The organism is Nocardia sp. NPDC055053 (assembly GCF_053608285.1).
Map to the genome: position 1 here is coordinate 283475 of NZ_JBSGVD010000002.1, position 113808 is coordinate 397282.

107 protein-coding genes (2 of these 107 only partly in view) are annotated in these 113808 nt (G+C 68.7%); 46 read left to right on the forward strand and 61 right to left on the reverse strand.

Annotated features, from left to right (window positions below; all coding sequences use genetic code 11):
* The 6 genes from ACWF82_RS03275 to ACWF82_RS03300 all read left to right on the forward strand — a co-directional run.
* Window positions 1-993 carry the 3' portion of an acyl-CoA dehydrogenase family protein gene (locus ACWF82_RS03275; RefSeq protein WP_452497478.1) on the forward strand. 267 nt of this gene lie to the left of the window's left edge, so 993 of the gene's 1260 nt are visible here — the last part of the coding sequence; its start codon lies beyond the left edge, outside the window; it ends in the stop codon at window positions 991-993.
* A 2-nt stretch (window positions 994-995) separates the two neighbouring features.
* Window positions 996-1787 carry an SDR family NAD(P)-dependent oxidoreductase gene (locus tag ACWF82_RS03280; protein WP_452497480.1) on the forward strand — a complete coding sequence of 264 codons (792 nt, stop codon included), beginning with the start codon at window positions 996-998 and terminating at the stop codon, window positions 1785-1787.
* Entirely contained in the window at window positions 1784-2527 is a 744-nt protein-coding gene (locus ACWF82_RS03285) for an SDR family oxidoreductase (protein ID WP_452497481.1), read from the forward strand. The genes ACWF82_RS03280 and ACWF82_RS03285 overlap by 4 nt, the downstream gene beginning before the upstream one ends.
* Complete coding sequence (locus tag ACWF82_RS03290; protein ID WP_452497483.1) at window positions 2524-3618, forward strand: phosphotransferase family protein; 1095 nt, start codon at window positions 2524-2526, stop codon at window positions 3616-3618. Before ACWF82_RS03285 ends, ACWF82_RS03290 begins: the two co-directional genes overlap by 4 nt.
* Window positions 3619-3647: 29 nt before the next feature.
* On the forward strand, window positions 3648-3848 hold the full coding sequence (locus ACWF82_RS03295) for a hypothetical protein (RefSeq protein WP_452497485.1): 201 nt from the start codon (window positions 3648-3650) through the stop codon (window positions 3846-3848).
* 79 nt (window positions 3849-3927) lie between these two features.
* Complete coding sequence (locus tag ACWF82_RS03300) at window positions 3928-4935, forward strand: serine/threonine protein phosphatase (protein ID WP_452497487.1); 1008 nt, start codon at window positions 3928-3930, stop codon at window positions 4933-4935.
* On the opposite strand, the gene ACWF82_RS03305 is transcribed toward ACWF82_RS03300, so the two are convergent.
* Window positions 4920-5471, reverse strand: a complete 552-nt coding sequence (locus ACWF82_RS03305; protein WP_452497489.1) for a dihydrofolate reductase family protein — start codon at window positions 5469-5471, stop codon at window positions 4920-4922. The genes ACWF82_RS03300 and ACWF82_RS03305 overlap by 16 nt on opposite strands.
* A 108-nt stretch (window positions 5472-5579) precedes the next feature.
* Here ACWF82_RS03305 and ACWF82_RS03310 point away from each other — a divergent pair, with 108 nt between their 5' ends.
* Window positions 5580-6125, forward strand: coding sequence for a nitroreductase/quinone reductase family protein (locus ACWF82_RS03310; protein ID WP_452497491.1), 546 nt, complete (start codon window positions 5580-5582; stop codon window positions 6123-6125).
* 5 nt (window positions 6126-6130) lie between these two features.
* On the opposite strand, the gene ACWF82_RS03315 is transcribed toward ACWF82_RS03310, so the two are convergent.
* Both ACWF82_RS03315 and ACWF82_RS03320 read right to left on the reverse strand, forming a co-directional pair.
* On the reverse strand, window positions 6131-7225 hold the full coding sequence (locus ACWF82_RS03315; protein WP_452497493.1) for a saccharopine dehydrogenase family protein: 1095 nt from the start codon (window positions 7223-7225) through the stop codon (window positions 6131-6133).
* Window positions 7226-7250: 25 nt separating this feature from the next.
* On the reverse strand, window positions 7251-8540 hold the full coding sequence (locus tag ACWF82_RS03320) for an NADH:flavin oxidoreductase/NADH oxidase family protein (RefSeq protein WP_452497495.1): 1290 nt from the start codon (window positions 8538-8540) through the stop codon (window positions 7251-7253).
* Between the two features lie 104 nt (window positions 8541-8644).
* Here ACWF82_RS03320 and ACWF82_RS03325 point away from each other — a divergent pair, with 104 nt between their 5' ends.
* Window positions 8645-9223: a TetR/AcrR family transcriptional regulator gene (locus tag ACWF82_RS03325; protein ID WP_452497496.1), complete on the forward strand. Its 579-nt coding sequence runs from the start codon at window positions 8645-8647 to the stop codon at window positions 9221-9223.
* A 53-nt stretch (window positions 9224-9276) separates the two neighbouring features.
* Here the strand turns inward: ACWF82_RS03325 and ACWF82_RS03330 are convergent, their stop codons facing one another.
* From ACWF82_RS03330 to ACWF82_RS03345, 4 genes are all read right to left on the reverse strand, one after another.
* Window positions 9277-10875 (reverse strand): succinic semialdehyde dehydrogenase, encoded by a 1599-nt coding sequence (locus tag ACWF82_RS03330; protein ID WP_452497498.1) that lies wholly within the window; start codon window positions 10873-10875, stop codon window positions 9277-9279.
* A gap of 52 nt (window positions 10876-10927) precedes the next feature.
* Window positions 10928-11881, reverse strand: a complete 954-nt coding sequence (locus ACWF82_RS03335) for an alpha/beta hydrolase (protein WP_452497500.1) — start codon at window positions 11879-11881, stop codon at window positions 10928-10930.
* A gap of 14 nt (window positions 11882-11895) precedes the next feature.
* Window positions 11896-12813 (reverse strand): acetoacetate decarboxylase family protein, encoded by a 918-nt coding sequence (locus ACWF82_RS03340; RefSeq protein WP_452497502.1) that lies wholly within the window; start codon window positions 12811-12813, stop codon window positions 11896-11898.
* Between the two features lie 99 nt (window positions 12814-12912).
* Complete coding sequence (locus ACWF82_RS03345; RefSeq protein WP_452497715.1) at window positions 12913-13629, reverse strand: type 1 glutamine amidotransferase domain-containing protein; 717 nt, start codon at window positions 13627-13629, stop codon at window positions 12913-12915.
* Window positions 13630-13799: 170 nt separating this feature from the next.
* Between ACWF82_RS03345 and ACWF82_RS03350 the strand changes: the two genes are divergently transcribed.
* The 5 genes from ACWF82_RS03350 (at window position 13800) to pepN (ending at window position 21701) form a co-directional block, all read left to right on the forward strand.
* Window positions 13800-14594, forward strand: coding sequence for an alpha/beta fold hydrolase (locus ACWF82_RS03350; protein WP_452497503.1), 795 nt, complete (start codon window positions 13800-13802; stop codon window positions 14592-14594).
* A 51-nt stretch (window positions 14595-14645) separates the two neighbouring features.
* Window positions 14646-17990: a protein kinase domain-containing protein gene (locus tag ACWF82_RS03355; RefSeq protein WP_452497505.1), complete on the forward strand. Its 3345-nt coding sequence runs from the start codon at window positions 14646-14648 to the stop codon at window positions 17988-17990.
* Between the two features lie 76 nt (window positions 17991-18066).
* Window positions 18067-18603 carry a hypothetical protein gene (locus ACWF82_RS03360; protein ID WP_452497507.1) on the forward strand — a complete coding sequence of 179 codons (537 nt, stop codon included), beginning with the start codon at window positions 18067-18069 and terminating at the stop codon, window positions 18601-18603.
* Between the two features lie 95 nt (window positions 18604-18698).
* On the forward strand, window positions 18699-19148 hold the full coding sequence (locus ACWF82_RS03365) for a DUF4383 domain-containing protein (RefSeq protein ID WP_452497509.1): 450 nt from the start codon (window positions 18699-18701) through the stop codon (window positions 19146-19148).
* Window positions 19149-19214: 66 nt separating this feature from the next.
* Entirely contained in the window at window positions 19215-21701 is a 2487-nt protein-coding gene (gene pepN / locus ACWF82_RS03370; protein WP_452497511.1) for an aminopeptidase N, read from the forward strand.
* A 72-nt stretch (window positions 21702-21773) separates the two neighbouring features.
* Here pepN and ACWF82_RS03375 read toward each other — a convergent pair whose 3' ends face one another.
* Both ACWF82_RS03375 and ACWF82_RS03380 read right to left on the reverse strand, forming a co-directional pair.
* Window positions 21774-27239: an ATP-binding protein gene (locus ACWF82_RS03375; protein ID WP_452497513.1), complete on the reverse strand. Its 5466-nt coding sequence runs from the start codon at window positions 27237-27239 to the stop codon at window positions 21774-21776.
* Between the two features lie 269 nt (window positions 27240-27508).
* Window positions 27509-27736 (reverse strand): hypothetical protein, encoded by a 228-nt coding sequence (locus ACWF82_RS03380; RefSeq protein ID WP_452497515.1) that lies wholly within the window; start codon window positions 27734-27736, stop codon window positions 27509-27511.
* 191 nt (window positions 27737-27927) lie between these two features.
* Here ACWF82_RS03380 and ACWF82_RS03385 point away from each other — a divergent pair, with 191 nt between their 5' ends.
* Window positions 27928-28254 (forward strand): thioredoxin family protein, encoded by a 327-nt coding sequence (locus ACWF82_RS03385; RefSeq protein ID WP_452497517.1) that lies wholly within the window; start codon window positions 27928-27930, stop codon window positions 28252-28254.
* Between the two features lie 17 nt (window positions 28255-28271).
* Here ACWF82_RS03385 and ACWF82_RS03390 read toward each other — a convergent pair whose 3' ends face one another.
* Window positions 28272-28895 carry a TetR/AcrR family transcriptional regulator gene (locus tag ACWF82_RS03390; protein WP_452497518.1) on the reverse strand — a complete coding sequence of 208 codons (624 nt, stop codon included), beginning with the start codon at window positions 28893-28895 and terminating at the stop codon, window positions 28272-28274.
* 201 nt (window positions 28896-29096) lie between these two features.
* Here ACWF82_RS03390 and ACWF82_RS03395 point away from each other — a divergent pair, with 201 nt between their 5' ends.
* A complete protein-coding gene (locus ACWF82_RS03395) occupies window positions 29097-30113 on the forward strand; it encodes a DUF6670 family protein (protein ID WP_452497520.1) in 1017 nt (338 codons plus the stop codon).
* A 15-nt stretch (window positions 30114-30128) separates the two neighbouring features.
* Here ACWF82_RS03395 and ACWF82_RS03400 read toward each other — a convergent pair whose 3' ends face one another.
* The 5 genes from ACWF82_RS03400 to ACWF82_RS03420 all read right to left on the reverse strand — a co-directional run bounded on the left by ACWF82_RS03400 (window position 30129) and on the right by ACWF82_RS03420 (window position 37553).
* Complete coding sequence (locus ACWF82_RS03400) at window positions 30129-30785, reverse strand: CatB-related O-acetyltransferase (protein ID WP_452497522.1); 657 nt, start codon at window positions 30783-30785, stop codon at window positions 30129-30131.
* An 80-nt stretch (window positions 30786-30865) separates the two neighbouring features.
* The gene (locus ACWF82_RS03405; protein WP_452497717.1) at window positions 30866-31969 is read right to left on the reverse strand and encodes a PQQ-dependent sugar dehydrogenase; all 1104 of its coding nucleotides are present in this window, start codon (window positions 31967-31969) and stop codon (window positions 30866-30868) included.
* A 39-nt stretch (window positions 31970-32008) separates the two neighbouring features.
* Entirely contained in the window at window positions 32009-34591 is a 2583-nt protein-coding gene (locus ACWF82_RS03410) for a LuxR C-terminal-related transcriptional regulator (RefSeq protein ID WP_452497524.1), read from the reverse strand.
* Between the two features lie 92 nt (window positions 34592-34683).
* The gene (locus ACWF82_RS03415; RefSeq protein WP_452497526.1) at window positions 34684-35778 is read right to left on the reverse strand and encodes a catalase family protein; all 1095 of its coding nucleotides are present in this window, start codon (window positions 35776-35778) and stop codon (window positions 34684-34686) included.
* Window positions 35775-37553 carry a peroxidase family protein gene (locus tag ACWF82_RS03420; RefSeq protein WP_452497528.1) on the reverse strand — a complete coding sequence of 593 codons (1779 nt, stop codon included), beginning with the start codon at window positions 37551-37553 and terminating at the stop codon, window positions 35775-35777. The genes ACWF82_RS03415 and ACWF82_RS03420 overlap by 4 nt, the downstream gene beginning before the upstream one ends.
* A 235-nt stretch (window positions 37554-37788) precedes the next feature.
* Here ACWF82_RS03420 and ACWF82_RS03425 point away from each other — a divergent pair, with 235 nt between their 5' ends.
* Window positions 37789-38541, forward strand: a complete 753-nt coding sequence (locus ACWF82_RS03425; RefSeq protein ID WP_452497530.1) for a hypothetical protein — start codon at window positions 37789-37791, stop codon at window positions 38539-38541.
* Window positions 38542-38556: 15 nt separating this feature from the next.
* On the opposite strand, the gene ACWF82_RS03430 is transcribed toward ACWF82_RS03425, so the two are convergent.
* The 6 genes from ACWF82_RS03430 to ACWF82_RS03455 form a co-directional block, all read right to left on the reverse strand.
* The gene (locus ACWF82_RS03430) at window positions 38557-38961 is read right to left on the reverse strand and encodes a hypothetical protein (protein ID WP_452497532.1); all 405 of its coding nucleotides are present in this window, start codon (window positions 38959-38961) and stop codon (window positions 38557-38559) included.
* Window positions 38962-39077: 116 nt separating this feature from the next.
* Window positions 39078-41066, reverse strand: coding sequence for a trypsin-like peptidase domain-containing protein (locus tag ACWF82_RS03435; protein ID WP_452497534.1), 1989 nt, complete (start codon window positions 41064-41066; stop codon window positions 39078-39080).
* A 116-nt stretch (window positions 41067-41182) separates the two neighbouring features.
* Window positions 41183-43054 carry a Dot/Icm T4SS effector Zinc-dependent metalloprotease LegP gene (gene legP / locus ACWF82_RS03440; RefSeq protein WP_452497536.1) on the reverse strand — a complete coding sequence of 624 codons (1872 nt, stop codon included), beginning with the start codon at window positions 43052-43054 and terminating at the stop codon, window positions 41183-41185.
* 94 nt (window positions 43055-43148) lie between these two features.
* Window positions 43149-43499 carry a hypothetical protein gene (locus ACWF82_RS03445; protein WP_452497538.1) on the reverse strand — a complete coding sequence of 117 codons (351 nt, stop codon included), beginning with the start codon at window positions 43497-43499 and terminating at the stop codon, window positions 43149-43151.
* Between the two features lie 21 nt (window positions 43500-43520).
* Window positions 43521-43967 carry a hypothetical protein gene (locus ACWF82_RS03450; RefSeq protein WP_452497540.1) on the reverse strand — a complete coding sequence of 149 codons (447 nt, stop codon included), beginning with the start codon at window positions 43965-43967 and terminating at the stop codon, window positions 43521-43523.
* A 223-nt stretch (window positions 43968-44190) separates the two neighbouring features.
* Window positions 44191-45369: a cytochrome P450 gene (locus tag ACWF82_RS03455; RefSeq protein ID WP_452497542.1), complete on the reverse strand. Its 1179-nt coding sequence runs from the start codon at window positions 45367-45369 to the stop codon at window positions 44191-44193.
* Between the two features lie 93 nt (window positions 45370-45462).
* On the opposite strand from ACWF82_RS03455, the gene ACWF82_RS03460 reads away from it, so the two are divergent.
* Window positions 45463-46275, forward strand: a complete 813-nt coding sequence (locus ACWF82_RS03460) for an SAM-dependent methyltransferase (RefSeq protein ID WP_452497544.1) — start codon at window positions 45463-45465, stop codon at window positions 46273-46275.
* On the opposite strand, the gene ACWF82_RS03465 is transcribed toward ACWF82_RS03460, so the two are convergent.
* Genes ACWF82_RS03465 through ACWF82_RS03510 form a run of 10 tightly spaced genes read right to left on the reverse strand, consistent with a single transcriptional unit; the run spans window position 46272 to window position 51311 of the window.
* Window positions 46272-46571: a gas vesicle protein K gene (locus tag ACWF82_RS03465; protein WP_452497546.1), complete on the reverse strand. Its 300-nt coding sequence runs from the start codon at window positions 46569-46571 to the stop codon at window positions 46272-46274. The genes ACWF82_RS03460 and ACWF82_RS03465 overlap by 4 nt on opposite strands.
* Window positions 46564-46794, reverse strand: coding sequence for a gas vesicle protein (locus ACWF82_RS03470; RefSeq protein WP_452497548.1), 231 nt, complete (start codon window positions 46792-46794; stop codon window positions 46564-46566). Before ACWF82_RS03470 ends, ACWF82_RS03465 begins: the two co-directional genes overlap by 8 nt.
* Window positions 46791-47585: a GvpL/GvpF family gas vesicle protein gene (locus ACWF82_RS03475; RefSeq protein ID WP_452497550.1), complete on the reverse strand. Its 795-nt coding sequence runs from the start codon at window positions 47583-47585 to the stop codon at window positions 46791-46793. The genes ACWF82_RS03470 and ACWF82_RS03475 overlap by 4 nt, the downstream gene beginning before the upstream one ends.
* Complete coding sequence (gene gvpJ, locus ACWF82_RS03480; protein ID WP_452497552.1) at window positions 47582-47968, reverse strand: gas vesicle protein GvpJ; 387 nt, start codon at window positions 47966-47968, stop codon at window positions 47582-47584. Before gvpJ (ACWF82_RS03480) ends, ACWF82_RS03475 begins: the two co-directional genes overlap by 4 nt.
* On the reverse strand, window positions 47965-48300 hold the full coding sequence (locus ACWF82_RS03485) for a gas vesicle protein GvpO (protein ID WP_452497554.1): 336 nt from the start codon (window positions 48298-48300) through the stop codon (window positions 47965-47967). Before ACWF82_RS03485 ends, gvpJ (ACWF82_RS03480) begins: the two co-directional genes overlap by 4 nt.
* A 5-nt stretch (window positions 48301-48305) precedes the next feature.
* On the reverse strand, window positions 48306-48563 hold the full coding sequence (locus ACWF82_RS03490; RefSeq protein WP_452497556.1) for a gas vesicle protein GvpG: 258 nt from the start codon (window positions 48561-48563) through the stop codon (window positions 48306-48308).
* Window positions 48564-48566: 3 nt separating this feature from the next.
* Window positions 48567-49322 carry a GvpL/GvpF family gas vesicle protein gene (locus tag ACWF82_RS03495; protein WP_452497558.1) on the reverse strand — a complete coding sequence of 252 codons (756 nt, stop codon included), beginning with the start codon at window positions 49320-49322 and terminating at the stop codon, window positions 48567-48569.
* Window positions 49322-49729 carry a gas vesicle protein GvpJ gene (gene gvpJ, locus ACWF82_RS03500; RefSeq protein WP_452497560.1) on the reverse strand — a complete coding sequence of 136 codons (408 nt, stop codon included), beginning with the start codon at window positions 49727-49729 and terminating at the stop codon, window positions 49322-49324. Before gvpJ (ACWF82_RS03500) ends, ACWF82_RS03495 begins: the two co-directional genes overlap by 1 nt.
* Window positions 49726-50823: an SRPBCC family protein gene (locus ACWF82_RS03505; protein ID WP_452497562.1), complete on the reverse strand. Its 1098-nt coding sequence runs from the start codon at window positions 50821-50823 to the stop codon at window positions 49726-49728. Before ACWF82_RS03505 ends, gvpJ (ACWF82_RS03500) begins: the two co-directional genes overlap by 4 nt.
* Before the next feature lie 5 nt (window positions 50824-50828).
* On the reverse strand, window positions 50829-51311 hold the full coding sequence (locus ACWF82_RS03510) for a hypothetical protein (RefSeq protein ID WP_452497564.1): 483 nt from the start codon (window positions 51309-51311) through the stop codon (window positions 50829-50831).
* 330 nt (window positions 51312-51641) lie between these two features.
* Between ACWF82_RS03510 and ACWF82_RS03515 the strand changes: the two genes are divergently transcribed.
* Window positions 51642-54542: a UPF0182 family protein gene (locus tag ACWF82_RS03515; protein ID WP_452497566.1), complete on the forward strand. Its 2901-nt coding sequence runs from the start codon at window positions 51642-51644 to the stop codon at window positions 54540-54542.
* Here the strand turns inward: ACWF82_RS03515 and ACWF82_RS03520 are convergent, their stop codons facing one another.
* The 5 genes from ACWF82_RS03520 to ACWF82_RS03540 form a co-directional block, all read right to left on the reverse strand.
* The gene (locus tag ACWF82_RS03520) at window positions 54543-55652 is read right to left on the reverse strand and encodes a glutamate--cysteine ligase 2 (protein ID WP_452497568.1); all 1110 of its coding nucleotides are present in this window, start codon (window positions 55650-55652) and stop codon (window positions 54543-54545) included.
* Window positions 55653-55834: 182 nt separating this feature from the next.
* Window positions 55835-56212 carry a DUF5313 family protein gene (locus ACWF82_RS03525; RefSeq protein WP_452497570.1) on the reverse strand — a complete coding sequence of 126 codons (378 nt, stop codon included), beginning with the start codon at window positions 56210-56212 and terminating at the stop codon, window positions 55835-55837.
* A complete protein-coding gene (locus ACWF82_RS03530) occupies window positions 56212-56670 on the reverse strand; it encodes a MarR family winged helix-turn-helix transcriptional regulator (protein WP_452497572.1) in 459 nt (152 codons plus the stop codon). The genes ACWF82_RS03525 and ACWF82_RS03530 overlap by 1 nt, the downstream gene beginning before the upstream one ends.
* Before the next feature lie 86 nt (window positions 56671-56756).
* A complete protein-coding gene (locus ACWF82_RS03535) occupies window positions 56757-57635 on the reverse strand; it encodes a siderophore-interacting protein (RefSeq protein WP_452497574.1) in 879 nt (292 codons plus the stop codon).
* 18 nt (window positions 57636-57653) lie between these two features.
* On the reverse strand, window positions 57654-58265 hold the full coding sequence (locus ACWF82_RS03540) for a TetR/AcrR family transcriptional regulator (RefSeq protein WP_452497576.1): 612 nt from the start codon (window positions 58263-58265) through the stop codon (window positions 57654-57656).
* 129 nt (window positions 58266-58394) lie between these two features.
* On the opposite strand from ACWF82_RS03540, the gene ACWF82_RS03545 reads away from it, so the two are divergent.
* Complete coding sequence (locus tag ACWF82_RS03545; RefSeq protein ID WP_452497578.1) at window positions 58395-58790, forward strand: nuclear transport factor 2 family protein; 396 nt, start codon at window positions 58395-58397, stop codon at window positions 58788-58790.
* Window positions 58791-58799: 9 nt separating this feature from the next.
* On the opposite strand, the gene ACWF82_RS03550 is transcribed toward ACWF82_RS03545, so the two are convergent.
* The 3 genes from ACWF82_RS03550 to ACWF82_RS03560 all read right to left on the reverse strand — a co-directional run bounded on the left by ACWF82_RS03550 (window position 58800) and on the right by ACWF82_RS03560 (window position 61415).
* Window positions 58800-59261 carry a VOC family protein gene (locus ACWF82_RS03550; RefSeq protein ID WP_452497580.1) on the reverse strand — a complete coding sequence of 154 codons (462 nt, stop codon included), beginning with the start codon at window positions 59259-59261 and terminating at the stop codon, window positions 58800-58802.
* Window positions 59258-60088 (reverse strand): alpha/beta fold hydrolase, encoded by an 831-nt coding sequence (locus ACWF82_RS03555; RefSeq protein WP_452497582.1) that lies wholly within the window; start codon window positions 60086-60088, stop codon window positions 59258-59260. The genes ACWF82_RS03550 and ACWF82_RS03555 overlap by 4 nt, the downstream gene beginning before the upstream one ends.
* Before the next feature lie 106 nt (window positions 60089-60194).
* Complete coding sequence (locus ACWF82_RS03560; protein ID WP_452497584.1) at window positions 60195-61415, reverse strand: PucR family transcriptional regulator; 1221 nt, start codon at window positions 61413-61415, stop codon at window positions 60195-60197.
* A gap of 161 nt (window positions 61416-61576) precedes the next feature.
* Here ACWF82_RS03560 and ACWF82_RS03565 point away from each other — a divergent pair, with 161 nt between their 5' ends.
* From ACWF82_RS03565 to ACWF82_RS03580, 4 genes are all read left to right on the forward strand, one after another.
* Complete coding sequence (locus ACWF82_RS03565; RefSeq protein ID WP_452497586.1) at window positions 61577-63019, forward strand: class I adenylate-forming enzyme family protein; 1443 nt, start codon at window positions 61577-61579, stop codon at window positions 63017-63019.
* Window positions 63020-63110: 91 nt separating this feature from the next.
* Window positions 63111-64922 carry a DUF3556 domain-containing protein gene (locus tag ACWF82_RS03570; protein ID WP_452497588.1) on the forward strand — a complete coding sequence of 604 codons (1812 nt, stop codon included), beginning with the start codon at window positions 63111-63113 and terminating at the stop codon, window positions 64920-64922.
* 33 nt (window positions 64923-64955) lie between these two features.
* The gene (locus ACWF82_RS03575; protein ID WP_452497590.1) at window positions 64956-66368 is read left to right on the forward strand and encodes a phytoene desaturase family protein; all 1413 of its coding nucleotides are present in this window, start codon (window positions 64956-64958) and stop codon (window positions 66366-66368) included.
* A 93-nt stretch (window positions 66369-66461) separates the two neighbouring features.
* The gene (locus ACWF82_RS03580; protein WP_452497592.1) at window positions 66462-67682 is read left to right on the forward strand and encodes a diguanylate cyclase domain-containing protein; all 1221 of its coding nucleotides are present in this window, start codon (window positions 66462-66464) and stop codon (window positions 67680-67682) included.
* A gap of 132 nt (window positions 67683-67814) precedes the next feature.
* On the opposite strand, the gene ACWF82_RS03585 is transcribed toward ACWF82_RS03580, so the two are convergent.
* Window positions 67815-69734, reverse strand: coding sequence for an acyl-CoA dehydrogenase family protein (locus ACWF82_RS03585; protein ID WP_452497593.1), 1920 nt, complete (start codon window positions 69732-69734; stop codon window positions 67815-67817).
* Between the two features lie 108 nt (window positions 69735-69842).
* Between ACWF82_RS03585 and ACWF82_RS03590 the strand changes: the two genes are divergently transcribed.
* The 5 genes from ACWF82_RS03590 to ACWF82_RS03610 all read left to right on the forward strand — a co-directional run bounded on the left by ACWF82_RS03590 (window position 69843) and on the right by ACWF82_RS03610 (window position 75704).
* Complete coding sequence (locus ACWF82_RS03590) at window positions 69843-70469, forward strand: TetR/AcrR family transcriptional regulator (RefSeq protein ID WP_452497595.1); 627 nt, start codon at window positions 69843-69845, stop codon at window positions 70467-70469.
* A 126-nt stretch (window positions 70470-70595) separates the two neighbouring features.
* Window positions 70596-72320 carry a GMC oxidoreductase gene (locus ACWF82_RS03595; protein ID WP_452497597.1) on the forward strand — a complete coding sequence of 575 codons (1725 nt, stop codon included), beginning with the start codon at window positions 70596-70598 and terminating at the stop codon, window positions 72318-72320.
* Window positions 72321-72555: 235 nt separating this feature from the next.
* Window positions 72556-73977 (forward strand): ATP-binding protein, encoded by a 1422-nt coding sequence (locus ACWF82_RS03600; protein ID WP_452497598.1) that lies wholly within the window; start codon window positions 72556-72558, stop codon window positions 73975-73977.
* The gene (locus ACWF82_RS03605) at window positions 73974-74393 is read left to right on the forward strand and encodes a roadblock/LC7 domain-containing protein (RefSeq protein WP_452497599.1); all 420 of its coding nucleotides are present in this window, start codon (window positions 73974-73976) and stop codon (window positions 74391-74393) included. The genes ACWF82_RS03600 and ACWF82_RS03605 overlap by 4 nt, the downstream gene beginning before the upstream one ends.
* A gap of 99 nt (window positions 74394-74492) precedes the next feature.
* Window positions 74493-75704 carry a cytochrome P450 gene (locus ACWF82_RS03610; RefSeq protein ID WP_452497719.1) on the forward strand — a complete coding sequence of 404 codons (1212 nt, stop codon included), beginning with the start codon at window positions 74493-74495 and terminating at the stop codon, window positions 75702-75704.
* Between the two features lie 39 nt (window positions 75705-75743).
* On the opposite strand, the gene ACWF82_RS03615 is transcribed toward ACWF82_RS03610, so the two are convergent.
* The 3 genes from ACWF82_RS03615 to ACWF82_RS03625 form a co-directional block, all read right to left on the reverse strand.
* Entirely contained in the window at window positions 75744-76979 is a 1236-nt protein-coding gene (locus tag ACWF82_RS03615; protein ID WP_452497600.1) for a cytochrome P450 family protein, read from the reverse strand.
* 149 nt (window positions 76980-77128) lie between these two features.
* Window positions 77129-77605, reverse strand: a complete 477-nt coding sequence (locus ACWF82_RS03620) for a hypothetical protein (protein WP_452497602.1) — start codon at window positions 77603-77605, stop codon at window positions 77129-77131.
* A 239-nt stretch (window positions 77606-77844) separates the two neighbouring features.
* Window positions 77845-78276, reverse strand: a complete 432-nt coding sequence (locus ACWF82_RS03625; protein ID WP_452497603.1) for a DUF779 domain-containing protein — start codon at window positions 78274-78276, stop codon at window positions 77845-77847.
* 761 nt (window positions 78277-79037) lie between these two features.
* Between ACWF82_RS03625 and ACWF82_RS03630 the strand changes: the two genes are divergently transcribed.
* From ACWF82_RS03630 to ACWF82_RS03660, 7 genes are read left to right on the forward strand one after another with little or no spacing between them, the layout of a single operon-like run.
* Window positions 79038-80087, forward strand: coding sequence for a 3-oxoacyl-ACP synthase III family protein (locus ACWF82_RS03630; protein WP_452497605.1), 1050 nt, complete (start codon window positions 79038-79040; stop codon window positions 80085-80087).
* An 8-nt stretch (window positions 80088-80095) separates the two neighbouring features.
* Window positions 80096-81001 (forward strand): hypothetical protein, encoded by a 906-nt coding sequence (locus ACWF82_RS03635; RefSeq protein WP_452497607.1) that lies wholly within the window; start codon window positions 80096-80098, stop codon window positions 80999-81001.
* Window positions 80998-82659 (forward strand): fatty acid CoA ligase family protein, encoded by a 1662-nt coding sequence (locus ACWF82_RS03640; protein WP_452497609.1) that lies wholly within the window; start codon window positions 80998-81000, stop codon window positions 82657-82659. Before ACWF82_RS03635 ends, ACWF82_RS03640 begins: the two co-directional genes overlap by 4 nt.
* On the forward strand, window positions 82656-83699 hold the full coding sequence (locus ACWF82_RS03645; RefSeq protein ID WP_452497611.1) for an NAD-dependent epimerase/dehydratase family protein: 1044 nt from the start codon (window positions 82656-82658) through the stop codon (window positions 83697-83699). Before ACWF82_RS03640 ends, ACWF82_RS03645 begins: the two co-directional genes overlap by 4 nt.
* A gap of 25 nt (window positions 83700-83724) precedes the next feature.
* Window positions 83725-84930 carry a peptide synthetase gene (locus ACWF82_RS03650; RefSeq protein WP_452497613.1) on the forward strand — a complete coding sequence of 402 codons (1206 nt, stop codon included), beginning with the start codon at window positions 83725-83727 and terminating at the stop codon, window positions 84928-84930.
* Entirely contained in the window at window positions 84927-87080 is a 2154-nt protein-coding gene (locus ACWF82_RS03655; protein ID WP_452497614.1) for an MMPL family transporter, read from the forward strand. The genes ACWF82_RS03650 and ACWF82_RS03655 overlap by 4 nt, the downstream gene beginning before the upstream one ends.
* Window positions 87077-87745, forward strand: coding sequence for a cupin domain-containing protein (locus tag ACWF82_RS03660; protein ID WP_452497616.1), 669 nt, complete (start codon window positions 87077-87079; stop codon window positions 87743-87745). Before ACWF82_RS03655 ends, ACWF82_RS03660 begins: the two co-directional genes overlap by 4 nt.
* A 5-nt stretch (window positions 87746-87750) precedes the next feature.
* Here the strand turns inward: ACWF82_RS03660 and ACWF82_RS03665 are convergent, their stop codons facing one another.
* The 5 genes from ACWF82_RS03665 to ACWF82_RS03685 are packed head-to-tail and all read right to left on the reverse strand — an operon-like array spanning window position 87751 to window position 92307.
* A complete protein-coding gene (locus ACWF82_RS03665) occupies window positions 87751-88473 on the reverse strand; it encodes an HAD family hydrolase (RefSeq protein WP_452497618.1) in 723 nt (240 codons plus the stop codon).
* Between the two features lie 26 nt (window positions 88474-88499).
* Window positions 88500-89984, reverse strand: a complete 1485-nt coding sequence (locus tag ACWF82_RS03670; protein ID WP_452497620.1) for a flavin-containing monooxygenase — start codon at window positions 89982-89984, stop codon at window positions 88500-88502.
* Entirely contained in the window at window positions 89981-90523 is a 543-nt protein-coding gene (locus ACWF82_RS03675; RefSeq protein ID WP_452497622.1) for a hypothetical protein, read from the reverse strand. The genes ACWF82_RS03670 and ACWF82_RS03675 overlap by 4 nt, the downstream gene beginning before the upstream one ends.
* Window positions 90520-91443 carry a ferritin-like domain-containing protein gene (locus ACWF82_RS03680; RefSeq protein ID WP_452497624.1) on the reverse strand — a complete coding sequence of 308 codons (924 nt, stop codon included), beginning with the start codon at window positions 91441-91443 and terminating at the stop codon, window positions 90520-90522. The genes ACWF82_RS03675 and ACWF82_RS03680 overlap by 4 nt, the downstream gene beginning before the upstream one ends.
* Before the next feature lie 27 nt (window positions 91444-91470).
* Entirely contained in the window at window positions 91471-92307 is an 837-nt protein-coding gene (locus ACWF82_RS03685) for an SDR family NAD(P)-dependent oxidoreductase (protein WP_452497625.1), read from the reverse strand.
* A gap of 108 nt (window positions 92308-92415) precedes the next feature.
* Here ACWF82_RS03685 and ACWF82_RS03690 point away from each other — a divergent pair, with 108 nt between their 5' ends.
* Window positions 92416-93063: a TetR/AcrR family transcriptional regulator gene (locus tag ACWF82_RS03690; protein WP_452497721.1), complete on the forward strand. Its 648-nt coding sequence runs from the start codon at window positions 92416-92418 to the stop codon at window positions 93061-93063.
* A 105-nt stretch (window positions 93064-93168) separates the two neighbouring features.
* Here the strand turns inward: ACWF82_RS03690 and ACWF82_RS03695 are convergent, their stop codons facing one another.
* Both ACWF82_RS03695 and ACWF82_RS03700 read right to left on the reverse strand, forming a co-directional pair.
* Window positions 93169-93516 (reverse strand): BP74-related protein, encoded by a 348-nt coding sequence (locus ACWF82_RS03695; RefSeq protein WP_452497627.1) that lies wholly within the window; start codon window positions 93514-93516, stop codon window positions 93169-93171.
* A gap of 209 nt (window positions 93517-93725) precedes the next feature.
* Window positions 93726-94721, reverse strand: a complete 996-nt coding sequence (locus tag ACWF82_RS03700; RefSeq protein WP_452497628.1) for an alpha/beta fold hydrolase — start codon at window positions 94719-94721, stop codon at window positions 93726-93728.
* A gap of 42 nt (window positions 94722-94763) precedes the next feature.
* Between ACWF82_RS03700 and ACWF82_RS03705 the strand changes: the two genes are divergently transcribed.
* Both ACWF82_RS03705 and ACWF82_RS03710 read left to right on the forward strand, forming a co-directional pair.
* Complete coding sequence (locus ACWF82_RS03705) at window positions 94764-95612, forward strand: SDR family NAD(P)-dependent oxidoreductase (RefSeq protein ID WP_452497630.1); 849 nt, start codon at window positions 94764-94766, stop codon at window positions 95610-95612.
* Between the two features lie 111 nt (window positions 95613-95723).
* A complete protein-coding gene (locus ACWF82_RS03710) occupies window positions 95724-96704 on the forward strand; it encodes an AurF N-oxygenase family protein (protein WP_452497632.1) in 981 nt (326 codons plus the stop codon).
* Window positions 96705-96710: 6 nt separating this feature from the next.
* On the opposite strand, the gene ACWF82_RS03715 is transcribed toward ACWF82_RS03710, so the two are convergent.
* Genes ACWF82_RS03715 through ACWF82_RS03725 form a run of 3 tightly spaced genes read right to left on the reverse strand, consistent with a single transcriptional unit; the run spans window position 96711 to window position 99672 of the window.
* On the reverse strand, window positions 96711-97448 hold the full coding sequence (locus ACWF82_RS03715) for an SDR family NAD(P)-dependent oxidoreductase (RefSeq protein ID WP_452497634.1): 738 nt from the start codon (window positions 97446-97448) through the stop codon (window positions 96711-96713).
* Window positions 97445-98467 (reverse strand): phosphotransferase family protein, encoded by a 1023-nt coding sequence (locus ACWF82_RS03720; RefSeq protein ID WP_452497636.1) that lies wholly within the window; start codon window positions 98465-98467, stop codon window positions 97445-97447. Before ACWF82_RS03720 ends, ACWF82_RS03715 begins: the two co-directional genes overlap by 4 nt.
* Window positions 98464-99672, reverse strand: a complete 1209-nt coding sequence (locus ACWF82_RS03725; protein WP_452497638.1) for an acyl-CoA dehydrogenase family protein — start codon at window positions 99670-99672, stop codon at window positions 98464-98466. Before ACWF82_RS03725 ends, ACWF82_RS03720 begins: the two co-directional genes overlap by 4 nt.
* Before the next feature lie 129 nt (window positions 99673-99801).
* On the opposite strand from ACWF82_RS03725, the gene ACWF82_RS03730 reads away from it, so the two are divergent.
* Window positions 99802-100671 (forward strand): TetR family transcriptional regulator, encoded by an 870-nt coding sequence (locus ACWF82_RS03730; RefSeq protein ID WP_452497639.1) that lies wholly within the window; start codon window positions 99802-99804, stop codon window positions 100669-100671.
* A gap of 179 nt (window positions 100672-100850) precedes the next feature.
* Window positions 100851-101099 carry a thioesterase, FlK family gene (locus tag ACWF82_RS03735; RefSeq protein ID WP_452497723.1) on the forward strand — a complete coding sequence of 83 codons (249 nt, stop codon included), beginning with the start codon at window positions 100851-100853 and terminating at the stop codon, window positions 101097-101099.
* Between the two features lie 58 nt (window positions 101100-101157).
* Here ACWF82_RS03735 and ACWF82_RS03740 read toward each other — a convergent pair whose 3' ends face one another.
* The gene (locus ACWF82_RS03740) at window positions 101158-101895 is read right to left on the reverse strand and encodes a PaaX family transcriptional regulator C-terminal domain-containing protein (protein ID WP_452497641.1); all 738 of its coding nucleotides are present in this window, start codon (window positions 101893-101895) and stop codon (window positions 101158-101160) included.
* Window positions 101896-101999: 104 nt separating this feature from the next.
* On the opposite strand from ACWF82_RS03740, the gene ACWF82_RS03745 reads away from it, so the two are divergent.
* Both ACWF82_RS03745 and ACWF82_RS03750 read left to right on the forward strand, forming a co-directional pair.
* Entirely contained in the window at window positions 102000-102839 is an 840-nt protein-coding gene (locus ACWF82_RS03745) for an SDR family oxidoreductase (protein ID WP_452497643.1), read from the forward strand.
* 189 nt (window positions 102840-103028) lie between these two features.
* Window positions 103029-103511, forward strand: coding sequence for a cation:proton antiporter regulatory subunit (locus ACWF82_RS03750; protein WP_452497645.1), 483 nt, complete (start codon window positions 103029-103031; stop codon window positions 103509-103511).
* An 11-nt stretch (window positions 103512-103522) separates the two neighbouring features.
* Here the strand turns inward: ACWF82_RS03750 and ACWF82_RS03755 are convergent, their stop codons facing one another.
* Window positions 103523-103813, reverse strand: a complete 291-nt coding sequence (locus ACWF82_RS03755) for a hypothetical protein (protein WP_452497647.1) — start codon at window positions 103811-103813, stop codon at window positions 103523-103525.
* 576 nt (window positions 103814-104389) lie between these two features.
* Here ACWF82_RS03755 and ACWF82_RS03760 point away from each other — a divergent pair.
* Together ACWF82_RS03760 and ACWF82_RS03765 are read left to right on the forward strand one after the other, a co-directional pair.
* Window positions 104390-105214: an SAM-dependent methyltransferase gene (locus ACWF82_RS03760; RefSeq protein ID WP_452497649.1), complete on the forward strand. Its 825-nt coding sequence runs from the start codon at window positions 104390-104392 to the stop codon at window positions 105212-105214.
* A 212-nt stretch (window positions 105215-105426) separates the two neighbouring features.
* Window positions 105427-106143 carry a GNAT family N-acetyltransferase gene (locus ACWF82_RS03765; protein ID WP_452497651.1) on the forward strand — a complete coding sequence of 239 codons (717 nt, stop codon included), beginning with the start codon at window positions 105427-105429 and terminating at the stop codon, window positions 106141-106143.
* Window positions 106144-106149: 6 nt separating this feature from the next.
* Here the strand turns inward: ACWF82_RS03765 and ACWF82_RS03770 are convergent, their stop codons facing one another.
* Window positions 106150-106998: an alpha/beta fold hydrolase gene (locus ACWF82_RS03770; protein WP_452497653.1), complete on the reverse strand. Its 849-nt coding sequence runs from the start codon at window positions 106996-106998 to the stop codon at window positions 106150-106152.
* 67 nt (window positions 106999-107065) lie between these two features.
* Entirely contained in the window at window positions 107066-108322 is a 1257-nt protein-coding gene (locus tag ACWF82_RS03775; protein WP_452497655.1) for an aspartate kinase, read from the reverse strand.
* 200 nt (window positions 108323-108522) lie between these two features.
* Here ACWF82_RS03775 and ACWF82_RS03780 point away from each other — a divergent pair, with 200 nt between their 5' ends.
* On the forward strand, window positions 108523-109647 hold the full coding sequence (locus tag ACWF82_RS03780) for an ACT domain-containing protein (RefSeq protein ID WP_452497657.1): 1125 nt from the start codon (window positions 108523-108525) through the stop codon (window positions 109645-109647).
* A gap of 39 nt (window positions 109648-109686) precedes the next feature.
* Here the strand turns inward: ACWF82_RS03780 and ACWF82_RS03785 are convergent, their stop codons facing one another.
* Complete coding sequence (locus ACWF82_RS03785) at window positions 109687-110574, reverse strand: alpha/beta fold hydrolase (protein ID WP_452497659.1); 888 nt, start codon at window positions 110572-110574, stop codon at window positions 109687-109689.
* Between the two features lie 99 nt (window positions 110575-110673).
* On the opposite strand from ACWF82_RS03785, the gene ACWF82_RS03790 reads away from it, so the two are divergent.
* Window positions 110674-111270: a TetR/AcrR family transcriptional regulator gene (locus ACWF82_RS03790; RefSeq protein ID WP_452497661.1), complete on the forward strand. Its 597-nt coding sequence runs from the start codon at window positions 110674-110676 to the stop codon at window positions 111268-111270.
* 154 nt (window positions 111271-111424) lie between these two features.
* Here ACWF82_RS03790 and ACWF82_RS03795 read toward each other — a convergent pair whose 3' ends face one another.
* From ACWF82_RS03795 to cmk, 3 genes are all read right to left on the reverse strand, one after another.
* Window positions 111425-111574 (reverse strand): hypothetical protein, encoded by a 150-nt coding sequence (locus ACWF82_RS03795; protein ID WP_452497663.1) that lies wholly within the window; start codon window positions 111572-111574, stop codon window positions 111425-111427.
* A 197-nt stretch (window positions 111575-111771) separates the two neighbouring features.
* Window positions 111772-113190, reverse strand: a complete 1419-nt coding sequence (der, locus tag ACWF82_RS03800) for a ribosome biogenesis GTPase Der (RefSeq protein WP_452497665.1) — start codon at window positions 113188-113190, stop codon at window positions 111772-111774.
* Window positions 113187-113808: the 3' portion of a (d)CMP kinase gene (cmk, locus tag ACWF82_RS03805; RefSeq protein WP_379304229.1), read on the reverse strand. 83 nt of this gene lie beyond the right edge of the window; the window shows 622 of its 705 coding nt (coding positions 84-705); its start codon lies beyond the right edge, outside the window; the stop codon is at window positions 113187-113189. The genes der and cmk overlap by 4 nt, the downstream gene beginning before the upstream one ends.

The window sequence follows — 113808 nt, forward strand, 5'->3', positions numbered from 1 at the left end:
ACCAATGTCGACTACGCGCCGATCGCCGAGGAGACGGGACGCTCGTTCCTGGCGCCGTATGTCTTCAATTGCAACGCACCGGATTCCGGGAACATGGAGGTGCTGCTCCAGTTCGGAGATCCGGCCCAGCGTGCGCGGTGGCTGGAACCGCTGCTCGACGGCACCATCCGTTCGGCGTTCGGCATGACCGAACCCGACGTCGCGTCCTCCGACGCCACCAACATGGCGGCGACCGCGGTGCTCGACGGCGAGGACGTGGTGATCAACGGCCGCAAGTGGTGGACCACCGGTATCGGCCATCCCGACTGCGCGGTCATCATCTTCATGGGCCTCACCTATCCCGAGGCCGAGAAGCATCGCAGGCACACGATGGTGCTCGTCCCCGTCGACGCCCCCGGTGTGCGGATCGAGCGGATGCTGCCCGCGATGGGCCGCTACGACGAGCCGTTCGGGCACGGCGAGGTGTCGTTCACCGATGTGCGCGTGCCCGCCGGGAATATCGTGCTCGGGCCTGGTCGCGCGTTCGAGATCGCGCAGGGGCGGCTCGGTCCCGGCCGCGTCCATCACTGTATGCGGCTGATCGGGCTGGCCGAGTCGGCGCTCGCGGCGGCGTGTGCCCGCGGGGTGGAACGCACGGCGTTCGGCAGGCCGCTGGCCCGGCTGGGTGGCAATCGGGAGCGAATCGCCAAGGCGCGCATCGCGATCGACGCGGCGCGGCTGCTGGTGCTCAACGCGGCGTGGAAGCTCGACACCGTCGGCGCGTTCGGCGCGCTGAGCGAGATCAGCCAGATCAAGGCGCACGTGCCGATGATGGCGCAGGAGGTCATCGACTTCGCCATGCAGATCCACGGTGGTGCGGGCCTTTCCGATGATGTGCCGTTGTCGGCGGCGTGGACGACCGCGCGGGCGGTGCGGCTCGCCGACGGGCCCGACGAGGTGCATCTGGATGTCGTCGGCCGGCTCGAGCTCGCCAAGTACGCACGGGGGCGGTGACCATGGCCAGGGTTCTGATCACCGGTGGCGCGTCCGGTCTCGGTGCGGCACTGGCCCGGAGGTTCGCCGCGCGGGGTGACCGCGTCGTGGTCACCGATCTGGCGGAGGACGCCGTGGTCCCGGCGGGTGCGTCGTATCTCCGGCTGGATGTGACCTCCGAGGACGACTGGGTGCGGGCGCGCACCACCGTGCGGGAGAGCCTGGGCGGGCTGGACATTCTCGTCAACAACGCGGGCATCGCCGCCGGTGGGCGGATCGACCGTGTCCCCGAGGACGAGTGGGCGCGGGTCATGAACATCAATGTCCTCGGTGTCGCCGCCGGCTGCCGGACGTTCACGCCGATGTTCAAGGCGCAGCGGTCGGGTCATCTGGTCAACACGGCGTCGCTGGCCGGACTCGTGCATCCGCCCGCGATGGCGTCCTACTCGGCGGCCAAGGCCGCGGTCGTGGCGCTCAGCGAGAGCTTGCGCTACGAGCTCGCCCCGCACGGTATCGACGTCTCGGTGGTGTGCCCGTCGTTCTTCCGCACCAATCTGGCGGCCTCGCTCAGCGATGCCGATCCGCTGATGACCAAGGTCGCCCGGAGTCTGATCGACGGTGCGGCGCTGGATGCCGACGACATCGCGACGGCCGCGCTGGCCGGGATCGACGCGCGCCGCTTCCTGGTGCTCACCGATCGCGCCGGGCGCAGGGCGTTCTGGACGAAACGGCTGCTACGCCCGCTCTACGACCGGCAGCTGATGGGTATGGGCCGCCGCACCGCGGTCGCGAACGACAAGGAGATCTCCGAATGAGCACCATCATCATCACCGGCGCCAGTTCCGGGCTCGGCGCGGAGATGGCGCGCCAATTCGCCGCTCGCGGTTACGATCTCGGGCTGTGTGCCCGGCGGGTGGATCGGCTCGACGCGCTGCGCGCCGAACTCGTCGCGGCCCATCCCGGCATCGTCGTGCACACCGCGGCACTCGATGTCACCGACGACGCCGCTGTGCAGACGGTGTTCGAGAAGTTCCTGGCCGAATTCGGCACGCTCGACCGGGTTGTGGTCAACGCGGGCATCGGGCACGGCGCCGCGCTGGGCACCGGCGGACACGCGGCCAACCGGCGGACCGCCCTCACCAATTTCGTCGGAGCGCTGTCGCAGAGTGAGCACGCGCTGGCGGTGTTCCGGGCGCAGCGCCATGGGCATCTGGTGCTCATCTCCTCGTTCTCCGCGGTGCGGGGCATGCGGCGGTCGATGACCACCTATGCCGCGAGCAAGGCCGGTGTGGCCGCGCTCGCCGAGGGGTTGCGTTCGGAACGGATTCCCGGCGTGGACATCTCGCTGATCTGTCCCGGCTACATCCGGTCGGAGATGACGCAGGACCAGGCAGATCGCGCCAAGTTCATGGTCGGCACCGAGACCGGAGTCGGGGCGATGGTGCGCGCGATCGAAGCGCGGAGGGCCGTCGCGTATGTCCCGGCGTGGCCGTGGGTTCCGCTCGCGGTCGCGATGAAGGTACTGCCCCTGTCCGTCCTGAGGAAGCTGACATGACCCACTCCCCCATCGTCTCGGACGCACGGAACGTGCGCGCCGAGGACGCCTTCGACATCGCGGCCCTGACGGCGTGGCTCAGTACCGAGCTGGGCGAGGAGTCGCTCGCGGAGAACCCGCTGGTGCGCCAATTCTCCGGTGGCGCTTCGAATCTGACCTACCTGTTGCAGTACCCGGACCGCGACCTCATCCTGCGTAGACCACCCGGCGGACACCGGGCCGACGGCGCGCACGACATGGCGCGCGAGTACCGCGTGCAGACCGCCCTCGGCCCGGTGTTCGACTACGCACCGCCGACGGTGGCGCTGTGCGAGGACGACAGCGTGCTCGGTGCGCCCTTCTACCTGATGGAACGGCTCGATGGCCTCATCCCGCGCAAGGAACTCCCGCCCGGACTCGCCCTGACGAACTCGCAGGTGCGCACACTGTGCACCAATGTCCTCGACGTCCTGGTCGACCTGCACACCATCGATCCCGCTGCCGCCGGGCTGGATTGGCTGTCGAAGGGCCCCGGCTACGTCGCCCGGCAGGTCTCCGGCTGGTCCGACCGCTACCGCCGGGCTAAAACCCGCAACGTCGGATCCTTCGAAACCGTCATGACCTGGCTGGCCGCCAACCAGCCACCCGACCGCGCAGCGGTGCTGATCCACAACGACTTCCGCTTCGACAACATCGTCCTCGACCGCGCCGACCCGACCCGCCCCATCGGCCTGCTCGACTGGGAAATGGCCACCATCGGCGACCCACTGATGGACCTCGGCGGCGCCCTCGCCTACTGGGTCCAGTCCGACGACAACGCCGCCTTCACATTCTTCCGCCGCCAGCCCACCCACACCCCCGGCATGCTCACCCGCGCCGAAGTGGTCGAATACTACTGCCGCCGAACAGGAACCGGCCTCACCGATCGCGAATGGGCCTTCTACGAGGTCTTCGGCCTGTTCCGCCTCGCCGTAATCTGCCAGCAGATCTACTACCGCTACTACCACCGCCAGACAACCAACCCCGCCTTCCGCTTCTTCGGCCTCGCCGTCGTCCTCCTGGAATGGCGCTGCCGCGGCATCATCCGCAGAAACAAGGGGCTGGCACAGTAGGTGGCCCGATCGGGGAACGAGGAGGGGTCGTGCCGGACATCTACGTGGTGAGCCACGGGCACGCGGAACATACCCGACGCGAAGTCGCGACCCGGGTCGGATCATGCCTGCGTGAGCTCATGGCCGACACCGTCCACGACCATGCCGTCGTCACCCACGGATACGCGTTGACGTTCGTCATCACCAGCTGGATGCAGATCCCTTCGGAGTCGGTGCGGGTATGGCCCTGAGCGGCACCAACTAGCCGGGCCAACGAACCCGGACCGCGCTGGACAGGAGTCAACCACTGGTCGGTGGCAGAATCGTGCGATGACAGATGTCAGGAGCGTTCGCCACCAGACACTTTCGGCTTTCCTGGCTTCCCGCAGCGACTTCGAGCTCGCGGAGATCGTGGATAGGGGCAGGGCCGAGAGCGTGGGAGTGGGTGGGGGCTCGGCAGTCGTCGACATCGACGGGGTGCCGGTGTTCGCCAAGCGCGTTCCGCTGACCGATCGGGAGCTCGCCAACCGGGGCTCGACCGCGAATCTGTTCGACCTGCCGGTGTTCTGCCAATACGGGATCGGGGGTCCCGGCTTCAACGCGTGGCGTGAGCTGGCCGCGAATATCGTTGTCACCGATGGCATTCTGGCCGGTGAGACCGAGGCGTTCCCGATGCTCCACCACTGGCGGGTTCTGCCCGGCCGAGCGCCGATCGCCGACGAACACGCCGACATCGATGCGGTGGTTGCCGCTCAGGGCGGCTGCCCGGCCGTGCGCGCCCGGCTCGACGCGCTGGCCGCCGCATCGTCGAGCCTCGTGTTGTTCTGCGAGTACATTCCGCACTCGATGGCGGAGTGGCTGCGCGAGAACCCGGCGGGCAAGGCCGCCGCGGTCGCGCAGCAGTTGTCGGAGATCGTGACGTTTCTGGCCGATCGGGAGTTGCTGCACATGGACGGGCACTTCGGCAATCTGCGCAGCGACGGGGAGCGGATCTATCTCAGCGACTTCGGGCTGGCTACCTCGCCGCGGTTCGACCTGTCGACCGCCGAGCGCGACTTCGCCGAACGTCACGCCACTCATGACGCCGACTATGCCGCCATGCGGCTGGTCAACTGGCTGGTGACCGATGTCTGCGGAGTGCCGACGCCGACCAGCGGCGGTCCCGTCGCTCGCAACGAGTACGTGGTTCAGTGCGCCGCTGGTCGGATCCCGGGCGACGTGGCGCCGGATGTGGCCGCGATTCTGGCCCGGCACTCACCTGCCGCCGCGAAGATGAACGCCTTCTACTGGCAATTGTTCGGCGGTGACATCCATGCGGAATATCAGTCGGTGACGTAGCGCAGCATCACCGCGGTGTTGAAGTGCCTCGTCTCGACCAATCGGAGGCCGATGCGGTGGTCCAGTGCGGGGAGCATCGGGGTGCCGCCGCCGAGGATCACGGGACAGACGAACAGCTGGTACTCGTCGATGAGGCCGTGGGGCATCAGCGAGGCCGCGAGGCTCGCGCCGCCGACCTCGATGAGGCCATCGCCTGCGGCTTTGAGCTTGCGGACCTCCTCGACCGCGTTCTCGCTGACCAGGGTGCTGTTCCAGTGGACTTCGGTGAGTGTCCGGGAGAAGACGACCTTGGGCTTCTCCATCCAGAGCCTGCTGAACTCGCGCTCGATGGGCGACGCGGTCTCGGGCACGTGCGGCCAGTGTTCGGCCATCAGCTCGTACAGCCTGCGGCCGTGCAGCGAGACCTCGATCGCGCTGTACCTGTCGTTGTGGAACTGGTGCAGCTCCTCGTCCGGGTCGGTCCAGTCGATCTTGCCGTCGCGGTCGTTGATGTAGCCGTCCAGGGACACACCGATCCCGTAGCTCAGTCTCCTCATAACCGTGTAGACCTCCCGCGCGCTCGAAATTCATCGGTAATTGCCACAAACCCATAGACACTGATCTACTATTCTTTGTAGTAGTTCAATGCGGAGTGGGGGAACTCTATGAAGATCTTCGTCGCCGGTACCACCGGAACACACACTTTTCGTACGAGGCCGGTCGACCCGGCCGGCAGGCCGGGCTGGCTCGTCCGGGCCTACTCGGCCTTCGCCGCCCGCCGCCTGCCGAGATTCATCTCCCGCCACCTCGCGTGGAAGCTGGATCCGCTGCTCCTGCGCCTGACGCGCGGCCGCCTCGCGACGACGCTGATCTTCCCGACCGCGGTGCTGGAGACCGAGGGAGCCAGGACGAAAGCCCGGCGACGCAACGCCATCATCTATTTCACCGACGGCGAGCACTTCGTGATCGTGGCGTCCAACGCGGGCAGCGCCACCAATCCCGGTTGGTACTACAACCTTCTCGCCGATCCCGATGTCGTCTTCGGCGGGGCACCGATGCGGGCGACCGTGATCGAGGACGCGGCGGAGCGCCGACGACTCTGGACCATCGCCGACCGGGTTTTCCCTGCCTACATCCCCTACCGCCAGGAGGCGGGCCGAGCCGGCCGAACCGTCCCGATCATCCGGCTCACCCCACGCGACACGCTCTGATCGAATCAGACCGGAAGGAGCCCGGCTTCGGCGCAACCGGCGCGCAGGGTGTCGAAGCCGAACGCTTCGACCGGCCCGAGGACGCCGGCGGTCTCGGGCGGGGTGGTGGTGAGCCGGTGCGCGGCCCACGCCATGAGTTCCCCGGTGAGGGTGTAGGCGCTGGGGCCTTCGACGTGGACTTCGACGGGCGGGACGCCGTTCGCGGTGGCGACCGCGACGACATGGCTGCGGGTGCGGGCGCGCTCGGCGGCATCGGGGCCGCCGGGCGGGCCGATCATCGGGCGGGTGGCGACGTCGATGAGCTTGCGGCCGAGCGGGATTCGCGTCATAGCCGCGGTGAGGGCCGACATCGCCGCGATGGGGCGGCTGAGCGCGGGGAACCAGCCGTTGTAGACCGTGACGAAGTCGAGCGTCGGAAAGTCCATGGGCAGGAACAGCACCTCGGTGCCGGAGACGAGCGTGGCGTTCCTGCGGCGGCCATGGATATCGAAGCCGCGGAATCGGGAGCCGGTGCGTTCCTGGCCGAGCTGGTGGTCGCGCCAGCGTGGCGACGGAAGGGTGAGGCCGTCGCGCAGGGTGGTGCGGGTGCCGTGGCTGAGGCCGCGTCGCAGGGAGCCGGTGGCGAAGTAGCCGATGGCGAGGGAACGTGGGGCAGCACCCGCTCGGTGCGCGGCGAGCGTCGCGGCGAGAATGCCGGGGACATAGTCATAGCCGAAGGCGGGCAGCATCAGCGAGCCGGTCTCGCGGGCCAGGTCGTGCAGTTGACCGCGCAGCTCCAGGACGAAGCCGACCTCGCCGGTCGAATCGATGTAGTGCGCGCCGGACTCGGCGGCCGCGCGGGCGACGGTGTAGCCGAAGCGCTCGAACGGGCCGACAGTGCTGATGAGAACGTCTCCGCGCCGCACCAGGTTCGCGACGGCGGCCGGGTCGGCGACATCGGCGACGGCGTAGTCGAGACCGCCGGAACGCTCGGCGATCGCCGCCAGGGCATCGCGATTACGCCCTGCCACCACCGGTTTCAGTCCTCGGCGCAGCAGGGCGTCGAGGACGAGACCACCCGTGTAGCCGGTGGCACCGAGTAGGACGATGCGTCCGGTCATAGAAGTACTCCTTCGGGATTGTGGATCAGCGCACCGAGGCGGGCGACGGCGCCGTCGACTGGTTTCGCTGCTTGGCGGCGAGCCAGCGCGAATAGCGGCGTAGCGCACGAGTCTGCACACGCTGATCGGCGAGCATCGCCAAGGTCGGGCTGACAGTGAGCGCGGGAGGGGAGCCGGTGGCCATGCGCCGCATCTGGTAACGGACCATCGCCATCTCGGTCGCCGAGGCCAGCGCCTTGTCCGTCCAGGTCACCGGCTTCATGATCCTGGTCGCCTCCAGCCTGTCCCGCCAGCGGTGCGGCAGGTCGGGAGTGACCGCCAGCGCGGTGGCCATGCCGATCATGTCGACATTGTTGTCCAGGACGCGTTCGGCGGTCTCGCGGCGCGAGATGCCACCGGTCAGCATGAGTGGCAGGGCGCTGGTCTCGGCCAGTTCCGCGGCCAGTTCCAGGAAGTACGCCTCCCGCGCGGCGGCGCGGCCGTCGGCGGGGCGGCCGGACATGGCCGGGCTCTCGTAGCTGCCGCCGGACACTTCGACGAGGTCGACGCCGAGCGACGCGAGCATCTCGATCACCGTGTGCGCGTCGTCGGCATCGAAACCGCCGCGCTGGAAATCCGCGGAATTCAGTTTCACGGCGACAGCGAAATCAGGCGCCACCGCGCCGCGAATGCCACGCACGATCTCGACCAGCAGCCGCGCGCGGTTCCCGAGCGACCCGCCCCACTCGTCGGTGCGGTTGTTCACCAGCGGCGACAGGAACTGCGACAGCAGATACCCGTGCGCGGCATGGACTTCCACACCGTCGAAACCCGCCTCTTCGGCGCGCTGTGCCGTGGTGACGAAACGGCCGATGGTCTCGTGGATCTGCCACGGGGTCATCGCCACCGGCTGACCGAACCGCTTGGAGTGACGGCCGAGCTCGACCGCGATATCCGAAGGACCCCAGACGACACCGGGCATGCGCGCCTGCACCTGACGCCCTGGGTGGCTGATCTGCATCCACATGGCCGCGCCGGCGGCCTTGCCCGCCCGCGCCCACGCCGTGAACGGTTCCAGCGGCGCGTCCGCATCGAGGACGATGCCGCCGGGCCCGGTCAGCGCTTCGGCGTGCACCATCACGTTTCCGGTGATCAGCAGGCCGGCGCCGCCCGCGCCCCAGCGCCGGTACAGGGCGACCAGGCGGTCGTCGGGCAGCTGGGCGGCACCGGCCATGCCCTCCTCCATCGCTGCCTTGGCGATCCTGTTCTGCAGAACCTGACCGGATCGCAGCCGCAGGGGCGAGAACAATCCGACCGACCCCGAACCGCTCGACATCGCGACTCCTTTCCGGCACGCATATTGACATTGCTTACATTCGTGCGCGAGGGCCAACAGTAGAGATAAATGTAAGCACTGTCAACACTTGCTAAATTTGAGCCATGGCACTGTCGAACACGTCGTATCACCACGGCGACCTCCCGAGCGCGCTGGTGCGCGCGGCCGTGGAGCTCCTCGAAGAAGACGGTGCGGCAGACCTCTCGCTCCGGGCGGCCGCGCGCCGCGCCGGGGTGTCGACGGCCGCGCCGTACCGCCATTTCGCCGATCGCGATGCCCTGCTGTCTGCGGTCGCCGCCGTCGGCTATCGCGATCTGGCCCAACACCTGGTTGCCGCGAGCCCGGCGCCGAGCACCGCCGACGACCTCGCCGCGATCGCCGCCGCCTACGTCCGGTTCGCGCTGGCCCGGCCCGCGCTGTTCCGGGTGATGTTCTCCGACCCGTGCGATCCGACCAGTCCGGAACGAGTCGCCGCGACCACCGCGATCCACGAATACGTCAGATCGATTGTGCGGCAGGTGTTTCCCGGGTCGGACGAGGAGTCGCTGGCGACGGCGATGTGGGCGCTGGTCCACGGCCTGGCTTTTCTGTACCTGCACGGCAAGTTCGACGCCGAGGACATCGACGAGCGGGTCCGCAGTACCGTTTTCGCGGTACTCGAGCTGTCGGGCCCGCCCGCCTAGCGCGTCGGCTCAGGGCTTCCGCCGTAGCCGTCTGGCGTCACCCCTTCGGACCTTCACCGCGCGCCGAGCCGCTTCATCGCCTTCAGCACGACAGTCAGGGTGCTCGCCCACGCGCTCTCGGAGAAACCGGTCGGCGCGCCGAATCCCAGGACTCGCTGATGCGCCACCGTTTGCGCTTCGGTGTACTTCAGCATGCCGTCGGCACCGTGGCGGCGGCCCAGCCCGGAATCACCCATGCCACCCATCGGCGAATCGACACTGCCCCAGGCCGCGGCGTAGGCGTCGTTGACATTGACCGTGCCCGCGTGCACCCGGGCCGCGACCGCCCGCCCCTTGGCGCCGTCGCGGGTCCAGACGCTGGCGTTGAGGCCGTAGGCGGTGGCGTTGGCCCGTTCGACCGCCTCGTCGACATCACCGAAGGAGTAGATCGACACGACGGGGCCGAAGGTTTCGTTGTCGTAGAGCGTCATATCCGGGGTGACACCGGTGATGATGGTCGGCTCGTAGAACAGCGGCCCGAGATCAGGGCGGGCACGGCCCCCGGCCAGGACCGTCGCGCCCTTGGCGACCGCGTCCTCGACGTGCGCGGTGACGGTGTCGAGCTGGGACTGGTTGGTCAGGCAGCCGACGTCGGTGCTGTAGTCGTAGGCCGCCCCGATGCTCAGCGCCTTGGTCCGTTCGACGAACGCGGCGACGAACTCCTCGCGGATCGACTCGGCCACATACATCCGCTCGATGGACACGCACAGCTGCCCGGTCGAGGAGAAGCACGCCGAGACCGCACCGGCGGCGGTGCGCGCGATATCGGCGTCGTCGAGGACGATCATCGGGTTCTTGCCGCCGAGCTCGAGCGAGGCACCGATGAGCCGTTCGCCGGCGTCACGGGCGATCTGGCGGCCGCTGGCAGTGGAACCGGTGAACATCAGGTAGTCGGCGTTGTCCATCAGCGGCGTGCCGATGGAGCTACCGCGCCCGACCACCATCTGCCAGACACCGCTCGGCAGCCCGGCCTCGTGCATCAGATCCAATGCCCACAGTGCGGTCAGCGCGGTCTGGGTATCAGGTTTCTGCACCACCGCGTTACCGGCCAGCAGAGCCGGAATCGCGTCTCCCGCACCCATACTCAGTGGATAGTTCCACGGCGAGATGACCGCGACGACACCCTTGGGGTGATGCAGTTCGGTGGTGTGGGTCAGCAGGGGGATGGCGCCGCGGCGGCGTTTCGGCGCGAGCAGTGTGGCGGCGCTGCGCGCGTAGTACCGGGTCGCGATCGCGATGTCGGTGACCTCGAGAAAGGCATCGCGACGGGCCTTGCCGTTCTCGGCCTGCATCAGGTCCAGGGCTTCGTGCTGCCGCTCGAGCACCAGGTCGTGGAAACGCAGCAGGATCGCCTTGCGCGTGGAGACCGGCGTGGCCGCCCACGCGGCCTGGGCGGCACCGGCGCGGGTGAACGCCGCCTCGACATCGGCGGGTGTCGACACCGGCAGGGTGGCCAGCGGATCCCCCGTGAACGGGATCGTGGTCGTGACCTGCGCGGCGTCCGGCCCTGCCGCGACACGGGCGGACAGTCGCCGCAGCAGCGCGGGGCTCAGCGACGGCGGAAGACCGGCGCCGCGGACAGCGGCGGGCCGGGTGGCATGGTCCAGAGACATGATGGGCTCCAAGATGTTCGAGAGAGGCGGGCGAATCAGCGGCCCGCCGGAATCAGTGCAGCGCCGCGCGCAAGGTGTCGCACGCCAGCTTGATGGCGGCGTTCGCCGCGTGGGTCGAGCGCATCGCATTGATCATCACGAAGTCGTGGATGATCCCGCCGAAGCGCACCTGGGTCACCGGCACACCCGCCGCACGGAGCTTGGCCGCGTAGGCTTCGCCCTCGTCGCGCAGCACATCCGCTTCACCGGTGATCACCAATGCCGGTGGCAGACCACGTAACTGGTCGACGGAAGCGCGCAGCGGGGCGGCGTAGATCTCCTCGCGCTGCGCGTCGTTCTCGGTGTACTGGTCCCAGAACCACTTCATGCCCTCGCGGGCGAGGAAATAGTGCTCGGCGAACTGACGATAGGACGCGGTATCGAAATCGGCGTCCGTCACCGGATAGAACAGCACCTGCTGCGAGATGTGGATATCACCACGATCCTTGGCCATCAAGGTGAGAACGGCGGTCATATTGCCACCGACGGAATCACCCACCGCCGCGAAACGGGAAGCGTCCAGGCCCTTTTCGGCACCGTGCGCGACGACCCATTGCGCGGCCGCGTAGTTCTGCTCGATCGCGGTCGGATATTTCGCCTCGGGAGACAGGTCGTATTCGGGGAACACGACCGCCGCGTCGGCGCCGACCGCCAATTCGCGAACCAACCGGTCGTGGGTGTGCGCATTACCGAAAACCCACCCGGCACCGTGGATATAGAAGATGACGGGAAGGGTGCCGGTGGACCCGGCGGGTTTGACGATGCGGACTTTCACCGAGCCGGTCGGCCCGCCCTCGACGGTGATCCACTCCTCGTCGATCGCGGGTTTGCCCTCGTCGCTCGCCTGGACTTCGTCGACCACCTTGCGCCCTTCGGCAGGCGGCATCTGGAACAGGAACGGCGGGGCATCGGTGGCTTTCGCGAACTCCGCCGCTTCGGGCTCGAGAACCGGCTTGATTTCCGTCATCGCGCTCTCCTTCGCTATTTTCGGCTCGGCACCGAGGTCGGAACCGGCATGTGCAGGGCGAGTTGACCTTCCGTCGTCACATCGAGGCGGACGTTCTTGAACGGTGCGAGTGATCGCAGGTCCTCGGACAGGCGGCCGCGTCCCGTGCGCAGATCGACATCGCGGGGAAACAGCGCGCTACCCGCCGACAGGATGTTGGTCTGGCTCAGCGTCGAATGCCAGCTGCCGTTGATCGAGGTATAGGAGGTGAGGGTCGACACACGGTCGCCGCTGCGATACCTGGTCTGGGCCGGCGTCGCGACCGACAACGACAGGTCGGTTTCGCCACCGTCGTCGACGACAAGGGCGGTGGATCGCGTTGCGTCGATATCGACGTCGAGTTCGGTGACCCACTTGGGGAATCCGTAGCCGTCGTGCCCGCGCACCTGGGCGATATCGGAACTCACCGGCAATGACAGCACATACGATTCGAGGTGGTCGTTGCCGAGGCCGGCGAGCAGGTCGACGAAGCCGAGTTTGCCGTGCCGGGCCGGGCGGACGGCGATTCCGACCGCCGCTTCGGTGTAGAAGTCGATGTCGCACACGTCGTAGCGGAAGAACATCACCGAGACAAGCCCGATCCCCGGTGCCACCTCGAGCGGCGCCAGTTCGGCAGGCAGACGAGAGCGGATCGCGCGCGAGCGGGCGAGCATCGTGAGCCGGGCGCTGGACATGCGGTAATAGAAATTCGGGGTGTAGGTCTCCCCGATCGGCGAATCGACTTTGGTCTTGGGCAGCGTCCGGAAGAAATCGACACCGCTGACCCGGGGATCGCGAGCGATCTCGTCGACATCGGTGTTCATCCGGTAGCGGTCGTAGAGGCCGCCCTTCGGAACGGTGACCAGACGGCCACCCAGATCTACCTCGACCGTGCTCTGGTGAGTCGTTGACATCGGCGCAGCTCCCTTGCTCGCATTTCGTAAGCAATTGCGACGCTAACCGTGAATGTAAGCAGTGTCAACACTCGGCGGGTGTAACGCTTGCGAGGATCGTCACGTCGACGGCCGAGCGGCGCCGACGTCGGCGATGAGCCGATCGGCCAGCTCTTCCGAGGATTGCGGGTTCTGCCCGGTGTAGAGGTTTCCGTCGACCACGACGTGCGGCCGCAACGGAATCACACTCTTGGAATAGTCGACACCCAGCTCTTTGAGCCTGTCCTCGAGCAGCCACGGCGCTTTCCAGGCGAAGAGGTTGAGCCGCTCCTCACGATTGGACAGCCCGGTCATCCGGCGCCCTGCGAACGGATTCTTTCCCTCGGGCCCGGTCGCCGCCGAGATCGCAGCGGGAGCGTGGCACAACAGCGCGAGAGGCCTACCGGAGGCCAGCCGATCGGCGAGCAGCGCGCCGGAGGTCTCGTCGTAGGCCAGATCTTCCATCGGACCGTGGCCGCCGGGGTAGAAGACGACGTCGAAGGCGTCAGCGTCGACGCTGTCGAGCGCCACCGGCGTAGCGAGCTCATCCTGAATACTGTCCAGATAGCGCTCCACCTCCCGGCGTTTTCCCGGCATTCCGCCGGAGATGCCGAGACTGAGCCGATCGAGCGTCGGCGCCTTTCCGCCCGGGGTGGCGATGGTGATATCCCAACCGGCCCTGGTGAACGCCCGGTGCGGAAACGCGACCTCCTCGGCCCAGTAACCGGACGGATGCACCGTGCCGTCTTTCAGAGTCCAGCGGTCCGCGGCCGAGATCACCATCAGAACCTTCGTCACCATTCATTCCTCCTGATGCGGTCGTACTCGGACGGATGCGCACGCCGACCAGCTCGACAGGACGGCGGAATGACGGACCCGCTGCCAGATGTTTTCGCCGCTTACATTAGCCTTGGTGTTACCCACGGTCAATGAACGCCGGGCACCGAGTCGGCATCGAAGGAGCACCAGTGACCAGGTCGAGCGACCCATCGGCGGATTCGCCCATCGTCTTGATCGCGCCCGCCATGGCGATCGGCTCCCGTTTCTACGCGCCGCTCGTCGCGGCGTTCACCGAACGGGGATGGAGCGCTCGCGCGCTGCCGCGACGCGGATTCGAGAAAGGAGAGGCCCCGGCCTCTCGTGACAACGACTGGTCCTATCAAGACGAAATCGATGGCATCGCACACGCTGTCGCCGAAGCCCGCGAACATACCCCTGACCGGCCGGTCATCGTTCTCGGCCACAGCCTCGGCGCCCAGCTCGCCGCGGGTCATGAGCTCACCCATCCCGGTGCCGACGGGCTGGTCACCGTCGGCGGTTCGCTGCCCTACCACCGCCACTTCCCGAATTTCGGTCTGCCGGTCGCGGTCATGGCCTTGCTCGTGCCCATGCTGACGTCGGTTTTCGGCCATCTGCCCAAGCCGGCGTTCGGTGCGCCCGGGGCACGCACGATGATGCGCGAGTGGGCCAAGATGGTGTTGACCGGCCGCACGCCGTACCCGGCGCCGGAAGCGATCGCCACTCCGGCGCTGGTGATTTCACTCGAGGACGATGCCCTCTCACCCCGCCGCGCCATCGACGCCTTCGCGCTGGATCTCTTCGCTCCGGGGCGGGTCACCCGGTGGGACTACCGCACCGCCGATGTCCCCGCCGGCGCGAGCAACGACCACATCCGGTGGGTCAGGAATCCCGGACCCGTGGTCGACCGCGTCGTCGGCTGGTGGCAGGAGGTGTACGTGTCCGCGGAGTTATATCCTCGGTAGTGGCGATCGCAGCAGCGCACCGCCCGGAGGTCGTGACCGAATCGAGCCGACATGGCCGACATCCAGCCGACACAGCGCAGCTCCGCTTCGGGCATCGTGGCGGAGCTGGCCGCCGAGGGCTTCGAAGAGGCCGAGGAGATCGGCCGCGGCGGTTTCGGCGTCGTGTATCGCTGCACACAGCCCGATCTGGACCGCGTGGTCGCGGTGAAGGTGCTGACCGCCGAGCTCGATCCCGACGGACTGCAACGGTTCGTGCGCGAACAGCAGGCGATGGGCAGGCTGTCCGGTCATCCGAACATCGTCGCGGTCTTCCAGGCGGGCACCACGCACGGCGGGCACCCCTATCTGGTGATGCCGTATCACGCGCGCGGCTCGCTCGAGCAGCGCATCCACACCGTCGGCCCGCTCGACTGGTCGGCGATCCTGCGGCTCGGCGTGAAGATGGCGGGCGCGCTCGAGACGGCGCATCGGTCGGGCATCCTGCATCGTGACGTGAAACCGTCGAACATCCTGCTCAGCGACTACAACGAACCGGAGCTCACCGATTTCGGGATCGCCAGGATCCAGGGCGGGTTCCGCACGACGACCGGCGTCGTCACCGGCTCCCCCGCGTTCGCCGCGCCGGAGGTGCTGCGTGGTGCGCCCGCGACCGTCGCCGCCGATGTGTACGGGCTCGGCGCCACGCTGTTCTGCGCGCTCACCGGGCATGTCGCCTACGAGCGGCGGATCGGCGAACAGGTGCTGTCGCAGTTCCTGCGGGTGTCCGCGCAGCCGAGTCCCGATCTCACCGAGCAGGATGTGCCCGACGAGGTACGTGCCGTCATCGAGCACACGATGGCCACCGAACCCGGTGATCGGCCGCCGAGCGCCGCCGCGCTCGGCGCGGAACTTGTCGCGGCCCAGCGCAGTACCGGCGCACCGGTCGACGTGCTGCGCGTCCCGAGCACACAGCGTCCGGCCGCGGCGCCCCTCCCGCCCCCACCCCGGCCGCACGAACGGACCACCGCCCCACCCACGCCCGCAACGAAGTACCGTCCGCCGACGCCGTCCAGGGCGACCCTCGCCAGGAAACGGCTGCTCGAGCACCTGCGCACGAGCGAACGCACCAGGCTCACCGTCATCCACGCCCCCAGCGGATTCGGCAAGACCACGCTGGCCGCGCAGTGGCACGACGAGCTGGTCGAGCACGGTGCCGCGGTGGCGTGGCTGACCGTCGACGAGGACGACGACAATGTCGCCTGGTTCCTCACCCACCTCGTCGAGGCGATCCGGCCCATCGTGCCGGTGCTCGCCGAGGACCTCGACCGGCTCCTGGAGGCCGACCCCGACGACCCGACCCGCGCCGTGCTCACCGCGCTCGTCGACGGATTGCACACCGGCGATCAGCGCGTGACCTTGGTGCTCGACGACTGGCAACGGGTCTCCAGCCCCGCGTCGGTGGCGGCGGTCCGGTTCCTGCTCGAGCACGGCTGTCACCATCTGCCGCTGGTCGTCACGAGCACCACGCGGCTCGCGCTCCCGCTGAGCAGGTTGCGTATCCACGGTGAGCTCACCGAGATCGACGCCGCCACTTTGCGTTTCGATCCCGACGAGGTGCGGGCGTTTCTCGCCGAGGCGGGCGGGGTGCATATGACGGCCGACGAGATCGCCGCGCTGGCCGACGCCACCGACGGCTGGGTCGCGGCGTTGCAGCTGACCGTACTGTCGCTGCGGGCAGGCGAGGATCCGGCACACCTGCTCGACAGTCTCGCCGTCCACCCCGACATCGGCGACTTCCTCGCCGAGAACGTGCTCGACGGGCTGGATCCGGACACCCTCGACTTCCTCATGACGACCTCGATCTGCGAGCGCATCTGCGGCGGCCTCGCCACCGCGCTGACCGGGCGTGCCGATGCCGCCGACCTGCTCGCCGACATCGCCGACCGCGGTCTGTTCCTGCTGCCCGACAGCCCGGACCGGAACTGGTATCACTATCACCAGTTGTTCGCCGGATACCTGTGCCGCAGGCTGTCCCAGGACCGGCCCGCGGATATCGCGCCGCTGCGCCTGCGGGCGGCGGACTGGTTCGCCCATCATCATCTGCTCAACGAGGCGGTCGAGCACGCGCTGGCCGCGCACGATCCGGATCGGGCGGCCGATCTCGTCGAACAGGGCGCCGGGTACCTGCTGGAACGGTCGAGAATAGTGATGCTGCAAGGCATCCTGGCCAAACTGCCCGCCGGTGTGTACCGGGACAGGCCTCGTATCCAGCTGTTCGGCGTCTGGGTCGATCTGGTCTTGCGCAGACCCGCGGCCACCACGGCCTCCCTCGCCCGCTTCGAGACCGCGCTGGCCGCGGCCGCGCCCGCCGAACCCGAACGCACCGAGCTGCGCGCCGAGGCCGACGTCGCGATCAGCGTCAGCGAGATGTTCGCCGACCGCGTGTCGGACCTGGACGGCCTGATCGGTGAGGCGCTGGCGCGGCCCGATGCCTTCTCGCCGCGAATCCCGGGCGTGGCGGCCAATATCGCCACCTACGCGGCGATCCAGCGTTTCGACTTCGCCGAGGCGCGGCGCTGGCAGCTGTGGGCGGCGCCCTATCACGAGGCGACCGGGCCCTTCCTGTCCGTGTACGGACGCTGCTTCGCCGGGCTGGCGGCCAGGGAACAGCTCGACATCGCCGGCGCGGACGACCTGTTCACCGGCGCGCTCGACACCGCCTGCTCCACGATGGGTCCCGCCTCCCACGCGAACCGCCTCGCCTGCGCCATGCTCGGTGAATTGCGATACGAGACAGGCGATCTCGATGCCGCCGCGGATCTGCTGAGCCAGAGCAGGGAGCTGTCCGACGAGGGCGGTGGTGGTGTCGACTTCATGCTGGCGACCTACGCCGTCGGCGCGCGGGTGCGCACACTGCGCGGCGATCGCGACGGCGCGCGCGAACTCCTCGACGAGGGGACGGCGCACGCCGAACGCCTGGAGCTGCCCCGCCTGGCCGCCCGGATGCACAACGAACGAGTGCGGCTCGGCTTCGGACTGGATCCCGGCCTGACCGCGGCGATCCTGCGACCGCGCCGGATCCGTCGCGACGACGGCATCGTCACCACCGTCGACGAACTCGACGAGGACTCCGCGATCCGGCTGCTGCTCGCCGAGCCCGGCGCCGATCGACACCGGCTCGCGATCGAACGTGCCGAAATCCTGGTCGCCGGCATCGATGCCGAGCGCAGGCCGATGGCCGCGATGCGCGCGGGGTTCCTGCTCGGGAGCGCGCTGCGGCAGGCAGGCAGCTCGGCCGAGGCCGACGGCATCCTCGCACCGCTGATCCGGCGATGCGATCGGCTCGGCCTGGTACGCCTGCCCACCGATGCGACGGCGACGGGGATGTTGTCCGCGAAGCAGGAGGATCAGGGGTGACCAAGGGGAATCCCTGACCCGTAGTTCCGGGCCGGGGCCGGATGTGCCGGGGCCGTCGCGGCACAACTATTGCAGTATGAAAAGTGTTGACGATCAGGCAGTTTCGAAGCGCGGCGGGCAGTCACGGCATTGGAGTGCGGCCATCCTGGCATCGGCGGTGACGGTCGCGGGAGTATTCGGACTGTCTGTGGGGACAGCCGCCGCGGATACCGGCAACGCCTGTCTGTGGGCCGGGACGCCCTATGCGCAGGGAACCACGGTCGTGGCGGGCGGATGGACATTCACCTGCGGCAGCGCAGGGGCTGGGGACGCGCGGTGGAATCGCGGATCATCGGCGAATCGGCCCAGCACCGTCGCCAATCCCGGCGCGGCGGACGACCCCACCGCGCGCTTCAGCGCGGGGGCGATCCAGCCGGGCACCGAGTACACCGACTACTGCGTGGGCGAGCAGTTGGTCAGCGGTAGCGAGGCCATGTACGAGGTCGTGGCGGACGGCACCGGCCTGCGCTGGCGGGCGGCGGGGCCGATCGCGCAGTGGCGTTTCGATCAGGGCGAAGGCCACGCCCCTGGCGCGCAGTCCACGAGCCGGTGCCGGATGGATCCGCAGTACTGAGTCCGGTTTGCCGCGGCGCTGACCGGGCACGCGCATGGTGTCCGAATGGTGCGAGTCGCAGTGCGGCCCGCCCACCGCAATGAAAGGACAACGCCATGTCCACTCCCGTCGGTAACACGATGGCCGCGCGGACGCCGATTCAGCTCGCCGCCCTGGTCGTGGGTGGGGTCTTCCTGCTGGTGGGCGTCCTCGGATTCATTCCCGGCGTGACCACCGACTACAGCAGTCTCGAATGGGCGGGCCACCACTCCCAGGCCCAGTTGTTCGGCATCTTCACGGTCTCGGTGCTGCACAATGTCGTGCACCTGATCTTCGGGGTCGCCGGTCTGCTCGCCGCGGCCGGTGCCGCACAGTCACGGACGTATCTGATCGGCGGCGGGGTGATCTATCTGGTCCTGTGGGTGTACGGGCTGATCGTCGACCAGGACAGTGACGCCAATTTCGTGCCGGTCAATACCGCCGACAACTGGTTGCACTTCGGCCTCGGCCTCGGCATGGTCGTCCTCGGCGTGCTCCTGTCTCGCGGGGTGCGCGTCGCACGATAGTGCGCGCCTGAGCCCCACCGGCGCGACCGGGCCGCGGCTGGCTGCCGCGGCTGGCAGGATCGAGCCGTGCCTACCGCGAACCTGACCCGTTCCGAGACCGCCGCGCGATCAGCGGCGGTCACCGTCCACGACTACCGCGTCGAACTCGACCTCTCGGGCGCCCGAGATCAGGATCGGGCCGGGTTCGCCACCACGACGACCGTCACCTTCGCCGCCACCACCGACCGGACGTGGCTCGACTTCCTCGGGCTCTCGGTCGAGTCGGTGACGGTGAACGGGCAGCGGGTGGACGTCGACTACGACGGCGCCCGCCTCACCATCGGCGGCCTGGCCGCGACGAACGTGGTCGTCGTGCGGGCCACCGGGGAGTACAGCCGCTCGGGTGAGGGTCTGCACCGGTTCCTCGATCCGGTCGACGGCGCGACCTACCTCTACACCCAGTACGAGCCCGCCGACGCGCGCCGGGTCTTCGCGTGCTTCGAGCAGCCGGACATGAAGGCGCCGTTCACCTTTGTGGTGACAGCGCCGCCCGGCTGGGAAGTCGTGTCGAATCGGCCCGCCGCGACGGTCGATGACGACGGCGCGCAGCGCACGGTCGAGTTCTCCCCCACGCTGCCGATCTCCACCTACATCACAGCGGTGGCGGCTGGCCCGTACCACCGGGTCGAATCTTCTTGGGCGCGAGGCGAACTCACCGTTCCGCTGGGTGTCCTGTGCCGTGTCTCGCTGGCCGGATATCTGGACGCGGACACCCTCCTCGAGGTGACGAAGCAGGGACTGGACTTCTTCGCCGAGCATTTCGACTACCCGTATCCGTGGGGCAAGTACGACCAGGTGTTCGTGCCCGAGTACAACCTGGGCGCGATGGAGAACCCCGGCCTGGTCACCTTCACCGAGGCGTATGTGTTCCGTGGCGCGGCCACCTCCGCGCAGTACGAGGGCAGGGCGAACACCATCCTGCACGAGATGGCCCACATGTGGTTCGGCGATCTGGTCACCATGGTGTGGTGGGACGATCTGTGGCTCAAGGAGTCCTTCGCCGACTTCATGGGCGCGCTGGCCAGTGTCGAGGCCACCGAGTGGACCGACGCCTGGGTGGCGTTCGCGAACCGCCGCAAGGCCTGGGCGTATCTGCAGGACCAGCTGCCGACGACGCATCCGATCGTCGCCGACATCCCGGACCTCGAGGCCGCCAAACTCAATTTCGACGGCATCACCTACGCCAAGGGCGCCAGCGTCCTCAAGCAGTTGGTCGCCTATGTCGGCCGGGACGAGTTCTTCACGGGGGTGCGCCGGTATTTCCGGACGCACGCGTTCGGCAACACCACGCTGGCGGATCTGCTGACCGAATTGTCCGCGGATTCGGGGCGTGACCTGGCGGGATGGGCGCGGGCCTGGCTGCAGACATCCGGGATGTCCACGCTGACGCTCGACGGCGGCGAGATCGTGCAGACCGATCCGCGGCCGCACCGGCTGGCAGTCGGGCTCTACGACTTCGACGCCGCGGGCGACCTGGTCTTGCGCGAGCGCGCCGAACTCGACCTCGTCGAGGAACGGACGCCGGTCGCGCTCGCGCCCGCTCCGCTGCGCCTGCTCAACGACGGGGACCTCACCTATGCGAAGGTCCGACTCGACGCGGATTCCCTTGCCACCGTGGAACGTTCGCTGGACCGGGTCACCGATCCGCTGACGCGCGGCTTGATCTGGTCGGCACTGTGGAATGCCGCGCGCGACGGTGAACTCGCGGTCGATCGCTATCTGACGATGGCCCGCGACTTCGCGCCAGCCGAAACGAACATGGCGCTGCTGACCGCGGTGCTGTCGAACGCGTCCTTCGCTGTCGATCACTATCTGCCCGTTGCCGCCAGGGACGGATGGCGTGGATGGCGCGGTGAATGGCTCGAATCCTGCTGGGCGACACTGTATTCGTCGGAACCGGGGTCCGGCGCGCAGCTGGCCTGGGCGCGGGCGACGGCCACCGCCGCCGCCTTCGACGACCGCCGCGCCGCTGATATCCGCGCGATCCTCCTCGGCGAAACTCCCGCGCCGGAGGGACTTCCCCTCGATCCCGATCTGCGCTGGGCGCTGTGGACCGCGCTGGCCGCGACCGGCGCGGCGACGGCCGCCGACCTGAATGCCGAACTCGCCCAGGACGACACGGCATCGGGCCGCACCGCGCATCGGCGGGCGCTGGCGGCGCGCCCCGACGCGGAGGTGAAGGCCGGGGCGTGGGCGTCGGCGCTGGGCGACACCACCCTGACCAACGACCACCTCGACGCGGTCATCACCGGTTTCCGTGCGGGTGGACGCCGCGATCTGATCGCCCGCTACGACGACGAGTACTTCACGGCGCTGCGCACGGTCTGGGAGCAGCGCAGCATCGAAATCGCCCGCCGCATCGTCAACGGTCTCTTCCCTGCCGCCGATTCGCTCGACGACGTCGACGCCTGGCTCGCCGACAACGCCGACGCACCGGGCGCACTGCGCCGCCTGGTCATCGAACAGCGCGACCACCTCGCCCGCGAGCTGCGGGTCCGCGCCGGAACGCGCTGACTCGATCCGAAATGCGGCCGCCCACCCCGGATTACCCGGGGTGGGCGGCTCAACTTCACCAGTTTCCGGCGGTTACCGAGGCAGACGGGTCTCGATGGCGTCGATGATCCTGGGACGCAGGTCGGCGACGCTGACGATGGTGTCGACCGAACCGACCTCGACGGCGCGCTGGATGTTGTGGACGCGGTCGAACTCCGCCGCCACATCGCCCAGCTTCTCCGCGCGGACCGAGGAACGGACCTCGTCGAGTTCCGCGGTCAGGGTCGCGCGGTCGGTGCCGAACGCGTTGGCGGCCTGGGTTTCCAGATCGCGCACGCGCGGGTCGGCCGCGGTCCTGGAGTTGACCTCGCCCGCGAACACCACCGCGGCGGCGGGAGCGCCACCGAGGACCGACGCGAACGAGCCTTCCAGCGCGAGCACGGTCATGTTCGGGTTCAGCGCCTTCGAGAACACCACGAACGCACCGCCGTGATAGCGCGAGATCACGCAGAACACGATGGGGCCCTGGAAGTTCACGATGGCGCGGCCGATCTCGGCGCCGTACTCGAGCTGCAGCTTGCGCATCGACTCCGGGGAACCGTCGAAGCCGGACAGGTTCGCCAGCACCACCAGCGGCCGGTTGCCGCTGGCCGCGTTGATGGCCCTGGCCGCCTTCTTCGACGACTGCGGGAACAGTGTGCCCGCGGTGTAGGTGTCGGGTCCGTCGGTCGACGGGTAACCGCGGCGCGGCACATTGCGCGACTCGATGCCCAACAGGCACACCGGGATTCCGCCCAGATGCGCGTCCTGCACCACCGCGGTCTCGGCGTCGGCCATCCCGGCCCAGCGCTCCAGCACCGGGTGGTCCTGGTCGGCCAGCGCCCGCATCACGGTCCGGATGTCGAAGGGCTTCTTGCGATCCGGGTTGGCGGCGGCGGAGAAGATCTCGCCGACGGTGGCGAAGGTGCTGTCGGCCAGCACGTGCGGGAAGCCGGAGATGTCGCGGTCGATCGGGTCGACCGTCTGCGACCGGCGCGGCGCCTGCTCGCCCGGGGCGACGTAGGTGTGGTCGTAGTGCGACATCAGCACGTCGCGGGCGGCGGGCAGGTTCGGCGCCCAGTACTGCGCCTGGCCGTTGGGGCCCATCACCCGGTCGTAGCCGCCGATTCCGAAGTTGTCCTCGGCCGACACGCCACCGGAGAAGTCCAGCGACTGCTTGCCGGTGAGCACCATCGCCGACTCCGGCGTCATCACCAGGATGCCCTTGGTGTGCATGAGCATGGTGGCCTCGGCATTCCAGTACGGCTGCGCGCCGACGTTGATGCCGGCGACCACGATGTTGATCTCGCCGCCGTCCTGGGTGAACTCGACGATGCGCTTGAGCGCGGCGGCGACCCAGTCCATGTTCTCGGTGCCCGATTCCATCGAGATCCGGGCGCCGGAGGACAGCGCGTACCACTCGAGCGGGACCTGCAGGCGTTCGGCGAGGTCGAGTGCGGCGATCACCCGGCGGCACTCGGGTTCCGACAGCGCGCCCAGCGACTTGGTCGGGTCGCCGAGCAGCAGCACCCGGGTGACGCCTTCGGGATGCCGGGTGGTCGGCGTGGTGACGACACCGGCGACGATGGCCGCCTTGTTGCGGCCCTTCGGCCGGTCGACGGGCACCAGCGCGTGGTCGGCGTCGAGATCGTACTCGGCGAAACTACCCAGCACACCGGTCAATTCGTACGGGTACACGGTGTTGCGCGCCGCGGCCCGCAGCACCTTCTGCCGGTACTCGTCGACGGGCTCGACCGGCTCGTCGGACAGGTCGCCGACCGTCACCTGGGAGCCACCGGTGGCGTCGAAGGCGATGCGTACCCCGACCTTGGTCAGCTCACCGGTCTTCGCGTCACGCTGGCGCGCGATGAGCAGGATCTCCTCCAGCCCGGCGCCCGCCGCGGTCGGCAGGACGTGCCCGCCGATGGTCCGCAATTCGTCCCTGGTGACATCCATCGGCGGCCAGATGTACATCACGATGCGGTTGGTGCTGAGACGCTTGGCCGACGGCCGCCGGGACTGTGCGCGGCGGATCGAGTCGACACAGGTCGCGATGGTGGCCTCGGCCGTCGGCAGCGCGAGCAGCCTGCCGTCCTGGTCGCGCAGCGCGGCCAGGTCGCGGACCTGGGCGAAGGCGATGAGGCGGTCGTCGGACGGGTTGCCCTTCGCCACACAGCGGAACAGGTAGACCTCCTCGTCGTCCGAGGACGGCAGCCGGGTGAGGTCGAACTTGCGCAGCCGCTCCATCTGCATCCGCTGCGCGATGTAGGGGTGCAGGCCGCGGATCAGCCGCTCCTCGGCCATTCCGGTGGCCGAGGGACGGAAGGTGAAGTGGTGGTGCATGACCGCGCCGTTGCTGCCCGCGACCGTGGCCGTGATCCGGTGCACCTGCGGGGGCAGCTGGTGCGCGGCGAGGACTTCCTGCAGCGCCGCCGCCATCGCGTCGGAGTCCTCGGGCTGGGCTACCCAGCTCAGGTAGATGTCGGCGTCGACCGAGGCCGCCCCGCTCGCCAGCTCGCCGAGCCCGCTCAGCGCGGTGCCGAGCGCGTCGAAACTCACCGCGGCCGAGGCCAGGCTCGCGCCGTCGCGCTCGGCGACGACGAAGGCGCAGCCACCGACGTGCTCGGTGTGGACGCCGGTGACGCCCTTGTTGCCGTAGTAGCGGCGGGTCAGCACCTCGAGCATCGGGGTGTGGTCGGGCTTGCCGCGCTCGAGCCGCTGGCCGAGCAGCCGCACCAGCGGTTCGGTGCTGCGCACCATGTCGGCGATGCGCTCGGCGCGATCGGCCGTGTCCGGGTGCGCGTCCAGATGCGTCAGGTGCCTGCGGACATTGGTGTAGACGCGGGCCCGGTTGCGGCGCAGCAGCGGCTGGCCGTACCAGCCGTACACCAGGCCGCGGCACAGGTCGGCGATCACCGGGAAACGTACCTGGGTGGCCACGACGAGGCGTTCCAGCGTCAGGCCGACGGGTTCGCGCAGTACCTGATCGGGCATCGGCTCACGCAGCCACTCCCGCAGCAGCGTCGTGATGACCTCGACGGTGTCGGCGGGGCGCTGCTGGGCGAGGAAGATGCGGAAGACCGCGGATTCCAGGTCGGGCGTGCGGTCCAGCTCGGTGACGCCGTACTGGCCGAGCGCCTGCGTGAGCTTGGCGCGGTAGGACTCCGGCAGACCGGCCCGGTCGGCATCGAGGCTCTGCAGGTAGGTGTGGAAGTACTCGCGGTCGCTGTGCACGTGGCTCTGACCGGGTTCGTCGTCGGCCGAGCGGTTGTGGCTCAGCGCGGTGAGATCGGCGAACACCTCGACGAGTTCGAGCTCCTCGGCCAGCGGCCGGTGGTTGGCGGCGACGGATTCGCGCCGGGCCGTGAGGTAGTCGTCGAGCACGCGGCGGTCGTCGTGCGGATCCACGTCGAAGCCGAGCAGCAGACTCCGCAGATCCTGCAGGCCGCGGGCGAGCCGCTCGTGGGTCTGGCGCGGCGCGGGCTCGCTGGGCAGGTCGAGCTCGACGGTGCCCGCCGTTTCGGTCTCGGCGGCCTCGTCGTCGTCGGCGAGCGGTTCCAGGCGCAGCAGCGGCGCGCCGGTCTCGACCTGGGTGCCGACCGAGACCGCGCACTCCTTCAGCCGGGCGCGGAACGGCGCGCGCAGCACCGTCTCCATCTTCATGCTCTCCAGCACGAGCACCGCGGCGCCCGCCTCGACCTCGGCGCCGACCTCGACCGGGGTGCCGACGACCAGCGCAGGCGCCGGCGAGCGGACGACGCCGCCCTCGTCGCGGCTGATCCGGTGGGTCACGCCGTCGACGTCGATCACATGGGTCGGCCCGTGGGTGCCGGTGACCAGGCGGTAGCGGCTGCCGTTGACGACGATCTGGCCGGTGTGCAGATCGAACCGCTCGAGGTCGACGTCGGCGGTGACCAGATCGGTCCCTGCCTCGATGCCGACGCGGAAGCGGTGCGCGCCGATGCGGGCGACGCGGACCCGGTAGCTCGCGCCGCGCAGCTTGAGATCGAGCGGGCGCCCGCTCTCGTGCTGCACCTGCGGACGACCACCGGACGCGGTCGAGATCAGCCGGTGCCGCTCGACCCGCTCGTCGTCCTCGTAGGCGTCGATCGCGGCGGCCGCCAGCGCGATGGCCGAGTGGCGATGCGTCACCAGGCGGCCCTCGCTGCGCACCCGATCGATCCAGCCGGTGTCGGCGCCGGCGTCGATCACCTCGGGCTGGTCGAGCAGGTCCAGGACGAAGCTCTTGTTCGTCGCGCCGCCTTCGATGACGACCCTGGTCTGCGCCATCGCCCGGCGCAGCCTGCCCAGCGCCTCGTCGCGGTCGCGGCCGTAGGCGATGATCTTGGCGATCATCGAGTCGAAGTCGGCGGGGATGGTGTCGCCCTCGCTGACGCCGGTATCGACGCGGATGCCGGGGCCCGCGGGCAGGTCGAGGCGAACGATGCGGCCCGGTGCGGGCGCGAAGTCGCGGTCGGGGTCCTCGGCGTTGAGCCGCGCCTCGATGGCGTGGCCGCGCTCGGCGGGCGGTTCGCCCTCGAGGCGGTTGCCGGAGGCCACCGACAGCTGGGCCTGGACGAGATCGAAACCGGTGGTGCATTCGGTGATCGGGTGTTCGACCTGGAGGCGGGTGTTGACCTCGAGGAACGCGAAGAGTTGCTCGCCCGGGTGGTAGAGGAACTCCACGGTCGCCGCGCCGCAGTAGCCGACCGCGACGGCGAGCCGTTCGGCCGAGGCCTTCAGTTCGGCGGCCTGCTCGGGGCTCAGGACCGGCGAGGCCGACTCCTCGATGACCTTCTGGTTGCGCCGCTGCACCGAGCAGTCGCGGACGCCGAGCGCCCACGCGGTCCCCTGGCCGTCGGCGATCACCTGCACCTCGACGTGCCGGGCGCCGGTGACCAGGCGCTCAAGGAACACGACGCCGCTGCCGAAGGCCCGCGCGGCTTCCTGGCGGGTGCGCTCGTAGGCGTCGACGAGTTCGGCTTCGTTGGTGATCATGCGGATACCGCGGCCACCGCCGCCCGCGGTCGCCTTCAGCATCAGCGGGTAGCCGATCTCGGCGGCTGCCGCTATGGCGTCCTCGACCGTGTCGACCCCGCCCCGGCTCCACGGTGCGACGGGTACGCCGACCTCTTCGGCCAGCAGCTTGGCGCCGATCTTGTCGCCGAGCTTGCGCATGGCGTCGGCGCTCGGGCCGATGAAGGTGACGCCGATGTGCTCGCACAGTTCGGCGAAGGCAGGGTCCTCGGCGACGAAGCCCCAGCCGACCCAGGCCGCGTCGGCCTTGGTGGCGACCAGTGCCTGCTCGAGCACCTTGAGATCCAGGTACGGGCGCGCCGAGGCCGGACCGAGGTCGTAGGCGATATCGGCCGACCGCACGAACGTGGCGTTGCGGTCGACGTCGGTGTACAGGGCGACCGTTTCGATCGGTAGCCCGGTCGCCGCTGCCAGATCACGGACGGCATGGATGAGCCGCATTGCGGCCTCTCCCCTGTTGACGATGGCGATGCGGCTGAACACTCGCCGACTCCTTTCCATTACCTAGGACGTGGCCCGGGACGGGTGCGAATTCGAACTCCGGTTCCAGGGCAGTGTGCACCTCTCTTCGTTATATGTGAACAGCGTGCGAGGGTTACCGGCACGTATAGATTCGAGATCGTGTCGTCGAGCCGGTCAGCGGCACGACAGCCTGACTCACGGAGAGCCGATCCCGAGGTCTTCACGAGCCCGCTCGACGAAGGAGACCAGGAACGTCGTGGTCGCGGTCAGCATGCGATCGATCTCGATGATCAACGGCGCACCGTCCCGGCGCAAGCCCTCGTCGGTCTCGCCGGATCCGGCGAGCTGTCGCGAGATGAACGGTTGCAGGTGATCGGCCGTGAACGGCTTGAAGTGATCATGGCGTAGCGGCCGTTGCGGCTCGCGACTCGAACATCGCGTTCCAGATTCGCGGTCGCCCCGGATTTCGCCGCCTCGGGCGCCGGGGTGGCGTCGGGTGGCTTCTGCTCGGTGTCCATCGCTGGCACAGATCCTCGTTCCGACCTGAATTCACGCTGGTGTGGTCCGTGCTCTCAGCATCGTCGCTCGATCGGGCCGGGCACAGAGTAGTGCGGTACTCGAATCGGGACGCTTGCCTTGACGTCGGCGTCAATCCCTACCGTGACCGGACCGGGGCGATTCCGAGGCCCTGGCCATCGAGGGAGAGATCATGACCAAAGCCGTCGCCACCGTGACCGATGCGAGCTTCGCCGGGGAGGTGCTCGACGCAGGCCTGCCGGTGCTCGTCGAGTTCACCGCCGCCTGGTGCCCACCGTGCAAGATGATCGAGCCGGTGCTCGACGAGCTGGCCCGCGAGGAAGCGGGGCGGATGGCGATCGTCACCATCGACGTGGACGCCAATCCGCAGACCACCGCGGACTACGCCGTGCTGTCGATGCCGACCCTGATGCTGTTCCGCGACGGCATCCCGGTGCGGACCGTCGTCGGCGCCAGGTCCAAGCGGCGCCTGCTCGACGACCTGGCAGGCGCGCTCTGAAGCCGGCGCGTTCCCGGCTACGCCGGTGACTCGCTGCCGGCCGGTCCGCTCCAGAACAGCGCGCCCATGAGCCGTCGGCAGCGGGCGATCATCGCGTCCGCGCTTTCGCCGGGGTGTCGCAGCCACCAGTTCACCATGGCCGTCACCACGCCCATCCAGACGTCGGTGAGTGCGGACAGGTCGGCGGCGTCGGTGATCCCACGCTCCGCGAGCAGGGCGGCGGCGCCGCGCTGGGCCTGATCGGCGATACGCCGCCGGGCCCGGTGCGCGGCGTCGGCGGCGACGCCGTCCGCCGGATGCGAGGTGTCGAGCAGCACGTTCCAATCGTGCGGTCGCCGGGCGAGGACACCGATGACGACCTCGAGTGTGCGTTCGGCCATCGCGATCCCTGGCGAACCGTCGAACACCGATTCGATGGCACCGCACACCGTGTCGGCCGCCCGCTCGACGCACGCGGCGTACAGGCCTTCCTTGCTGTGAAAGTAGTGGAATACCAAGGGTTTCGACACTCCGGCCGCGGCCGCGACGGCGCCGGGAGACAGTCCGGCGTAGCCCGCGCGACTGATCTGCTCGCCGGCGATATCGAGGAGCTGTTGTTCCCGCTCGGCTCGCGGCACACCTTTCGTCCCGGCAGCGCCCATCACCGTCTCCCTTCCGCGACCGCGTTGACCCACAGCCGCTGATCGGAAATTTACCGCGCCAACACCGCGGGTCAATGGAGAGTGCGAGATCGCCGTGCCCACCGGATCGATGGTTGACACCGGAATTGACCAACTAGTAATTTTCCACTTGGTCAGCACGAGTGTCGCGCTCGTCCCTTCCGCGAAAGGCCCTGATCCACCATGGCGATAACCACTCCCCTGCTCCATGGCCTGCAACGCACCGCCTCCGGCTCGCACGCACTGAGCGGCACCCCCTTCGACCCGAGCACCCCCTTCCATCCGCCGCGCGGGCGTCATCGCACCGTCCACTACGGACTCATGTTCCCCGGTCTGCCCGCACCGCTGAATTTCCTGGACTTCATCACCGTGATCGGGCAGCCGAAGGTCAAGGCCTTCCGCAACGCGCAGCTGATCGAGACCTCCGCCGCCGACACCGCCAACCTGCTGGCAGGCACCGCGGTCCGGTTTCCCGGCCAGTTCCGCGGTTTTCAGGTCGAACGCGATCTGGAACTGGCACCCGATGCGAGCGTGATCCGCTTCGGTGCGGACTTCGCGCTGCGGGGCACCTACCCCCATTTCACCGTCACCTATCGCAATCCGGAGTTCCGGGCGGATCTGCGAGTCCGCGCCACCGACAAGGTCGCGCATTTCGCGAAGCTACGCGGCGGGCTGTACGACCACTGGTCGCTGCTGTGCGAGTACGAGGGCACCGTCGAGCATCACGGCACGCGCTACGACCTGTCCGGACTCAGCACGCTCGAATACGCCCGTGCCGTGGCGGTGGACCTGTTCATCGGCTTCTTCACCTACCAGATCATCAATATCGACGCCGACACGCAGGTGCTGATGGTGGAAGTCCGTGGGCCGCTGGGTGTTCCGCTGCAACAGGCCGTCTACGTCCGGTCCCGCGACGACCACGGCGGGGTCTACGAGGACGGCTACCACTACCGGATCACCGAGCGCGAACCAACGCCCCGCCACACCCCGGCCGGCCGGGACATGACCCTGGGCACCGCGTTCACCTGGGCTGTCGACGACGAGAACGGCAGACCGCTGATCCACATCGACGCGGTCACCAACGACGACTACATCTACGGCATGACCGGCGGCTACGTCGGCAGCTACCGCTACACCGGGACATTCCGCGGCGCGGCGATCAGCGGCACCGGCTATGTCGAACAGATCGGCGACGCGTAGCCACCGCGCGGCGGATCAGCGCTGCGGTGCGGCGGCTTCGAGGTCGGCGATGCTGCCCGACATGATCGTCGGCACCTGCGCGGTGATGTGGTCGAGCGGCCAGTCCCACCAGGCGACGGCGAGCAGGCGGGCGATGTCCTCGTCGGTGTAGCGGGATCGGATGAGGCGGGCCGGATTTCCGCCGACGATGCCGTAGTCGGGCACATCGGCGGTGACCACGGAACCGGTGCTGATGATCGCGCCGTGCCCGATCCGCACGCCGGGCATCACCGTCGCGCCGTTGCCGAACCAGACGTCGCTACCCACGACGGTGTCGCCGCGGCTCGGCAGGCCGGTGAGCAGATCGAAATGATCCGCCCACGAGCCGCCCATGGTCGGGAAGGGGAACGTCGACGGGCCGTCCATGCGGTGGTTGGCGCCGTTCATGATGAACCGCACGCCCGTGCCGAGGGCGCAGAACTTCCCGATGATCAGCTTCTCCGGCCCGTAGTGGTACAGGACGTTGCGCGTCTCGAATGCCGTCGGATCGTCGGGGTCGTCGTAGTAGGAGAACTCCCCGACCTCGATCAACGGCGAGGTGACCAGCGGTTTCAGCAGCACCACGCGCGGCTGGCCTGGCATCGGATGCAGCACGGCCGGGTCGGCGGGAACCAACGCGGGACTGTCCGGCATCGGGAAACTCCTTCGATGGATGGCCGGCCGGGGATTCGGCGAGGGCCTTGCCCGCAGGGTAGTACCGAAGTACGCAACGATCAGCGGGCCGGGAAGCGGAGGATCCGGTCGTCGCCGTCGCGGATATCGCCGCGGCCGTCGGTGTTCGAGGTGGTGAGCCAGAGGGCGCCGTCCGGTGCCACGGTGACGGTGCGCAGTCTGCCGTAGGAATCACGGAGAACGTCGCGGGGATTCGTCGCGGTGCCGTTGGATACCGTTGCGGTCCAAAGTCTTTCACCGCGCAGGGCGGCTACGTAGAGGGTGTTCCCCGCGATGGCGATTCCGGAGGGCGAGGCTTCCGAGGTCGACCAGGTGAGCAGCGGGTCGGTGAAACCACTTTTCGCACCGCCGGATCCCTCGACCTCGGGCCAACCGTAGTTGCGGCCCGGCTCGATCAGGTTGAGCTCGTCCACCCGGTTCTGGCCGAACTCGGCGGCATAGAGCGCGCCGGTGCCGTCCCAGGCCAGGCCTTGCACATTGCGGTGGCCGAGGCTGTAGACCGGCGAGCCGGGGGTCGGATTGCCCGGCGCCGGTGCGCCGTCGGGGGTGATCCGCAGGATCTTGCCGTTGGGGCTCGCGGCGTCCTGGGCGAGCCCGCTCCGGCCCGCGTCCCCGGTGCCGACGTAGAGCATGCCGTCGGGTCCGAAGGCGATACGGCCGCCATTGTGGTTGCCCGCCTTCGCGATTCCGTCGAACACGACCTCCGCCGGTTCTCCTGGCCGGAACCGCACGATGCGATTGTCGTCCTCGGCGGTGAAATACGCGTAGACATACCGGGTTCGGTCATAATCGGCGGCGACCGCGAGACCGAGCAGTCCACCCTCGCCGCCCGCGGCCACGCCGGGCACCTCGGCGAAGAGCTCCGGTTCGCGGCCCGGCGCCACGCGCAGAATGCGCCCGGAATCTCGTTCGGCCACCAGCGCCGTGCCGTCGGGCAGGAAGGCAAGGCCCCACGGGACGTCGATTCCGCGAGCCACCTCCTCGGGAGCGCCCAGGTCGGGGTCGCCGGAGGGCACGCTCGGCGCGGGAGCGGTGACGATCGCCGTCAGCGGTGCGCGATCAGTTGGCTCGTCGCTCGTGCAGGAAGTCGCGGCGCAGAGGATCAGTAAGGCGCCCACGATGTTTCGCGACCGCCGCCGCGACATCGCTGCCTGCGGACGGTCACTCGCGACGGCCACGGCGCGTCAGATCAGCTTCGCGAGTTGTTCGCGATCGGAGGCGTCGAGCTTGATGCAGGCCCGGTAGATATGACCTTCGACGGTGCGCACCGAGACGCAGAGCCGTTCGGCGATGGCACGGTTGGACAGTCCACGACCGATGAGCGCGGCGATCTCGCGTTCCCGTTCGGTGATCGGGAGCGGACGCGCGGCGCCGGTGATGGCGGGAGTGCTGGCGCCGTCGCAGCGGGCGGCCAAGGCCTGCGCGCGGGCGGCTGCTTGGGCGCTCGGGCGGCGCTGGCCCGCGTGGTCGTGGATCGGGACGGCCTGCGCTGCCGCGTCGGCGGCGGCCAGCAGCAGGCCCGCGGTCTCGAATTCGAGGCTGACGGCGGCCAGCGCGCGCGTGTCGGCATGGGCGAAGGCGGCGGCGTGCCGAGCGTAGATGCCCGCGGCGGGCCCCTGGATACCGGCGGCGACCGTCGCCAGCCTGGTCGCGACGGTACGGTCACCGAAGCGGGCGGCATGATGCAGCGCCTCGGCTTCCAGGGCGTACTGGCCGGTGCGGTGCGCGAGGTCGGCCGCCTTGCGGGCCAGCTCGATCGCCGCGTGCTGGCTGTGCTCGGCGGCGGCCAGCCAGGCGCGCGCGATCAACCGCTGTGGCTCGTGCAGAGCCATGTGGGCGCCGCGGTGTTCCTGGGCATCGGCGAGAACTCGTTCGGCCTGCTCGACCTCGCCCAGCGCCGCGTAGGCCCGCGCCAGCAGCAGCCGGGCAGGCAGCTTCCACGCCAGGGAGCTTTCGGCGTTGAGCGCCGCCAGTGCCTGTTCGAAGGCGGTGATCGCTTCGCGGAACCGGCCGCGATACGTGGCGACGACGCCGACCGCGATTCTGGCGATCGCCCACCCGATGAACTGGCCCGCCGAGGAGAACTCCCGGTATTCGGAAGCCCGCTGCTCGGCGCGGTCGAGCTCGCCGATGGTCGTCAGCGCCAGCACGTCCCCGTATCTGACCATGACCCGGATGATGCCGTCGGTGGATTTCTGCTCGGCGGTGATCCGGGCCGCGATCGGCGCGAAATCGGCACCGCGTCCGGCCACCGGCATCGCCAGACCGAGTGCGAAGGCGGCGAAATCGACGGCCTGCCACGGTGAATCCGGGTCGGCGATGACGCGCTCGGCGGTCTCGATACCGATCGCGATCCGGCTCTCGTGCACCGCCATCGCCGCGCCGAAGGCATCGACCGTGAGCCGCAGCGCGGGATACTCGACCCGGGCACTGAGCAGGTCGAGCAGGTCGCGGGCGCGCGTGACATTGCCCAGCGACCAGAACTGCAGGCCCGCCCTGAGCACGCCCCACTGGACCAGTTGCAGCGGATCGAGGCGATCGGGGTCGAAGCGGGCCAGGATCTCGTCGGCTTCGTGCGGTCTGCCCTGCCACAGCAGTGCCCGCGACAGCAGTTCGGCCGCGCGCAGCCCGCCGCAGCGCTCGCACGCGGCGCGCGCGAGACGTTCGGCCAGCGGCACATTGGACATGGCCACCGCGTCCTTGGCCGCGTTGATCAGCACGACGATGTCGATCGGCTGATCGCTGTCGATACACAGCTGCGCCAGCCGGATCCGATGCGCGGGCGTGCTCAGATCGCGGTCACGCAGTGTCTCGACGATGCGGCCGCGCCGCTTGCGGGCAGCGGCGGTACCGACCCGGCGGCGGATCACCTCGCCGAGCAGCGGATGGCTGAACCGGACGTCGACCGTCGGGCCGTGCCGGCAGACCCGGATCATACCGGTGAGCTCGGCCGTGTCGACGGCCTCCACCCCGACAAGCTCGGTCAGGATGTCGATGTCGAGCGGTTCGTAGACGGCCAGCATCCGCAGCGCCTCCAGCACCGGCTCACCCGCCCTGGTCAGCCGCTCCTCGAGCAGCTCGACCAGCCCCGACGGCACCGCGGTCGGCCCGCGCAGCTGCCAGACGCCGTTGGTGTCGGTCAGGGTGCGCGCCTCGACCGCGCCCTCGACCATATTGCGCAGGAACAGCGGGTTACCAGCGGAGGATTCCCACATGACGTCGGCGCTGAGCCCTTCCAGGGTCCCGCCGAGGACGGTCTCCACCAGTGCGGTGCACTGCGGTTTGGTCAGCGGTGTCAGCTCGATGCGTTCGAGGTAGCCGTCCTTCCACAGTGAGGTGACCGCGTCCGGCACGGTTTCCCCGGTGCGGACCGTGGCGACGATGCGGGCGCTGCGGTCGACGGCGATCTGGTGCACCAGCGTCGCGGACAGGGTGTCGAGGAGGTGGGCGTCGTCGACGCCGATCACGGTGCCGGGGTGAGCGAGCAGGTTCTCCCGCGCCGAGTGCAGCAGCGCGAGCGGGTCGCGCGAGGCCGACGCGGCGATCCAGGGCGCGAACGCGCCCAGCGGAATGGCCTGGGACGAGGCGGTACAGGCCGCCCAGCGCACAGGATTCGGCAGCACCGAGGTGACGAGACGCGCCAGGGTGGTCTTGCCGATTCCGGCGGCGCCGACGAGCACGACACCACCGGTGTTGCCGTTGGTCAAAGCTGTACGGACGGCGTCGTATTCGGCGGGGCGATGAAGCAGTTGCCACAGTTCGCCCATACAGCAAAATTCTAGTTCCCGCCCGGCCGTGTCACAACGAATCTGTGCAGGTGCAACTAATTTCCGGGCTGGACGGTCGGGTAGGGCGATGGTCATGGCGGCAGCTCGGTGGCGTCGCGTGGCTCGAGCCGGGGCGCGTTGTTGACGTCGTGGCGGAAGTTGCTCGACGCCTCGTAGACGCGCTGCTTGAGCCGGTTGATCGAGCCGAGCGGACGGTGCGCGTCGAGACCGCGCCAGGAGTTGAACGACAGCACATCATCGCCGTAGGCACGCCGTTCGGGCGTGTAGGGGTCCTGGATGTCGAAGCGGATGGTCGCGACGGTGCGGTGCGGCGACGCGTCTTCCGGCCACGCCACGGTCGCGTCCTCGATCGGCATGGTCGCGGTGTCGGTGCACAGTTGCGCGCGCAGCTCGTAAGTGGCGCTGTGCGAGGCGAAGAAATCGATGACGGAGTCCTGATGGACGTTCACGCCCGCCTCTTCGCTCACCGGTTGTCCTTGCAGGGCAGCGACTTCCGGCGACACGGGCGCATAGAGCAGCTTGGCCACGTAGTCGCCGTAGCGCACCGGCGCCGAGGTGTAGAACGTCTCGCCCAGAATGTGGGTGTTGGGCGCGATGAAGACGCCGAGATTCGGCGGCACCCCCCGGCCGATCCGCCGCAGCACGTGCTGGTCAAGGGCGGCGAGAAGGCTGCTGCCGGTCTGCAATACCGGATCGGGCAACCGCGCGAGCACCCACGCGGTCGGCATGCCCTTCGTCAGGTAGGCGTGCGCGTCGGCGAACAGGAATTCCCGGTGGGTGACCATGATGAGGTCCTGCGTGGTGGCCTCGTCGCCGGGCAACGCCCGCGTCCCGTGCACGCCGAGCACTTTGATTCCCAGCCCGCGGACACCGCGCAACTGGTCGCTGCGGATCACCCCGGAGGTACTCGACAGCCGGGCGATCACCGGATAGGTGGCCGGGGTGGCGAACAGGCCCTGTGCCAGTTCGGGTGGCAGGCCCGGCGGCACGATCAGCTCGCCTCGCAGGATGCCGTGGCTCTTGGCGTGCGCGTCGCGCAGACCGCGCTTGTACTTGCGGTAGGCGCGTTCGTTGTTGTCGCGCAGGACCGCGATGATCTTGTCGATGTCCTGCTCTTCGTCGGGCCGCGGGTGTTCGAGGTCGTCGCGGTAGCGCAGGTAGGTCATCGTCGGCTCCTCCACGGCGCGAACGGATTCGCGACGCCGTCGAGCGCGGGCGCCAGCGTGGGAAAGTGGCGCAGCAGGACGCTGCGCATCGAGTTGTCGCGCACCCACGCCATGCCGGCCTCGGTGTAGACCTCGGGCCGGAAGTCGGTGGTGAAGAACCGGTCGGCGGACAGCCGCCGCGACGCCATCAGCACGAACACCCGGAACGCGGTGTCGCTGAAGCCGAAACCGGGCGGTTTGGGTTCGGCGTAGAGCCCGATCATGAGGTCGACGTCGTCGACGTCACCGTAGATCTGCTCGAGTTCGCGTGCCCACTGCGGGTTGTCGGTCAGCTGGTCGAACGAGGTGGCCGGCGGCAGTCGCAGCTGCTTGCGGAATTCGTTGTAGCGCGGCACGCCCCGCTCGCGGACGCGCAGGATGTCGACGGTCGCCAGGTCGAGCAGCGGGTGCCCGGGGCGGGTCAGGTTCTGCAGGTGCCGCGGATAGTTGTGCAGGGTCAGCGCGCCGGGATTGGCGCGGCCGAACGAGTAGAGCAGCGTGTCCATCGGTGTCTCGGCGAGGCGTTCGCGGATGTGGGCGACGCCGAGCTCCGGGAGCGGATACTCGGCGAGGACGCTGTCGTCGGCGAGGCTGCGGACGACGAGTTCGTCGGGGATGAGCGGATGCATCCGGTAGACGGAGACGAATTCCTCGGTCAGCGAGTACGGCACGCCGTGGTCGTCGACCGCGGATCCCGGGATGCCGCACAGCACTTCGTTGCCTGCGAGCCTGCCGAACCGGCGGGCCACCCGCTCGCCGAGCACCCCGAACCAGTTGGCGCGCATGGCGGCGACGGTGGTGGGATGCGCGATGACGGCCGGCGTCCAGTCGACGGTGTGGATCTTCGCCATCAGGGCCGAGTTGACGAGCCGTGCGGTGTCGTAGAGCTGTTGGTCGTCCAGGTCGGGGTAGCGCTTGCTCAGGCGACGGCAGATCGCGTTGTGTTCGCGCAGGAACAGCGAATGCAGCAGGGCGAGGCCGACCCAGGCGTTGGCCGCCGAGTCCGACAGGGCGATCAGGCTTTCCGCGTCCAGCGGTGGCAGGCCCAACTCGTCGATGACGAGTTCGCCGCCCTTGCCCGATCGCATGGCGGCCGCGAATTCGGCTGTGCTGCCATAGATCTGGGAGGCGTCCCACCAGTGGCTCTCCACGGTGGTGTAGGTCGGCGGACCGCCCGGTTCCGGGCTCGGCACCGAGGCGGTGCGCGGGATCGTCATCGGCGGGTCCGGCCACGGGTCCTGCGCGTCCAGGGTCACCGTGAACGGCTCGGTGTCGGCGTCGACGTGGTCGAACCAGTCGTGCACCTCGAACTGGATCCAGGCCGCCGCCAGCAGATTCAGGGTCGTGGCGGGCTGGAACCGGTCGCGGGTCAGCAGTCGCGTGCTGATCAGGCGCGGGTTGGGTTCCAGAATCCGTGCGGAACTCTCCGGGTAGGTGTGCTCGAGCGGGAAGTTGCGCCCGAACCGGCAGCCGACCGACCCGGTTCTGGGGTCGGTGGGGTTGTTGTAGGTGCCGTCTACGGTGCGCGCGCCGTGGAGATCGCCCGCCGCGTCCGGTGGCAGCGGTTCGCCCGGATGCCCGCCGGTGTCGAAGAGATTCTGCGCGCGGAGCCGGCTGCGCAGGCCCACCAGGACGGCCAGACCCAGCGGCGGCGGCAAGCGGAACCAGCCGATGCGCCGATCCAGTGCTTCGGCGGCCCCGACCGCCAAGCGCGTGACAAACGGAGTCTTGACCATCGAGAACCTCCACGTGGCTGGCTCGAACCGCGGCGTACGAGAACTGGTCGGAAATCAGTCTCCGGCACGGACAGACCCGCTGTCACGGGTAGTCGACTACTCGCCCATCGGGTACGGCCGCACGCGGCTGATGTTCCGGATAACGATTTCGGCGACCGCCGCCGCAACAAACTCCCAGCAATCGAGTAGCGAATTACGCGCGCCAGGTAGCGGGTCGATGGGTCAGGCTGCTTGGGTGACTACTCCGATCGAAATCAAGGTCAATCTCGACGGCGATCTCGTCGACGCACAAACCCGGCTGGGGTGTACGAACGCCGCCGCGATCAGCCGCGACGTGTGGTTCGCCGAACCCCCTCGCCCCGATGCGGGCGATGCGCCTGCCCTGGCGGGCCGGATCGCGATCCGGCTGCGTAGCGGCGAGCGCGACGACCTGACCGTCACGCTGCGGCCGTGCGAGCAATCCCAGCTGGTCGGCCGCTGGGCGTCAGCGTTCACCGACGAGGCGGTGCGGTACCGCATCGAGGGCGACTGGTGCGGCGAGGAGCGGGTGCTGGCGGCCTCGGTGGTGAGCAAACGCCCACCCGGCTCGCTGCGGGTCGGCGCGCTGCGCGGTGAGGACGTCACCGAGGCCCTCGACTCCGCTCAGCGCCAGTTCGTGGTGAGCTGCACGCCACCCGGCGTCGCGGTCGAGCACCTGCGGGCGATGGGTCCGGTCGCGTCGACCAGGTGGACGAAGGTGCACCTCGGCGGCCTGGAGGTCGACGCCGAACGCTGGACCGTCGGCTGCCTCGACCTGTTCGAGCTGGCGCTCACGGTGACTCCTGTGCCCGGCGAGTCACCGGCGGAACTGCGGGTGCGCGCCCTCGAGGTGCAGCGCCGGTTCCACGCCACCGTGCGCGGGCACGGCCTGTCGATCGCGACCGGGCCCGCCAAGACCGAACAGGTACTCGGCGCGCTGACGGCGGCCGGATCGGTGCGCGGCGAGTAAGTAGTGCGGTTGTCGTCAGTTCACGATGATGAAGTTGAACAGCACCCTGAGGTTGGCATCCCAGCCGACGTGGTACCGCACCGTCATGGTGCCGTCGGCATGCGGGACGACATTGCGGACCTGCATCGTCGCGTGTCCGAGAAACGGGATGCCGTTGACATCCAGCTCGGTCATGGTGACCGACACCTGGCTGTCGGCCCAGACCTGGGTATTCGGGAATCCGAACACCCAGGCGCCGGTGCCGTGCGTGTGCAGCACCCGCCGAGCCCAGAAGATGGACGAGACATTCGTGTGGCCGGCTCCCCTGATCCCGACGCCGTTGTCGCGATATCCGGCCTGCGATTTCGTCTCCTCGAACAGTTCCTCTTCGGTGTCCGGGCTGGCTGCCAGGACCGCGTCTTCCATCTCCGAGACCAACATCTCCCTGTCCTTTCGAACCATGTGGAGAAACCCTGCGCACTGATCATCCCGCGCGGGCAGGCCCGTCCGAACGCGTAACGCACTACCCCAAATCCGCAGCATCACACCGGCTCGTTTCAGGCGGACAGTGTCCGTCCGATCGTCGCCGCCACCGCGGCGTGCGCGAGGTATTCGGCGATGTCGTGCGCCCGTTCCTTGGGGTTGTCGACCGGGAGATCCCGCAGGTCGTTGCCCCACGCCGGGCGCAGCGGGCAGCCGATGGCGATCGGATCACCGGCGTACCAGGTGTTGAGCCAATCACCGACCCGTTCGGGCCTGCTCGCGCCGCCGCTGAGCAGCTTGCCGTTGACCCCGTCCAGGCCGAGCGGGCTGCCCGCGGTCACCAGCAGGCTCACGTCCAGTTTCCGTGGCAGCTGGGTGAGCAGGTCCATCGCGACGACGGTGCCAAGACTGTGGCTGACCAGGATCACCTCGCCGTCGGCGGGCATGTCGGCGAGCACGGTGTCGAGCACGCCCTTGCGCACCCGCTCGTCGTCGAGATAGGCGGCGACGTCCTTGAAGATCGCCCCGATGAGCAGCGAATCGAGGCCGCTGCGCGCGGCGATCCACCCGAGCTGGTCGCGCACCCGGCCCAGGACGACCGAGCCGAACCCGCCGAACCGTTCCTCCGCGATCGGATCGGTGGCGACGGCACCGGCGCTGGGCATACCCGCGTGCCGCGCCGCCTCGGCGACCAGGCTCTCGTAGAGCTCCGAGCCGGTGTCGACAACCGATTCCCGCGTGCCGAGACTCGCGACGAGCTGGTCGCCGTAGAAGGGGAAGTGGACGTCGGCGGGGTCGATCGGGCTCAGGTCGGCGAGGGTGAGGCCCTTGTTCAGTCCCGCGGTCCAGGCGCGACGCAGGTCGGCCGGGTCGCGGCCCTGCTGACTGCGTCCGTGCAGGAACACCACACTGCGCCTGCCGCCGAACGCGCCCGACCTGCCCTGTACGCCGCGTATCACCGCCTCGACCGCCGAAACATGCTGTGGTGCGGGCATTGTCACGTCGGCGACCACGGTATCGGCCGACAATCCCGCGTCGGGCCCGAGTTCGTCGAGGAGCTTTCGCTGTGCCGAGTCGAACGGCTGCTTGCCGAGATCCCGCAGCAGCACGCTCACCCGGACGCCCTCGTTGGCGATCCAGTGGATCGCGTCGTCACCGTCGCCGCTCTGCCAGACCTTGCCGTCCTTGCGCAGCATCCGGCCCTTGTCGTCCTTCTTCGGGACGCCCGCGTGGTGCAGCGCGACCATCTCCCACTGATCGTTGAAGACGGGCGAGCCGGAGTTGCCCGGTTCGGTGTCGGAGGTGTAATGCAGGAAGTCGTCGAGTTGCAGGTCGAGCCGGTTGTCGCGGATCGAGATCTCCTTGAGCCTGCCCTGCGGGTGACCGATGACGTTCATCGCCTCGCCGACCACGATCTTGCCGCTGTCGGCGATCAACCGGTTCCACCCGAAGGTCGCGCCGGGGGCGGCACCGTCGGGTCCGGGTGCCACGCGCACCAGGGTGTAGTCGAGATGCTTGTTCGTGACGAAGAAATCGCCCGGTGCGAGCAGATACCGCGTCGTCGGGGTGTGCTGATTGTCGATCCCGGCCTCGGCCCCGAACTCGATCACGACCGACTCGGCCTTGTCTGCCGTCGGCAGCACATGGTTGTTGGTGAGCAGCAGTTGCGGTGACACCAGCGAGCCGGTGCCCATCGGCACCTCACGGCTGTTGTGGGCCAGGGTGATCCGGGCGACCGCGGCCGCCGCGCGGGCACCGCGGGTCAGGAAGTTGACGGCCTGGAGGTCGTTGGCGAAGCCGATGATGCGTTCCAGCGAGCCGATGGTGCCGAGCGGTTCCTGTCTGCCCAGGTCGACCGCCGCCTGCACGGGCACTTCGCCGCTGGTGAACAGCCGGTCCGCGCGGGCGATGATCTGTTCCTCGGTGTCGACGACATCGGATTCGGTCGCCTTGCGTTTGCGGGTCACCTCATCGCGTTCCTCGGCACTCTTGGCGAAGCGCCGTGCCGCGGCGTCCATCTGTTCGCGCCATGCGGCGGTGCGTGTTGCGCTGTCGGTATCCATGGGTCACCTCGCCCGGAGAAGTATGCAGCTGGCGTTCTCAGGGTGAGCGTGGTACCCGGTGCCGATCACGAGTAGTCGACCACTCGATTTCCCGTGACCGGCAGCGGAGGCGGTGGCTACTGCTCCCACCAGGAGGTGTAGACCCGGCCGTCGTTGCCGGTGGTGAACGCGTCCAGTTCGCCCGCGCTGCGGGCAACGGCCGTCACCGGGCCGCCGACGGGGAAGACGCCGCCGATATTGCGCCACCGGTTGCCGATCCCGGACCAGTCCGACCCCGCCTGCCACCACGACGTGTAGACACGGCCGTCGTTGCCGGTGATGAACAGATCGAGATTGTTCGATGTGCGCGCCACCGCGGCGACCGGCGCTCCTGGCGGAAAGACACCGCCGATATTGCGCCACCGGTTGCCGATGCCCGACCAGTCCGACCCGGCCTGCCACCACGACGTATAGACACACCCGTCGTTGCCGGTGATGAACAGATCGAGGATGTTCGATGTGCGCGCCACCACTGTGACCGGCGCTCCGGCCGGGAAGACACCACCGATATTGCGCCAGCGGTCCCCGATCCCGGACCACTCCGAACCCGCCTGCCACCACGACGTATAGACACACCCGTCGTTGCCCGTGACGAACAGATCGAGGATGTTCGACTGGCGCGCCACCGAGGCCACCGGTGCGTTCGGTGGGAACACTCCGCCGATAGTGCGCCACCGGTCACCGATGCCCGACCAGTCGCTGCCCTGCTGCCACCACGACGTGTAGACCCGCCCGTCGTTGCCCGTGACGAACAGGTCGAGATTGATCGCGGTACGCGCGACCGCGGAAACCTTTGCCGTGCGCGGGAATACGCCGCCGATATTGCGCCACCGATCGCCGACGCCCGACCAGTCCGAGCCGGCCTGCCACCACGAGGTGTAGACGCGGCCGTCGTTGCCGACCGTGAACACATCGAGGTTGTTCGACGTCCGCGCCACCGAGGCCACCGCGGCGCCCGCCGGGAAGATCCCGCCGATATTGCGCCACCGGTCCCCCGCGCCCGACCACTCCGACCCCGCCTGCCACCACGAGGTGTACACGCGGCCGTCGTTGCCGGTGATGAACAGGTCGAGATGGTCGGCGCGCCGGGCGGTCGCGGAAACTCTTGCGGTGCGCGGGAATACGCCGCCGATAGCGCGCCACCGATCGCCGACGCCCGACCAGTTCGGGTAGATCGTGTGCGCTGCCTGGACATCGCCCGCCGACAACGCCGTGCGCTGCCCCATCGTCACCCCGGGCTGCAGGGTCACCCGCGGCACGATCGTGGCCTGTCCGTTGGTGCTGAAAGCTGTTGCCGGGTAATGCATGATCGAGCCGAAGTCGTAGCCGCCGATATCGTCGCCGTCGGTGATGTGCTGGGCGAAGTTGTGCCGATTCGCCGCGGTCACATTGGCCAGCCGCACCTCGACGAACCGTTCCCGGTCTTCCCTGCTCTGTTCGTGCCACAGCCCGATCGCGTGCCCCATCTCGTGGATGACGGTCCCGGTCGGCGCGCCCGCGGTCAATTCGATGGTCTGTATGCCGCCCTGCCTGCCGACCGGCGAGCGGCTCGCCGAGCTCGGCACGAACCGCACGTAGTCGGCGTGCACGCCGGTGCGCGGGACGAAACGCAGTCTGGTGCGGGCATTCCAGTGCGCGACCGCGTCGGTGATCCGCTGCTGCCCTGGCAATGCCGGATCGACCTCGTAGGGGACCACGGCATTGGGCCACCGGAAATGCGCACCCGAGATCGCGATGCCCTCCTGCCCTTGGCGGGCGGCGATCTCGGCGAGCGTGCCGAGAACGATGTCGCCTTCGAAGATCGCGAGGTCGTCGACGGCCGCGTAGGGCACCTCGCGGAATCCGTGATTGACGCTGGGAATCAGCGTCGTCCCCGCTTCGGGACCGGAATGGAATTCGCCGGTGTCGTCCCTGTCGGCGCTCGCCGGGACGGTGTCTTCGATGATCATGGGCCGCACTTCCTGTGGATCGTCGCCTGTCCGGGAAGTGTCCGGCCGATGGCACCCCGGACTCACGCGTAGCGCGCTACCCGATCACGGCGGATCAGACCAGGCGCACCGGGATGATCACCGCCGACACCGACCCGTGCGACGGCACCGGAATCGCCTGCGTGGACACCAGGTCCCCGGCGGTCAGCACGCCGTCGCCCGCCCGGTCTATCTGGCAGGCGAGCCCTACAGCGGTACCCGCCGGACTCGCCGGTGCCTCGAGGTCGAACGGAATCCGCGCGCCGGGTTCGATCGCGACGCCGATGGTCACGATCTCGGCGATCAGCGGTGCCGCGCCGTCGGCATAGGTCACGTCACGCAGTTCGACGGCGACGCGCGCCGTCGTCACCGGGGCGTCCGGCGGCAGGACGACGAAACCCCGGATCCGGCGAAGGTCGGCGGCCATACCCCGAGCGTAGGCGGACGGTCACCACTCGAGCTGGCGCACGGTGTCGCGCCACGGACCGGCACCGAAGCGCTGCTCGGCGACCTCCGCGGATTCGGTGCCGATCACCTGCCCGATCGATTCCCACGACGCCCCCGTCGACCGGACGAAACGGACGGCCTCGACGAGCCGCTGCCGGGCTGACTCGGAATCCTGGAAGGCCAGCCGCACCGGCATCAGCGCCTGCATCTCGAAGTGGTGGCACTCCCACTCCTCGAGCACCAGCCGGGTGAGATCCGGGTCGAGGTGCCCGCCGGGGCAGTACAGACGCCGCTCGGCCGGGGCATGACCGTCGGCCCGCACCGACCGCTGCCATGGCCGCCCGTGCCAGCGGCCGCACGAGCACATCGCCCGCCAGCCGATCAGGTCGACGCCGTCCGCGACGATGTCGACGACCCATCCGTGGTGACTCTCGAACACAGCGCTCATACCGACTCCGATGTCGATTCCACTGGCGGCGCGGTCCCGGCCACGATCAGACCGCATGGTGTGTGGGACTGATACTCCCAGGTACTTACCTTCGGTGTCGACGCGGGCCGGCGCAACCTCGACACCGCGTTTTTGGGAGCAGTCACACAACCTCGGGTCCGCACCTGGCGGGAACACCGAGCGGCCCGTCCACCATGGTGGACGGGCCGCTCCCGGTGCGCTCTCAGCGCAGTGTCACCGTCGTCGGCAGCGAGGCGAAGCCCCGGTTGTTGGACGAGTGGATGCGTACCAGATTGCCGGTATCGATCTCGTAGTCGGCCACCGCGGCGACGATCTCCTGCAACGCCACCCGCAGCTCCAGCTGGGCCAGGTTCATCCCGAGGCAGTGATGACGGCCCGCGCCGAAGGCCAGCGAGGCGCTGGTGTCGCGGTCCAGGTCGAAGACGTCGGGATTCTCGAAGACCGACTCGTCACGGTGGGCCGCTCCGGTGAGCAGCAGCACGCGGGCATCGGCCGGGATCTGCACGCCGTGCAGCTCGACCGGCACCGTCGTGGTGCGCAACTGCCCCTGGGTCGCGGGGTCGTAGCGCATCGACTCGGCGATCCAGTCGTCGATCCGGCCGTCGAAGGCGGCGCGGCGCTGATCGGGGTGCAGCGCGGCGGTGTGCCACGCGTTGCCCAGGGTCAGCATGACGGTCTCGATGCCGGCGCCGACGAGCAGGATCAGCACCCCGACGATCTCTTCCGGGGTGAGCCGGTCGTCGCCGTCTGCCGCGTCGAGCAGACCCGACAGCAGATCCCCGGTCCGGTGCTGGCTACGGGAGATGGTCAGGTCCGTGTAATAGCCGACGAGCGCGCCGATCGCAGCCATCGCCTCGGGCCGCAGATCGGTCGACTCGGCGTCGGTGTACATGATCTCCATGCCGAGCTTGCGCAGCAGCTCGCGATCGTCCTCCGGCACGCCGACCAGTTCGGAGATCACATCGGTCGGGAACGGGCCGGCGAGGTCGGCGATCAGGTCGAAGCTGCCGCGCGCGAGCAGCGGTTCCAGTGTGCGCCGGGCGATGTCACGCAGCCGCGGCTCGAGGCTCTGCACCCGGCGCTGGGTGAACGCCCGGACGACGAGCTCGCGCATCCTGGTGTGCTTGGGCGGGTCCATCGCCACGAAGGAGAAGAACTTCTCCGCCTGCGGTCCCCAGAACGCGGGCTCCATGCGCAGGCCGTTGGCGCTCGAGAATCGGTCCGAATCGCGCAACGCCGCCCGGACGTCCGCGTGTCGCGACAACGCCCAGAAGTCGTCGGTCGTGTTGCGGTAGACGGGGGCCTCGGTACGCAACCTGGCATAGTACGGATACGGATCGGCATGGACAGCGAAGTCGTAGGGGCTGAACTGCAGGGGCATGGCCGTGCCTTTCGCGGCGACGTGACAACGCCACCACCGGTCTCGTGTCGGGCTGATAAGGGACGACCGTAGTCGAGAGAGAGGACGCGCGCCGTGGACTTCGAAGCCGCCGCTGATCGGGTGGATGTCACCAAACCACACCCGGCCCGCCGGTACGACTACTGGCTGGGCGGCAGTGCCAATTTCGACGCCGATCGCAAGTCGGCCGACGCGGTGGCCGAGGCGTTTCCGTCGATCCATTTCGCCGTCCTGGAGAACCGCAACTTCCTCCGTCGCGCGATCCCGTATCTCGTCGACACGGCGGGCATCCGGCAATTCCTCGACATCGGCACCGGGCTGCCGACCGCGGGCAACGTCCACGAGCTGGCCCAGGCGATCGCCCCGGAGTCGCGGGTGGTCTACGTCGACAACGACCCGATCGTCCTCTATCACGCCCGCGACCTGCTCGACAGTTCCCCGAGCGGCGCGACCGCCTACATCGACGCCGACCTGCGCGACCCCGCCTCGATCCTGGAGCACCCGGCGCTGAGCGGCACCCTCGACCTGGACCGGCCGGTGGCCCTCATGCTCTGCGCGGTGCTGCACTTCCTGACCGACGAGATGCGGCCCTACGACGTGGTCGGGGAGCTCTGCGCGGCACTGCCTTCGGGCAGCTACCTGACCATGACCCATGCCACCGACGACCACCTGTCCGCCGAGGATCTGCAAGCGACCATCGAGGCCAACGAGCGCAGCGGCGTCCCCTTCCGGCTCCGCTCGACCGCGGAGTTCACCCGGTTCTTCGACGGCCTCGACCTGGTCTCCCCCGGCATCACCTCGGTGATCGACTGGCGTCCGGCCGAGTGGCGCCCGCATCCGCGCAAGGAGGCGGTGTCGATGCTCGGTGGGATGGCCAGGATCCCCTAGCTGTCCTCACGCGGGAGCAGGGTACCCAGCGGGCCGAGGTCGATATTGAGGTCTTGCGGGGTCAGGCCGAAGTGCTCACGGAGTTCCTCCATGCGTTGTTCGAGCAGCATCAGCGTGGTGCCGATGCGTTCGACCTGGGCGTCGGTCAGGTCCCCCGCGTCGACGCGGCGCAGCGCTTGGCGTTCCATCAGCTGCCGCAGCAACTCCACCAGGGTGAGGACGAGGGTGACCAGCCCGCGCTCGACGGATTCGGGGTCGGTGTCGATACGCGGTGGGATGCCACCGAATTCAGTCATCGCCGGACGGTTCGATCTCAGCACGCTGTCCGGGCCCGACCGGCCCGGACAGCGTGCTGATGGAGGAGATGAGCGCTCGCAGCGAGATCTGGACCAGGTCGACATCGGCGATGGCGAGGGTGACGTCGCCGGAGACGACCACGCCGCCTGCCAGCACCCGATCCAGCAGGTCGACCAGCGCGACGCGGCGCTGGTCCTCGACAGCGCCTCCAGCGCGGGTCATGGCGACTCTCGTTCCACGCCGGCGAACGAATACGGCGGCCACGGTCCGGTGAGTTCGAGCCGGATACCGGGGAAGCGGGCGCCGAGCGCCGTGACGGTCGCGGTGAAATCGTCGGTGCTGTCGTCGTCGACGAGGTATGTCCCGTTGAGAACTATCCAGTCCCGGCGGCCGCTGAGCGCGGGATCGGTCAGCGGCTGCCGTCGTCCCGCCGCGGCGTGGTGAACCAAGCGGGTGTGGATCTGCTCGGCACGCTCCGCCGCGTCGCGTTCCACGGTGTCCTGCGCGGACAGCTGTGCGCGACGTCGTGCCAGATACGCGGTTCCCGCCCCCGTCGCGGCGCCTTCGCTCACGGCCCTCGCCTCGGCCACAGCGGTGGTCAGGGCAGCGCGGTCACCGTAGGCTTTCACGCCCCATTCGGTACGCCCGCTCACCAGCGCCAGGGCCGCGTCGATATCTGCTCGCCGCTGGTCGAGCAGCCAACGCACCGCGTCGTCGTCGCGGAAAACGGTGGCCAGCCGCACCGGGACCGCCGCACCTCGCCGGACCAACGCCGAGATGACGGCGTCGTGCGCGCGGGCCGTCGCCTCCAGCCAATCGAGATCCTCCAGGTGCGCACGCAACGGCTGCTCCCCGAAGACGTCCAGCGGCACCGAGCCGACCACCGCCGTCAGGTCCAGGGAAGCCACTGTGCGGACGGGCTCCCCCGCGACTCCGTTCAGTTCGATCGGTGTGTCTTCGCTGTCGCGGCTGAAGGTCACCGCGTACAGCCACACTCCGAGACCGCCGGTCACGATCGCTCTTCCTTCGGCTGCCTGCCGGATTCGAGCAGTCGATGGTCTCCGTTCGCCGCCTCGAGCTGCGCGATCCGGTCGCGCAGCTCCCGGTTCTCCAGCTCGAGATCCCGGTCCTGTCTTTCCAGCGTGCGGGCTTTGCTGTTGAGCCAGGGGTCGGTCTCCCACCAGTCGATGCCAACGGACTTGGCCGTCTCCAGCGAGGCGATCACCAGCCGCAGTTTGATGGTGAGCAGTTCGATGTCGAGCAGGTTCACCTGGATGTCGCCGGCGATCACCAGGCCCTTGTCGAGGACGCGTTCCAGGATGTCGGCGAGATTGGTGGACTGATGCCCGCCGCCGTAGGGCTGCGGCACCGACGATCCGCCGCCGACCACCGTCATTGTCGGCCTCGTACGCCGATGTCGGTGCTGCCCCTGGTGTAACGGTTGATTCTGCGGTAGGCCAGCAGATTCCCGTCGAGGTCGATCTCCATCTCGTAGAGGGCGAGGATGTCCGCCGAGGAGGGGATGTGGCGATCCTCGAGTACCTCGATCTCGATCATCCAGCCGTCCTCTGTCGGTTCCATGCTGGTGACACCCTGGACCGGTTTTCCGGTCAGCTGCGCGAGGTGTTCGATCGCGATCGCGACCGCCTGGGTCGCGGTGAGGGCGGGCCGCTCGTCCGCTGCCGGATGCAGATCCTCGGAATCGTCGGAAGTGGTCTTGCGGGTCATGCGAGTCACTCCTTCCGGTCGAGCCCGGTCATGCCGCCCGCGGAGCCGGTCACGCGATTCAGGACCGTTTGCTGGGCCTGCTTGCGCTCTTCTTCGGACAGCTCCCCTGCCGCGGCGGCGCGGTCGATCTCCTCGAGCTCGGCGCGCACCGCCGCAGGGTCATTGAGTTGCTGCTCGACCTGGTCCTGGATCACTTCGCCCAGCCAGATCACCCCGCGAACCGGCGCGAGGGGCAACGACAATATCGAGGAGATCAGACCCATCTCTCACCTCGCGGGCTTGGTCACGAAGTCATAGGCCGCCATCGGTCCGAGCAGATTCATCTCCACGCGGCCGTCCCAATCTCCGGCGAGGCCGCGCAACGTTTCCTCCAGCTCTTGCTGCCGGGCCAGCTCGACCAGCACCGCGACGTGCACGGCGTCCACCTCGTTGCTCGGCTCGCGCTGGTTGACCAGCGGTTCGAAGCTCTCGAGCTCGGATACCACCCTGCTGGTGTCCTCGGCTCGCTTGGCTTCGATCGCCTGATTGATCAACTCGCCCAAGGCGAGCCGGGCATTGCGGGTGGCGTCCTCCGGTTTGTCGCGGATCTCCTCGCGGAGCCGGGCGGCCTCGGCGTTCTCGTCGAGCAGTTCCCGCAGGATGGCATCCTCGACATAGCGGCCCCTGATCACGAACTGCGCGCGTCCCTCCAGTTCCGCCAGCGCGGCGATGAACTCGGACTCGTTCGCCTCGAGCAGGTCGTTTTCCACCGCCTCGGTGTCGGCCATGACCGCGCCGAAGCGCAGCGGCAACACCGGCGCGACGGCCGCCGAGCCGTCCAGCAGTTCGGCGTGGGCGGTGAGGTCATCGGGTGTGCCCAAGGGCCGATCCGATTCGAGGACGCTGACCAGCGCGGCGATCTCACCGTGCCGCACCACCGCCACCTCACCCGGGGGATCACCGACACCGGTGGTGTCGGGCGCAGGCTCGACGTCGGCGGGAACGATGCCGTAGACGTAGACGGCGGTCGCTTCGGTAGCCATCATTCCTCCCTACGTCCGGAGGGCCGGTGCGCGGCTTCGCGCTTGTCCTGCACGTCGCCGAGGAAGTCGCTGACCTTCTTCCCGGCCGCTTCCAGAGCACCCTTCGTCTTATGTTCGGCCGCGCCTTCGGTGACCTCACCGACGATGTCGGTCAGGCCCTTCGGTTCGGAGGTGGAGATCTCGAGCCGGTTGACCGCTTCGGCGAAACGCAGATACGTATCGACACTGGCCACTACAACGCGCGCATCGATGGTCACCAGTTCGATCCCGACCAGCGACACTCGGGCAAACGCGTCGATGACCAGGCCCTTGTCGAGAATGGTGTCGATGACATCGGCGAGGCTCGACGAGTTCGGCCTGGCCATCGTGCCTGCCCCGCCTGCGTTTCCTGCTGGTTCGATGGTCATCGGTTCGCTCCTCGGCTCTCACGCGAGCGGCGAGTCGCCGGAGGCTTGCGGCGGGCTGCCGGTCGACGGCGAGACGGTGCCGGTTCTTCCTCTTCGTCCGGCTCCGGCTCGTCTGCCTCGTGCTCGTCCTCTTCCTCGTCGTCCTCGTCCTCTTCCTCGTCCTCTTCCTCGTCGTCCGGCACTTCGTCGTCCTCGGACGTGTCGTCTTCGGGGTTCTCCTCTTCCGCGCGCCGTGCGGTCTCGTCGTCTTCGACGACCTCGCCGTCACGGATCTCGCCGTGCCAGCCCACGACGTCGTCGCTGTGCAGCACGGCCTCGGTCATGACGTGTCGCTGGAAGTTCTTGAGTTCCAGGCGGCATCGGCGACCTGCCGCGCGCCACAGATTGGCGGTCTTCTCGAACACTCCCTGCGGGTGATACTCGAGCACCACCAGGATGCGAGTGAGACCAGGCGTGATCTCGTGGAAGGTGACGGCACCATCGATATAGCCCTTGGAACCCTTGGAACGCCAGACGATCCGCTCGAACGGCACCTGCTCGACAATCGTGGATTCCCACGTCCGTCTCGACCAGAACACCTTGCCGGTCCACGTCAGCTTCTCGTCGGAGGCCTGCTCGACCTGCTCGACCTTCTTGGTGAACTTCGGGAAGTCCCCGAACTGGGTCCACTGGTCATAAGCCAGATCGATCGGAACCCCCACATCGATGTGTTCGACGATATTGGTCAGCTTCAGCTTCTTCCCGCCACCTTTTCCCTTTCCGCCGGTCAAGGATTCCTTGACCGCCTGGAACTTTTCGCGGACCGACTGTCCGAGTTTGCTCACACCACCGCTGACCGCCGCCCGCAACGGCGAGGCGCCACCGGCGAGTTTCTCCGCACCGGTCACCGCAGCCAGCAGATTCCCCCCGCTCCCTTCGGCGTAGTCGTTCAATCGACCGCTGGTACTCGATACTCGATCAGTCAGCTTCGACACCGCGCGTTCGGCCACGGTTGCGGCGAGGTTCTGCACCGACTGCTGCAGCACGCCGGTCGGGTTGGCTGTTCCAGCCATCTTGCCGACTCCAGTTGCCTTGTCACGCACCGCCTTCGTCATCGTCCTCACCTCCTCGTGCGTCGCACCGGCGCGTCGTCTGCATCGGCACGACTACGCCGTCGCGCCGGCGACGGCGGCTTGCGATCCGCCGACCCGGACCCACGGTCCGCGGACCGAGACGCGGTCTTGCGCGCGGCAGTGGTCCCCGACCGGCGCGGCCGCGTCCGCGTGGCGGGCTTCCCGGTGTCCTCCTCGGCCGAGGCTCGCTCATCGTCTCGGGCCGGTTGATCGTCGTAGTCGTCTTCCTCGGAATCGGCTTCTTCCGGCTCATCCGTTTCTTGGTCCGCGACGAGCGCCGAGCCCAGCTGCAGCCGGTTGTTCAGCGCGTCGATGCGATTGCTCGCTGCGGTGACCGCGGCCGACCTGACCGCGCCGAGCAACTCCCCGCGAACGGTGTCGGTGAGCTGGGTCAGTTCCGGCGACGATTTGAGCAGCGACGTACCGCGCCCCAGCAACTCCGCGGGCATTCCCGTGGATCGCCTCGTCATCGCCGCACCGGCCAAGCCCAACGCGAAACGCATCTTGCGTGTACGGCCGAGCACGTACCCGATACCTACTCCTAGCGCAATTCTCGCTCCACCCTGCATGCCAACTCCTCGCTCGCTCGACTGCCACTGCACCGGGGTCCTACCCCAGGTTCGTCGAGCTGTGGCACCCCGATGACGGGGCAGAACACGCTGCACTGGATACCTGCCAGCGTATTCCTAGTTAACGCGGGGGTCGATGGGTTTTGCCTGCCGATCATCCCTTTTATTGCTAGTAGAATCGGCGGTGACCGTCGTCGGTCGTGCGACCCGGCGTGGTCACGGGAGTGGCGGATGAGCGCTCGTGACGACACTGAATCGGGACAGCTGCCCCGAGGTCTCCGCCTGCTGCTGACATCGGTCACGGTGTTCTTCGTGATCATCCTGGTGGTGCCGCGCCTGGTCCACACCTACATCGACTGGCTGTGGTTCGGCGAGGTCGGCTATCGCACTGTCTGGTCGACCGTGCTGCTCACCAAGCTCACGCTGTTCGCCGTGATCACCGCCCTCGTCAGCGTCGTCGTCTTCACCGCGATGTGGCTGGCCTACCGGTCACGTCCGGCGTTCCTGCCCGCACGGGAGGATGATCCGCTGGGCGAAATCCGGCGCGTGGTTGCGCGGTGGCCGCTGCGCTTCGGCCTGGGGATCGCCGTCGGCTTCGGTCTGATCTGCGGTCTCATCGGCAAGTCGCGCTGGGAGACGGTGCAACTGTTCCTGCGCGGCGGGACATTCGGCGTGGACGATCCCCAGTTCGGCCACGACATCGGGTTCTATGTCTTCGACCTGCCGTTCTACCGGCTCGTCCTGAGCTGGTTCTTCGCCCTGGTGATCTTCGCGTTCCTGGCCAACCTGGCCACCCACTTCCTGTTCGGCGGGCTGCGGGTCAGCGGCACATCGCTGGGTCTCACCGTGGCGGCCCGCGTCCAGCTGGCGGTGATCCTCGGGCTGTTCCTGCTCATGAAGGTGGCCGCGTATTGGCTCGACCGGTACATCCTGCTGTCGAGCGAGCGCAGGGAACCGACCTTCGCCGGCGCCGGATACACCGATATCAATGCCGTGCTCCCCGCCCGCCTCGTCCTGTTCGCGATCGCGCTGGTCTGCGCCGTCGCGGTGTTCTCCGCGGTCGTATTGCGCGACCTGCGGATCCCGGCGATGGCGGCCGCCCTGCTGTTGCTGTCCTCGATCGTGGCCGGTGGGGTCTGGCCGCTGGTGGTCGAACAGTTCTCGGTGCGCCCCAATGCCGCCGACATGGAGAGCCCGTACATCGAACGCAACATCGCGGCGACCCGCCAGGCCTATGGGATCGGCGGCGACCGGGTCGACTATCAGCCGTATCCGGGCGTCGGCTCCACGCAGCCACCGCGCGTGGCCGCCGACGCGACCACCATCGCCGATATCCGGCTGCTCGATCCGCGCGTGCTCTCGCGGACCTTCACCCAGCAACAGCAGCTGAAGAACTTCTACAGCTTCCCCGATCACCTGGATCTGGACCGGTACCGCATCGACGGCCGCCTGCGCGACTACGTGGTCGCGGCAAGGGAACTGACGCCGGGGGCGCTCAGCGGCAACCAGTCGCACTGGGTCAATCGGCACACGGTCTACACCCACGGCGACGGGTTCGTCGCCGCGCCGGCGAACCGGGTCAACGCGGCGGTCCGGGATGCCGCCGCCGACAGCTCGGCGAGCAACAGCGGCTATCCGATCTACGCGGTCAGCGACATCGCCTCCCAGCAGACCGGGCAGCAGGTCATCCCGGTCGAACAGCCACGGATCTACTTCGGCGAGGTGATCGCCAGGACGGACCCGGACTACGCCATCGTCGGCGGCGGCAGCGAGCCGCGCGAATACGACACCGACGCCACCAAATACACCTACACCGGCGCGGGTGGCGTTCCGATCGGCAACTGGCTCAACCGGCTCGCCTTCGCCACCAACTACACCGAGCGAAACATCCTCTTCGCCAAGGCGATCGGGCCCGAGTCCAAGATCATCTACCATCGCGCCCCGAAGGAACGCGTCGAACTGGTGGCACCGTGGCTCACCGTCGACAACAATCCGTACCCGGCGGTCGTCGACGGCCGCATCGTCTGGATCGTCGACGCGTACACCACGATCGACGGCTATCCCTACGCCGCACGGAGTTCCCTGGAGGCCCTGCACCACGTCGACGACGGACCGCCACGCAATCCCGCGGAGATCTCCTACGTGCGGAATTCGGTGAAGGCCACCGTCGACGCCTACGACGGCACCGTGACCCTCTACCAGATCGACACGCAGGACCCGGTGCTGGCGACCTGGATGCGGGTCTTCCCCGGCACGGTCGAACCCGAGTCCGCGATCAGCCCCGACCTGCGCGCGCATTTCCGGTACCCCGAGGACCTGTTCGTCATCCAGCGCGACATGCTCGCCCGCTACCACGTGGACGAACCGCGAGAGTTCTTCACCAACAACGCTTTCTGGTCGGTGCCCAGCGATCCGACGGTGGAGGCCAATCCGCAACAGCCACCGTTCTACGTGCTGCTGGGCGACCCCGTCGACGCCGAGCCGTCGTTCCGGCTGGCCAGTGCGATGGTCGGATTCAGGCGGGAGTTCCTGTCGGCCTATATCTCCGTGCGCTCCGACCCGGAGAACTACGGCAGGTTCCACATTCTGCAACTGCCCACCGACACGCTCACCCAAGGGCCGCAACAGATTCAGAACTCGATGATCTCCGATACCAGGGTGGCCTCCGAGCGCACCCTGCTCGAGCGCTCGAACCAGATCCAGTACGGCAACCTGATCACGTTGCCGATCGCCGACGGCGGGGTGCTCTATGTCGAACCGCTGTTCACCGAACGGATTTCGACGGCGCAGAACGGTTCCACCTTCCCGCAGCTGGCCCGGGTGCTGGTCAGTTACCGGGAGCCGGGTACCGGCGGGGTCAGGGTCGGCTACGCCCCGACGCTCGGGGAGGCGCTCGACCAGGTCTTCGGCCCGGAGACCGGGAATATGGCGACCGCGCCCGGTGGCGGCCCCGGTGCGCCGCCACCACCTGGGCGACCGGTGGCGCCACCGCCCGGGCCGCAGACCTCGCCCGTCGGGCCGCAGGTGGACGAGGCGGCGATCGCCCGGCTGGAGGCCGAACTCGAAGCGGCCCGTGCCGCCCTGGAACGGCTCGAACAGCAACTCGGCGAGATCCTGCGCCCGGATAAGTGACTACGGGCAGCCTTCGAGAGTCGCCTGCGCCAGTTCCGCCACCACGTCGGTGACATCGCGCCGTGCCCGCATCGCTACCAGCTGCCGTTGTGCCCCGTTGCCGCGCTTGCTCAGGGCCGCGATCGCGTCGGTGACGAAGGCGTGATCGCCGCAGTCGCGCAGCGCGGGTTCGATGCGGTCGACGAGTTCGGCGAGCAGGTCGCGGTACGGGACGACGCTGCCCCGGACCGAATGCAGGCCGTTTCCGTCCAATCCCGAGTGCGCGGCGTTCCAGTAGGCGGCGAGCAGCATCTCACCCGGCACGGGCGGCGCGGGCTCGTCCCGGGCGATCGACCGGAGCGCAGTGGTGACCATGCTCCTGATCAGCGCGGCCAGCAGGGCGGATTCCTCCGCCGTGGCCGGGATGTCGCTCACCCGTATCTCGACGGTCGGGAACGACTCCGACAGGCGGATATCCCAATAGACCATCTTCTTGTCCAGAATGCTGCCGCTGGCGTGCATCATGGCCACGAGCGACTCGTACTGGGTCAGCGAGGCGAAATACGGCGGCGGGCCGGCGCTGGGCCAGCGCCGCCACAGGATGTTGCGCCAACTCGCGTACCCCGTCTCGGTGCCGCGGTAGATCGCCGAATTCGCGGTCAGGGCGAGCAGCAGCGGCAGCCAGGGACGCACATGATTGCTGACCTGCACGGCGGTGTCCCGGTCGGGCACCGCGACGTGGACGTGGCAGCCGCACAGGCCCTGCTCGTGGGCGAGCATGCCATAGGTGTGCGCGATCCGCTGGTAGCGCGGTGTGTCGGTCACCGGATACCCCTCGGGCACGGTCGGCGGAACCGCCACGGCCAGCAGCCGGGCATCGTGCTCGGCCGCGCAGTCGGCGACCCCGCGCCGCGAGGTGCGCAGCTCGGCCAGCAGTTCGCCGATGTCGGAATGCACCCCGGTGCTTGTCTCCACCTGACAGCGGGTCAGTTCCAGTTGCAGATCGATCCCCGCCCGCCGCGCCGTCTCGGCGACCTGGGCGTTTTTCGGTGCCGGCGCGCCGGTCCCCGGGTCGGTCAGCAGGAATTCCTCTTCGACCCCCACCGTCGGCACATCCGCGAAGTCACCCACAGCCACCCTCCTCCACTCACTGAGCTCGCCTGGTGTCACCGGACGAACCCGGTCACACAACCAGCACGAGCTCGTAGCGATGGCGCACTGCCCGAGCCAGGGTGTGGAGGTGCGTGAACGAGTCTGAACGGACGCTACCCGCGATCGCGGCGAGCCGACAGTCCCGGCAATAGATTCCCAGGTCAGGCGCGGTTGTGGCGTGTCTCGTAGGCGATGCGCTCGGCTTCGGCCCGGCGAACCTCGGCGGTATCGGCGAGCTCGGGGTCGAATCCGTGGCTGACCAGGCGGTGCCGCCGGTACACGTAGACCAGCGCGACGGTGAAGTAGATCAGCGGCAGGTACAGCAGCGCCATCATCGACAGCCCGATCCACAGCGGCCCCGGCACCAGCAGGAACAGGCACAGCACCGGCAGGACGGGCAGCAGGAAGCGCATCAGGTAGCGGCGGGTCGCACCGGGACCGGTCAGGTCGTTCAGTACCCAGTCCGCCATCGACGGCGGCATCGTGGCACCGCCGACGTAGCGCAGTCGCTGCCAGAGGTTCGGGGTCGAGCCGGTCATCACTGCTCCCTCGCTTCCGCTGCGCGCAGCGCGGCCGCGTTCACCCGGCCGAGGACATCACGCAGTTCTTCCAGATCGGCCAGGCTGACGCCGAGCCGGGCGACGACGGCCGGCGGAATCTGCTCAGCCTGCCCGCGCAGCACCTGTCCCGCCTCGGTGAGGTCGATGAGCAGCGTGCGCTCGTCGTGCGGATCACGTCGGCGGGTGATGAGCCCGGCGGATTCGAGTCGCTTGAGCAGCGGCGACAGTGTCGCCGAGTCGAGCTGAATCGCCTCGGCGACCGACTTCACCGACATCGGCGCCTCGCCCCAGAGCGCGAGCATCACCAGGTACTGCGGGTGTGTCAGCCCCATCGGCTCGAGCAGCGGCCGATAGACCGCGAGCACCGAGCGATTGGCCACCGCCAGCGCGAAGCACACCTGCCGGTCCAGCCGCAGCGGGTCGTCGAGCTCCTGCATGGTTCCACCTTCCTTCGTCCACACAGTATTATGCCACTAATAGTTAGTGCAATAACTATTAGTGGCGTCACTATGCGGACCGGTGGTCAGTCCTCGTCGACCAGCGGCTCCCCGGCGGCGGCGCGGCGCACCTTCTCGCGGCCGTTGTCCTCCTCGGTGCGGCCCTCCCGCCAGTAGCCGGTGAACGTGATCGCGCGCTTGTCGATCCCCCGATCCCGGATGAGATTGCGCCGCGTGAGTTTCACCAGGTTCGCCTCGCCGGAGATCCACGCGTAGGGCGCGCCCTCGGGAAGCTCTGCGGCACAGACCGTTTCGACGACCGCCTCCCCATGGGCGCGGTCACCGCGGTGCACCCACTCGATCCGCACGTCGGCGCGGGTGTCGAACCGCTGCTCGTCCCGCGGTCCCGCGACCTCGATGAACACCCGCACCGTCACGCCGGCGCCGAGATGCTCCACGATGGCGCCGATCGCCGGAATCGCCGTCTCGTCACCGACCAGCAACTGCCAGGCGGGATCGGGCTGCGGGCTGTACAGCGCCCGCGGCGGGCAGAGCAGACCGATCTCGTCGCCGGGCGCCGCCGTGGATGCCCAGTCCGAGGCGGGCCCGGCATGATCGGGATGCAGCGCGAAGTCGATGTCGAGCTCGCCGAGCGCGGGTCGCTGTGCCCGGATCGTGTAGGTGCGCATCGGCGGCCGGATCTCGTCGGGCATGGCGAGATACCTTTGGTACCAACTCATTACGCCACCGACCGCATCGTCGATCGGCGGCGGTACGGCCGGGCGCCCCTGACCCGGCAGCGGGAAGAACAGCTTCGTGTACTGGTCGGGTCCCGCGTCGGCCAGCGCGGCGGGATCCGCACAGGTCAGCGTGATCCGGACCATGCGTGGCGTCAGCCGCACGACGCGACGAACCCGCAGGGTCGCGTAGGCCATGGTCGAACGATTCACAGCGGCAGTGGTCATTAGGCAAGGCTAACCTGGCTACCCCTGCGGGTCGACCGCCAGACCGGAGATCAACTGCTCGACCACCGAGCGAACGGCCGCGGTGTCCTCGATATCCTCGCTGTTCGCCAGATACTGCGCCGCCTCGTCGAGCGCGCCGACGACGACCAGCGCCAGCGGCCGCACCGGCTGCGCACGGACACGGCCGGCGGCGATGGCACCGGCCAGGGCGTTCTCCACCAGTCCGATCGTGTGCCTGAGCTCGATCTCGCGCCACCGGCTCCAGCCGAGGACCGCGGGCGCGTCGAGGAGCGCGATCCGGCGCACTTCCGGGGCGGTCGAAGCCTGCAGCCACGCCAGGCAGCCCACGATCAAACTCGCCACCGGATCGGCGGACCGCGCTTCGGCGACCGCGGTGGCGATCACCTCGACCAGGTCGCGCTCGAGATCCTCGAACACCGCCTCGAACAGATCGCGCTTCTCACCGAACTGGTGATAGAGCGCACCGCGGCTGACCCCAGCCGCCTCCGCGACCGCGATCGTACTCACGGCCCCATACCCGTACTGCCCGAACAGTTCTCGCCCGGCGCGAACGACGGCGGAACGCGTCGCTGCCGAGCGTTCGGCCTGGGTTCGGCGGTCAGGGTTCATGGCGACGTCGAAGTCTAGGGCAGAGATGGGGTCACGTCAGATCCGAGGCCCTTCGACCCTTGACCGGTGACACCGCGTTCCGGGAACATACAGTCACCCTGTTTGTATCTTGGAAGGGGCTTGGAGACCATGTCCGATGCCACCAAAGATCTGTTCGAGCGCTATCACGCCTGCTGGGCCGACCGCGATCCCGACCGCATCGTCGAATTGCACACGCCCGATTCGATTTTCCACCTGCACTCCGGCGGCAAGCCGGCACAGGGGCGCGCCGAGATCCGCACCGCCGCCGCGGAAACCTTCGCGCTGGTCCCCGATCTGACGTTCACCCTGGTCGATCTCCGGGTCGGCGACGACTTCTGGGTGGTTCGGTGGAAGCTGTCCGGCACCTCGATCACCGGCGGCGCCGTCGATGTGGACATCGCGGATGTGGTGCTGGTCGAGGACGGTGCGGTGCGGGAGAAGCACACCTATGTCGACGGTGTCGCGATGCAGGCCGCGTTGTCCGTTCCCGCCGAGACCGCCTGAGCCACTGGATCAGTCCAGGCAGAACTCGTTGCCCTCGGGGTCGGCCATGACGATGAACCCGGTGCCCATCGGCGGGTCGGGTTCGAACCGCTGGATCCGGGTCGCCCCGAGGCCGACGAGCCGTTCACACTCAGCCTCCAGCGCTACCATCCGCTCCTCGCCCGACAGGCCGGGCGCGGCCCGCACGTCGAGGTGGACGCGGTTCTTGGCGACCTTGCCCTCGGGTACCTGCTGGAAGAACACGCGCGGGCCGTGCCCGTCCGGGTCCTCGATGGCCGACCTCGTATTGCGCTGATCCTCCGGCACACCGATCCGGGCGAGGAACTCCTCCCACGCGGCCAGCGGATCGGCGCCAGGGGGCAGTTCCACGCCGGGTGGGCCGGGGTGCACGTATCCCAGCACCTCACGCCAGAAGATCGACAGCGCCCTCGGGTCGTGCGCGTCGAAGGTGATCTGGAGGTGGCGGCTCATCGTGCTCCATTCGCGTAGTCGATCGCGGAAAGAATGGCGGCGGTGACTGTTTCGGGCGCTTCCACCATGACGAGGTGTCCGGCTCCGTCGACGTCGATCGCCCGCACCGGTTTCAGTGTCTTGTTCAGCGTGGCACCAGCCCGTGCCGAGAGCACCTTGTTGCGAGTGCCCCAGACGGTCGTGATCGGCGGGAAATCGGTGGGCGGGGAGAAGGTGTCCAGGTGCGCGAGTCGCGGGATCTGGCGGGAGATCGCGGCGGTCACCATCAGCCGGCGACGCTCGGTCCACCGGGTCCGCAGGTGCGCGGCGGTCTCGTCGGTGTGTGGTCCGGCGGTGCCGATCTGCTCCGCGACGATCAGCCCGGCCAGGGGTCCGGGGATCCGCACCATCGACAGCAGCGAGTCCAGGTGCAGGTATCGGCCGAAGATCGCGGCCAGCCCGGTGCGGGTCGGGCGCAGGGTGGCCGGGGTGAGCGGGCTGCTCAGTACCAGCGAGCGCACCAGTTCGGGGTGTTTCCGGGTGAACAGCAGCGACAGCGCGCTGCCGAAACAGTGTCCGACCAGCGTCACGTCCCGCAGGTCCCGGTCGGCGAAGAACGCCTCGAGCATGGCGAGGTAGTTCTCGAGTATGTAGCCGTCGTCGGGCGCGTCGGAATCGCCGTACCCGATGAGGTCGATCGCCAGTACCCGGTGCGACTGCCGCAGCTCGTCGTATTGGGCACGCCAGATGGAGCGATCGCCGCCGAGGTTGTGCAGGAAGACGACCGGTGGCCCCGCCCCCGCCTCGTCATAGGCGATCGAGGTTCCGCCGAAATCGAAAATTGGCATCGCGTATGCCCCCTTCTCTCCACATCGTTGTGGTGTCACCAACGCTAACCGACAGCGGTGACGGGTTCCCGGCGAACAGCCTGGTGACGCGCGGCCAAGGACGCGGTCATGACCTGGGCAGTCCCAGCTGCGCGCAGGCCATCAGCGCCACCTCGATGTCGAGCCTGCGGTCGGTGAGCGGATGTCCGAGCAGCTCTTCGGCTTTGCGTACCCGGTAGTGCACGGTGTTCTTGTGGACGTGCAGCCGCGCGGCGGCGTCGGTGTAGCTGCCGCGGGCGTCGAGAAACGCGCGAACCGTTTCGCGCAGCCGCGCGGCGCTGTCGTCCTCGGCCATCAGTCCGCCGAGCACCCGGCTCGCCCACGCCTGCACCTCGGGCACGCGGTCGGTGAACAGGGCGGACAGCGACACCGCACGGTATCCGGTGAGCCCGCGCCTGCCGGTCGCCAGCGCGACGGCGCGCGCACGCTGGGCGTCGCCGAAGGTGCGGCGGAAGCCATCGAGGCCGCTGGCCGGCTCACCCAGGGCCAGACACAGATTCGGCTGGGAGCGCAGCGCCCGGACCAGTTCCCCGGTGTCGAGCACCAGGCGTGACACCGAGGAGATCCACACCCACCGGCTGTGGTCGTCGGCTTCCACGGTCATCGGCGCCTTGCCGGTCGCGGCGGCCAGCAGGGCGGTGCCCGCGCGCAGCACCGCACCGGGTTCGCGGGTGCCGGGCGGGGTCCACAGCATCGCGAACTGGTGCCAGCCGCGCAGCGAGGTCGACAGCATCTGCTCGGCCGAGGACACGTCGAGATCGTCGGCGTCGAGCACCGCGCGGACCTGCGCGGCGCGGGCGGCGTCGGTGCGCGCGTCCCAGCGACGGCGTTCGCTCGCGTAGATATCGATCAGGCCCTCGATCACCTGGTCGATATAGCTGTTGACCAGGTACGCGATGCGCGCCGCGGCAGCCAGGGCGACGTCGGTGGGCGGGTTCAGCTCGGCCAGCTGCGTCATCGTCCACTGCACGAACATGTTCTCGCCGAGCCGGTAGGCGCGCAGCAGCGACTCGAGCGACAGGTCGTGCTGGGCGAAGCGGCGGGCGTATTCGGCGGCGGCGGGCGGCACGGTGATGTCGTCGAGGCCGATGGCCAAGGTCAGCATGTCCAGGATCGCGGCCAGGTTGGACTCGGTGCTGGCCACCATCAGCCTGCGCACCTCGTCGTCGTGCCGGAATTCCGGGATGACCTCGACGAACATCGAGGTCATCGTCGGCGCCAACCGCTCCAGATCCGTCTTGATCCGCAGCGCCACCTCCCGCACGAGCGGATCGTTGTCGAGAGCCATGGCCGCAGACAGTACCTCCGGTGAGCGGGCTCGCGGCGCTGATTGTGCTCGTGGCACAACACCTCGCCGCAACGCTGGTCCGCGGGCCCGTAGTCGGCGCCGAATCCGCGCCCTACCTTGGGATATGTAATCCAGATCACATCCGTCTCCGGTGAGGAATCATGCGACACATCGCCGAATTGCCCGACGTCAGAGCCACAACCGACCCGCACGGGCACAGCGTGGCCGACGACAGCAGCGCGCTGTCGAACGCGCAGTTCCTGGCGCGGGTCGAGGCGGCCGCCTCGGTCCTGCACCGGGCGGGTGTGCGGGCCGGCGATGTCGTCGCGGTCGTGCTGCCCAACCGGGTGGAACTGGTGGTTGCCCTGTTCGCCGCCTGGCGCCTCGGCGCCGCGGTCACGCCGGTGAACCCTGGTCTCACCGACGACGACATCCGCTACCAGATCGAGGATTCCGGGGCCGCGGTCGTGATCGGCGACCCCGATCGGGCCGCGGTCACCCTCGACGTCGCCGCACTGGCCGAGCCAGCGGGTCCGGTCGCCGCGGCGCCGCCGTCCACCAGCCTGGCGCTGATCATCTACACCAGCGGGACCACGGGCAGGCCCAAGGGCGTGCTGCTCGGGCACGAGAATCTCGCCGCCATGTGCACGATGATCATCGACGCGCTCGGCCTGGACGCCGACGACCACAGCCTGCTGATCCTGCCGCTGTTCCACGTCAACGGCATTGTCGTCAGCGTGCTCTCGCCGCTGCTGGCGGGCGGGCGCACCACCATCGCGGGCAGGTTCTCCGCGTCCGGATTCTTCGACACGGTCGGGCTGGTCCGTCCCACGTACTTCTCGGCCGTACCCGCCATCTACGCGATGCTGGTGGCCCAGCCCGACGGCGAGCACCCCGACACGTCCTCGCTGCGGCTGGCGATCTGCGGCGCCGCGCCTATGCCCGCCGAACTCATCGGCCGTTTCGAGCGGCGCTACGGTGTGCCGATCGTCGAGGGCTACGGCCTGTCGGAGGGCACCTGCGCGTCCACCCTCAATCCGGTGGCGGGCCCGCGCAAACCGGGCACCGTCGGGGTGCCGCTGCCCGGCCAGACGGTGACGATCATGAATCCCGACGGCGAGCCCGCGGCGCCAGGTACACCCGGGGAAGTCGTGATCAGCGGCCCGAATGTGATGCGCGGCTACCTCGGCAAGCCGGCGGAAACGGCCGAGACCGTGGTAGCGGGCCTGCTGCGCACCGGCGACGTCGGCTACTTCGACGCCGACGGCTACCTGGTCCTGGTCGACCGGATCAAGGACATGATCATCCGGGGCGGGGAGAACCTGTACCCCAAGGAGATCGAGAACGCGCTCTACCGGCATCCGGCGGTCCACGAAGCCGCCGTCGTCGGCGTGCCCGACGCCGTGCTGGGTGAGGTACCGGTCGCCCATGTCGTTGCCGCGCCGCACACCACGGTCACCGTGGCGGAGCTGATCACGCACTGCCGTGCGGAGCTGGCCACGTTCAAGGTGCCCGCCGCGATCGTGCTGACCGCGGAAATGCCGCGCAACCCGGTCGGCAAGATCGACAAGAAACAGCTGCGGATCATGGCCGCACGCGTCTGAGCGGCTGTGCACCGCACGCACATTCGAACGAAAGACAGACTTTCGGTCGCGGTCGTCCGCGCCCGGAATCAGGGTAGAAAGGGATCGAGCCATGGGATTCAAGACGGGAGATTTCCCGCCGGTGGACACCGACACATTTCTGGATCTACCACTGCGGGAACGCATGCGAATGCTGGCACTGCATTGGGCGGAATACGGATTCGGCACGCCGAAGATGATCCACACCATCTACATCGCGAAATTGCTCGTGCTGTATATGTTCGGCGGCGTCCTGATCGCCACGGCCACCTCCGGCACCGGTCCCTTCTGGGATGTGGCGCAGTGGTGGAACCAGCCGATCGTCTACCAGAAGCTCGTCCTGTGGACCGTGCTGCTCGAGGCGGTCGGTGTCGCCGGTTCGTGGGGACCGCTGGCAGGCAAGTTCAAGCCGATGACCGGCGGCGTGCTGTACTTCGCCCGGCTGGGCAGCATCCGCCTGCGACCGTGGCATCGGGTGCCGTTCACCAACGGTGACTCGCGCACCCTGCTGGATGTGGTGTTGTACCTGGGCTTCCTCGCGTCCCTGCTTGTCGCGCTGCTGGCACCGGGACGGACTACCGTCTCGCTGCTGGATGCCTTGCCGGACAACACCTCTGGGCTCGTCAGCCCCACACTGCTGATCGCGCCGATCGCGCTGTACGTCCTGTGCGGACTGCGCGACAAGACGATCTTCCTTGCCGCGCGCGGCGAGCAGTACCTGCCCGCGCTGCTGTTCTTCGCGGCACTGCCGTTCACCGACATGATCATCGCGGCCAAGCTGCTGATCGTGATCGTGTGGGTGGGCGCCGGTGCCTCCAAGTTCGGTAAGCACTTCACCAATGTGGTGCCGCCGATGGTGTCCAACAGCCCGTCCATGCCGTTCCGGTCGGTCAAGCGCGCCCACTACCGTGACTTCCCGCGCGATATCCGCCCCTCGCGCGTCGCCTCGTTCCTGGCGCACGTCGGCGGCACCACCGTCGAGGTGATCACCCCGATCGTGCTGTTGTTCGCGACGAACTACTGGCTCACGCTGGCCGGTGTCGTGATGATGGTGGTGTTCCACCTGTTCATCACCTCCACCTTCCCGCTGGCGGTGCCGCTGGAGTGGAACATCCTGTTCGCCTACCTGACCGTCTTCCTGTTCCTCGGCTTCCCGAACTCGGCGGGCTACGGGGTGTTCGACATGTCCTCGCCCTGGCTGACGGTGGCGATCGCGGCAGGGCTCGCCTTCTTCCCGGTTCTGGGTAATCTGCGCCCGGACCTGGTGTCGTTCCTGCCGTCCATGCGCCAGTACGCGGGCAACTGGGCCTCGGCGCTGTGGGCGTTCGCGCCCGGTGCGGAAGCCAAGCTCAACACCATCGCGCAGCGTCCCGCCGACAATCAGGTCGACCAGCTGCTGGCCATGGGGTACCCGCCCGCGATCGCCGAGATCACCATGCAGCAGACCATCGCCTGGCGTTCCATGCACAGCCAGGGCCGCGGGCTGTTCTCGCTGCTGTACAAGCACATTCCCGAGATCGATCGCTGGACCGTGCGCGAGGCCGAGTTCGCCTGCAACTCGCTGATCGGCTTCAACTTCGGCGACGGTCACCTGCACAACCTCGATCTCATCGACGCGGTGCAGGCACGGGCCGGGTTCGCACCGGGAGAATGGATCGTGGTGTGGGTGGAGTCGCAGCCGATCCACCGGGACACGCAGGAGTACATGGTGGTCGACGCGGCGCTGGGCGTGCTCGAACGTGGCACCTGGCAGGTCGCCGACGCGGTCGAGGCCATGCCATGGCTGCCGGACGGGCCCATCCCGCACCGGGTGACGTGGCGGCGGGCGGACGTCACCGGCACGGTCGCCCCGCACCAGGACACCGTGGCCCAGCCCGCCGACTAGGCGAGCACGGATCGAGAACGAGAGGACCAGTCGATGACAACGGCGACAGTGGTCGGCAGCGGCCCCAACGGATTGGCCGCGGCCATCACCCTGGCCGGGGCGGGCGTGGACGTGACGGTGCTCGAGGCCGCCGACACGATCGGTGGCGGCACCCGCTCGAGCGAGGCGATCGTGCCCGGTCTGCTGCACGACCACTGCTCGGCCATCCATCCGATGGCCGTCGGGTCGCCGTTCCTGCGGCGCGTCGATCTGGAACGGTACGGATTGCGGTGGGCGTCGGCGCAACTCGACTGCGTCCATCCGCTCGACGACGGCACCGCCGGTGTACTGCACCGCTCGGTCACCGAGACCGCCGCGGGCCTCGGCGCCGACGAACGGTTGTGGCGCACCCTGTTCGAGGGTCCGGTCGCGGGCTTCGACCAGACCGGCACCGACATCATGCGGCCGCTGCTGCGGATTCCGCGGCATCCGATCCGGTTGGCGCGCTTCGGCATTCCCGCGACCGCGCCCGCCGCCCTGCTGGCACGCGCCTTCCGCACCGAACCGGGCCGCGCCCTGTTCGGTGGTGTCGCCGCGCACGCGTTCCACCCGCTCGAACGACCGTTGAGCGCCAGCGTCGGGCTCGGCATCCTGACCGCGGGACACCGCTACGGCTGGGCGGTCGCGGTCGGCGGTTCCCAGCAGATCGCCGACAGCATGGCGGCGGCGCTGGCCGATCACGGCGGAAAGATCGAAACCGGCGTCCGGGTGCGCACTCTCGCCGACCTGCCACCCTCGGACCTCACCCTCTGGGATGTCGCGCCGACCGCGGTCGCCGAGATTTTCGGCGACCGGCTCCCCGCCCGAATCGCCCGCGCCTACGGGCGATTCCGCTACGGCCCCGGCGCCTTCAAGGTCGACTTCGCGGTCGAGGGCGGCGTCCCGTGGACCGCCGAGGCGGCTCGCCGCGCGGGCACCGTGCATCTGGGCGGCTCGTTCGCCGAGATCGCCGCGAGCGAACGCGACATCCACGCGGGCCGGATGCCTGATCGCCCGTTCGTCCTGGTCGGCCAGCAGTACCTCGCCGACCCCCAGCGCTCGGCAGGCTCGGTGCACCCGGTGTGGACCTACGCGCACGTCCCGAACGGCTACACCGGCGACGCCACCGAGGCGATCATCGCCCAGCTCGAGCGCTTCGCCCCCGGCTTCCGCGACCGCGTGGTCGGCCTGACCACCCGCACCACCCCCGGCTTCGCCGACTACAACCCCAACTACGTCGGCGGCAACATCATGACCGGCGCCAAGGACATCCCCCAGCTGATCTTCGGCCCCCGAAAGACCTTGCAGCCCTACGACATCGGCCTCCCCGGCCACTACCTGTGCTCAGCGGCCACCCCACCCGGCCCCGGCGCACACGGCATGTGCGGCGCCAACGCCGCCGAGCGGGCCCTGCGCCGATTGCGCTGACCCCGCACCAGCCGAGCCCCCTCTGGTGGTAGTTTCGATTGCCGGCGTGTAGCTGGTAGTCGATGCCGCTCGGCCAGGAGGTGGTCTGCCGACATGTCCCGCGACTTCGCCGCGCGCTGGGCGGTGCAGCTGGCCGAGGGTGCGGCGCTGCCGGATCACCGCGTGGCGACGCTCGGCACCTGGACGGATCGGCTGTTCGCGACGCTGGCTACCGGGGCGCCCGATCCCGTCGTCGCCGAGCAGGCCGGGGCCGCCGTCTACGGCCTCGGGTGCACCGATCCGGTGGTGATCGCCCGGTCGATGCCGATTCTGCGGGAGCTGAGCGAGCACGCGGGTGCGGATACGACGGCGTTCGGCGTTGTCGCGGGCGGTTTCGGCCACGGGTTCGCCCGCGCGCTGGCGGCGGCGACACCGGCCACCGAGGGGCTCGAAGCGGCGTTCCGGCACGCGTCCATCGCCATCTCGATCGGCGACGCCCACGGCAACATCATCAACGCCAACCCGGCCTTCGAAAGGCTCACGGGCAAGAGCCTGGCCGAACTACAGGGCAGATCCGGCTTCGAACTGGCCGACGACGTCGATGTCCACAGCATCCGCGAACAGGTCCACGGCGAGCTCGAACGCTCCGAGAACGGGACCATCCGCCTCGACAGCGAATACGTGCGTCCGGACGGCACCAAGGGCTGGGCCTCGTGGACGGTGACGCGCTGTGTCTCCGCCTCCGGCGGTCTCTACCTGCTCGGCTTCGGCGAGGACACCACCGAGCATCGCACCACGACCGAGCGATTGCACTGGCAGGCCCACCACGACCCGCTCACCGCGCTGCCCAACCGCAGGCATCTGCTCACCCAGCTCGACACCCTCATCACCGAGGCCGGGCCGAACGACCTGGCCGCGGTGTGCGCGCTGGACATGGACGGTTTCAAGGACATCAACGACGCCTTCGGTCACACCGTCGGCGACAGCCTGCTCATCGAGGTCGCCGCCCGCCTGCAGGCCTGCCTCGATCCGGAGACCGACGTGCTGGCGCGCATCGGTGGCGACGAGTTCATCGCCGTCCTCCCGCCGCCCGCCGACGAGGAGCGTGTCGAGAAGACCGTGCACCTGCTCCAGGCCGCCGTCGAGGAGCCCTTCCTGGTCGCCGACCACCAGATCGAGATCACCATCAGCCTCGGCGCCGTCATATCGCGGATCGCCGGTGGCGCGCCGGGCGATCTGCTGACCGCGGCCGACAACTGCCTCTACGCCGCCAAGGCGCTCGGCAAGAACCGCTGGATCCTGCGACGCTGGGATCCGGTGCGCCGCGGATCCTGAACGGCGCCGTAGGCTCGGGAGGTGGTGCGGCGCAACAGGTCTGCGGGATCCGTCGGCCACACCACCACCGCGAACACTACCAATAATGTTGCACAGCAACATAATTCGCGTTCGCGGCCGAGCTCCTGACGCCTAGGCGTTCATCTCGTAGACCCCGGCCAGCGACCGCGCTTCGTCGAGTACCCGAGCGAAACGCCGCTCGTCGACCACGGGACGGCGGACGAGATCGAGCGCCCGGCGCTGCTGCGCGGGCGTTGCGGTCGGCTTGTTGTGCAGGGTCACCGCGTTCGCGGAGAAGGTGCGCACGAACACGTCGAAGATCTGATCGAGCACGTCGGAGCCGGTGCCGTCGATGCGCGCCTGCTCCAGGATCAGCTGGGCATAGGGCACCGCGGTGAACAGCTCGCCGAGCGCGAAGAGGAAGTCGACGTCCTTGCGCTGCTCGGCCGTCGGCGCCGCCGCGGCCAGCAGGCCCTGCAGGGCGAGCACCTGCTCGAGGAACACCGACACGTTCGGCACGTCACGGAAATCCTCGAACACCGGCCGCCAGTCCGCGAACCGGATCCGCCCGAGACCACTGCTCGGACCCTGCCGGAACAGGAACTCGTCGTCGGCGGTGTCGCGCCGCGTCGGCACCGGAGCGTAAGTCGCGCTGGCGAATTCGGCGCCCAGCGGCTTCACGACCGCCCCGAGTCGCGGCGCCAGCTTGCGGCTCGACCAGCTCAGCGCGCCGGTGACCGCCCGCGCGGCACCGGTGGGCGCCACCGCGGCACCGGGAATCGACTGCAGCGCGGCCAGTCCCGCGTCGGCGGGGTGGAACATGTAGTTGGCCATGAACTTCAGCGACAGCGCCATGTTCACGTGCACGGTGCCCTCGAGCCGCGGCAGGCCGAACATCGCCGTCATCGCGACCGGGAAGTACATGTCGTTCTCGAAGCCGCGCGCGGCGATGACGTCGGCGAGATCCTCGATGACGCGCTGCCCCTGCCGGGTGACCGACATCTTCTCGATGGCGTTGAACAGCAGGTAGCGACGATCCTCCGGCGAGGCCGAGCGCATGTAGTCGATCGCGCGCTCGCTGTAGAGCTTCATCGCGACGATGCGCGCGTAGGAGTCGGCGATCAGTGAGCGGACCTGCGGGAACTCGGTCACCTTGTGCCCGAACAGAATCCGGTTCTCGGCGTGGTCGATCGCCTCGTAGAAGGAGTGCTCACAGGCTCCGATGGCGCCGAAGCCGAGGTTGAACTTGCCGACGTTGACGGTGTTCATCGCCGCGTGGAACGCGTCCTCACCGCGATGCAGGATGTCGGCCTCGGCGACCGGATAGTTGTCCAGCTCGAAGGCCGCGACATAGATCTGGCTGTTGACCACATTGCGGTGCAGCTTGTACGCCGGGTGCTGGCTGTCGGCGACGAAGAACAGATACCCCTCGTAATCCGCTTCGGTCGGCTTGCCGGTCAGCGCCTTCGCGCTGTCGATGATCGGCTTGTCGGAGCGGCGGCCGAACACCGACACCATCGATGCCAGGTTGCCGTTGCCGATGTAGTGCTTGGCGCCGGTAGCCGAGTACCCGCCGTCGGGCTGCGGGTCGACGATCATGTCGGTGGAGTACACGTCGGCGCCGTGCTCCTTCTCCGAGAGCCCGAAGGCGAAGATCTCGCCGGAATCGAGCTGCGCGGCAGCCTTCTTCTTGGCCGCGGCGTTGCCGCTCTGCCAGACCGGGCCGAGACCGAGGATGGTGACCTGCCAGACGTACCAGTAGGTCATGCCGTAGAAGCCGAAGATCTGGCTGAGCATCGCGTTGCGGCCGGTGTCCCAGCGCTTGTTCGGATCGCCGTCGGCCTCGGCCGCCGGGGTGAGAAACGTCGCGAACAGGCGCTCCCGCTTCACGAAGTCCAGGAAGTCCGCGGGCCAGACCTGCTCCTTGTCGTCCTGGAGCAGCCGGGCCTTGCCCCTGGCCTCGAACCAGTCGACGACCGCGCGCAGCAGCCTGCGGGTCTCGGGGTCGAACTGGGCGAAATCGCAGTTCTTCGGGTTGAACAGCTGGGACATCGTCGGCTCCTCGTGCGTGCGTCCAGCGACGCCGGACAGATTCATTCATCAATGTAGCATTTTTCTACATAGATGTAGAAAGTGGTTCGTAGTTGCTATCGTGGACGGATGGGTAGCGATTCGGCCGTGCGGCGGCGAGAACGGGCGGCGCATCTGGGTCCGGAGCGCAGACGCCCGCAGGTCCTCGACGCGGCGCTGGCCATCGCGGCCGAGGAAGGCATCGCCGCGGTGACCATGGGCGCGATCGCCGAGCACATGGCGGTGACCAGGCCCGTCGTCTATTCCTGCTTCCCCGATCGGGTCCAGCTGATCGACGCGCTGATCGAGCGCGAGGAGGCCTTCATCACTTCCGGTGTCCTCGATGTGCTGCCGCCGCGCACGACCGACGCCGACGAGACGGTGTTCGTCGAGGGCTTCCGCGCGCTGCTGCACAAGGCGGCGAGCAGGCCGTCCGCGTGGCGGCTGCTGTACGGCAACCCCGACCCCGCGGTCGCCGGTTCCTTCGGGCGTGGCCGCATCCTGGCCGTCGCGCGCTGCACCGAACTGCTACGGCCGACCCTGCACGCCTGGGGCGTCGAGGATGCCGAGCGCAAACTCCCCGCCCTCGTCGAGCTGTGGGTCTCGGCGGGTGAAGGCGCGGTGCGAACCATGTTCGCCGACGAGTCCGAGTGGGACCCCGACACGCTCGGCGCCTTTGTCGGTTCGGCTGTCTACCGGGCGATGCGCGCGGCCTGATACTCCCGCAGCCGAGGACCGCAGAACTGTTGTCTGTGACAGCCCGGATGCGGCGCTCATGGTGAATTCGGCCAACTCCCGGTGACCATCCGATCCGGTGCAGGCATCGGTCCTAGTGTCTGGACGGTGTTGGAACAGATCGCCGACGATCCTGATCACCGGTTCGATTTCGATGTGCTGATCGTCGGCTCCGGATTCGGGGGCAGCGTCACCGCACTGCGCCTGGTGGAAAAGGGCTACCGGGTCGGTGTCGTCGAGGCGGGCCGCCGGTTCGCGGACGCCGATTTCGCCACGACGAACTGGGATATGCGCCGGTATCTGTGGGCGCCCCGGCTCGGCTGTTTCGGAATCCAGCGCATCCACCGCCTGCGCGATTGTTTCATTCTGGCCGGAGCTGGAGTCGGCGGTGGTTCACTCAATTACGCCAACACCTTGTACAAACCGGGATCGGCGTTCTTCGGCGACAAGCAATGGGCCGATATCACCGACTGGGAGGCCGAGCTCACCCCGCACTACGACCAGGCCCGGCGGATGCTCGGTGTCGTCACCAATCCCCGTCTGACACCGGCCGATACCGTCATCCGGTCGGTGGCCGAGGAGATGGGCGTCGGTGAGACGTTCGTGCCGACACCGGTCGGTGTCTACTTCGGCGAGCCGGGACGGACCGTCGCCGACCCCTATTTCGGTGGGGCAGGGCCTGATCGCGCCGGCTGCATCGAGTGCGGGGAATGCATGACGGGATGCCGGCACGGCGCGAAGAACACCCTGGTCAAGAACTACCTCGGCTTGGCGGAAAGCGCGGGCGCGCAGGTCCTTCCGATGACGACGGTCACCGCGATCCGGCCGCGACCGGACGGCAGCTGGGTGGTCGACACGCAACGGACCGGCGCCTGGTTGCGTAAGCGCCGCGCCACCATCTCGGCGCGGCAGGTGGTCCTGGCCGCGGGCACCTGGGGCACCCAGAATCTGCTGTTCCGCATGCGCGACACCGCGGTGCTGCCCGGCTTGTCGGACCGGCTGGGCGTGCTGACCCGCACGAATTCCGAGGCCATCCTCGGTGCCGGGCGCACCACCGTCGATCCGGAGCGCGACCTCACCGCGGGCGTGGCGATCACCTCGTCGTTCCATCCCACCGCGGACACCCACATCGAGCCGGTGCGCTACGGCAAGGGCTCCAACGCCATGGGGCTGCTGCAGACCTACCTCGTCGACGGCGGCCACCGGCTCCCGCGGTGGGCCCGCGTGCTGCTCACCGCGCTGCGGCACCCGATTCTGACGCCGCGGCTGCTGCGCACCGGCCGCTGGAGTGAGCGGACCCTGATCCTGCTGGTGATGCAGAGCCTGGACAACTCGATCACCACCTACACCCGTCGCGGTCTGTTCGGCCGCCGCTTCACCAGCAAGCAGGGCTACGGCGAACCGAACCCGTCCTGGATTCCGGCAGGCCACGAGGCCACCCGCCGCGTCGCGGAGAAGCTCGGCGCCACACCGGGCAGCACCTGGCCCGACGTGTTCAACGTCCCCGTCACCGCGCACTTCATCGGCGGGTGCGTGATCGGGACGGACGCGCGCTCCGGCGTCATCGATCCGTTCCACCGGGTACACGGCTATCCCACCCTCAGCATCGTCGACGGGTCGGCGATCTCGGCGAATCTCGGTGTCAATCCCTCGCTCACGATCGCCGCGCAAGCCGAACGCGCTGCCTCGCTGTGGCCGAACAACGGTGACGCCGACCCGCGGCCGCCGATCGGCGACACCTACCGGCGCATCGCACCGGTCGCGCCCGGACATCCCGTCGTGCCCGCCGCCGCCCCCGCTGCGCTGCGACTTCCCCTCTGGCCGGCCAGGTGAATACCTGCTCCCACCAACACATTTCGGGAGCCGAACAAAGCACTGCTAGGGTGTGCGGGATCGCCGGAAGCACAGGGTAGGCGAGATCGGGCAGGATCCGTCTCACCCTTGTTCGTATCGAATGGTGCAGCGGTACAGCCACCTCGAACAGCGAACGTCGGCGACGCGGCTCGCCGGACGGCCCGGCGAGGTTCCGGCCACCTGGGCTCTTCGGTCGGTGACGACAAAGGAACCGATGACTCCGACACTCGCGGTGTTCTTGTTCGGTATCGCAACTCTGGTGTTGCTGGGAGCGGTGACGGTAGCGGTTCTCGCGCTGCGTAACGAGCGCCGGGTCCGCACTCGCCTCGACGTGGCAGAGCGTGAGCTCTATGCCCACGAGGAGTCGATGACGCGGCTCGTCGAACTGACCTTGCCGAGGATCACCGACGCCGTCCGCCAGCACAGCGAGCCGGTGGTCACGGCCGAAGTGCCTGCCCTGTTGCAGGATTCGACCTTCGCGCAGAAGCTGGCCAGGATCGCGGTCGCGCACGCCGAGGACATGCGCCAGGTGCAACACGAGACCGCCGTCGCCGTCGAGCGACTGGCCGAGGAACGGACCACGGCGCAGGTCGAGACGGCGGAGGCCGCGGCGCGGGCCCAGGTCGCCGCCGACGCGCGCGCGGCGACCAACAGCGCCGTCCGCGCGTTCGGCACCACGGTGGTCAGTCTCGGCGCCGATGTCGGCCAGGTGGTCAGCAACGCGTTGCGGGAGAATCGCAACGACGAGGTCTACGCGGTCCTGAGCCGCATCGACCACACCGTGCAGCAGATGATCCGGCAGGCGCAGTCCTATGTCATCGTCTCCGGTGGTCTGCCCGGCAGGCGCTGGCCGCAGCAGAGCGTGACCGAGGTGATCGGTGGCGCCACCAGCCGGGTGCGCGACTATCTGCGGATCCGGGCGGGCAACTGCGATCAGGTCATCGTCGCCAGGGCGGTCGAGCCGCTGGTGCACACCGTGGCGACGCTGCTCGACAACGCGCTGCGCTATTCGCCGCCGTCGTCGTTCGTCGACATCACCTTCCAGGAGGGCCATCACGGCGTCACCCTGATCATCGACGACGCGGGCGTGCGGATGAGCCAGGAACAGATGGAGGAAGCCCGGCAGGTGCTGTCGGGCGAGCGCACCGTCGACATCAACTCGCTCGGTCCGTCGCCCCGGGTCGGTTTCCCCGGCGTCGCCGCGCTCGCCCGCCGCTACGGCTTCGCCGCCTATGTCGACGGACCCAATATCTACGGCGGCACCAGAGCGATGGTCTTCATCCCCGCCGCCCTGCTGGTCAGCGCCGCCGACGTGCGCCGGATCGACTTCGACGTCCCCGAACCCGCCGCGCGCAGACCCGTTTCCGTCGCGACGGAAGACTCCGTGACCACCGGGAAGCACCGGCCGCCCGCCGTCGTGCCCGCCGCGAAGGCACCCGAACCGGAGGCCGACGACTACGCCAGAACCACCGGCGGACTCCCCAAGCGCAGGCGCCGCGCGGTCGCCCCGCTCGACGACCGCGCGAACACCGCGGAGACGCCGGGCAGGCCCGAACTCGTTGCCGCCTGGCACAGCGGTTCCCGACACGGCCGCGCCGCGGCCGAGCAATCGACGGAAGGTCAGGACATCCGATGAGCATGCCGATCGCAGACAGCACCAACCGCCTGGCGTGGTTACTCGACGATCTCGAACTCGACGGCGTCCGCTTCTCGGTCCTGCTGTCCGACGACGGGTTACGCGTCGCGCACTCGGCCGGGATCACCCGTGACGAGGCCGAGCGGTTCGCGGCCGCCGCGTCGGGTCTGCGGTCGCTGGGCAAGGCGCTCGGCGAGTTCTGCGGCGGCCCGGGAAACCCGGTGCGCCAGAACATGACCGAATACGACGACGGCATGATCCTGATCACCGCCGCGGGCGCGGGCACCCAGCTCGGTGTCGCGACGAGCAGCGAGGTCGACCTCGCCCTGGTCGCCCACCGCATGAACGAGCTGGCGGCGCGGGTGGGGCGTGAACTGGGGACGGCGCCGAGACGCGGTGAGCGATCACCGTCCTGAAGTCCGCTGGGGGGTTCCGCCGACGATCTTGTTCCACCGAGAGGACAACACGCTGTGCAACTCGAAGCATCGCTCTACCCTGATCCCACCCGGGACCCGGTGTCGCCGGACTCACGCGGCGGCCAGGACCGGGTACCGCTGTACTCGGAGGAATTCGCCGCCGACCCGCAGAGCGCCTACCGCGCCATGCGGCATCGCTACGGCTCGCTGGTTCCGGTCGACCTCGTGCCCGGTGTCCCCGCCACCCTGGTGATCGGCTACCGCACGGCGGTGCAGATCCTCAACGATCCCGACCACTTCCCCGCCGACCCGCGGATGTGGCAGCGCGACATTCCCGCGGACTGCCCCGTGCTGCCGATGATGTGCTACCGCCCCAACGCCATTCGGACCAGCGGCACCGAGCATGTCCGGTACCGCCAGGTCACCGTCGCCGGTCTGGCCGGCGTGGATCTGTACCGGCTGCACCGCACGGTGGAGCAGATCGCGATGCCGGTGATCAACGCGTTCTGCACCGACGGAACCGCGGATCTGCTGAGCCAGTACGCCTTTCCCGTCATCTTCGCGACGATCAACGCCATGCTCGGTGTGCCCGAGGAGATCGGCGGGCGGGTCGCCACCGGGATGGCACAGATGTTCGAGGGCGGCGACACCGCGGTCCAGGGCGCGCAGATGCTCGAGGACGCCCTCTACGACCTGGTCCGGCTCAAGCAGTCCGCGCCGGGCGACGACATCACCACCCGGCTGGTCCAGCATCCGCAACAGCTCAACGACGAAGAGCTGATGAACCAGCTGCTGACCATGTACGGCGCCGGGATCGAGCCGATGCTCAATCTGGTCCTAAACACGATCCGGCTGATGCTCACCGATCAGCGATTCGCGGGCAGCCTGCTCGGTGGCAGCCTGTCCACCCGCGACGCGCTCGACGAGGTGCTCTACACCGATCCGCCGATGGCCAACTTCTGCACCACCTACCCGCGTCAGCCGATCCTCGTCGACGACGTGTGGCTGCCCGCCCATCAGCCGGTCGTCATCAGCATGGCCGCGTGCAACAACGATCCGGCGATCGGCACCGGTGACTTCCTGGACAACCGGGCACATCTGGCGTGGAGCACCGGCCCGCACGGCTGCCCGGCCAAGTCCCCCGCGTACCTGATCGCGCAGGAGGCGATCGATCAGCTGCTCGACGCGCTGCCCGAACTCGAGCTGGCGGTGCCGGAGCACGAATTGGTGTGGCGCCCGGGGCCTTTCCACCGGGCACTGGCAGGGCTGCCGGTCCAGTTCCCGAAGACGCCCCCGCTGTCGATGCGGTGAGACGGTCCCTGCTCACACCGAGCAGGGACCGCTCGACGGCTACTCGCCGTGGATGCGCACCGGCAGGTGACGGTGACCGTTGGAGATGAAGCTGGGCACCGTGCCCAGCTCATCGACCGGAGCAGCCAGACTCATCCGCGGGAACCGCTCGAACAGCGCGGGCAGCGAGACCAGCGCTTCCAGCCGCGCCAGCGGCGCACCGAGGCAGTGGTGCGCGCCGTAGCCGAAAGCCATGTGGGACTTGTCGGCCCGGGTGGGATCGAACTCGTCGGCGGTCTCGCCGTGGCGCTTCGGGTCACGGCCCGCGCCCGCGTAGCTCGCCAGGATCGCCTCGCCCTGGGCGATGCGGACACCGTCGATCTCGATGTCGGACACCGCGAACCGCAACGGCAGGTGCGCGACCGGGGACTCGTACCGCAGCGACTCCTCGACCACATCCGCCCAGGTGATCGCACCCGAACGGACCTCGGCGAGGACATCGGGGTGGGTGAGCAGCGCGGTGATCGCCTGGTCGAGGAGGTTGACGGTGGTCTCGTGTCCCGCGGAGATGACCAGCAGCAGGGTGCCGACCAGTTCTTCCTCGGTGAGCTGACCGTCCTCGTCGTCGTCGCGCTGGGCGACGAGCAGGCTGGTCATGTCGTCACCGGGCTGCTCGCGGCGCAGGGCCACCAGTTCACCGAGGATCCGGTACATCTCCATGTAGTTGGCCTGGGACTGCTCCGGGGTGAGCGTGGTGTCGAAGATGCCGTCGACACACGTGCGCAGGCCGGGGTTGAGCGACTCGGGGACGCCCATCAGCTCCGAGATCACCTGGATCGGCAGCGGATACGCGAAATGCTCGCGCAGATCGACAGCCTCGCCCGGCGCCGTCCGCGCCAGCTCGTCGAGCAGGTCGGTGGTGATCCGCTCGACCTGCTCACGCATGGCCTCGGTGCGGCGCGCGGTGAACGCGGGCGCCACCAGGCGGCGTAGTCGCCGGTGATCGGGGCCGTACGCGGTGAACATGTTCGCCACCGCCACCCACAGGAACAGCGGCCAGTCGGCGGGGATCTCGCCCGCGACGAACCTCGGCCAATGCTGGCTGGCGTCCTTGGACACCCGCGGATCGGTCAGCAGCTTCTCCAGCAGCGCGGTGTCGGTGATCGACCACGCCTCCACGCCACCGGGCAGCTCGACCAGAGCTGCGGGACCCTGCTCCCTGATGCGTGTGATTTCGCCCTGGATGTCCTCCCCCGTCGTATCGATTACCAACCGACTCGTTACCGATTCCACCATGAACCTCTCGATCACCGGTGTTTCCCGGACCCCAATGCAGGCGATCGCATCGAAACATACTGCTGGACTAAATCTTCCGATCCGGTCAGCGATGCTACCGGTCGTCGTTGTCCATCGCAGCGAGTCCGGCAGTCCGGATCACCGATCGGTCAGGCCACGGATGCCCGATCTCGCACGTAGGCAAGGGCGTTCGCGGCACCGACGGCACCGCCGTGTCGCTCCAGGCACCGATGCAGCTGCGCGAGCGCATCTTCCAGCCGCGGTCCGGGTCCGTGGTCGGCGAGCAGGACGACGATCGCCGCCCTGGTGGCGATTCCGGGGTCCGGATCGGCCAGCAGCTCGTCCAGGTAGCAGTCGGGTTCGAGCAGCCGCAGGGCCCGGCGCGCGTACGCGTGCACCCGCCGCGGCAGCTCGGCGCGAATCAGTTCGACATCGGCCTGCAGGGCCTGCTGCCCCTCGAGCGCGGGATCGACGCGCAGGGACCACCATTCGGTGAGCTCGGCAGGCAGGCCGCGCGCATCGATCAGCCCGGGGCCGGTCGCCTCATCGAGCGTCGCGGGTGGGCGGCCGAGCCGCGCATCGCGCCAGGCACAGAACTCCCACCAACCCGTCGGTGTAGCACTCACTTCCAACCCGAAACGGACCACTTGCTGCCCGTCCGTCCACGTACGCACGGTCCGGCTACGGCCGACCGACGCCACCCCTCCCGGTGCCACGCGCGCCCACCTGGCCTCCGAACCCTGAAAGCCATAGGGCGCCAGTAGCTTTCCCGCCTCTCGCGTCAATCGCCGCAACGCGGTATCCACTCCGACCATTCCGGCAGGTTAACCACACCCACCGACACCCCCCGACGATCGGCCTACGACTAGGACGCCTCCTCGACGAGACCGACCGCATCGACGGCGGCGTGGATGCGCAGCGCGAAGCGGAAACCACAGGCGGTTTCCAGCGACGGTGTGCGCCGATCGGACCCGGGAGCGCTGTGGACATCGATGCTGACGTCGATGTCCTCGAGGCCGACGTGGAAGTGGCCCGCCATCCAGAATTCGGTGGGTCCTGCCGTTTGACCGGCGAGGACGTCGCCGGAATCGGCGTGGAAATCGCTGCGGCGCACACAGATCGGGGTGTGCCCATCGGAGTCGGACGGCAGGTAGAGGACGACCGGGCCGTGCATCACGGTCAGCAGTTGCAGGACGTGGCGGGCGTCTTCGGAAGTGTCGACCGCGCGGTGGCGGTGGTTCGGCGTGTGCACGAGCGGATGGCGATCACGGTGTCCGGACCCGGCTTGGTAGGGCATGGTGCTCCTTGCAAAGTTCTCGACGGTTGTCGGGTTCGCCAGACACTATGGGTGCGCAAGGTTGGTCCAGGGTTGGTGCCCGTCGAATCTTGCGAAGTGATGACGAATCGTCGCGTCCGTTGATCACCATGCGCCGGAACAGATCACCGCGTACGTGCACCGACCGGGGCAACCGCTCGGCCGGCAGCTGAGCCACCGTCGACATGCCCGCGCAGCGGCGGAGTCGTCCGGCGCCTCCTTCGCGATCGGTGGCGCGAACCCGGAGCCGGACAGCCGAGCACGGGTCCGATGGGCAATGCGGCCGAGGCTACACCCACTGCCGAGGTGCCGACCGACCGAAACTCGGCGGCACCGACGCGGACACCGTCTTTCCTCGTGCGACAAACTTCGCGCCGACACTTTTGCGCACGAGACAAACTGAGCGGTCTGCGCCACATATTCTGCCGAGCGCACTGACGTGAGGTCCCTCACGCCGAACCCTCGATCGCCCGGCACGCGACCTCGAGGGCATGCCATCCGGTGCCGATAGCCACTGCATAGCCGTACGCCGTAAAGCAGCGAATAATTCGTGTACGCAGCCCAGAACCCCGAGATTGCCGACCAAATGTGACTTTCGGTCACATATACGTGTTTACGGGACAACCGACCCGCCGCAGACCGCTCAGATCGTTTCCGGGACAACGCTTACTCTCCGGTAATGTTCCGTAGCACCGACCGTCGGAAATGATCCCAGGCGCACTCACAGACGTTCAGGAGTTCCCGTGTTGCATTCACGTTTTGAATCGATCGGCGCATATCTTCCGTCGAATATCGTTTCGACCGCGGAATTGATTTCCCGTCTGAAAGTGCCACCCTCGTTCGACCTCGAGAAGATCACCGGGATCAAAGAACGCCGCGTGCGTGACACGCGACCGGACAGCATCGAGGATTCGTTCGCACTGGCGATGCAGGCCGCGCAGGATTGCCTGTCCCGGTCTCGTTACGGCGCAGGCGAATTGGATGTGATCATCTCCTGCTCGATCACCCGCAGCAACCAGGGCACCCGGATGTACATGGAGCCCTCCTTCGCCTCGACGATCGCGCAGGCGCTCGGCGCCGACGCGGCGATCACCTTCGACGTGTCGAACGCGTGCGCCGGAATGCTCACCGGCACCTACATTCTCGACCGGATGATCCGCGCGGGCGTGGTGCGCAACGGCATGGTCGTCAGCGGTGAGTCGATCACCCCGATCGCCGACACCGCGGTGAACGAGATCTCGGAGAAGTACGACCTGCAGTTCGCGTCGCTGTCGGTGGGCGACTCCGGCTGCGCGGTCGTGCTCGACCAGGCCGTCGACGAGGCCGACATGATCCACTACGTCGAATTGTTCACCGCGGCAGAGCATTCGCATCTGTGCCTCGGCATGCCCAGCGACAAGTCGGCGGGCGTCGCGCTCTACACCGACAACCGCAAGATGCACAACGAGGCCAGGTTCCTGCTGTGGCCGGACGCACAGGGCGCGTTCCTCGAGGAGCAGGGTCGCAGCTTCGCCGACGAGAGCTTCGACTACATCATTCATCACCAGTTCGGCGCAGCGGCCGTGCCGTTCATGAACGGCGTTGCGGCGCGCGAGTTCGGCGCGCCCATGCCGCCGGATCTGAATGTGATCGAGAAGTACGGAAATACCTCGACCACTTCGCATTTCATCGTGCTGCACGATCAGCTGTCCGAGCAGAGCATCGAAGCAGGGGCGAAATTGCTCATGGTGCCCGCCGCTTCGGGCGTGGTCGCCGGCTTCCTGTCCACCACCATCTCTTCGCTGAAGGTCTGAGGTTCGTCATGGGCGTGCGTATCCAAGCCACCGGCGCCGACAGGGCTGCCGACACCCACAGCATCGTCGAGCACAGTGGCCGCGCGGCGCGGCAGTGCCTGGAGCGGGCCGGTATCCGGCCCGACCAGGTGGGCGTGCTCATCAATACGGGCATCTTCCGTGACTCGAACACGGTGGAACCGGCTGTCTCCGCGCTGATCCAGAAGGCGGCGGGCATCGGGCTCGACTACACCCGCGACGATGCGCGGACGTTCTCCTTCGACCTGATGAACGGCGCGGTCGGCGTGCTCGACGCCGTCCGGGTCGCCGGTTCGGTGCTGGCGACCGGGAGCACCGGGCACGTGCTGATCGTCGCGGGCGACACCCACCCGTCGCTCACCCGCGGCACAGCCGATGCCGAATTCCCCTACGCCACCGCCGGTGCCGCGCTGCTGCTCGAGCAGGTCGACGGTCCGGAAGGCTTCGGGCCGGTGCACTCGGCGAGGTCGACGGGCAGTCCCGCCGAGAAGGCCTACGTCGACACCGCGACCATGGGCACGGTCGGGCGCGGCCTGATGACCGTCGAGCGCGACGCCGATTTCGAAGACCGGATCCTGGAAGTGGCGAGCAAGGCGGCACGCGCCGCACTCGAGGAGGCCGGGACCGACCGTGCGAGCCTGGCATTGATCGCCTCGACTCCCACCCCGCACTTCCCGAAGCGGCTGGCCGACGCCCTCGGCATCGACCAGGACGCGGTGCGCGCACCCGACCTGACCGACGGCGACCCGCACACCGCCTCGCTGCCCCTTGCCTACGACCGCGCGATCGCCGAGCACTCGCTGACCGGCTACACCCACGTGCTGTTCGTGGCCGCGGGCGCCGGACCGTCGGCGGCCGCCGCGCTCTACCGCCTCCCCGCGGAGACCGCCGCGTGACGACGGCGACCTACTGGCAGACCATCGACGATTTCCGGCGCTTCGCCGCCGCGGAACCGGACCGGGCGGCGGTGATCTACCCCGACGGGCAGACACCCGCCGGTCTGCCCGACTACCGCCGGATCACCTACGGTGAACTCGACCAGTGGTCGGACGCGATCGCCCAGCAGCTCCTCCGATCGGGGGTGAGCAGCGGGACACGGACCATCGTGCTCGTGCTGCCCAGTGCGGAGCTGTACGCGATCCTGTTCGCGCTGTTGAAGATCGGCGCGGTGCCGGTGGTGATCGACCCGGGGATGGGAGTGCGCCGCATGGTGCACTGCCTGCGCGCGGTCGAGGCGGAGGCGTTCATCGGGATCCCGCAGGCGCATGCCCTGCGGGTACTGTTCGCGCGCAGTTTCCGCGGCGTGCGCACCACGCTCACGGTCGGACGGCGCTGGTTCTGGCGTGGTCCTACCCTGCGCGCGTGGGGACGGCGACCGTCGGGCACGCTGCCGGAGCGCTCGCCCGCCGCGCCAGGGGACGTGCTGATCATCGGATTCACCACCGGCAGCACCGGTCCGGCCAAGGCGGTGGAGCTCACGCACGGCAATCTGGCCGCCATGGTCGAGCAGGTGCACGCCGCCAGGGGGAACACCCCGCCGGAGACGTCGCTGATCACCCTGCCGCTGGTCGGTGTGCTCGATCTGCTGCTCGGATCGCGGTGTGTGCTCCCGCCGTTGATTCCCAGCAAGGTCGGCTCGACCGATCCGGCGCATGTGGTGGACGCGATCGAACGGTTCGGCGTCCGCACCCTGTTCGCCTCCCCCGCCCTGCTCATTCCGTTGCTCGCGCATCTGCGGGCGCGGCCTGCCGAGCTGAGCACGCTGGCCAGTGTCTTCTCCGGCGGAGCGCCGGTGCCGGACTGGTGCGTGGCGGGCTTGCGCGAGGTGCTGAGCCCCGACGCGCAGATCTACGCGGGATACGGGTCGACCGAGGCCCTGCCGATGTCGACGATCGAATCCAGGGAACTGCTCGATGGTCTGGTCGAGCGGGCGCATCAGGGTGACGGGACGTGTATCGGCCGTCCGGCCGATCGCGTCGAGGTGCGGTTGCTCGCGATCACCGACGACCCCGTCGCGACCTGGGACGGCGCGGATCGTCCCGCCGGTCGGCGCGAGGTGGGTGAGATCGTCGTGACGGGCCCGAATGTCAGTACCCGCTACTACTGGCCCGCCGCGGCGAACGCGGCGGGCAAGATCGCCGACGGCGAGCGCACCTGGCATCGCACCGGCGACCTCGGCTGGATCGACGAGCAGGGCCGGATCTGGTTCTGCGGACGCAAGAGTCAGCGGCTCGAGACCGCGCGCGGGCCGATGTTCACCGTGCAGGTCGAGCAGGTGTTCAACGTGGTGCCCGGGGTGGCACGGACGGCACTCGTCGGTGTCGGCGCGCGCGGTGCGCAACGGCCGGTGCTGTGTGTCGAGCTCGAACCAGGCGCCGATCCGAGCGCGGTGCAGACCCGATTGCGCACGCGCGCCGTGGAATTCGAGACCGTGGAGCCGATCAGCGAGTTCCTGGTGCATCCCCGGTTCCCCGTCGATATCCGGCACAACGCCAAGATCGGCCGCGAACAACTCGCCCAGTGGGCCGCCAAGCGTCTGGAAGGGCGACGATGAAGATTCTGGTCACCGGTGCGTCCGGATTCCTCGGCGGCGCGGTCGTGCGCGCGCTGGTCGCCGACGGCGCGCACGATGTGTCGATCCTGGTGCGGCCCACCAGCGTTCTCGACGATCTCGGCTCGGCGCTGGAGCGCGTCACGGTCGTGTACGGCGATCTGGCCGACCCGGCGTCGCTGGTGCGTGCGGTCGAGGGCATGGATGTCGTGATCCACAGTGCGGCGCGGGTCGACGAGCGCGGTACCCGGGCTCGGTTCTGGGCGGAGAACGTGGCGGCCACCGAGCTGCTGCTCGCCGCGGCCCGTGGTAGCGGCGCCACCCGGTTCGTCTTCGTGTCCAGTCCCAGTGCGCTGATGGACCGCGACGGCGGCGATCAGCTCGACATCGACGAATCGCTGCCGTATCCGCGCCGCTATCTGAACTTCTACTCCGAGACCAAGGCCGCCGCCGAACGTGCCGTGCTCGCCGCGAACACCGACGGGTTCACCACCCTCGCGCTGCGACCACGGGCGATCTGGGGCGCGGGCGACCGTTCTGGTCCGATCGTGCGGCTGCTCGGCCGGACCGCGGCGGGTTCGCTGCCCGATCTGTCGTACGGCCGCACGGTCGAGGCCTCGCTGTGCCACGTCGACAACATCGTGCACGCGTGCCGGCTCGCCGTCACCGCGGACACCGCGGGCGGCAAGCCCTATTTCATCGCCGACGCCGAGAAGACCGATGTGTGGGGCTTTCTCGGCGAGGTGGCGACCCGGCTGGGCTATGCGCCGCCGTCGCGCCGCCCGAACCCCCGGGTCCTCGCCGCCGTGGTCGCGGCCATCGAGACCGTATGGCGGATACCGGCCGTGGCGCAGCGCTGGTCGCCGCCGCTGTCGCGCTACGCCGTCGCCCTGATGACGCGCAGCGCCACCTACGACACCGGCGCTGCCCACCGCGATCTCGGCTACGTGCCGGTCACGGACCGCGACACCGGGCTGTCCGAGTTCCTCACCTGGCTCGACGCCGCCGGCGGCGTGGAAACGCTCACCAGGCACCTGCGCTAGTCACCGCACGATTCCGGAGGCAATCATGAACGGCAGCACCACCTTCCGCCGACCGATCACGACGACGGAACGCATGTACTTCCCCATGCGCGATCTCGCGCCGCCGTTCCTGATGCAACTGGTCATCCCCGGCGCCGGTGAGATCGACCCCGCTCGGCTCGGCCGGGCGGTGGCCGCCGCCGCGGCGGTGACCCCCGGCGCGCGTCTGGTGCGCCGCGGCGCGGAATGGGTCGACAGCGGCACCACCCCCGCGGTGCGGGTGGTGCGCGGGCACGTGCTGCGCGCGCCAGCGCTCGAGACCGATCCCGTGCTCACCAGCCGGATCGGGCCTGCACCGGACACGACCGTCGAGGTGCTGCTGCTGACCGGCGCCCCGGTGACGCTGGTGTTCCGGGTCTTCCACGGCGTGATGGACGGCATGGGCATGGTGCTGTGGGTGCGGAACGTGCTCCTCGCACTGCGTGGCGAGGAGCCGATCCCGCAGCCGGACCCGATCGCCGATCAGGAACTCGTGTCGCGGGTCGGAGCACCGGGCAAGCCCGCGGCGATGGTGCCGCGCTATCGCAGCGCGGTCGGCGCGGGCAGGCAGCGGCGGGGTGTGGCCCGGCATCTGTTGCGGCACAGGAGTATCAACGCGGCGGGCCCGGGTGCGCTGGCCCGGGTCTGCGCGCTGCTCGCGGCCGAGACACCGGGGACTTCGCGCATCATGATGCCGGTCGACCTGCGCAGACACGATCCGGAGCTGCGCTCGACCGCCAATCTCGCCCTGCCGCTGTTCCTCGACATCGAACCCGGCCGGGACTGGACGCAGATCAAGGAGCAGATCAAGACCGGCCTGCACGAGCGGCGCGAGCTGAACCAGCTGGCCAATACCCGGATCACGCTCGTGCCCGATGTCGTCAATCGTGGTGTCCTGCATACGACGAACTGGCTCGGCGCGCGATTCGGCCGGAACCTGGCGTCGGCCACCGTGTCGCACATGGGCCGGTTCACCGCCGAGGAGCTGGCCGTGCCCGGCTTCCAGCCCACCGGGCTGTATGTGCTTCCCCAGCACAGCGTCGCGATGCCACTGTTGTTCGGGCTCACCGAGTTCGACGGCAAGACCGACCTGACGGTGTCGGCGCGCAACGGCGAGGGGGTCGAGGCGCGACTGGACGCACTGCTGGACCGGATCGTGGCGATGCTCGAATCCGAGTTCGCCGTGCGGGATTCGGTGGACCGGCCGCTGTGACCGCACTGGCTCGTCTCGTCATCGCTCGTCCGCGCACGGTGCTGGCCGCTGTCGTGGTGTTCATCGGGTTGTGCGCGGCGTTCGGCGCCGACGTCACCCAGCGGCTCAGCGCGGGCGGGTTCACCGATCAGGGCAGCGAGTCGGCCCTGGTGGACCGGGTGGTCACCGAGCATCTCGGACCGCAGAGTCCCGATGTGGTCGCGCTGTACACCGTGCCGGAGGGGAACACTGTCGACGAGATCGGCCCGCGGGTCGGTGCGGCGCTGGAGCGGATCGATCCGGCGCTGCTGGCCCGGCCGGTCCAGAGCTATTGGACCGCCGTCCCGCCCGTGCGGAACTTCCTGGTCTCGGATGATCGGCGCCAAGCCGTGGCCGTGGTGTTCACCGCCGGTGACGACACCGCGCGCCTCGCCGCCTACCCGTCGATCGCCGAGGCGTTGCGGGTGCCGGGTATCGACACCCGGCTGTCGGGGTACAGCGCGCTCAACTCCGAGATCGTCGAGCGCTCGCAGCGTGATCTCGTTGTGGCGGAGTCGATTTCGCTGCCGTTGACGCTGCTGATCCTGGTGCTGGTCTTCGGTGGCGTGCTGGCCGGCGCGCTGCCCGTGCTGGTCGGTGTGCTCGCGGTCGCCGGTTCGCTCGGTGTCATCCGGTTGCTCACCGAGACCACCGAGGTCACCACCTTCGCCGTCAATATCGCGTCGCTGCTCGGCCTCGGCATGGCCATCGACTACGGCTTGTTCCTGGTCAACCGGTTTCGCGAGGAGTACGCCGAGAGCCGCGACGTGCCCGCCGCCATCGCCCGCACCTACGCCACCGCCGGGCGTACCGTCGCCTTGTCGGCGCTGCTGCTGATGTGCGCGTTCGCCGGCACGTTCGTGTTTCCGCAGGCGGTATTGCGTTCGCTGGGAATCGGTTCCGTCGCCGCGGTCGCGCTGGCCGCCGGCCTCTCATTGACGGTCCTGCCCGCCCTGCTGGCACTGTTCGGCGCCCGCATCGGTCGCGCCAAGCCGACGACCCGCACCGAACGTTTCTGGACCAGGGTGGTCGACGGCGTCCTGCGGCGACCCGGCGTCGTGACGGTCGTGGTCGGCGCGATCCTGCTCGTCCTGGCCGCGCCGCTCACCGGGATCAAGCTCGGCGACATCGACCATCGTGCCTTGCCGCCCGGCAGCGAGATGCGCCGCACCGTCGAGGAACTCACCGCGAAGTTTCCCGCCGCGGCGAGTGGCGCGACCGTGGTGATCCGCGGCGTCGACGGCACCCCGCCGCGGTCGGGCGCGGTCACCGCGGTACTCGACGACGTCGACGCGATCACCGGGGTCCGGGATGTGCTGCAGGTGGGCCGCGCTGACGACTTCGTCGTCGCGCACGTCTTCCTCACCGCCGCCGACCGCAGCGAGGACGCCACCGCCACCGTCGGGGCCATCCGGGCACTGGAACCACCGGCGGGCACCTCCCTCGCGGTGGGCGGCGACACCGCGGCGACCGCCGACACCGTCGACTCGATGGTCGAGCGGATGCCGCTGATGATCGCGATGATGGTGCTGGCCACCATGCTGCTGCTGACCGTGGCTTTCCGCTCGATCATGTTGCCGCTCAAGGCCGTCGCGATGGCATTCCTCAGTCTGGCCGCCACCTTCGGCGTGCTGACCATGATCTTCTACCACGGCCACCTCGCCGATCCGCTCGGCATCACCGCGGGTCCGATCCCCGCGGGCATGCTGGTCCTGATCATCGCGGTCGTGTTCGGCCTGTCCACCGACTACGAGGTGTTCCTGCTCTCCCGCATGGCCGAGGCCCACCGCGCCGGCGCCGACACCGCCACCGCCGTCCGCGTCGGCACCGTCAAGACAGCACGCGTCATCACCGCCGCGGCCGTCCTGCTCATCCTCGTCACCGGCGCCTTCGCCCTGTCCCCGCTCACCCCGATGCGCTTCCTCGGTCTCGGCATGATCATCGCCCTGATCCTGGACGCGACCCTGGTCCGCATGCTGCTGGTCCCGGCCCTGGTCCAGCTGATGGGCCCCGCCAACTGGTGGTTGCCCTTCCGCGCGCTCGACAGCTCGGACGCCACCGCGCTTCGGTCGACCGAGGAGAGCACCATGGAGGCGGCACTCGACCGAACAGCAGAAGGAGCGCGCCGATGATCGTGACAACACTCGAGCGGTGGCAGTCGACCCGTGACCGGCTACGGATCGACGACACCGCGGTTCTCGCCGACGACGACGAGACGGCACTGCTCGCCGCCGACGCTCTGCCCGGCGTCGCGCAGGTCCTGGCACTCACCACGAGCGCGATCTCGCCGAACGCCGAGGACGTCCCCGTCGATGCCGTCGCGGACGTTCGCTGGGCCCGGCGTGGGCCCGCGGGCCTGCACACGCAGCTGCTGCACCGGCCTGCGACCGCCGCGACGCTCGACCTGCTGCCGCATCCCGAAGGCGGCTGGTACCGCGAAACCTGGCGTACCGCCCACGATTTCACCCCCGACGGCTATCCGGGCGTGCGGGCGGCCGCCACGGGGATTCTCTTCCTCCTCCCGCCCGGCGAGCAGTCGATCTGGCACGCGGTGCGTTCCGACGAGGTATGGATGTGGCATCGCGGCGGGCCGCTCGAGCTCAGCCTGGGTGGGGACGGCGAGGCACCGGACGCCGTGGAGCAGGTGACGCTCGGCCCGCTGATCGAAACCGGTCACCGGGTGCAGTACGTGGTTCCCGCTGGCCATTGGCAGGCCGCGAAACCGAGCGGTGACGACGAGGTCCTGGTGAGTTGTGTTGTCGCACCGGGCTTCGACTTCGCGGACTTCCGCAGCTGAGGCAGCTATCCCGTCAGGACGGACGGGAGGAGTTCGAGCGAATCGATGACGTGGATACCGTGGCGGACAGCCATCTGGTTCCGCGTGTTCGCGCGGTCGAGCCAGCACGCGCGCAGGCCCGCATCGTGCGCGCCGAGCGCGTCGATGAGGTATTTGTCGCCGACGAACGCGACCTCGTGGGGTTCGAGCTCCAGGAGTGCGCAGCCAGCGAGGAAGATGCTGGGCGCCGGTTTCGCCGCGCCGTGCTCTTCGCTGCACACCACCAGGTCACCGAAGTAGTCGAGCAGGCCGACCGCGTCGAGCTTGCGGCGCTGCTGCGGGACCGAGGCGTTCGAGACGATGCCGAGCCGGAAGCCGGGAGTCAGGTGCCGCAGCACCGGCTCGGCGTCGGGGAACGCCGACCAGGCGGCGCGGCGATGCGCGTCGTACCCGGTGAACCACGCCACGGCCTCCGGCTCGGGGACAGCCGACGGTGCCGTTCGCCGCAGATGGGACAGGAATCTGCGGGCCCGGGCGCGCTGCTGTTCGGGGAAAGAGAGTTCCCCTTCGGCGAAGCGGGCGTACTCGGTCTCGGTGATCTCACGCCAGAGGGCAACGGCAGCGGCGGGATCGGGAAACCGGTCGAGCAGGCCGTCCTGCCGCAGGTGTGCGAGCAGACCCGCCGCTTCCGAGGACGAGTAGTCGAACAGGGTGTCGTCGACATCGAACAGCACACCGCGGATCGGCATGGGATCCCTTCTCTGTCGGCGGCGGGTCAGGTGAAAACATAGTCGGTGAGGGCGAAATGGCCGCTGCGCCAAGCGGCTTCGAGGGTGGAGGTGGGGCGGAGGGGGACGTCGCCGTGTTTGTCGAAATAGTAGCTGTTGGCGGTGGCGCAGCTGTCCTGCCAGAACACCTGGCCGCCGCGGCGGGCGAGCATTTCGCGGAAGTAACGGTCGTTGGCGGCTTCGCTGATCTCGATGCGGTCGGCGTCGGTGCTGCGGGCGTGGTGCAGGCAGCGCAGGATGTGGCGGGTCTGGTTCTCGATCAGGGTGAAGTAGGACGCGCCGTTGTAGCCGTAGGGGCCGATGATGGAGAAGAAGTTGGGGAAGCCGGGGACGCTCACGCCTTCGTAGGCCTGCAAACGATTCTCGTCCCACCAGGTTTCCAGGTCGCGGCCACCGACGCCGTGCAGGTCGTAGGTCGGCATATTGCCCGATTCCATGACCTTGAAGCCGGTGGCGAGGATGAGGACGTCGGCGGTGTGCTCGATGCCTGCCTCGGTGCGCACGCCGGTCGGTGTGATCTCGCTGATCGCGGTGGTTTCGAGGGTGACGTCGGGCCGGTTGAAGGTCGACAGGTAATCGTTGGAGAAGCTGGGACGTTTGCAGCCGAGCGCGTATTTCGGGGTGAGCGCGGCACGAATGGCCGGGTCTTTCACCTGGCGGCGCAGGTGCGCCAGGCCCGCGCGTTCCCCCATCGCTGCGGTGGGCAGGGAGCGGTAATAGTGGGCGGCGAGCGGGAAGGTGAATTCGACATAGGTCTGGCTCACCAGCCGGGTCAGGGTGCGCCCACCGGGAACTTTCAGCGCCAGGCGAGCGGGCAGCGGCAACGGCATGTCGGGGCGGGGCAGACACCAGATCGGCGTGCGCTGGAACACCGTCAGATGCGCGACCTCCGGTGCGATCTCGGGAATCACCTGCACCGCGGAAGCGCCGGTGCCGATGATCGCGACCCGCTTGCCGCGCAGATCCTGCCGATGATCCCAGCGTGAGGTGTGCATGGTGACACCGGCGAAACTCTCGATGCCGGGGATATCGGGCAGTTTGGGCCGGGTGAGCACGCCGGTCGCGCTGATCACGAAACGCGCGGTCAGTTCGCCGCCGTCGTCGGTGCGCAGGACCCAGCGCCGGGCATCCTCGTCGAAGTCGGCACCGAGGACGGTGGTGCCGAAGCGAATTCGCGGTCGCAGCTCGTATTTGTCGACGCACGATTCGGCGTAGGCCTTGAGCTCACTGCCCGGCGCGTACACCCGGGACCAGTCGGTGCGCTGCTCGAAGGAGAACTGGTAGCTGAACGACGGGATATCCACGGCGACACCGGGATAGGTGTTCCAATGCCAGGTTCCACCGGCACCGTCGGCGTCGTCGACGATCAGGAAGTCGTCGAATCCGGCGTTGCGCAATGCGATCGCCGCGCCGATCCCGGAGAATCCGGCGCCGACGATGATGATCTCGTGGTCGATTCCGGTGGTGGTCATGCGATCTCCTTCATCCGGCGGCGGCCGGGACGGGCGACGGTGCGGACGACATGCTCGGCGTCCTCCGCGTAGACGATGGTGTCGACCCGATGCTCGATACCGTCGACCGTACGCACGCCACGCGGCACCAGTCGTGCGATCGGCCAGGTCACCAGGGTGCAGTGTGGTTGCCGCAGCGTGCGGTAGTAGCTGCTGTGCACGGCGACGCCCGCGGTGTCGTCGGGGGTGAGACGGTGCCGCAGCCACGAATCATGCACTTGGACACGGAGATTGATGCGAGCGACGAGCCGTACCAAGCGCTGTGGCGTATGGCGCAGGACCGACGCGCTCGGTAGCGGTGCGCGCGGCAGAATCCACACCGCGTCGGTCTGGAACACCGTCACCCGCGCGGCCTCGGCCGCGATGCCGGGCAGTAATCGTGCCGCGGCCGCCCCGCTGCCGATGATCGCGACACGGCGGCCGGTGAATTCGTGGCGTGGCACGAATTCGGTGCTGTGCGTCTGGCGGCCGGCGAAGGTCTCGGCGAATCGAGGAGTCATTTCGCCACCGGTTCGTAGGTGAGTTCGTCCGACCAGGACGGCCTGCGCCCGAGCAGGCGGACCGGGAACCGGTCGATACAGGCATTCGACACATCGGCCAGCAACTGGAACGGCTGGCGGCGGTGAATCGTGGCCTTCCCGTGCATCTTGACCACGTGATACAGCGGCATCCGCCGGATCGCCGGGCTGCGTTCCCCGACGTTCTCGTAGCGGCGCACCGCCTGCCACAGCTTCTCCTCGTCGAGCCCGAGGGCGATGATGTTGGTCGACATCCGCGACAGCAGTGGCGCGTACAGCAGCGCGCCGAGCACGAACGATGGGCGCACCGCGAAACCCGCTGTCTCGATGGCGATCCGGCGCAACGGTCCGGCCCCGAGCTGTTCGAGAACCTGGAAACCGACGGCCAGGTGCCGGGATTCGTCGCTGTTGATGTGCCGGAACACCTGATGACACACCGGATCGTCGACCTCGTCGAGCAGGAATTTCACCAGCGCGCCGTCCAGCGCGGTCTCGAGCGAGGGGATGACGGTCCCGAGCACCGGGAGGGTGAGTTGGTCGGCGTAGCGGTCGAGCCAGCTGATGACGAGGCGAATGTTCGTGTTGGGCACCGGCATCGCGTCACCGTCGAGCATGCCCCAGCGGCGCATCAGCGCCAGTTCGGCATTGGCGTGCTTCTGTTCCTCGGCGTGGAAGTACCGGTAGATCTCGCGCAGCGGGCCGGGCGGCGCCTGGTGCACGAGGGCGGCGAAGCCACGGGCGCCGACGTGTTCGATCCACACCAGATCGGCCATGAAGGTGGCCAGCCGGGGGCGCTGCTCGTCGGTGATGGTGTCGGCACCCGGTGCGTCCCAGTCGATGTCGGCCAGGGCCCACTGCTTGGCGCGCACGGTGGCGAGCATATCGGGATAGGCGAACGTCATTGTTCGATCTCCTTCTTCTGTGCTGGATCAGCGCACGACCCGCTCCAACAGGCCGGCCGAACGGGTGTAGGTCGCGGGCATCCACCGTTTGGCCTGCCACAGCACCTTGGCCTCGAGCTGCGGCACCACATACAGCTCGCCGTGGTCGACGGCGTCGAGGGTGGTGCGGGCGATCGCGGCCGGCGCGCGTCCGGTCCAGCGCAGGAGCAGTCCGCCGAGCCGTTCGGCGGTCTCGTCCATCGGTGAATCCGCCTGCATGATGTTGGTTTTCACGCCGGTCGGGCACAGCACGGTGACGCCGACACCGGTGCCTGCCAGCTCCGCCGACAAGGTCTCCGACAAAGCCAGCACCCCCGCCTTGCTGACGTTGTAGGCGGCCATGCGCGGCGCCGCGCCGAACGCGGCCGCCGAGGCGACATTCACGATCGCGCCGCGACCCGCCTCCCGCAGAATCGGCGCGAAGACATGACAGCCGTGGACGACACCCCACAGGTTCACGCCGAGCGTGCGCTGCCAGTCGTCGAGGGCGAACTCGCCGACCACCGGTCCGCCCGCCCCGATCCCCGCATTGTTGACGACGACCGTGGGTGCTCCGCCGAACCAGTCCCGCGCGGTGGCGGCCAGCCGGGTGACCTCGGCGATCGCGGTGACATCGCAGACGGTGCCGATCGCCTTCCCACCCGCGGCCTCGACGAGCCCGGCGGTCTCGGTGGCGCGCTCGGGATCGATGTCCGAGCAGACGACCCGGCCGCCGCGCTTGCCCAGTTCGACGGCGAAGGCACGTCCGATTCCGCTGCCCGCGCCGGTCACGACGGCGTCGGCGTTCGTGGTCCGGCGGCGTCCGCCGAAGGGAAACAGTCGCATGGCAACTCCCGGGTCGACCCGGTGAGACTCGAACTGGTGGCAACTGCCACCATTGGCCGCACCTGACACCAATTAGGCTCGCAGAGGAGTACTTTGTCAACCATGGATGTGCGCGCACCGGCACGGACCTGGGGCGGGCTGACCGCCGACCAGCGCAGGTCGCAGCGGCGGACCAGCCTGGTCGACGCCGCCCTCGGCATCTGGATCGAGAACGGCTGGGCCGCGGTGACCATGCGCGGCGTCTGCCAGCGGACCTCGCTCAACGACCGGTACTTCTACGAGCACTTCGCCGATCGCGACGAACTGCTCGCCGCGGCCTGGGACGAGGTCTGCACCGAGGTGTTCGTCGACCTGGCGAGCATCGTCGCCCAGAACACCGAGCGCACACCCCTGGAAATCCTGCGCGCGGCCATCGCCCGCGCCGTCGAGCTGCAATCCGACCCCCGCGGCCGCGCCAGGATCCTGCTCGCCGACCACGCGGGCAGCGCGGTACTCGAACAGCGCCGCAAAACCATGCTCACCGACGCCACCGACCTGCTGATCGCCGCGGCATGGCCCTATCTGCGCCCCGGCGTCGACGAGACCGCCATCCGCATGAGCACACTCGCCGGGATCGGCGGCTTCATCGAACTGCTGTCCGCCTGGCGCACCGGCGGGCTCGACGTGGATGCCGAACGCATCGTCGAGCACACCAGCGCGATCGCGGCCCAGCTGGGAACGATGTTCCTACCAGCGGAGATCATCGGCGACCGATAGGGCCACCTGAGATCGTTTCTCGACACTCGTCGAAATCACGACAGCCCCAGAGGATCCTCTGGGGCTGTCGCGATTTCGCCGCCTTCGTGCTACGTGAACTTTGAACTAGACTTCGCGGTGCAGTTTGGACGACCACGGACACCAATGGCCGCCCGGAAGGAAGGCTCCGCCCGCCTCGTCGAGATGCTCTTCGACGTAGTTCATATCGGAGTCGCACACCTCGATGGCCATATCGAAGAATCTGATCGTCGACGGATCGAGGTGGAAAGACCATTTCGGGTTGTACGGCGCCGTACGTTTGACGAGCCTGCCGTGGGCATGGACCTCCTGCGTCTCCTCGCCGGAGACGATGCGGCGGGCATGCCGGATGAGCTTGTCGTCGGTCAGTTCGATGACGAATTCGGAGCCCGGGCTGCTGGGCTGGGTGAATGTGAAGTACGCGGGTTGTGCCATGACGCCCTCCTCGATGCAATCGGGTTGGAAGAAATGGGACCTGCTGGTCGATCTTATATTCCGCTTCGGGGATCAGTTGACATTTCTCGTTTCGGCGAGGCTGACACGACGCGGAGCGGCACGGACATAGCCATGTGGTTCGGCTGCCCCGGAGGCTCCCGCACAGCTCGGCGAGATCGCCCCCACCTACGACCGCGTGCGCTGAGACCTTACGGCGCGACCCTGGCTCCTACCCCGAGGTCGCGCAGGGCGGTGGTCAGGAACTCGTCGACGGCGTCGGTCCGCTCCAATTGCACGAGGTGGCCCGCGTCCGGAACCTTCACCACCGCACGCAGATCCGGGACGTTCGCGCGCAGCACGGCGAGTGGGTCACGGCCGCTGAAACCCTCCATGTCGGGATCGTTCTCGCCGTAGAGGAAGTAGGTGGGCACCGGCACCTGCGCACCCGCGAAGGCTTCGGTGAGTGCCCAGTTGCGATCGAGGTTGCGGTACCAGTTGAGTCCGCCGGTGAAGCCGGTGCGTTCGAACTCCGATGCCAGTGTGTCGAATTCGGCTTCGGAGAGCCACGACCACGGCAGCTCGGGCGCCTGGGGCAGGACGTCGAGGTAGCCGAGTCCCGGCGGGTTCTTCCAGGTGTCGAGGTAGTGATAATCACCGGAGAGCGAGTAGTACACGCGGGCAAGGAATTCGCGGGGGCGTGCCGCCAGTTCGGCATCGGCTACGCCCGGCTCCTGGAAGTACGCCAGGTGCAGGAAGTGCCGTTGCGCCGCCTTGGTCCAGAATTCGGAGGGCGCGCGGGGCGGTCGCGGGGAGAACGGATTGTTGAGCACCACAACGGCATCCACGCGGTCGGGCGCGCGCAGCGACAGCTCCCACACGAGCTGGGCGCCGAAATCGAGACCGACGAACACGGCCTTCTCGGCGCCGATGTCGTCGAGTAGCGCCAGCAGGTCGCCGATCACCGCTTCATTGGTATAGGCGGCGACATCGGCGGGGGCATCGGTGCGGCCGTACCCGCGCAGGTCGGGGGCGATGGCGCGGAATCCGGCGGCGGCGACCGCCGCGAGCTGGCGATGCCACACGAACGAGGTGTGCGGGAATCCGTGACAGAAGACGACCGGATACCCCTGCCCCTGCTCGGTGACGTGCATCCGGATGCCGCCGGTGTCCAGGAATCGATGGGTCAGCTCCACTACCGTCTCCATTTCTAGAACGTGTTCTTATTTTGACGGTAGTGTCTGGAGGTCATGAGCGGAACACCCAAGATTCTCGCAGGCAAGGTCGCGGTGGTGACCGGGGCCAGCCGCGGTATCGGCAAAGGCATCGCCCAGGAATTGGGCGCGGCCGGGGCCACCGTGTACGTGACCGGCCGTACCACCACGCCGGGCAGGCTGCCCGGCACCGTGCACGCCACCGCCGAGGAGATCACCGAACTGGGCGGACACGGGGTCGCCGTCGTCTGCGATCACGCCGATGATGCCGCGGTCGAGAAACTCTTCGCCCAGGTCCGCGACGAGCAGGGGCGCCTGGACGTGCTGGTGAACAACGTCTACAACTCCCCCGCCGCCGCCCGCCGGCTCGGGCGCAAGTTCTGGGAGGTGCCGCCGAAGGCATGGGACGAGACCTTCGACATCGGCGTGCGGTCGCACTATGTGGCCAGCGTTTTTGCCGCTCCGCTGCTGATCGAGTCGGCCGGCCTGATCGTCAACGTGTCGTCTCCCGGTGCGCGGCGATACATGCACAACGCCGTCTACGGCGTCGGCAAGACCGCCCTGGACCGGCTCACCGCCGATCTCGCCCACGACCTCGACGGCACCGGCGCGACCGCGATCTCGATCTGGCCCGGCATCGTGGATACCGAACTGCTGCAACTGATTCCGGCCGACGAACAGGGCCGCCGCCAAGTCACCCTGCCGGGCGAGGGCACCTTCGATCTGAACGCCGCCGAGACGCCCCGCTTCCCCGGCCGCGCCGTGGTCGCCCTGGCCGCCGATCCGGATCGCGCGGCACGCGCCGGCACCGCGTGCAAGGTCGCCGACCTGGCCGAGGCCTACGGATTCACCGACGTCGACGGCCGGATCCCCCGCGCCGACTGACCCGGGCGCGATCGGTCTGCGCACACCCCTGGAAATAGGTGAGACAGTGCGTTACATTCAAATCAGGGCCCGCCAGCTCGACGGCGATCCTTGTGACGATGGAGAGAAACAATGACGTTCTCGAAGACCGCAGCCACGAACCCGGACTACGCCGACACCCTGCTGACCTTGTCGGAAGGGTCGGTCCACCGCAGGTTCGATCCGTACCTCGATATCGATTGGGAAGCACCCGAATTCGCGATCGACCGCGATGATCCACGCTGGGTGCTCTCGGCCGAGCTCGACCCGCTGGGCGCCACCAGGTGGTATCAGGAACTGCCGCTCGAGCGCCGGATCGAGATCGGCCGCTGGCGGCAGGCCAATGCCGCCAAGGTCGGGCTGGCCTTCGAGTCCATCCTCATCCGCGGGATGATGCAGTACGCCATGGCGCTGCCCAACGGCTCCCCCGAGTTCCGCTACTGCCTCCACGAGATGACCGAGGAGTGCAACCACATCCAGATGTTCCAGGAGCTGGTCAACCGCATCGGCGACGACGTGCCGGGCATGCGGCCGATGTTCAAGGTCGCCTCACCGTTCATCGGCGTCGCGGGCGGCTACTTCTGGGCCATCCTGTTCATCGGCATCCTCGGCGGTGAGGAACCGATCGACCACTACCAGAAAGCCCTGATCAGGTCGGGGAACGCGACCCAGCCGACGCTGCTGCGGATCATGGAGATCCACATCGCCGAGGAGGCGCGCCACATCTCCTTCGCCAACGAGTTCCTGCGCGCCCACCTCGCGCGGATGAACCCGGTGAGCACCGCGGTCTGCGCCGTCGCCTTCCCGATCGCCATGCGCTGGCTCGCCGACGAACTCGTCAAGCCGTCGAAGTCGTTCGCCAAGAAGTTCGACATCCCCGACGAGGTGTTCGCCGACGCGTTCTGGCGCAGCCCCACCTCCCGCAAGATCCTCAGCGGATTCTTCGGCGACATGCGCGCGCTGGCCGACGAGCTGGGACTGATGAACCCGGTGACCAAGCAGCTGTGGAAGCTGCTGAAGATCGACGGCGGCCACGCCCGCTACCGCGGCGAACCACACCGCCGCAGCGCCTGAACCCGGCTACGCCCGGTAGCCGTCGGTGCCCGCGCGGGACATGACGATCGTGGGGACCACGGCCTGCGCGGACAGGCGCAGCAGCGAGTCGACCATCTCGACGATGTCGTTGACCGCGAGCATCTGCTCGGGGGGAATCCGGTCGTGGATCCAGGCGCTCATGTCGGTGTCGACGTAGGCGGGTGCGATCGAGGTGGCGGTGACGCCGTTGCCGGATTCTTCGGCGTTGAGGGTGGTGAGCAGGGAGATGAGCGCGGCTTTGGCGGCGCCGTAGACCGCGAGTCCGGCCTCGGCGTAGACGCCGGTGATCGAGGACAGCGCAATGACTTTCGCGCCGTGGCCGGGATCGGCGGCCGCTCCGGCGCGCAGCATCGGCAGGGCGCCCTGGATGAGCTGGATGGGTGCGCGCACGGTGACCGCGATGGTCTTGTCGAAGCGCCGCATCGACGACTCTGCCAGCGGGCCCGCGGTGCCGACGCCCGCGTTCAGGATCAAGGCCGACATCGTCGCGAACCGGTCGGTGTGCGCGGCGAGTACCCGCGCGACGCCCTCCTCGTCGGACATGTCGGCGGCGATGGTGACCACCTCGGCGGCACCGTACGCACGCAGCTCGGCGGCGACCACGTCGAGACGGTCGGGGTCGCGCGCGGTGATGGTCAGCGAATAGCCCTGCTGGGCGAGCCGATTAGCGATGCCGAGGCCGATGCCCCGCGAAGCACCGCTGATCAGGGCGGATTTGGTCACTTCCGGTGTCCTTTCAGTGCGCGCAGGCCGGCGGCCATGAATTCCGGGGTGGCCTCGGCGGCGCGTTCGGCCGCGGCTCCGGAGTCGGAGCCCCGCAGTGCCCGGTGGGTGATGCCCTCACCGATCACGCCGAGCTTGAAGTTGGCGAGGGCGAGATAGAAGCCCCAGTCCCCGAGGTCGCGGCCGGAGTCCGTCGCGTAGGACTGGGCGAGGGTGTCCGCGGTGGGCATCCGGTCGCTGGTCCACGCGGCCGACGAGCCCAGGACCAGGTCGAAGACCGGTGAGCGGTACACGCACATCAGGGCGACATCGGTGAGGGGATCACCGAGGGTCGACATCTCCCAGTCGACCACGGCGCGCACCCGGCCCGGATCGGTCGCGTCCAGGATCGTGTTGTCGATGCGGAAGTCGCCGTGCACGATCGAGGCCGCCGATCGGGTCGGTAGCGCCTCCGTCAGCGCGGCGTGCAGGGCGGTGACGTCGGCGAGTTCGCGGGTCTTCACCCGATCCCATTGGGACGCCCACAGATTCACCTGGCGCTCGACGAACCCGGTGGGGCGCCCGAATTTCTCGAGCCCCACCGCCTGCGGATCGACCTCGTGCAGGCGGGCGAGCACCCGCACCAGCTCGGCCGCGCTCGCCCCGACCTGGTCGTCGGTCAGGGTGGCGAGGTCGTCCTGATCGCGGATCACCAGGCCGTCGACGTATTCGACGACGGTCATCGGGGCGCCGAGCGCGGTGCCCTGCGCATCGAAAGCGATGGTCTTGGCGACCGGAACCGCCGAGCCCTGGAGTGCTTCGGTGACGGTGAATTCGCGGGCCATGTCGTGCGCGGACGGCGTGAGTCCGGCGACGGGCGGACGGCGCACCACCCAGGTGGAGTCGTCGTCGGCCGCCGTGAAGGTCAGGTTCGAGCGCCCGCCGCTGATCAGTTCCACCCGCAGCGCACCGCGCACCGGTACACCGCTGTCACGCAGAAACTGTTCCAGGGCAGCGACATCCATGCCTGGCAGGCTCATTCGGCATCCTTCTGCGCGCGCTTGGCCGCACTCACCGCACGCTTGGCGATGGCCCAGCGGTGCACCTCGGACGGACCGTCGTAGATCCGGAACGGACGGACCTCGCGCGACAGCCGGGCCAGCGGCAGGTCGGCGGAGACGCCGAGACCGCCGCACATCTGCATGCTGCGGTCGATGATCCGGAAGATCGCCTCGGCGGCATAGGTTTTCGCGATCGAGGTGGCGTTCGCCGCCTGCTCCCCGCGATCGAGTTCCCAGCAGGCGCGAGTCAGCAGCGCGCGGGTGGCGGCGATGTCGATCTCGTTGTCGGCGATCATCTGCTGGATCATGCCGAGATCGCCCAGCCGCGAACCGAATCCGCGCCGCTCGGCCACCCGCGACACCGCCACATCGTGGCCGCGGCGGGCCGCGCCGAGCCAGCGCATCACATGCGTCATGCGGGCGGGGCCCAGCCGCACCTGGGCGTATTCGAAGCCGCGGTCGACCGCGCCGAGCACCGCCGAATCCGGGACGAGCAAGTCCTCGAAGAACACCTCGCAGTGACCGCCGAGCATCGACCGGTCGAGGGTGTCGATATGCCTGCCCACCCGGATTCCGGGAGTGTCGGCGGGGGCGAGGAACATGGTCGCGCCGCCGCGGTCGCCGGGCTCGCCGGAGGTACGGGCCATGATGATGAAGAAGCCCGCGCCGTCGGCACCGGTGATGAACCACTTGTGGCCGTTGATCCGCCAGCCGCCCTCGGCGCGCACCGCGCGGGTGGCCAGCGCCGAGGGGTCCGAGCCCGCGCCGGGCGCCGGTTCGGTCATCGCGAAGGCCGAACGGACGTCACCGCGCGCGAGTGGCGCGAGGAACCGCTCCTTCTGCTCGGGATCGGCGATGTGGGCGAGCATGTGCACATTGCCCTCGTCCGGCGCGGCGATGTTCAGTGCCGTCGGGCCGAACAGGGAGTAACCCGCTTCCTCGAAGATCGGGGCGCGGTCCGACATCCCCAGACCGTGGCCGCCGTATTCGACCGGCGCGTGCGGTGCGAACACACCGGCCTCGCGCGCTTCCCGCTGCAGGTCGGCGCGCAGTGCGTCGCCACCGGCGGCGGTGATGTCGCCGTCGTGCGCGTCGTCGAGCGGGATGACCCGGTCGCGGATGAAGGCGCGGGTGCGCTCGGCCAGGCGCTGCACCTCGGGCGGATGGGACAGGTCGATCGCCACGGGTCCACTCCTCGACTCGACTTGCCGAACGTTCGCTCGGCATTGAACACCCACGACCCTGACATGTTCTGCAAATGCTGTCAATTGCCAGATTTCCCCATCGGGGATTGTTCAGATATCCTGAACACTATGGACGCATATGAGGATGAACCGACCGCCCTCGGCGCACGGCTGCGCCAAGCCAGGACCGCGGCGGGCCTGTCGTTGCGGGAGACCGCGCGCCGCATCGATGTCAGCCCGGCCACCCTCAGCGCCATCGAGACCGGCAAGACGGGTGTCGCTGTCCCCCGGCTCCACCTGCTGGCAGCCGAACTCGGCACCACGACGCAGTGGCTGATCGGCGAGCAGCCGACCCGAACGCCGGTACCCCGACAGCGCGCCGCGACCGATCCGGCGCCCGAGACTGCCAACGCCTGGCGCGCGTTCCCGCCGCTGGATATCGATCCCGTCCTCGCCGCCGCCATCGACTCCTTCGTCGAAACCGGGTACCACGGCGCCACGATGCGGTCGATAGCGCAGCGGGCAGGCATGAGTGTGCCGGGCGTCTACCACCACTACCGCGACAAACAGGAACTGCTCGTGCGGGCGCTCGACCTGACCATGGACGAGCTGCACCGGCGGGTCGGCGCGGCCCGGGACGAGGCCGGTACCGGCCGCGACCGGGTGATCCGGGTCGTCGAAGCACTCGCCCTGTTCCACACCCACCGCCGCGAACTCGCTTTCATCGGCGCCAGCGAGATGCGCAGCCTGAACCCGGACAATCGACGCCGGATCACCACGTCCCGCAACGAGATCCAGTATCTCCTCGACGAAGACATCGACACCGCACTCACCGAGGAGAAGCTCAGCACCGCGCACGCGAGGGCCGCCGGACGCGCGATCGCGACGATGTGCACCGCCCTGCCGCAGTGGTTCCGGCTGGACGGGCCCGCCACCCCCGAACAGATCGCCACGGAGTACGCCGACTTCGCGCTCGGATTGCTCGGCATCCGCCGGTAACCGCGACGGAATCGAACCATCCGTCGAGTCTTGGTGCGCTGCAACCGAAACGGTGTGTACACGGCCGGTCCGGCGATGGTGCGGTCCGCCCCGAAACTCTCGGGGCGGACCCTTCCCCATGCACCATGCGGCGCCGCCACGTCGCACGGCAGGGTCCATGGTAGACGCGACAACCTCATCTGCCCCGCAACCACACCCGGACTACCGTGGAGAACATGCTGGAGCCTGGGCAGACGACGGTCGGCACCGAGGTCGTCCTCCGGCACCGCAGGCCGAGCGTTCCCGGTGCGGGCTCGAGCGTGGCCGCGTACCTCGACGAGGTCGACGGCCTTCTCGGTGCACGTGCACGAGGACGGGCTGCTTGTCGCCGACGGCACGATCCGCCGCGTGATCGTCGACCGCGTGGCATTTCTGTCCCAGGCCGATAGCCGAGACCGAGCCTTCTCGACAATGAGCGATCAGCGAATCACCCCGTACGGAAATTCGCTAGGGCGCAACGGATTCCGCGCCCAGCGCGGCGAACCATTCGAGATAGCCGGAGGTGACGGCGCGCAGCCGGGCGACCGGCCAATCATCAGGCTGGAGTTCGCCGGGCAGGACAGGATCGGTCGTCAGGTGATCCAAACCCGCGCAGACGGCGGCGAATCTGGCTGTCGGGTCGGGGGTTTCGATGGCCGACAACAGCGCGTGGCCGCGGGCGGACCAGTCGGGCAGCGACCAGAGGCGGGCGGCCAGCAGCGCGGGATCGTCGACGGGACGGGTATGCAGGCGGAAAGTGGTGTCGTCGAGGTCGGCGGGCCAGGCGCGGTCGAGGTTGGCCGGGCGCATCCAGACGCCCTCACGGAATTCGGCCAGGCGCAGCGACAGCAGGGTCGCGCGCAGGGCCGCGCGGTCGGCGGGCGGGCGGCCGGTCGCGGTGACGACGACTTGTTCCCAGTCACCGGTCCACGGGCGAGTCGGGGGCGCGGCGAGTTCGGTGCGCCGCGCGCGCAGTGCCGGGATGAGGGTGTAGGCGCGGTTCTCGCGCAGCAGGTCACCGGCGGCGACCATCCGGGAGACGGCGACGCGGACGGTCGCTTCCGGATAGCCGATGGCGGTGGTGGCGGCGCAGATCTCCCGCGAGGTCATCGTCGGCGAATCGGCGGCGATGAGGATGCGGACCAGCGCGGAGCGGGCCGACACCGGACGGACATCGGTATCGGAGCCGGTCACAGGGGGTTGCACGGGTCGAGTCTACATATTTCACTATTGCCACGGTCGTTTGTTATCTGTAACGTGACCGAGCATCAGCCGCCTCGCCGGCGTCGTCGACGACAAGGAGCTCACCCATGACCGCCACCTTCCCGCTGGCCGGGCGCACGATGATCATGTCCGGCGGCAGCCGCGGTATCGGCCTCGCCATCGCTGTGGCCGCCGCGCGCCAGGGCGCCAATATCGCGCTGCTGGCCAAGACCGACGTGCCCGATCCCCGCCTGCCCGGCACCATCCACACCGCGGCCGCCGAGATCGACGCGGCCGGCGGTCAGGCGCTGGCCGTGGTGGGCGATGTCCGCGACGAGGCCTCGGTGGCCAACGCCGTCGCCCAGACGGTGGAGCGGTTCGGCGGCATCGACTACTGCGTCAACAACGCCTCGGCGATCGCACTGGCCTCGACCGAGGAACTGCCGATCAAGCGCTTCGACCTGATGCAGCAGATCCAGATCCGCGGCACCTACCTGCTCTCCAGCGCGTGCCTGCCGCACCTGCGGCAGAGCGAGAACGCGCACGTCCTGAGCCTGTCGCCGCCGCTGAACCTCGCCCCGCACTGGCTCGGCGGGCACCCCGCCTACATGGTGGCCAAGTACGGGATGTCGCTGCTCACGCTCGGCTGGGCCGCCGAATACGCCGAACACGGCGTCGCCGCGAACTGCCTGTGGCCGCAGACGCTGATCGCGACCGCCGCGGTGCAGAACCTGCTCGGCGGCGACGACGCCATCGCCAAGGCCCGCACCCCGGAAATCGTGGCCGACGCCGCCGTCGCCATCCTTGGCCGCGACGCCCGCACGACGACCGGCAACACCTTCCTCGACGTCGATGTCCTCGCGGCCGAGGGCATCACCGATCTGTCCGGCTACGGCGGGTCGGGCGAGCTCGAGTACGACATCTTCGTCGACCCGCCGCAGGCCTGACCGGGCGCACTGGTCATCCGCTCGACCAGCGCCATCCCGACCAGCGCGACGACCATGATCGACAGGCCGGTGAACATCAGCGGCCGCCCGGCGACGCGCCGTGCCGGAAATCGCCGGTAACTCCCCGACACCGGACGGCGGTCGAACTGTGACCAGCCCGCGTCCGTTTTGCCCGGATACCCTGAGGGAGTGCAGATCGAGGTGACACCCCTGCCCGGGGTCGGTGTTCGCAAGGATTTCCCGGTGCGCAAGGGCGGCAGGCGCATCGGTGTCGTCGAGCACCGCGACGGCTCGATCGATCTGATCGTCGGCAGGCCGGGCAATCCCGACGCCTCCGATCAGATCGCCCTGTCGAGCGCGGAGGCGTCGGCACTGGCCAGCCTGCTCGGCGCGCCGCAGGTGGTCGCCCAGCTCGAGGCCGAACATCGCGAGTTCGACGGTGTCAGCACCGCTCAGTTCCCGATCGCGGCCCGCTCGCCGTACGACTGCCGCACGCTGGGCGACACCCGGCTGCGCACCCGCACGAAGGCCTCGATCGTCGCGGTGATGCGATCCGGGGCGGTCATCGCCTCCCCCGGGCCGGAATTCGTGTTCACGACAGGCGATGTGCTCATCGTGGTGGGCTCGGCCGACAGCCTGGAAGCCGCCGCGCAGATCCTGCACGACGGCTGAGCAGACGGAATCTATCGGTGGTGCAACGATCGGACAGTGACCGCGCCCCACAGCGCCAGCCGCACCGCGGCCGCCATGTAGAAGACGTACGCCAGCAGGACCAGGACGGGACCGTAACTGCCCGCCCAGACCCCCAGCCGCAGCAGCGCGGCGAGGCCGAGGCCGACCAGGACGAGGCCGATGATCAGTCCGGGCATCGCCAGCGGGGCGATGGGCGATTCGGCGGCCGTAGGCGCGGTGACGCGGCGATCTCGGCCGGTAACTGACAGCTTGCTGTGCGGTTCGAAGTAGATGCTACTCATAACCATGAGGTCCCTTCCGGCGGCCGTCCCGACACGGCCGGCACCTGATCCATGGGGTTCTATTCGAGGCCGGTCGCGCCGTAACGGATGGCCGGGGCGTTCGTGACGAAAGGCCCCCAACGACCTTGGCGTTGATCACGAATGGTTAACGTTCAGCAATTACGAGCGTGCCAGCTCAGGTAACCGATTGACAGCTAGTGTGATCTGCATCACATAGAACATTCGTTCGACACGGAACGGTAACGCACGTTACATTTCCGGCAAAATACCCCTCGGAACTGGCGGAACCGCTGCGTAACTGGACATTTGGCCAACAGACGGACACCGATGTTATTTATCGAACCGTTACGCCCTCTGACGTGGGACAACGCACAGATCCGCACCGCAACCCACCCGGTACCTCGACACGCACCGTGACGTCAGCGAACCGCCCGCAGCGCCCTACGCACAGCGGAACCTACACGCCTGGAACAGTTTTCGGGTATCACCGACAGTGAAACCATGCCGGCACCCCGGAGTTCTCCTACGATGGGCGGCGGCACAACATCAGCACTGTGTGAGGGGGGTCGTCGAACGATGAGCGACAACACGAAGGTGATCGACCAGTCCAGTCCCAGCATCGCCCGGGTCTACGACTATCTACTCGGCGGCAAGGACAACTACGAGGTCGACCGCGCGGTCGGCGACCACTTCAAGCTGAATCTGCCCGGATCCGTGGCCATCGCGACCACCAACCGGCAGGCCCTCACCCGGGCGGTGCGCGAGATGGCCGAGGCCGGGCTCACCCAGTTCCTCGACTTCGGCAGCGGCCTGCCCACCGCCGACAACGTGCACCAGGTCGCGCAGCGGATCAACCCCGACGCCCGCGTCGTCTACATCGACAACGACCCGATCGTGCTCGCGCACGGGCGCGCGATGCTGGCGACCAACGACAACACCACCGTCGTGCAGGCCGACGTGCGCGATTCCGCGGGCATCCGCGCCGACGAGGAGGTGAACCGGCTCATCGACTTCGACAAGCCGGTCGCGTTGATCTTCAGCGCCATCCTGCATCACCTCAACGACGACGAGGACCCGCGGGCGATCGTCGAGTACTGGACCGATCAGATCCAGGTCGGCAGCAGCGTGTTCATCACCCACTTCCGGTCCGGGCACAACACCGAGACCGCCGCGGCCGAGGCGAAGCTGCAGTCCACCTTCGGCCGCGGCCGCTGGCGCACCGACGACGAGATCGCCGACCTGTTCGGCGACCTGCACCTGCAGGAACCGGGCGTGATCGCGGCCGCGCTGTGGCGCCGGGACGAGCCAGGCGGCGACGGGAAGCCGCAGCTCGTCTCGCCCGCTCCCACGCTGTCGGTGTGGGAGGAACTCATCGTGGCGGCCATCGCCGACAAGCGGTAGGGCGGTTCGTCCGACTCGGGAATATCGGCAAATTTCCGGCGACGACATCTCGTCTGTTCGCGCGGGTGAACGCGCCACGTTCGGCTATCTTGTGCATCTAGTTTTCTCGATGCTGCTGGATCGTTCGTGTCGCTTCGCCGCAATCACGTGCCGCGTGAGATCCACGCCTCGTGTTTCCGGCGACCCTCATCAGACGAAGGACGCCGGTCACCATGCCCGCACCCGTTATCCTCCACGGCCGCATCGTACGGCTGGAACCCCTTGCACCCCACCATGTTCCCGGTCTGGTCGCGGCTGCCGCCGCGCTCGGCCCTGCCGGGTTCACCATCGTCCCGCACGGTGAGCAGGAGGCCCGCACCTACGTCTTCCAGGCCGAGGCCGCACAGCTGGCGGGCACCGTCCTGGCCTTCGCGATCGTCACCGTCGACCAGGAGTGCGTGGTCGGGGCGACCAGGTTCACCCGGCTCGACTACTGGCAGGGTCCGCTGAGCTGGCCGCTGTCGGCCGAGCCCGTCACCGCCCTGCCCGGCGGGGCGATTCCCGACGCGGTCGAGATCGGCAACACCTGGCTGATGACCGCGGTCCGCGGCGGCCTGGTGAACCTCGAATCCAAGCTGCTCATGCTCACCCACGCCTTCGACAACTGGGGTGTGCGCCGGGTGAGCTTGCGCGCCGACGCCCGCAACCTGCGCTCGCGTGCCGCGATCGAACGGCTCGGCGCGGTGAGCGACGGTGTGCGCCGGGCACATTCGCGTGGGCTCGACGGCGCGGTCCGCGACACCGCGTTCTATTCGATCCTGCACGACGAGTGGCCGGGAGTGCGGCTGCGGATCACCGAACAGCTGGCCGCCCGTGCCGCGATGCCGCGCGCGCCGCTGATCCCGGCGACCGCCGAGTCGTTGCGGCCCTTGGCTTCTCCGATCGGCTGACCAGGGTCACTTCGGCACGGACTCGATCCGCTCGGCGATGATCCCGGCGAGTTGGCGCGGGCGCTCCTCGGGCAGCCAGTGCGAGGCGCCGTCGATCACTTCCAAGCGATAGTCACCGGTCACGTAGCGCTCGGTGAGTTCGGCGCCGCGGCGGGTCAGTGCCGTGTCGCCGGAGCTCCAGACATGGGTCACCGGTACCCGGACCGGCGCGGACATGGCGCGCGGCCCGGTCAGCAGCAGCGCTCGGTACCAGTTCAACGCCCCGGTGAGCGCCCCGGAATCGACGATCTCGCTGTGCACCCGGGCGATCGCGTCCGGTGGCATGCCGGTACTTGCCAGCGCCCGGTCCAGCAGTGCGGGCCGGGCGAGCATGAGCCGCTCGGGGAGCACCGGGAGCTGGAACAGGCCCATGTAGTACGAGCGGGCGAGTTGATCGCTGCGGACCAGCGAGCGCATGAACGCGCCGGGGTGCGGCACCGACACCGTCACCAGCGTGCGGACCAGGTCGGGCCGGGCACCGGCCAGCGACCAGGCGACCATGGCGCCCCAGTCGTGGCCGACCAGATGCACCGGCCCGCGGTCGATCTCGCGGATCAGCGCGACCACGTCGCCGACCAGTTCGGAGACCCGGTAGGCGAATCGGCCGCGCGGGCGCGCGCCCGGCGAGTAGCCGCGCTGATTCGGGGCGATGGTGCGGTAACCGCGGGCGTTGAGCAGCGCGGTGAGCTCGGACAGCGAGCTCGCGGTCTGCGGAAAGCCGTGCAGCGCAACGACGACAGGGCCGTCGATCGGGCCGGAGTCCACCACGTCGAAACGGAGTCCGGCATGGGTGAAGGAGGTCAGTCGGTTGCTCAAGGGAACCCTCCGGTCGATCGACGGCCAAATTGACTTGTCGGTAAATTACCTGGCGTTCAGCCGGTCGTCAACGACCGGTGCCGCCGTGGACGACGGCGACTTCGGTGCCGCCGAGGTCGAAGGCCCGATGCAGCACGCGGACCGCCTCGTCCAGGTCCGTGTCGCGGACCAGCACCGAGATCCGGATCTGTGAGGTGGCGATCAGGTCGAGGTTGATCTTCGCCGCGGCCAGCGCCTCGCAGAACGTCGCGGTGACGCCGGGATGGTTCTTCATCCCGGCACCGATCAGCGAGACCTTGCCGACACGGTCGTCGTAGCGGACGTCGGCGAAACCGATGTCGGCGCGGCGCCGGCGCAGCAGTGCCACCGCGCGGGCGCCGTCGGCGGCGGGCAGGGTGAAGGTGATGTCGGTGCGACCGGTGCCGGTGTTCTGCACGATCATGTCGATGGGGATCTCGGCGTCGGCGACCGCGCGGAACACCTGCGCCGCGTAGCCCGGCTCGTCGGGCAGGCCGACGACGGTGACCTTGGCCTCGGCGCGATCGTGCGCGACACCGGTCAGCACGGCCTGGTCGGCCGGGATATCGGCCATCGAGCCGAACACGGTGGTGCCGACGGCGTCGGTATAGGACGAGCGCACATGCACCGGAACGTGGTAGCGGCGCGCGTATTCGACGCAGCGCAGCATCAGCACCTTCGAACCGCAGGCCGCCATCTCGAGCATCTCCTCGTAGGAGATCCGGTCCAGTTTCTGCGCGTCGGGCACGATGCGCGGATCGGCGGTGAAGACGCCGTCGACGTCGGTATAGATCTCGCAGACATCGGCATTCAGCGCCGCGGCCAGCGCGACAGCGGTCGTATCGGAACCGCCGCGACCCAGGGTGGTGACATCACGACTGTCCTGGCTGACGCCCTGGAAGCCGGCGACCAGCACCACCTCACCGTCGTCGAGAGCGCGGCGGACCCGGCCGGGATCGACCTCGATGATCTTGGCGTTGCCGTGCGCGCCGGTGGTGATCACGCCCGCCTGGGAGCCGGTCAGCGACCTGGCATCGGCACCGAGCGCGTGAATCGCCATGGCCACCAGGGCATTCGAGATGCGCTCGCCCGAAGTCAGCAGCATGTCCATCTCCCGCGGCGGTGGTGCGGGCGCCACCTGGCCTGCCAGATCCAGCAATTCGTCGGTGGTGTCGCCCATGGCGGAGCAGACCACCACCACATCGTGACCCTGCTTCTTCGTCTCCACGATCCGCTCGGCGACCCGCCGGATCCGCTCCGCGCTCGCCACCGACGATCCGCCGAATTTCTGCACAACCAGGGCCATCCCTCGTCCTCTCCCCTGCTCGCCCACGCGCGATCCGCGGGTGACTCTTCCGAGTATCCCGGCATTTCTGGCACGACTGTCCTGATTCGTGCTGAAAACAACTGCCGCCGAATCGATCCGGCCGCGATACTGGCTGGACGGGGGAGCGCGAGCGGCGTTCGTTCCCGGCTCGGCGGTTCTCGGCGGTTAGGCGAATTCCCATGACCAATCAGCTCTTTCGTTCCCCACGCGGCTCGTTCGGGGTCGCCGTTCTCGGCGCCGGAGCGCTCGCCGCGGAGGTCACGCGGATCCTGCGCGACACGCGTGTCGATTTGCGGGAACGCGCCGGTGCGGAGCTGGTGCTCGACGGGCGGGCGGAGCTGGTGGTCGACGCGACCGAGGACGTCGGCTCGGTGACAGCGATGCTCGACGCGCTGCGCGAAGGCCGGTCGGTGATCACCGCGAACACCGCGCTGATCGCCGAGCACGGGCATCGGCTGGCCGCGACCGCCGAGCAGCACGGCGCCGACCTGTTCTTCGAAGCGGCGGTGGCCGGCGGGGTTCCGGTGGTGCGGCCGCTGACCCAATCGCTCTCCGGTGACCGGGTGAATCAGGTGCTCGGGGTCTTCCCCGCCGAGCACAGCAGGCACGCGGCCGCGCAGGCGGCGATCCTGGCGACGCTGGCGTTCCACACCAGGGTGGAGGTCGGGGACGTGCACTTCGAGGAGTCCGGCCCGGCGGCGGCACACGATCTCGACACCGCCGAGGCACTCGGCCTGCGCCTGCGCACGCTCACCGTGTGCACCAGAGTCGCCGAAGACGGTGGCAAGGAACAGATCTCGGTCCGCGTCCACCCCGCGCTGCTCCCGGCGACCGATCCCCTCGCCCGGGTCGACGCGCCGTTCAGCGCGGTGGCCGTTGATGCCGCCGGCGCGGGCAGGCTGATGTTCTACGGTGACGGCGCCCCAACCGCCACCGCGTCGGCCCTGCTCGGAGACCTGATCACCGCCGCCCGCAATCGCGTCAACGGCGGGCGCGCACCCCGCGCCTCCTACTACGCCGAACTCCCCGTAGCCCCCCTCGGCGACACCCCTGCCCGCTTCTACCTGAACCTGCGGGTCACCGACCACGCCGGTGCGCTGGCCCAGGTCGCGGCGGTGTTCGCGGACCACGGCGTGAGTATCGCGCGGGTGCGCCAGGAGCACCGCGGTGAGGACGCCCACCTGATCGTCCTCACCCACCGCGCCCTGGAGTCGGCGCTTACCGACACGGTCGACGCGCTCTCGGACGCACCCTGCGTCCGAGCGGTGACGACCCGATGGCGGATCGAGGGCACCGACGAATAGCGCCGTCAGGTCGAAGGATTCGCGATCCGCTCGGGGTTGTCACTCGCCTCGGCGGGCCTCTGTCGGTTCGTACCGGCGGGTGAAGTCGAGGATGCTGGCCGTGACCTGTTTCGGGATCTGGTGGAAGATGCCGTGGCCTGCGCCAGCGAAGATCTCGGTTTCACAGGTGGGCACGTTGTCGCGCAGGCGCTTGGTCGCGAGCTCGGTGTCGATGGCTATCGACTCGGATCCGAAGAGGCCCAGGGTCGGTGCCGTGATCGCCGCCAGCCGCTCGTCGGTGAACAGCCGCGGGTAGCCGATCGCGGGGACATATCCCAGAGCGGCTTTCACACCGGCGAATTCGGCGTCGGACAGGGTGACGCCGGGGTTGAGCCAGGCGTTCATCTTGCGGAGGTTCTTGTCGGTCGGCCGCGCGCCCACGGTGATCATCTTCCACAGCACGCTCCAGCGGATCTTCGTCAAGGTGCCGGTGGGTTCGATCACCGTCAGGCTGGCCAGTCGCCGCGACTCGCTCGCCGCGATCGCCAACGCCTGCCAGCCACCCTGCGAATAGCCGACCAGGTGGACCCGGTCGACGCCGAGTCCGTCGAGGACCTCGGCAAACCAGGCGCCGAAGCGCGTTTCGTCGATCGGCGCGGTCTGCACACTCAGACCGGGCGTGCCGAGGAACTCGGGCGCGTGGACGACCCGGTCGCGAGCGAGGTCCTCGATGACGTGATCCCAGGCCAGGCTGTTGCCCCCGAGCGAGTGCAGCAGCACGAGCGGCACGCCGCCTCCCTTGCCGAAGGTGCGCACCCGGGTGGTGCCGAAAGAGGTGGGGACGTCGGCCGTTGTCGACGGAATCGGCTGCTGCTTCTCCAGTTCCCGGTAGGCCCGCAGGAACTCCTCGCGCGCCTTGTCGTTCTTGAATCGCCCGATCTTGGCCATGACCACCCCTTATCTCCGTTGGTGATATCAACATACCATAAAGATGGTATGGGCGTACCATCAAGAGCCTGCTGTACGGATCAGGACGAAGGAGCTAGCGTGCCGCGGTTGGCCGATCACGAAGAACGGCGCGGGTCCATCACCGGTGCCGCGCGCCGGGTCATCGCCCGGGGCGGCCTCGACGCCGCCACCTTCCATTCCGTCGCCGCCGAGGCCGGGGTCTCGGTACGGTCGGTGCAGTACTACTTCGGCACCAAACGGGAGTTCCTGCTCGCCACCCATCGCGCCGTCGTCGCGAATTCGGGTGCGCGGCTGCACCAGGCACTGTCCGCGCTCGGACCGGACGCGGGCCCCCGCGATATCGTCCGCGCGGTCCTGCTCGGCCTGCTCCCCCTCGACGAACCCAGCCGCGAGGACACCGTCATCCTCGGCATCTTCCATGCCGCCACCCTCACCGGCCCCGACCTCGATTCCACCGACACCGCCGAGACACCGAACTACATCGTCGACGCGGTCGCCGCCCAGCTCCGGCAACTACGCGGCCCCGACGCCGAGGAGACGACCATCCGCGCGGACGCCGAGATCGTCCTCCTCGCCGTCGCCGGCCTGGCCCAGGGGATGCTCACCGACAACGACATGGCCGCGCGCGCACCACAACTCGTCGACCACCTGCTCGACCGGGTGCTGATCACCTGACAAGGACGGATCACACGACAGATGCCCTCGACACCGCTCTGCGGTGGACGACCCGCAACGAGGCAGCGCCGAGCACGAGCGCGGTGGGCACTGTATGCCAAGGGTTCTCGGGAATGCGGCCACCATTGGTGATGAGGAACAGCAGCCAGATGAATTAGGATCCGGCCGTCTGGACCCGATGCCAGAGCGTGGGTCCGAGCTGGGCGATCACGCGGTCGAACGAGGTGATCGTGAGAATCGCGATGACGACGTAACCGATGCCGCCACCGATGAACGAACTCGCATCCGACCGAAGACACGCCATCCTTCGAATCGCCCCTGCCGGATCGTGTCCACCGACGCCATCGAGCACCCCTCCCCCGCACACCCTCCGGACAGCGGGTGAGCCGTCACAACATATGTCGGCCGGGGTGGCGCGCGCGACGGAATATCCTGCCGCCCAAAGGAGTCCGGAAACGCAGCGAGCCCCGGGCAGTTGCCCGGGGCTCGCGTGGTGACGCTCTACTTCTTGCGTTCCTTCTTCTCACGCACACGCACCGAGATGCGCACGGGCGAGCCGTCGAAGCCGAACTCCTCACGCAGGCGGCGCTCCAGGAAGCGGCGGTAGCCCGCCTCGAGGAAGCCGGTGGTGAACAGCACGAACGTCGGTGGGCGGGTGCCCGCCTGGGTGGCGAACAGGACGCGGGGCTGGCGGCCGCCGCGCATCGGCGGCGGGGTGGCCGCGATGACTTCCTTGAGCCAGGTGTTCAGGCGGCCGGTGGAGATGCGCTTGTCCCAGGACTCGAGCGCGGTCTCCATCTGCGGCACCAGCTTGGCCACGGCGCGGCCGGTGTGGGCGGAGATGTTGACCCGCTGGGCCCACGGCACCCGCACCAGATCGCGATCGATTTCGCGCTCGAGCATGTAGCGGCGGTCCTCGTCGACCAGGTCCCACTTGTTGAACGCCAGCACCAGCGCGCGACCGGAGTCGGCGACCAGGCTGATCACGCGCAGGTCCTGTTCGGTGATCGGCACCGAGGCGTCGATCAGCATGATCGCGACCTCGGAGGCCTCCAGCGCCGACTTGGTGCGCAGCGAAGCGTAGAACTCCGTGCCGGAGGCGTTGGACACCTTGCGGCGCAGACCGGCGGTGTCGACGAACTTCCACACCTTGCCGCCCAATTCGACCAGCGAGTCGACCGGGTCGACGGTGGTGCCCGCGACATCGTGGACCACCGAACGCTCGTCGCCGGCGAGCTTGTTGAGCAGGCTCGACTTGCCGACGTTCGGCTTGCCGACCAGCGCGACGCGGCGCGGACCGGCGGCGCCGGTGCCTTCGCGCGGGGTCTCGGGCAGTGCGGTGAGCACGTCGTCGAGCAGGTCGCCGGTGCCACGGCCGTGCGCGGCCGAGACCATCCGTGGCTCACCGAGACCCAGCGACCACAGGCTGGCCGCCTCGAGTTCGACCTTCTGGTCGTCGACCTTGTTGGCCACCAGGATCACCGGGATCTTGGAGCGGCGCAGTTTGCGCACCGCGGCCTCGTCGGTCGCGGTGGCGCCGACGGTCGCGTCGACGACGAGCAGGATCGCGTCCGCGGTCGCCATCGCCACCTCGGCCTGGCGGGCGACGTGCTGCTGCAGGCCCTTGGCGTCGGGCTCCCAGCCGCCGGTGTCCTGCACCAGGAATCGGCGCCCGGCCCAGCTGGCCTCGTAGGAGATGCGGTCGCGGGTGACGCCGGGGACGTCCTCGACGACGGCCTCACGGCGGCCGAGAATGCGGTTCACCAGGGTCGACTTGCCCACGTTCGGGCGGCCGACCACGGCGACGGTGGGCATGGCGAGGTGTTCGTCACCCTCGTACTCGCCCTCGAAATCGGCGATCTCCCAATCGGCTTCGTCGGACCAGGTGCCGTCTCCGACCATAACCTCTTCGTCGATCATCGCGATCCTCCTGTCGTGGCCGAAAGCTGCTGGGCCACCACGCGGTAGAGCTCGTCGATGGTCTCGTCCATCGTCAGGTCGCTGGTGTCGACGAGCACCGCGTCGGCGGCGGGGCGCAGCGGCGACACCGTGCGGGTGGAATCGAGGGTGTCGCGACGCTGCACGTCGGCCAGCACGGCCTGGTAGTCGTCGCCGCGACCCTCGCGGATGTTCTGGGCATTGCGCCGCTGGGCGCGCGCCTCCGCGGAGGCGGTGAGATAGATCTTGGCGTCGGCGCCGGTGAGCACGACGGTGCCGATGTCACGGCCCTCGACCACGATCCGGCCGGCCATCGCCGCGATCTCGCGCTGCAACGCGACGAGCTGCTCGCGCACCTGGGCCACCGCGGACACCGCGGAGACAGCCTTGGTGACGGCATCGCCGCGGATCTCGGCCGAGACGTCCTCACCGTCGAGCTCGATCACCTCGTGGCTCGGGTCGGTGCCGATCGACAACGGCAGCGCCGCAACGGTTTCCGCGATCGCGGCCGGATCGGTCAGGTCGACCTCGGCGCGCAGCACGCACAGTGTCGCGACCCGGTACATGGCGCCGGTGTCGAGGTAGCGGGCGGCCAGGCGG

Bases quoted from the DNA above. Each gene is read 5' to 3' on its own strand.
- ACWF82_RS03355 (WP_452497505.1), top strand. From the start codon at position 14,646: ATGGCCGACATCCAGCCGACACAGCGCAGCTCCGCTTCGGGCATCGTG.
- ACWF82_RS03665 (WP_452497618.1), bottom strand. From the start codon at position 88,473: ATGCCGATCCGCGGTGTGCTGTTCGATGTCGACGACACCCTGTTCGAC.
- ACWF82_RS03635 (WP_452497607.1), top strand. From the start codon at position 80,096: ATGGGCGTGCGTATCCAAGCCACCGGCGCCGACAGGGCTGCCGACACC.
- ACWF82_RS03545 (WP_452497578.1), top strand. From the start codon at position 58,395: ATGTCCGATGCCACCAAAGATCTGTTCGAGCGCTATCACGCCTGCTGG.
- ACWF82_RS03430 (WP_452497532.1), bottom strand. From the start codon at position 38,961: ATGTTGGTCTCGGAGATGGAAGACGCGGTCCTGGCAGCCAGCCCGGAC.
- ACWF82_RS03455 (WP_452497542.1), bottom strand. From the start codon at position 45,369: ATGCCCCTGCAGTTCAGCCCCTACGACTTCGCTGTCCATGCCGATCCG.
- ACWF82_RS03390 (WP_452497518.1), bottom strand. From the start codon at position 28,895: ATGGGCGCTGCCGGGACGAAAGGTGTGCCGCGAGCCGAGCGGGAACAA.
- ACWF82_RS03280 (WP_452497480.1), top strand. From the start codon at position 996: ATGGCCAGGGTTCTGATCACCGGTGGCGCGTCCGGTCTCGGTGCGGCA.
- ACWF82_RS03320 (WP_452497495.1), bottom strand. From the start codon at position 8,540: ATGTCGAGCGGTTCGGGGTCGGTCGGATTGTTCTCGCCCCTGCGGCTG.
- ACWF82_RS03795 (WP_452497663.1), bottom strand. From the start codon at position 111,574: ATGGCGTGTCTTCGGTCGGATGCGAGTTCGTTCATCGGTGGCGGCATC.
- ACWF82_RS03415 (WP_452497526.1), bottom strand. From the start codon at position 35,778: ATGACCTACCTGCGCTACCGCGACGACCTCGAACACCCGCGGCCCGAC.
- ACWF82_RS03625 (WP_452497603.1), bottom strand. From the start codon at position 78,276: ATGCCCTACCAAGCCGGGTCCGGACACCGTGATCGCCATCCGCTCGTG.
- ACWF82_RS03305 (WP_452497489.1), bottom strand. From the start codon at position 5,471: ATGAGGAGACTGAGCTACGGGATCGGTGTGTCCCTGGACGGCTACATC.
- ACWF82_RS03560 (WP_452497584.1), bottom strand. From the start codon at position 61,415: ATGGCTCTCGACAACGATCCGCTCGTGCGGGAGGTGGCGCTGCGGATC.
- ACWF82_RS03310 (WP_452497491.1), top strand. From the start codon at position 5,580: ATGAAGATCTTCGTCGCCGGTACCACCGGAACACACACTTTTCGTACG.
- ACWF82_RS03650 (WP_452497613.1), top strand. From the start codon at position 83,725: ATGAACGGCAGCACCACCTTCCGCCGACCGATCACGACGACGGAACGC.
- ACWF82_RS03605 (WP_452497599.1), top strand. From the start codon at position 73,974: ATGAGCATGCCGATCGCAGACAGCACCAACCGCCTGGCGTGGTTACTC.
- ACWF82_RS03465 (WP_452497546.1), bottom strand. From the start codon at position 46,571: ATGACTGAATTCGGTGGCATCCCACCGCGTATCGACACCGACCCCGAA.
- ACWF82_RS03290 (WP_452497483.1), top strand. From the start codon at position 2,524: ATGACCCACTCCCCCATCGTCTCGGACGCACGGAACGTGCGCGCCGAG.
- ACWF82_RS03525 (WP_452497570.1), bottom strand. From the start codon at position 56,212: ATGACCGGCTCGACCCCGAACCTCTGGCAGCGACTGCGCTACGTCGGC.
- ACWF82_RS03615 (WP_452497600.1), bottom strand. From the start codon at position 76,979: ATGGTGGAATCGGTAACGAGTCGGTTGGTAATCGATACGACGGGGGAG.
- der (WP_452497665.1), bottom strand. From the start codon at position 113,190: ATGATCGACGAAGAGGTTATGGTCGGAGACGGCACCTGGTCCGACGAA.
- ACWF82_RS03410 (WP_452497524.1), bottom strand. From the start codon at position 34,591: ATGGGCGAACTGTGGCAACTGCTTCATCGCCCCGCCGAATACGACGCC.
- ACWF82_RS03710 (WP_452497632.1), top strand. From the start codon at position 95,724: ATGACGTTCTCGAAGACCGCAGCCACGAACCCGGACTACGCCGACACC.
- ACWF82_RS03645 (WP_452497611.1), top strand. From the start codon at position 82,656: ATGAAGATTCTGGTCACCGGTGCGTCCGGATTCCTCGGCGGCGCGGTC.
- ACWF82_RS03785 (WP_452497659.1), bottom strand. From the start codon at position 110,574: ATGGCCAAGATCGGGCGATTCAAGAACGACAAGGCGCGCGAGGAGTTC.
- ACWF82_RS03720 (WP_452497636.1), bottom strand. From the start codon at position 98,467: ATGAGCCTGCCAGGCATGGATGTCGCTGCCCTGGAACAGTTTCTGCGT.
- ACWF82_RS03445 (WP_452497538.1), bottom strand. From the start codon at position 43,499: ATGGCCGCCGACCTTCGCCGGATCCGGGGTTTCGTCGTCCTGCCGCCG.
- ACWF82_RS03670 (WP_452497620.1), bottom strand. From the start codon at position 89,984: ATGACCACCACCGGAATCGACCACGAGATCATCATCGTCGGCGCCGGA.
- ACWF82_RS03585 (WP_452497593.1), bottom strand. From the start codon at position 69,734: ATGTCCCAGCTGTTCAACCCGAAGAACTGCGATTTCGCCCAGTTCGAC.
- gvpJ (WP_452497552.1), bottom strand. From the start codon at position 47,968: ATGACGGTGGTCGGCGGCGGATCGTCGGTGCCGCAGCCCTACGGCGGC.
- ACWF82_RS03780 (WP_452497657.1), top strand. From the start codon at position 108,523: ATGACCAATCAGCTCTTTCGTTCCCCACGCGGCTCGTTCGGGGTCGCC.
- ACWF82_RS03760 (WP_452497649.1), top strand. From the start codon at position 104,390: ATGAGCGACAACACGAAGGTGATCGACCAGTCCAGTCCCAGCATCGCC.
- ACWF82_RS03285 (WP_452497481.1), top strand. From the start codon at position 1,784: ATGAGCACCATCATCATCACCGGCGCCAGTTCCGGGCTCGGCGCGGAG.
- ACWF82_RS03485 (WP_452497554.1), bottom strand. From the start codon at position 48,300: ATGACCCGCAAGACCACTTCCGACGATTCCGAGGATCTGCATCCGGCA.
- ACWF82_RS03660 (WP_452497616.1), top strand. From the start codon at position 87,077: ATGATCGTGACAACACTCGAGCGGTGGCAGTCGACCCGTGACCGGCTA.
- ACWF82_RS03435 (WP_452497534.1), bottom strand. From the start codon at position 41,066: ATGGATACCGACAGCGCAACACGCACCGCCGCATGGCGCGAACAGATG.
- ACWF82_RS03600 (WP_452497598.1), top strand. From the start codon at position 72,556: ATGACTCCGACACTCGCGGTGTTCTTGTTCGGTATCGCAACTCTGGTG.
- ACWF82_RS03325 (WP_452497496.1), top strand. From the start codon at position 8,645: ATGGCACTGTCGAACACGTCGTATCACCACGGCGACCTCCCGAGCGCG.
- ACWF82_RS03510 (WP_452497564.1), bottom strand. From the start codon at position 51,311: ATGACGAGGCGATCCACGGGAATGCCCGCGGAGTTGCTGGGGCGCGGT.
- ACWF82_RS03685 (WP_452497625.1), bottom strand. From the start codon at position 92,307: ATGCGACTGTTTCCCTTCGGCGGACGCCGCCGGACCACGAACGCCGAC.
- ACWF82_RS03590 (WP_452497595.1), top strand. From the start codon at position 69,843: ATGGGTAGCGATTCGGCCGTGCGGCGGCGAGAACGGGCGGCGCATCTG.
- ACWF82_RS03680 (WP_452497624.1), bottom strand. From the start codon at position 91,443: ATGACGTTCGCCTATCCCGATATGCTCGCCACCGTGCGCGCCAAGCAG.
- ACWF82_RS03675 (WP_452497622.1), bottom strand. From the start codon at position 90,523: ATGACTCCTCGATTCGCCGAGACCTTCGCCGGCCGCCAGACGCACAGC.
- ACWF82_RS03555 (WP_452497582.1), bottom strand. From the start codon at position 60,088: ATGCCAATTTTCGATTTCGGCGGAACCTCGATCGCCTATGACGAGGCG.
- ACWF82_RS03535 (WP_452497574.1), bottom strand. From the start codon at position 57,635: ATGACCACTGCCGCTGTGAATCGTTCGACCATGGCCTACGCGACCCTG.
- legP (WP_452497536.1), bottom strand. From the start codon at position 43,054: ATGATCATCGAAGACACCGTCCCGGCGAGCGCCGACAGGGACGACACC.
- ACWF82_RS03380 (WP_452497515.1), bottom strand. From the start codon at position 27,736: ATGGACACCGAGCAGAAGCCACCCGACGCCACCCCGGCGCCCGAGGCG.
- ACWF82_RS03700 (WP_452497628.1), bottom strand. From the start codon at position 94,721: ATGGAGACGGTAGTGGAGCTGACCCATCGATTCCTGGACACCGGCGGC.
- ACWF82_RS03580 (WP_452497592.1), top strand. From the start codon at position 66,462: ATGTCCCGCGACTTCGCCGCGCGCTGGGCGGTGCAGCTGGCCGAGGGT.
- ACWF82_RS03300 (WP_452497487.1), top strand. From the start codon at position 3,928: ATGACAGATGTCAGGAGCGTTCGCCACCAGACACTTTCGGCTTTCCTG.
- ACWF82_RS03570 (WP_452497588.1), top strand. From the start codon at position 63,111: ATGGGATTCAAGACGGGAGATTTCCCGCCGGTGGACACCGACACATTT.
- ACWF82_RS03705 (WP_452497630.1), top strand. From the start codon at position 94,764: ATGAGCGGAACACCCAAGATTCTCGCAGGCAAGGTCGCGGTGGTGACC.
- ACWF82_RS03565 (WP_452497586.1), top strand. From the start codon at position 61,577: ATGCGACACATCGCCGAATTGCCCGACGTCAGAGCCACAACCGACCCG.
- ACWF82_RS03745 (WP_452497643.1), top strand. From the start codon at position 102,000: ATGACCGCCACCTTCCCGCTGGCCGGGCGCACGATGATCATGTCCGGC.
- ACWF82_RS03365 (WP_452497509.1), top strand. From the start codon at position 18,699: ATGTCCACTCCCGTCGGTAACACGATGGCCGCGCGGACGCCGATTCAG.
- ACWF82_RS03420 (WP_452497528.1), bottom strand. From the start codon at position 37,553: ATGGTCAAGACTCCGTTTGTCACGCGCTTGGCGGTCGGGGCCGCCGAA.
- ACWF82_RS03695 (WP_452497627.1), bottom strand. From the start codon at position 93,516: ATGGCACAACCCGCGTACTTCACATTCACCCAGCCCAGCAGCCCGGGC.
- ACWF82_RS03400 (WP_452497522.1), bottom strand. From the start codon at position 30,785: ATGCCGGACAGTCCCGCGTTGGTTCCCGCCGACCCGGCCGTGCTGCAT.
- ACWF82_RS03515 (WP_452497566.1), top strand. From the start codon at position 51,642: ATGAGCGCTCGTGACGACACTGAATCGGGACAGCTGCCCCGAGGTCTC.
- ACWF82_RS03490 (WP_452497556.1), bottom strand. From the start codon at position 48,563: ATGGGTCTGATCTCCTCGATATTGTCGTTGCCCCTCGCGCCGGTTCGC.
- ACWF82_RS03730 (WP_452497639.1), top strand. From the start codon at position 99,802: ATGGACGCATATGAGGATGAACCGACCGCCCTCGGCGCACGGCTGCGC.
- ACWF82_RS03530 (WP_452497572.1), bottom strand. From the start codon at position 56,670: ATGCAGGAGCTCGACGACCCGCTGCGGCTGGACCGGCAGGTGTGCTTC.
- ACWF82_RS03450 (WP_452497540.1), bottom strand. From the start codon at position 43,967: ATGAGCGCTGTGTTCGAGAGTCACCACGGATGGGTCGTCGACATCGTC.
- ACWF82_RS03360 (WP_452497507.1), top strand. From the start codon at position 18,067: ATGAAAAGTGTTGACGATCAGGCAGTTTCGAAGCGCGGCGGGCAGTCA.
- ACWF82_RS03340 (WP_452497502.1), bottom strand. From the start codon at position 12,813: ATGTCAACGACTCACCAGAGCACGGTCGAGGTAGATCTGGGTGGCCGT.
- ACWF82_RS03775 (WP_452497655.1), bottom strand. From the start codon at position 108,322: ATGGCCCTGGTTGTGCAGAAATTCGGCGGATCGTCGGTGGCGAGCGCG.
- ACWF82_RS03405 (WP_452497717.1), bottom strand. From the start codon at position 31,969: ATGTCGCGGCGGCGGTCGCGAAACATCGTGGGCGCCTTACTGATCCTC.
- ACWF82_RS03335 (WP_452497500.1), bottom strand. From the start codon at position 11,881: ATGACGGAAATCAAGCCGGTTCTCGAGCCCGAAGCGGCGGAGTTCGCG.
- ACWF82_RS03495 (WP_452497558.1), bottom strand. From the start codon at position 49,322: ATGGCTACCGAAGCGACCGCCGTCTACGTCTACGGCATCGTTCCCGCC.
- ACWF82_RS03755 (WP_452497647.1), bottom strand. From the start codon at position 103,813: ATGAGTAGCATCTACTTCGAACCGCACAGCAAGCTGTCAGTTACCGGC.
- ACWF82_RS03765 (WP_452497651.1), top strand. From the start codon at position 105,427: ATGCCCGCACCCGTTATCCTCCACGGCCGCATCGTACGGCTGGAACCC.
- ACWF82_RS03315 (WP_452497493.1), bottom strand. From the start codon at position 7,225: ATGACCGGACGCATCGTCCTACTCGGTGCCACCGGCTACACGGGTGGT.
- gvpJ (WP_452497560.1), bottom strand. From the start codon at position 49,729: ATGACCATCGAACCAGCAGGAAACGCAGGCGGGGCAGGCACGATGGCC.
- ACWF82_RS03330 (WP_452497498.1), bottom strand. From the start codon at position 10,875: ATGTCTCTGGACCATGCCACCCGGCCCGCCGCTGTCCGCGGCGCCGGT.
- ACWF82_RS03395 (WP_452497520.1), top strand. From the start codon at position 29,097: ATGGCGATAACCACTCCCCTGCTCCATGGCCTGCAACGCACCGCCTCC.
- ACWF82_RS03505 (WP_452497562.1), bottom strand. From the start codon at position 50,823: ATGACGAAGGCGGTGCGTGACAAGGCAACTGGAGTCGGCAAGATGGCT.
- ACWF82_RS03550 (WP_452497580.1), bottom strand. From the start codon at position 59,261: ATGAGCCGCCACCTCCAGATCACCTTCGACGCGCACGACCCGAGGGCG.
- ACWF82_RS03540 (WP_452497576.1), bottom strand. From the start codon at position 58,265: ATGAACCCTGACCGCCGAACCCAGGCCGAACGCTCGGCAGCGACGCGT.
- ACWF82_RS03470 (WP_452497548.1), bottom strand. From the start codon at position 46,794: ATGACCCGCGCTGGAGGCGCTGTCGAGGACCAGCGCCGCGTCGCGCTG.
- ACWF82_RS03575 (WP_452497590.1), top strand. From the start codon at position 64,956: ATGACAACGGCGACAGTGGTCGGCAGCGGCCCCAACGGATTGGCCGCG.
- ACWF82_RS03385 (WP_452497517.1), top strand. From the start codon at position 27,928: ATGACCAAAGCCGTCGCCACCGTGACCGATGCGAGCTTCGCCGGGGAG.